This window comes from Streptomyces sp. NBC_00212, assembly GCF_045206365.1.
Taxonomy (GTDB): domain Bacteria; phylum Actinomycetota; class Actinomycetes; order Streptomycetales; family Streptomycetaceae; genus Streptomyces.
The window spans coordinates 7,845,782-7,958,800 of the sequence record NZ_CP108115.1; the positions used below are offsets into that span (position 1 = coordinate 7,845,782).

At 70.5% G+C, this 113,019-nt stretch carries 102 protein-coding genes and 4 pseudogenes (2 of these 106 only partly in view); 49 read left to right on the top strand and 57 right to left on the bottom strand.

Annotated features, from left to right (window positions below; all coding sequences use genetic code 11):
* Nucleotides 1-140, bottom strand: the 5' portion of a protein-coding gene (locus tag OHA17_RS35805) for an ABC transporter ATP-binding protein (RefSeq protein ID WP_406509949.1). 1,744 nt of this gene lie to the left of the window's left edge; the window shows 140 of its 1,884 coding nt (coding positions 1-140); it begins with the start codon at nt 138-140; its stop codon lies off the left edge, out of view.
* A gap of 241 nt (nt 141-381) precedes the next feature.
* Between OHA17_RS35805 and OHA17_RS35810 the strand changes: the two genes are divergently transcribed.
* Nucleotides 382-1,281 carry a JmjC domain-containing protein gene (locus OHA17_RS35810; RefSeq protein ID WP_406509950.1) on the top strand — a complete coding sequence of 300 codons (900 nt, stop codon included), beginning with the start codon at nt 382-384 and terminating at the stop codon, nt 1,279-1,281.
* A gap of 95 nt (nt 1,282-1,376) precedes the next feature.
* On the opposite strand, the gene OHA17_RS35815 is transcribed toward OHA17_RS35810, so the two are convergent.
* Entirely contained in the window at nt 1,377-1,508 is a 132-nt protein-coding gene (locus tag OHA17_RS35815; protein WP_264197750.1) for a hypothetical protein, read from the bottom strand.
* 204 nt (nt 1,509-1,712) lie between these two features.
* Between OHA17_RS35815 and OHA17_RS35820 the strand changes: the two genes are divergently transcribed.
* Nucleotides 1,713-4,832, top strand: coding sequence for a lantibiotic dehydratase (locus OHA17_RS35820; RefSeq protein WP_406509951.1), 3,120 nt, complete (start codon nt 1,713-1,715; stop codon nt 4,830-4,832).
* Nucleotides 4,829-6,079 carry a lanthionine synthetase C family protein gene (locus OHA17_RS35825; protein WP_406509952.1) on the top strand — a complete coding sequence of 417 codons (1,251 nt, stop codon included), beginning with the start codon at nt 4,829-4,831 and terminating at the stop codon, nt 6,077-6,079. The genes OHA17_RS35820 and OHA17_RS35825 overlap by 4 nt, the downstream gene beginning before the upstream one ends.
* 109 nt (nt 6,080-6,188) lie before the next feature.
* Here OHA17_RS35825 and OHA17_RS35830 read toward each other — a convergent pair whose 3' ends face one another.
* Nucleotides 6,189-6,488, bottom strand: a complete 300-nt coding sequence (locus OHA17_RS35830; protein ID WP_406509953.1) for a hypothetical protein — start codon at nt 6,486-6,488, stop codon at nt 6,189-6,191.
* 162 nt (nt 6,489-6,650) lie between these two features.
* Nucleotides 6,651-6,893 (bottom strand): chaplin, encoded by a 243-nt coding sequence (locus tag OHA17_RS35835; protein WP_053726899.1) that lies wholly within the window; start codon nt 6,891-6,893, stop codon nt 6,651-6,653.
* A gap of 276 nt (nt 6,894-7,169) precedes the next feature.
* Between OHA17_RS35835 and OHA17_RS35840 the strand changes: the two genes are divergently transcribed.
* The 3 genes from OHA17_RS35840 (at nt 7,170) to OHA17_RS35850 (ending at nt 8,578) form a co-directional block, all read left to right on the top strand.
* Complete coding sequence (locus tag OHA17_RS35840; RefSeq protein WP_406509954.1) at nt 7,170-7,805, top strand: hypothetical protein; 636 nt, start codon at nt 7,170-7,172, stop codon at nt 7,803-7,805.
* Nucleotides 7,802-8,191, top strand: coding sequence for a hypothetical protein (locus tag OHA17_RS35845; RefSeq protein WP_406509955.1), 390 nt, complete (start codon nt 7,802-7,804; stop codon nt 8,189-8,191). Before OHA17_RS35840 ends, OHA17_RS35845 begins: the two co-directional genes overlap by 4 nt.
* A 99-nt stretch (nt 8,192-8,290) precedes the next feature.
* Nucleotides 8,291-8,578: a hypothetical protein gene (locus OHA17_RS35850; protein ID WP_189960195.1), complete on the top strand. Its 288-nt coding sequence runs from the start codon at nt 8,291-8,293 to the stop codon at nt 8,576-8,578.
* Here OHA17_RS35850 and OHA17_RS35855 read toward each other — a convergent pair.
* Nucleotides 8,530-9,120 carry an NUDIX hydrolase gene (locus tag OHA17_RS35855; RefSeq protein WP_406509956.1) on the bottom strand — a complete coding sequence of 197 codons (591 nt, stop codon included), beginning with the start codon at nt 9,118-9,120 and terminating at the stop codon, nt 8,530-8,532. The two genes, OHA17_RS35850 and OHA17_RS35855, sit on opposite strands and share 49 nt — an antisense overlap.
* 467 nt (nt 9,121-9,587) lie before the next feature.
* On the opposite strand from OHA17_RS35855, the gene OHA17_RS35860 reads away from it, so the two are divergent.
* Nucleotides 9,588-11,063, top strand: coding sequence for a condensation domain-containing protein (locus tag OHA17_RS35860; protein ID WP_406509957.1), 1,476 nt, complete (start codon nt 9,588-9,590; stop codon nt 11,061-11,063).
* Nucleotides 11,064-11,265: 202 nt separating this feature from the next.
* The gene (locus OHA17_RS35865; RefSeq protein ID WP_406509958.1) at nt 11,266-12,255 is read left to right on the top strand and encodes an alpha/beta hydrolase; all 990 of its coding nucleotides are present in this window, start codon (nt 11,266-11,268) and stop codon (nt 12,253-12,255) included.
* A 48-nt stretch (nt 12,256-12,303) separates the two neighbouring features.
* On the opposite strand, the gene OHA17_RS35870 is transcribed toward OHA17_RS35865, so the two are convergent.
* From OHA17_RS35870 to OHA17_RS35880, 3 genes are all read right to left on the bottom strand, one after another.
* On the bottom strand, nt 12,304-12,735 hold the full coding sequence (locus OHA17_RS35870; RefSeq protein ID WP_406509959.1) for a hypothetical protein: 432 nt from the start codon (nt 12,733-12,735) through the stop codon (nt 12,304-12,306).
* A gap of 44 nt (nt 12,736-12,779) precedes the next feature.
* Nucleotides 12,780-13,169, bottom strand: coding sequence for a nuclear transport factor 2 family protein (locus OHA17_RS35875; RefSeq protein WP_406509960.1), 390 nt, complete (start codon nt 13,167-13,169; stop codon nt 12,780-12,782).
* Between the two features lie 139 nt (nt 13,170-13,308).
* Nucleotides 13,309-13,431 carry a hypothetical protein gene (locus OHA17_RS35880; RefSeq protein ID WP_406509961.1) on the bottom strand — a complete coding sequence of 41 codons (123 nt, stop codon included), beginning with the start codon at nt 13,429-13,431 and terminating at the stop codon, nt 13,309-13,311.
* A gap of 700 nt (nt 13,432-14,131) precedes the next feature.
* Between OHA17_RS35880 and OHA17_RS35885 the strand changes: the two genes are divergently transcribed.
* Both OHA17_RS35885 and OHA17_RS35890 read left to right on the top strand, forming a co-directional pair.
* Nucleotides 14,132-15,190 carry a cytochrome P450 gene (locus tag OHA17_RS35885; RefSeq protein WP_406509962.1) on the top strand — a complete coding sequence of 353 codons (1,059 nt, stop codon included), beginning with the start codon at nt 14,132-14,134 and terminating at the stop codon, nt 15,188-15,190.
* Nucleotides 15,183-16,382, top strand: a complete 1,200-nt coding sequence (locus tag OHA17_RS35890; protein ID WP_406509963.1) for a cytochrome P450 — start codon at nt 15,183-15,185, stop codon at nt 16,380-16,382. Before OHA17_RS35885 ends, OHA17_RS35890 begins: the two co-directional genes overlap by 8 nt.
* 32 nt (nt 16,383-16,414) lie before the next feature.
* Here OHA17_RS35890 and OHA17_RS35895 read toward each other — a convergent pair whose 3' ends face one another.
* From OHA17_RS35895 to OHA17_RS35910, 4 genes are all read right to left on the bottom strand, one after another.
* A complete protein-coding gene (locus tag OHA17_RS35895; RefSeq protein WP_406509964.1) occupies nt 16,415-17,065 on the bottom strand; it encodes a hypothetical protein in 651 nt (216 codons plus the stop codon).
* Between the two features lie 91 nt (nt 17,066-17,156).
* Nucleotides 17,157-18,566 carry an FtsW/RodA/SpoVE family cell cycle protein gene (locus OHA17_RS35900; RefSeq protein ID WP_406510902.1) on the bottom strand — a complete coding sequence of 470 codons (1,410 nt, stop codon included), beginning with the start codon at nt 18,564-18,566 and terminating at the stop codon, nt 17,157-17,159.
* A 259-nt stretch (nt 18,567-18,825) separates the two neighbouring features.
* Nucleotides 18,826-20,184 (bottom strand): cytochrome P450, encoded by a 1,359-nt coding sequence (locus tag OHA17_RS35905; RefSeq protein ID WP_406509965.1) that lies wholly within the window; start codon nt 20,182-20,184, stop codon nt 18,826-18,828.
* Between the two features lie 257 nt (nt 20,185-20,441).
* On the bottom strand, nt 20,442-21,989 hold the full coding sequence (locus OHA17_RS35910) for an MFS transporter (protein ID WP_406509966.1): 1,548 nt from the start codon (nt 21,987-21,989) through the stop codon (nt 20,442-20,444).
* 333 nt (nt 21,990-22,322) lie between these two features.
* On the opposite strand from OHA17_RS35910, the gene OHA17_RS35915 reads away from it, so the two are divergent.
* The 3 genes from OHA17_RS35915 to OHA17_RS35925 all read left to right on the top strand — a co-directional run bounded on the left by OHA17_RS35915 (nt 22,323) and on the right by OHA17_RS35925 (nt 26,542).
* Nucleotides 22,323-23,786: a hypothetical protein gene (locus OHA17_RS35915; RefSeq protein WP_406509967.1), complete on the top strand. Its 1,464-nt coding sequence runs from the start codon at nt 22,323-22,325 to the stop codon at nt 23,784-23,786.
* A gap of 192 nt (nt 23,787-23,978) precedes the next feature.
* Nucleotides 23,979-25,256, top strand: coding sequence for an AAA family ATPase (locus OHA17_RS35920; RefSeq protein WP_406509968.1), 1,278 nt, complete (start codon nt 23,979-23,981; stop codon nt 25,254-25,256).
* Nucleotides 25,253-26,542, top strand: coding sequence for a DUF2201 family putative metallopeptidase (locus OHA17_RS35925; protein ID WP_406509969.1), 1,290 nt, complete (start codon nt 25,253-25,255; stop codon nt 26,540-26,542). The genes OHA17_RS35920 and OHA17_RS35925 overlap by 4 nt, the downstream gene beginning before the upstream one ends.
* A 23-nt stretch (nt 26,543-26,565) precedes the next feature.
* Here OHA17_RS35925 and OHA17_RS35930 read toward each other — a convergent pair whose 3' ends face one another.
* On the bottom strand, nt 26,566-27,378 hold the full coding sequence (locus tag OHA17_RS35930; RefSeq protein ID WP_406509970.1) for a class I SAM-dependent methyltransferase: 813 nt from the start codon (nt 27,376-27,378) through the stop codon (nt 26,566-26,568).
* Between the two features lie 416 nt (nt 27,379-27,794).
* Between OHA17_RS35930 and OHA17_RS35935 the strand changes: the two genes are divergently transcribed.
* Entirely contained in the window at nt 27,795-28,010 is a 216-nt protein-coding gene (locus OHA17_RS35935; protein ID WP_398875369.1) for a hypothetical protein, read from the top strand.
* Nucleotides 28,011-28,099: 89 nt separating this feature from the next.
* Here the strand turns inward: OHA17_RS35935 and OHA17_RS35940 are convergent, their stop codons facing one another.
* The 3 genes from OHA17_RS35940 to OHA17_RS35950 all read right to left on the bottom strand — a co-directional run bounded on the left by OHA17_RS35940 (nt 28,100) and on the right by OHA17_RS35950 (nt 30,495).
* On the bottom strand, nt 28,100-29,095 hold the full coding sequence (locus tag OHA17_RS35940) for an FAD binding domain-containing protein (protein WP_406509971.1): 996 nt from the start codon (nt 29,093-29,095) through the stop codon (nt 28,100-28,102).
* Complete coding sequence (locus tag OHA17_RS35945) at nt 29,092-29,685, bottom strand: (2Fe-2S)-binding protein (protein WP_406509972.1); 594 nt, start codon at nt 29,683-29,685, stop codon at nt 29,092-29,094. The genes OHA17_RS35940 and OHA17_RS35945 overlap by 4 nt, the downstream gene beginning before the upstream one ends.
* 102 nt (nt 29,686-29,787) lie before the next feature.
* On the bottom strand, nt 29,788-30,495 hold the full coding sequence (locus OHA17_RS35950) for an SDR family NAD(P)-dependent oxidoreductase (protein ID WP_406509973.1): 708 nt from the start codon (nt 30,493-30,495) through the stop codon (nt 29,788-29,790).
* A gap of 102 nt (nt 30,496-30,597) precedes the next feature.
* Between OHA17_RS35950 and OHA17_RS35955 the strand changes: the two genes are divergently transcribed.
* Nucleotides 30,598-31,428 carry a helix-turn-helix transcriptional regulator gene (locus OHA17_RS35955; RefSeq protein ID WP_406509974.1) on the top strand — a complete coding sequence of 277 codons (831 nt, stop codon included), beginning with the start codon at nt 30,598-30,600 and terminating at the stop codon, nt 31,426-31,428.
* A 33-nt stretch (nt 31,429-31,461) separates the two neighbouring features.
* Here OHA17_RS35955 and OHA17_RS35960 read toward each other — a convergent pair whose 3' ends face one another.
* On the bottom strand, nt 31,462-31,893 hold the full coding sequence (locus tag OHA17_RS35960; protein WP_406510903.1) for a nuclear transport factor 2 family protein: 432 nt from the start codon (nt 31,891-31,893) through the stop codon (nt 31,462-31,464).
* Nucleotides 31,894-31,999: 106 nt separating this feature from the next.
* On the opposite strand from OHA17_RS35960, the gene OHA17_RS35965 reads away from it, so the two are divergent.
* Nucleotides 32,000-32,569, top strand: coding sequence for a PadR family transcriptional regulator (locus OHA17_RS35965; RefSeq protein WP_406509975.1), 570 nt, complete (start codon nt 32,000-32,002; stop codon nt 32,567-32,569).
* A gap of 121 nt (nt 32,570-32,690) precedes the next feature.
* Nucleotides 32,691-33,521, top strand: a complete 831-nt coding sequence (gene nadE, locus OHA17_RS35970; protein ID WP_406509976.1) for an ammonia-dependent NAD(+) synthetase — start codon at nt 32,691-32,693, stop codon at nt 33,519-33,521.
* 109 nt (nt 33,522-33,630) lie between these two features.
* On the opposite strand, the gene OHA17_RS35975 is transcribed toward nadE, so the two are convergent.
* The 3 genes from OHA17_RS35975 to OHA17_RS35985 form a co-directional block, all read right to left on the bottom strand.
* Nucleotides 33,631-33,936 (bottom strand): hypothetical protein, encoded by a 306-nt coding sequence (locus tag OHA17_RS35975; protein ID WP_406509977.1) that lies wholly within the window; start codon nt 33,934-33,936, stop codon nt 33,631-33,633.
* Between the two features lie 93 nt (nt 33,937-34,029).
* Entirely contained in the window at nt 34,030-35,367 is a 1,338-nt protein-coding gene (locus tag OHA17_RS35980) for an efflux RND transporter periplasmic adaptor subunit (protein ID WP_406509978.1), read from the bottom strand.
* A 297-nt stretch (nt 35,368-35,664) separates the two neighbouring features.
* Entirely contained in the window at nt 35,665-36,321 is a 657-nt protein-coding gene (locus OHA17_RS35985; protein ID WP_406509979.1) for a hypothetical protein, read from the bottom strand.
* Nucleotides 36,322-36,505: 184 nt separating this feature from the next.
* On the opposite strand from OHA17_RS35985, the gene OHA17_RS35990 reads away from it, so the two are divergent.
* Nucleotides 36,506-37,384 (top strand): arylamine N-acetyltransferase, encoded by an 879-nt coding sequence (locus tag OHA17_RS35990; protein WP_406509980.1) that lies wholly within the window; start codon nt 36,506-36,508, stop codon nt 37,382-37,384.
* Between the two features lie 108 nt (nt 37,385-37,492).
* Here the strand turns inward: OHA17_RS35990 and OHA17_RS35995 are convergent, their stop codons facing one another.
* The 8 genes from OHA17_RS35995 to OHA17_RS36030 all read right to left on the bottom strand — a co-directional run bounded on the left by OHA17_RS35995 (nt 37,493) and on the right by OHA17_RS36030 (nt 44,783).
* On the bottom strand, nt 37,493-38,122 hold the full coding sequence (locus OHA17_RS35995) for a DUF1707 domain-containing protein (RefSeq protein ID WP_406509981.1): 630 nt from the start codon (nt 38,120-38,122) through the stop codon (nt 37,493-37,495).
* A 135-nt stretch (nt 38,123-38,257) separates the two neighbouring features.
* Nucleotides 38,258-39,040, bottom strand: coding sequence for an SDR family NAD(P)-dependent oxidoreductase (locus OHA17_RS36000; protein ID WP_406509982.1), 783 nt, complete (start codon nt 39,038-39,040; stop codon nt 38,258-38,260).
* On the bottom strand, nt 39,037-40,038 hold the full coding sequence (locus tag OHA17_RS36005) for an ornithine carbamoyltransferase (protein ID WP_406509983.1): 1,002 nt from the start codon (nt 40,036-40,038) through the stop codon (nt 39,037-39,039). The genes OHA17_RS36000 and OHA17_RS36005 overlap by 4 nt, the downstream gene beginning before the upstream one ends.
* A gap of 4 nt (nt 40,039-40,042) precedes the next feature.
* Entirely contained in the window at nt 40,043-41,407 is a 1,365-nt protein-coding gene (locus OHA17_RS36010) for an APC family permease (RefSeq protein ID WP_406509984.1), read from the bottom strand.
* The gene (locus tag OHA17_RS36015) at nt 41,347-42,240 is read right to left on the bottom strand and encodes an ArpA protein (protein WP_406509985.1); all 894 of its coding nucleotides are present in this window, start codon (nt 42,238-42,240) and stop codon (nt 41,347-41,349) included. The genes OHA17_RS36010 and OHA17_RS36015 overlap by 61 nt, the downstream gene beginning before the upstream one ends.
* A gap of 440 nt (nt 42,241-42,680) precedes the next feature.
* Nucleotides 42,681-43,337, bottom strand: coding sequence for a maleylpyruvate isomerase N-terminal domain-containing protein (locus OHA17_RS36020; RefSeq protein ID WP_406509986.1), 657 nt, complete (start codon nt 43,335-43,337; stop codon nt 42,681-42,683).
* An 82-nt stretch (nt 43,338-43,419) separates the two neighbouring features.
* Nucleotides 43,420-43,899: a diadenosine tetraphosphate hydrolase gene (locus OHA17_RS36025; protein WP_406509987.1), complete on the bottom strand. Its 480-nt coding sequence runs from the start codon at nt 43,897-43,899 to the stop codon at nt 43,420-43,422.
* Nucleotides 43,900-44,075: 176 nt separating this feature from the next.
* Nucleotides 44,076-44,783, bottom strand: a complete 708-nt coding sequence (locus tag OHA17_RS36030) for an SDR family NAD(P)-dependent oxidoreductase (RefSeq protein ID WP_406509988.1) — start codon at nt 44,781-44,783, stop codon at nt 44,076-44,078.
* 101 nt (nt 44,784-44,884) lie between these two features.
* On the opposite strand from OHA17_RS36030, the gene OHA17_RS36035 reads away from it, so the two are divergent.
* Nucleotides 44,885-45,484, top strand: a complete 600-nt coding sequence (locus tag OHA17_RS36035) for a TetR/AcrR family transcriptional regulator (protein ID WP_406509989.1) — start codon at nt 44,885-44,887, stop codon at nt 45,482-45,484.
* A 10-nt stretch (nt 45,485-45,494) separates the two neighbouring features.
* Here the strand turns inward: OHA17_RS36035 and OHA17_RS36040 are convergent, their stop codons facing one another.
* Nucleotides 45,495-46,037 carry a GNAT family N-acetyltransferase gene (locus OHA17_RS36040; RefSeq protein ID WP_406509990.1) on the bottom strand — a complete coding sequence of 181 codons (543 nt, stop codon included), beginning with the start codon at nt 46,035-46,037 and terminating at the stop codon, nt 45,495-45,497.
* Nucleotides 46,038-46,157: 120 nt separating this feature from the next.
* On the opposite strand from OHA17_RS36040, the gene OHA17_RS36045 reads away from it, so the two are divergent.
* Nucleotides 46,158-46,646 carry a MarR family winged helix-turn-helix transcriptional regulator gene (locus OHA17_RS36045; RefSeq protein WP_398875407.1) on the top strand — a complete coding sequence of 163 codons (489 nt, stop codon included), beginning with the start codon at nt 46,158-46,160 and terminating at the stop codon, nt 46,644-46,646.
* A 122-nt stretch (nt 46,647-46,768) separates the two neighbouring features.
* Here OHA17_RS36045 and OHA17_RS36050 read toward each other — a convergent pair whose 3' ends face one another.
* Complete coding sequence (locus tag OHA17_RS36050) at nt 46,769-47,623, bottom strand: oxidoreductase (protein ID WP_406509991.1); 855 nt, start codon at nt 47,621-47,623, stop codon at nt 46,769-46,771.
* A gap of 123 nt (nt 47,624-47,746) precedes the next feature.
* Between OHA17_RS36050 and OHA17_RS36055 the strand changes: the two genes are divergently transcribed.
* The 3 genes from OHA17_RS36055 (at nt 47,747) to OHA17_RS36065 (ending at nt 50,733) form a co-directional block, all read left to right on the top strand.
* A complete protein-coding gene (locus OHA17_RS36055; protein ID WP_406509992.1) occupies nt 47,747-48,553 on the top strand; it encodes a helix-turn-helix domain-containing protein in 807 nt (268 codons plus the stop codon).
* Between the two features lie 134 nt (nt 48,554-48,687).
* On the top strand, nt 48,688-50,163 hold the full coding sequence (locus tag OHA17_RS36060; protein ID WP_406509993.1) for an MFS transporter: 1,476 nt from the start codon (nt 48,688-48,690) through the stop codon (nt 50,161-50,163).
* A 147-nt stretch (nt 50,164-50,310) separates the two neighbouring features.
* Complete coding sequence (locus OHA17_RS36065) at nt 50,311-50,733, top strand: PPOX class F420-dependent oxidoreductase (protein WP_406510904.1); 423 nt, start codon at nt 50,311-50,313, stop codon at nt 50,731-50,733.
* An 87-nt stretch (nt 50,734-50,820) separates the two neighbouring features.
* Here the strand turns inward: OHA17_RS36065 and OHA17_RS36070 are convergent, their stop codons facing one another.
* The 5 genes from OHA17_RS36070 to OHA17_RS36090 form a co-directional block, all read right to left on the bottom strand.
* Nucleotides 50,821-52,494: an ABC transporter family substrate-binding protein gene (locus tag OHA17_RS36070; RefSeq protein ID WP_406509994.1), complete on the bottom strand. Its 1,674-nt coding sequence runs from the start codon at nt 52,492-52,494 to the stop codon at nt 50,821-50,823.
* Nucleotides 52,495-52,551: 57 nt separating this feature from the next.
* The gene (locus tag OHA17_RS36075) at nt 52,552-54,636 is read right to left on the bottom strand and encodes a dipeptide ABC transporter ATP-binding protein (protein WP_406509995.1); all 2,085 of its coding nucleotides are present in this window, start codon (nt 54,634-54,636) and stop codon (nt 52,552-52,554) included.
* Entirely contained in the window at nt 54,633-55,583 is a 951-nt protein-coding gene (locus OHA17_RS36080; RefSeq protein ID WP_406509996.1) for an ABC transporter permease, read from the bottom strand. Before OHA17_RS36080 ends, OHA17_RS36075 begins: the two co-directional genes overlap by 4 nt.
* Before the next feature lies 1 nt (nt 55,584).
* A complete protein-coding gene (locus tag OHA17_RS36085) occupies nt 55,585-56,568 on the bottom strand; it encodes an ABC transporter permease (protein WP_406509997.1) in 984 nt (327 codons plus the stop codon).
* Between the two features lie 336 nt (nt 56,569-56,904).
* Nucleotides 56,905-57,417, bottom strand: coding sequence for a carboxymuconolactone decarboxylase family protein (locus tag OHA17_RS36090; protein WP_406509998.1), 513 nt, complete (start codon nt 57,415-57,417; stop codon nt 56,905-56,907).
* Between the two features lie 207 nt (nt 57,418-57,624).
* On the opposite strand from OHA17_RS36090, the gene OHA17_RS36095 reads away from it, so the two are divergent.
* From OHA17_RS36095 to OHA17_RS36115, 5 genes and pseudogenes are all read left to right on the top strand, one after another.
* Nucleotides 57,625-57,864 carry a hypothetical protein gene (locus tag OHA17_RS36095; RefSeq protein ID WP_053730629.1) on the top strand — a complete coding sequence of 80 codons (240 nt, stop codon included), beginning with the start codon at nt 57,625-57,627 and terminating at the stop codon, nt 57,862-57,864.
* Nucleotides 57,864-58,238 carry a hypothetical protein gene (locus tag OHA17_RS36100; RefSeq protein ID WP_053730628.1) on the top strand — a complete coding sequence of 125 codons (375 nt, stop codon included), beginning with the start codon at nt 57,864-57,866 and terminating at the stop codon, nt 58,236-58,238. Before OHA17_RS36095 ends, OHA17_RS36100 begins: the two co-directional genes overlap by 1 nt.
* 155 nt (nt 58,239-58,393) lie before the next feature.
* A complete protein-coding gene (locus OHA17_RS36105; RefSeq protein ID WP_406509999.1) occupies nt 58,394-59,962 on the top strand; it encodes an oleate hydratase in 1,569 nt (522 codons plus the stop codon).
* Between the two features lie 102 nt (nt 59,963-60,064).
* Nucleotides 60,065-60,694: a TetR/AcrR family transcriptional regulator gene (locus OHA17_RS36110; RefSeq protein ID WP_406510000.1), complete on the top strand. Its 630-nt coding sequence runs from the start codon at nt 60,065-60,067 to the stop codon at nt 60,692-60,694.
* 115 nt (nt 60,695-60,809) lie between these two features.
* A pseudogene (locus OHA17_RS36115) lies at nt 60,810-62,859 on the top strand (HelD family protein).
* A gap of 32 nt (nt 62,860-62,891) precedes the next feature.
* On the opposite strand, the gene OHA17_RS36120 reads toward OHA17_RS36115, so the two are convergent.
* Both OHA17_RS36120 and OHA17_RS36125 read right to left on the bottom strand, forming a co-directional pair.
* Entirely contained in the window at nt 62,892-63,602 is a 711-nt protein-coding gene (locus OHA17_RS36120) for a response regulator (RefSeq protein WP_406510001.1), read from the bottom strand.
* Nucleotides 63,599-64,810: a sensor histidine kinase gene (locus OHA17_RS36125; protein WP_406510002.1), complete on the bottom strand. Its 1,212-nt coding sequence runs from the start codon at nt 64,808-64,810 to the stop codon at nt 63,599-63,601. The genes OHA17_RS36120 and OHA17_RS36125 overlap by 4 nt, the downstream gene beginning before the upstream one ends.
* Nucleotides 64,811-64,959: 149 nt before the next feature.
* Between OHA17_RS36125 and OHA17_RS36130 the strand changes: the two genes are divergently transcribed.
* A complete protein-coding gene (locus tag OHA17_RS36130) occupies nt 64,960-66,534 on the top strand; it encodes a nitrilase-related carbon-nitrogen hydrolase (protein ID WP_406510003.1) in 1,575 nt (524 codons plus the stop codon).
* A gap of 63 nt (nt 66,535-66,597) precedes the next feature.
* On the opposite strand, the gene OHA17_RS36135 is transcribed toward OHA17_RS36130, so the two are convergent.
* Nucleotides 66,598-67,815: a nitrate/nitrite transporter gene (locus OHA17_RS36135; RefSeq protein ID WP_406510004.1), complete on the bottom strand. Its 1,218-nt coding sequence runs from the start codon at nt 67,813-67,815 to the stop codon at nt 66,598-66,600.
* 175 nt (nt 67,816-67,990) lie between these two features.
* On the opposite strand from OHA17_RS36135, the gene OHA17_RS36140 reads away from it, so the two are divergent.
* Both OHA17_RS36140 and OHA17_RS36145 read left to right on the top strand, forming a co-directional pair.
* Complete coding sequence (locus OHA17_RS36140) at nt 67,991-68,671, top strand: hypothetical protein (protein WP_406510005.1); 681 nt, start codon at nt 67,991-67,993, stop codon at nt 68,669-68,671.
* Nucleotides 68,672-68,776: 105 nt separating this feature from the next.
* Nucleotides 68,777-69,130 (top strand): VOC family protein, encoded by a 354-nt coding sequence (locus tag OHA17_RS36145; protein ID WP_406510006.1) that lies wholly within the window; start codon nt 68,777-68,779, stop codon nt 69,128-69,130.
* A gap of 36 nt (nt 69,131-69,166) precedes the next feature.
* Here OHA17_RS36145 and OHA17_RS36150 read toward each other — a convergent pair.
* The 8 genes and pseudogenes from OHA17_RS36150 to OHA17_RS36185 form a co-directional block, all read right to left on the bottom strand.
* Nucleotides 69,167-69,328, bottom strand: a pseudogene (locus OHA17_RS36150) (DUF899 family protein); the annotation flags it as partial.
* Nucleotides 69,329-69,481: 153 nt separating this feature from the next.
* Nucleotides 69,482-70,648: a glycerophosphodiester phosphodiesterase gene (locus OHA17_RS36155; protein WP_406510007.1), complete on the bottom strand. Its 1,167-nt coding sequence runs from the start codon at nt 70,646-70,648 to the stop codon at nt 69,482-69,484.
* A 249-nt stretch (nt 70,649-70,897) separates the two neighbouring features.
* Complete coding sequence (locus OHA17_RS36160) at nt 70,898-71,107, bottom strand: hypothetical protein (RefSeq protein WP_406510008.1); 210 nt, start codon at nt 71,105-71,107, stop codon at nt 70,898-70,900.
* A gap of 130 nt (nt 71,108-71,237) precedes the next feature.
* On the bottom strand, nt 71,238-73,250 hold the full coding sequence (locus OHA17_RS36165; protein WP_406510009.1) for an ATP-binding cassette domain-containing protein: 2,013 nt from the start codon (nt 73,248-73,250) through the stop codon (nt 71,238-71,240).
* 58 nt (nt 73,251-73,308) lie between these two features.
* Nucleotides 73,309-73,755: an NUDIX domain-containing protein gene (locus tag OHA17_RS36170; protein WP_406510010.1), complete on the bottom strand. Its 447-nt coding sequence runs from the start codon at nt 73,753-73,755 to the stop codon at nt 73,309-73,311.
* Between the two features lie 525 nt (nt 73,756-74,280).
* On the bottom strand, nt 74,281-75,120 hold the full coding sequence (locus tag OHA17_RS36175; RefSeq protein WP_406510905.1) for a helix-turn-helix domain-containing protein: 840 nt from the start codon (nt 75,118-75,120) through the stop codon (nt 74,281-74,283).
* 859 nt (nt 75,121-75,979) lie between these two features.
* Nucleotides 75,980-76,705 (bottom strand): SDR family NAD(P)-dependent oxidoreductase, encoded by a 726-nt coding sequence (locus OHA17_RS36180; protein WP_406510906.1) that lies wholly within the window; start codon nt 76,703-76,705, stop codon nt 75,980-75,982.
* Complete coding sequence (locus tag OHA17_RS36185; RefSeq protein WP_406510011.1) at nt 76,705-78,303, bottom strand: FAD-dependent oxidoreductase; 1,599 nt, start codon at nt 78,301-78,303, stop codon at nt 76,705-76,707. Before OHA17_RS36185 ends, OHA17_RS36180 begins: the two co-directional genes overlap by 1 nt.
* A 1,254-nt stretch (nt 78,304-79,557) precedes the next feature.
* Here OHA17_RS36185 and OHA17_RS36190 point away from each other — a divergent pair.
* From OHA17_RS36190 to OHA17_RS36255, 14 genes and pseudogenes are all read left to right on the top strand, one after another.
* Nucleotides 79,558-79,989, top strand: a complete 432-nt coding sequence (locus OHA17_RS36190) for a VOC family protein (protein ID WP_406510012.1) — start codon at nt 79,558-79,560, stop codon at nt 79,987-79,989.
* Entirely contained in the window at nt 79,986-82,085 is a 2,100-nt protein-coding gene (rfaE2, locus tag OHA17_RS36195) for a D-glycero-beta-D-manno-heptose 1-phosphate adenylyltransferase (protein ID WP_406510013.1), read from the top strand. The genes OHA17_RS36190 and rfaE2 overlap by 4 nt, the downstream gene beginning before the upstream one ends.
* 79 nt (nt 82,086-82,164) lie before the next feature.
* Entirely contained in the window at nt 82,165-83,130 is a 966-nt protein-coding gene (locus OHA17_RS36200) for an NAD-dependent epimerase/dehydratase family protein (protein WP_406510014.1), read from the top strand.
* Between the two features lie 63 nt (nt 83,131-83,193).
* Nucleotides 83,194-83,796 (top strand): GNAT family N-acetyltransferase, encoded by a 603-nt coding sequence (locus tag OHA17_RS36205; protein WP_406510015.1) that lies wholly within the window; start codon nt 83,194-83,196, stop codon nt 83,794-83,796.
* Nucleotides 83,797-83,975: 179 nt separating this feature from the next.
* Nucleotides 83,976-84,896 carry a glycosyltransferase family 9 protein gene (locus OHA17_RS36210; RefSeq protein ID WP_406510016.1) on the top strand — a complete coding sequence of 307 codons (921 nt, stop codon included), beginning with the start codon at nt 83,976-83,978 and terminating at the stop codon, nt 84,894-84,896.
* Complete coding sequence (locus OHA17_RS36215) at nt 84,893-85,975, top strand: GNAT family N-acetyltransferase (RefSeq protein ID WP_406510017.1); 1,083 nt, start codon at nt 84,893-84,895, stop codon at nt 85,973-85,975. The genes OHA17_RS36210 and OHA17_RS36215 overlap by 4 nt, the downstream gene beginning before the upstream one ends.
* A 32-nt stretch (nt 85,976-86,007) precedes the next feature.
* A complete protein-coding gene (locus tag OHA17_RS36220; RefSeq protein WP_406510018.1) occupies nt 86,008-87,255 on the top strand; it encodes a DegT/DnrJ/EryC1/StrS family aminotransferase in 1,248 nt (415 codons plus the stop codon).
* An 85-nt stretch (nt 87,256-87,340) separates the two neighbouring features.
* Entirely contained in the window at nt 87,341-88,330 is a 990-nt protein-coding gene (locus tag OHA17_RS36225; protein ID WP_406510019.1) for a GNAT family N-acetyltransferase, read from the top strand.
* A 102-nt stretch (nt 88,331-88,432) separates the two neighbouring features.
* Entirely contained in the window at nt 88,433-89,854 is a 1,422-nt protein-coding gene (locus OHA17_RS36230) for an FAD-dependent oxidoreductase (RefSeq protein ID WP_406510020.1), read from the top strand.
* A 44-nt stretch (nt 89,855-89,898) separates the two neighbouring features.
* On the top strand, nt 89,899-90,765 hold the full coding sequence (locus OHA17_RS36235; protein WP_406510021.1) for a sugar phosphate isomerase/epimerase family protein: 867 nt from the start codon (nt 89,899-89,901) through the stop codon (nt 90,763-90,765).
* A gap of 106 nt (nt 90,766-90,871) precedes the next feature.
* Entirely contained in the window at nt 90,872-92,110 is a 1,239-nt protein-coding gene (locus OHA17_RS36240) for an MFS transporter (RefSeq protein WP_406510022.1), read from the top strand.
* 196 nt (nt 92,111-92,306) lie between these two features.
* A complete protein-coding gene (locus OHA17_RS36245) occupies nt 92,307-92,933 on the top strand; it encodes a D-glycero-alpha-D-manno-heptose-1,7-bisphosphate 7-phosphatase (RefSeq protein WP_406510023.1) in 627 nt (208 codons plus the stop codon).
* Nucleotides 92,934-92,961: 28 nt separating this feature from the next.
* On the top strand, nt 92,962-93,846 hold the full coding sequence (locus OHA17_RS36250; protein ID WP_406510024.1) for a sterol desaturase family protein: 885 nt from the start codon (nt 92,962-92,964) through the stop codon (nt 93,844-93,846).
* A gap of 96 nt (nt 93,847-93,942) precedes the next feature.
* Nucleotides 93,943-94,065 (top strand): annotated as a pseudogene (locus tag OHA17_RS36255) (hypothetical protein); the annotation flags it as partial.
* Here the strand turns inward: OHA17_RS36255 and OHA17_RS36260 are convergent.
* Both OHA17_RS36260 and OHA17_RS36265 read right to left on the bottom strand, forming a co-directional pair.
* Nucleotides 94,055-94,861, bottom strand: coding sequence for a helix-turn-helix domain-containing protein (locus OHA17_RS36260; protein ID WP_406510025.1), 807 nt, complete (start codon nt 94,859-94,861; stop codon nt 94,055-94,057). The pseudogene OHA17_RS36255 and the gene OHA17_RS36260 overlap by 11 nt on opposite strands.
* Before the next feature lie 186 nt (nt 94,862-95,047).
* Nucleotides 95,048-95,878: a helix-turn-helix transcriptional regulator gene (locus tag OHA17_RS36265; protein ID WP_406510026.1), complete on the bottom strand. Its 831-nt coding sequence runs from the start codon at nt 95,876-95,878 to the stop codon at nt 95,048-95,050.
* 239 nt (nt 95,879-96,117) lie between these two features.
* Between OHA17_RS36265 and OHA17_RS36270 the strand changes: the two genes are divergently transcribed.
* Nucleotides 96,118-96,531: a hypothetical protein gene (locus tag OHA17_RS36270; RefSeq protein ID WP_406510027.1), complete on the top strand. Its 414-nt coding sequence runs from the start codon at nt 96,118-96,120 to the stop codon at nt 96,529-96,531.
* Nucleotides 96,532-96,603: 72 nt separating this feature from the next.
* Here OHA17_RS36270 and OHA17_RS36275 read toward each other — a convergent pair whose 3' ends face one another.
* From OHA17_RS36275 to OHA17_RS36290, 4 genes and pseudogenes are all read right to left on the bottom strand, one after another.
* Nucleotides 96,604-97,869 (bottom strand): serine hydrolase domain-containing protein, encoded by a 1,266-nt coding sequence (locus tag OHA17_RS36275; RefSeq protein WP_406510028.1) that lies wholly within the window; start codon nt 97,867-97,869, stop codon nt 96,604-96,606.
* Between the two features lie 571 nt (nt 97,870-98,440).
* Nucleotides 98,441-99,184, bottom strand: a pseudogene (locus tag OHA17_RS36280) (sigma-70 family RNA polymerase sigma factor); the annotation flags it as partial.
* 128 nt (nt 99,185-99,312) lie between these two features.
* Complete coding sequence (locus OHA17_RS36285; RefSeq protein ID WP_406510029.1) at nt 99,313-100,617, bottom strand: lanthionine synthetase C family protein; 1,305 nt, start codon at nt 100,615-100,617, stop codon at nt 99,313-99,315.
* Nucleotides 100,614-103,754: a lantibiotic dehydratase gene (locus tag OHA17_RS36290; protein ID WP_406510030.1), complete on the bottom strand. Its 3,141-nt coding sequence runs from the start codon at nt 103,752-103,754 to the stop codon at nt 100,614-100,616. Before OHA17_RS36290 ends, OHA17_RS36285 begins: the two co-directional genes overlap by 4 nt.
* 248 nt (nt 103,755-104,002) lie before the next feature.
* On the opposite strand from OHA17_RS36290, the gene OHA17_RS36295 reads away from it, so the two are divergent.
* A complete protein-coding gene (locus OHA17_RS36295) occupies nt 104,003-104,143 on the top strand; it encodes a hypothetical protein (RefSeq protein ID WP_385016060.1) in 141 nt (46 codons plus the stop codon).
* 631 nt (nt 104,144-104,774) lie between these two features.
* Here OHA17_RS36295 and OHA17_RS36300 read toward each other — a convergent pair.
* Nucleotides 104,775-105,419: a dihydrofolate reductase family protein gene (locus OHA17_RS36300; protein ID WP_406510031.1), complete on the bottom strand. Its 645-nt coding sequence runs from the start codon at nt 105,417-105,419 to the stop codon at nt 104,775-104,777.
* A gap of 303 nt (nt 105,420-105,722) precedes the next feature.
* Here OHA17_RS36300 and OHA17_RS36305 point away from each other — a divergent pair, with 303 nt between their 5' ends.
* The gene (locus OHA17_RS36305) at nt 105,723-106,091 is read left to right on the top strand and encodes a DUF4190 domain-containing protein (protein ID WP_406510032.1); all 369 of its coding nucleotides are present in this window, start codon (nt 105,723-105,725) and stop codon (nt 106,089-106,091) included.
* 134 nt (nt 106,092-106,225) lie between these two features.
* On the opposite strand, the gene OHA17_RS36310 is transcribed toward OHA17_RS36305, so the two are convergent.
* Both OHA17_RS36310 and OHA17_RS36315 read right to left on the bottom strand, forming a co-directional pair.
* On the bottom strand, nt 106,226-107,338 hold the full coding sequence (locus tag OHA17_RS36310) for a SagB/ThcOx family dehydrogenase (protein WP_406510033.1): 1,113 nt from the start codon (nt 107,336-107,338) through the stop codon (nt 106,226-106,228).
* A gap of 286 nt (nt 107,339-107,624) precedes the next feature.
* Nucleotides 107,625-108,845: a metallophosphoesterase gene (locus tag OHA17_RS36315; RefSeq protein ID WP_406510034.1), complete on the bottom strand. Its 1,221-nt coding sequence runs from the start codon at nt 108,843-108,845 to the stop codon at nt 107,625-107,627.
* A 574-nt stretch (nt 108,846-109,419) separates the two neighbouring features.
* Between OHA17_RS36315 and OHA17_RS36320 the strand changes: the two genes are divergently transcribed.
* The gene (locus OHA17_RS36320) at nt 109,420-110,526 is read left to right on the top strand and encodes a serine hydrolase domain-containing protein (protein WP_406510035.1); all 1,107 of its coding nucleotides are present in this window, start codon (nt 109,420-109,422) and stop codon (nt 110,524-110,526) included.
* Between the two features lie 207 nt (nt 110,527-110,733).
* Here the strand turns inward: OHA17_RS36320 and OHA17_RS36325 are convergent, their stop codons facing one another.
* Nucleotides 110,734-110,973 (bottom strand): hypothetical protein, encoded by a 240-nt coding sequence (locus tag OHA17_RS36325; protein ID WP_406510036.1) that lies wholly within the window; start codon nt 110,971-110,973, stop codon nt 110,734-110,736.
* Between the two features lie 273 nt (nt 110,974-111,246).
* Nucleotides 111,247-113,019, bottom strand: the 3' portion of a protein-coding gene (locus OHA17_RS36330) for an ATP-binding protein (RefSeq protein ID WP_406510037.1). The gene runs 213 nt beyond the window's last position; 1,773 of the gene's 1,986 nt are visible here — the last part of the coding sequence; its start codon lies beyond the right edge, outside the window; the stop codon is at nt 111,247-111,249.

Consider the following 113,019-nt stretch of genomic DNA (forward strand, 5'->3'; position numbering starts at 1 on the left):
AGAAAGAGGGCGATGCGGCGCCGGTGCGGGCGGGCGAAGGCGGCGACGCGGCGCAGTGTCGCCCGGTTGAGGGGCCGCTTGTCCTGCTGGGCGTTCATGACGTTGTGGAGCTGCGTCCACGCCGTGGCTTCCATACTCATGCGAGGAACGTACGACCTCGACCGAACTTGAGGTCAACGAATCCCGAGACTGTGATCGGCGATCTGGCGATCTGACAATTCGACGGACCGCGGCCGCCGGGGGCCGTCGACGGGTCAATGATCTCCCGGGCAGCTTCGTCGGCCCCCACGGTGCCCGGCCGTCCAGGGGCGCACCCCCGGGGACGTCCCGTAGGTTCGGCTTCGGGCGGCGCCGGACCGCCCCCGTACCTGGGGAGAGACGATGAGCTGGGGAGTGCTTGACCGGCTGGTGGGGGAGCCCGAGCTGTTCTTCGACCGGTGCCGAGACGGCCGGCCGCACGTGTTCACGCCGCCGAGCCTGCCCCAAGAGGCGCCCAGGACAAGGGAGTTGGCCGAGGCGCTGACTGGCGGCCTGATGCGCGCGCCGTACGTCGAGATGGTGCGGGAGGGGGAGGTCGTGCCGGCCGCGGAGTTCAGCACGGCCAGAGTCGTCGCCGGGCGGCCGGAGGAGGGCTTCGCCGACCCGGAGCGGATCATGCGCCTGCTCGCCGAGGGCGCGACGCTGCTGCTGCCCCAACTCGACCAGTGGAACGCCTCGGTGGGCGCCCTGACCGCCCTGCTCTCGCAGGACCTGGGCCGCACGACGGAGGCGTTCTGCTTCGCCACCCTGGCGGGCCGGCGGGGCCTCGACGTGCACCGGGACGACGCCGACGTGCTCGTCGTGCAGCTCGCCGGCCGCAAGGAGTGGACGGTGTACGACGCCCCGGCCGACGGCCACTGGCACCCGGGCCCCGTGCCGCACCCGGGCGAACCCGCCCTGCGCACGGTCATCGGCGCGGGCGACGTCCTGTACGTGCCGCGCGGCGCCCCGCACACCGCGACCGGCAACGAAGGCCTCTCCGTCCACCTCGCCCTCACCATCCGCGAAGCCACCACGAACCGCCTGCGCCAGACGCTCGCCGAGCTCCTGACCGAGACGGGCGAGGGCCTCGCGCCCCGGCCTCTGACGCACCTTCAACTCATGGAGTCGGTAAGAGAGTTGATCGAGGTGGCGCGAAAGAGGCTGGACGCGGTCACCCCCGAGGAGCTGCTCGCGCGGGGCCGTGGACCGCTGCCCTCGCTGCCGCGCGCCACACCGGTGGACTGGCCGACGGTCAATTGACCGGAGTCCCAAGAACGCACCGCGGCTGCGGAGAACCCTGTAGTTCTCCGCAGCCGCCACTGACACAGGGGCAGAAATAAATGCAGTGTCAGAAATCAGATGCAGTAAGGACGGTGGCAGGACCCCTCGCAGGAGATGCTGATGCCGGCGCTGTTCTGGGCCTCACCCTCGGCCAGCACCTCGCGCACGTCGAGGTCGAACAGGTCCTGAGTCGTCTCGTTGGTCATGAGGAACTCCTCTCGTTTCGGCTGCGGATCTCGCAGCGAACGAATGGACGGTAGGCCGCGGGCGACCGGCCTCGTCAATGACTGTGAACAAAAGGGAAAGGGGTTCTGCATCATCGGGCACATTGCCTGCTCGACCTGGTCACAATTCCCCGAACCTCCGCTAGACAGGGGCGGATTACGGCATTCGTACGGCGAAGGGGAACTGTGGGCGGACAGCGCGCGGCACGACAGGAAAGGCTGTTCACGGCCGCTGAACCGGTACTTCTGCGGGCCCCCGCCCGGCCCGTACCCGAGCACCCCGACACCCCGGCGGGCCCGGCGGACGCCGACCTCGCCGCCTATGTCGCCGAGGCCGCGGCCGACCCGCTGTTCCGGGAGGCGATCGAGGTGTCCAGCCCCTCGCTGGCCCAGGTGCTCGCCCGGGACGCGCCGCCGACGGGAGACGCGCTGCGCCGCGCCGCGACCGCGGTCGGCCGCTACCGGCTGCGGATGACGACCCGGCCGACCCCCTTCGGACTGCTTGCCGGCGTGGCGCTCGCCCGGTTCGGCGACAGCGTCTCGGCCCGCTGGGGCGAGCGGCACCGGGCCGCCGTACGCCCCGATCTCGGCTGGCTCGCCTCGGTCGTGGGCCGGCTGCACCAGGACCCCGCGGTCCTGCCCGGCCTGCTCCTCGTCGCCGACCAGCAGCACGTCGTCCGGGGCTCGCGCGTGACACTGCCGTACGTTCCCACCGGCTCGGGCGATGCCAGGCGGGAGGTGAGCCTGCGTCATACGGCGGTGGTCGCCGAGGTGTTGAAGCAGGCCGCAGAGCCCGTCTCCTTCTCCGAGCTGATCCGGGGCGTGGGTGTCGCCTTCCCGGCCGCACCCGTCGCGGCCGTGACCCACCTCGTGCACACCCTGGTGCTGCGGGGCTTCCTGCACACGGACCTGATGCCGCCCCCGGACGCCGGTGATCCACTCGGCCATGTCGTCGCGCGGCTTCCTGACGCATTGCCCCTGCGGTCCGAACTCGACGGAGTACGGGGCGAGTTGGGGCGGTGCGAGGAACTGGCTGCCGGTGTCGAGAGGCTGAAGGCCCTGCGCTCGGTGCGGGAGCGCATGACCGGCGTGTGCCCCGCCGGCCACGTCCTCCAGGTGGATCTCGCGCTGGACGCGGACGTGGTGCTGCCGCCGGACGTGCGCGAGGAGTTCGAGCGGGCGGCCACCGTGCTGTGGCGCCTCTCGCCGCCGCGCACCGCGCCCGCGCATCTGCGCGCCTACCACCAGGCGTTCGTGGAGCGCTACGGGACCGAGCGAGCGGTGTCGGTCGCCGAACTCCTCGACGTGGAAACGGGGTTGGGGCCGCCGCAGGGCTATGAGTATCCGAGGGGCGGCGCGGTCCCGTCCTCCCCGGCCGGGTCCGAGGAGGACGACGCGGGGCGCGGCAGGCTGCTCGCGGAACTGGCGGCCGGAGCCCTCGCCGACCGTGAGCCCGGCCGACCACTGCCCGAAGTGGTGCTCGACGAGGTGCTGCTCGACCGGCTGACCGGACCGGATCCGTCCTCGGATGCGGACGGCGAGCGCGCCGCCCACCGCGTTCCCGACTCGTTCGAGCTCTACGGCGAACTCGTCGTCCAGGGCGACGAGTTGAGGGTGGTGCTCTCGCCGGTCGTGGGCAGCGATGTGGCCGGGGCGACGTTCGGCCGGTTCGCCGGGCTCCTCGGCGGAGCCGGGCTCATGTCGCAGGTGGCTGGGACCGGGGAAGGTGACTCGGTGCCGGTCCATCTGGAGTTCAGCCCGGCGCGGCCCCGGTACGCCAACATCACCCGCACTCCGCGCTGGCTCGGCCACCGGGTCGTCGTCAGCGCGTTTCCCGACGCCGAGGGTCCGCAAGTCCTGCCGCTTGACGACCTGTTGGTCACCGCAGACCTGGAGCGGCTCACCGTGCACTCCCGCAGTCTCGGCCGGCCGGTCGAGGTCAGGGCCCATCACGTACTCAACCAGCGCACCGGCGCCCCGAACGCCGCCCGCTTCCTCCACGAGGTGTCCCTGACCGGGCACCGGCCCTGGCAGCCCTGGGACTGGGGCGCGGCCAACGCGCTGCCCGCGCTGCCCCGGGTGCGGTGCGGGCGCACGGTCCTGGCCCCCGCGACGTGGCGGCTGACCGTCCCGACGGGCGACTTCGAGCGGTGGCGCGCCGGGCTTGCGAGCTGGCGGCGGCGCTGGAGCGTGCCGAGCGACGTCCGACTCGTCACCGGGGACCAGCGCATCAGCCTCGACCTCGAACTCCCTTGGCACCAAAGGCTGTTGTACGCGCACGCGCGCGGCGCCGAGCACGCGATCCTCCAGGAGGAGCCGGGCGCCGCGGGGGACGGCCGGCCGCGCGGGCCCGGCGGGTCCCGCACCGTCGAACTCGTCGTCGCCCTGCACGCCGTCCGACAGCCGGCCGGCCGACGCCGCACGGCGCCGACGAGATCGGTCCACCGATCGGCGGGGAGGGCCGTCCTGCCTGGCGGCAACTGGCTCTACGCCCGCCTGGACGCGGCCGAGATCCGGCACGACACCCTCCTCGAAGAGCATCTGCCCCAGCTGCTCGCGGCACTCCCCGGCTATGTGGACCGCTGGTTCTTCATCCGCTACCGCGACCCCGCGCCCCACCTCAGGATCCGCTTCCACGGCGACGAGCCGGGGCCGGTCGCGGCGCTGCTGCCGCTCGTCCGCGACTGGGCCGCCGACCTGCGCCGGGCGAACCTCGCGGCCGGGCTGCGCCTGGAAGCGTACGACCCGGAACTGGAACGCTACGGCGGCCCCGAGGCGATGGCCGCCGCCGAGCGGGTCTTCCAGGCGGACAGCCTCGCGGCGCTCGCCGGCATCGGGGCACTGCACGGGCGCACCGGCCCCGAACGCGACCTGCTCGCGGCCGTCAACTCGGCTGACCTGGCGCGGCACTTCCTCGACGGCGCGGGCGGGCCCGCGCCCGGCGTCTGGTTCCCGGCCGCCTTCGCCAAGTCCGAGCGCGACCACCGCGCCTTCCGCGACCACCGCGCCGCAGCCCTCGGCGCGATCGGCCCGGTCGGCCCCGCACCGGACGCGGCCGACCCCGCCCTGCGGCACGTGTGGGAGGAGCGTGCCGCCCGCCTCGCCGAGTACGGACAGCTCCTCGCCGACCTGTACGCGAGCGACCCCGACCGGCGCCCGCCCGCCTCCGTCGCCGCCAGCCTGATCCACATGAGCCACAACCGGCTCATCGGCATCGACCCAGAAGCGGAACGCCGCGCGCACGCCCTGGCCAGGGGCGCCTTCGAAGCGCACGGTGCCCGCGCCCGAGCCCAGGAGTCCAGGTGACGGAAGACCTCTCCAAGGAGCGCGCCCGCGACGCGCTCGACTCGGTCGCCGCCCGGCTCCGTACGCCGCAGGCACTCCAGCCGGCCCGGGTCGACTCGCTGGCCGTCGGGCACCCGGGCATCGCCCTGCTCTTCACGACGCTGGCGGCGGGCGGGGACACAGAGGCCCGCTCGGTCGCCCACGCCCACCTCGCCGCCGCGATCCGGCCGGCGGGCGGACTGCGGGCCGCTGGGCTGTACGGCGGGACGGCGGCCGTCGCGTTCGCCGCGCGCGTCGCCGCGACCGGCCCCGACACCTATCGCTCGCTCCTCGACTCCGTCACGCCGCGCGTGGCCGAAGCCGCCGTGGAGCGGGCGCGCGCCCTGCGTGCCGGACGGTCCCAGGGCACGGGCGCGCCGTCGCACCTGTACGACGCGGTGTCCGGCGCGTCGGGCCTGGCCCGGCTGCTCCTCGCCCTCGACCCGCACGGCCCCGCTCTGCGCGCATGTCTGGAAGCCCTGGTCGACCTCGCCGAACCGGCCGTGACCGCGCACGGAACCCTGCCCGGCTGGTGGACGGAGGGCGGCCCCGGAGCCCAGGGGCCGAACCCGGACTTCCCGCGCGGTCACCTCAACCTGGGCCTGGCGCACGGGATTCCGGGCCCGCTCGCGCTCCTGTCACTCGCACATGAGCAGGGAGTGCGCGTGCGGGGCCACGAGGAGGCGATCGGCCGGTTCGCCGGGTGGCTGGCCGGGCGGGCGCACGGGGACGGGTACGGACCGTACTGGCCGCTGACCGTACGCGCCGAGGACGAGCTCAGCGGCGAGCGACCCCCGAACCCGCCGACGCGGGCCGCCTGGTGCTACGGCACCCCGGGCGCCGCCCGAGCCCTGTTCCTGGCCGGACGGGCGCTGGAGGAGAAGGAGTGGCGGGAGCTGGCCGGCCGCGCGATGCGCGCGGCGCTGGCGCGGCCCGCCGCCACGCGGGCGCTGGAGGGACCGGGCCTGTGCCATGGCACGGGCGGGCTGCTGCAGATCGCCGCGCGGATGGCGTACGACCTGGATGACGCCGAGCTCGGCGCTCAACTGCCGTGCCTGGCAGGGCAGTTGGTGGAGGAAATGGCGGAGGCCGACGGGGTCGGCTTCCTGGAAGGGGCGGCCGGGGCGGCCTTGGCCCTCCACACGTACGTGGAGGGCGTCCCGTCCGCGGAGGGCGGCTCGCCCAGTCCCGGACTGCTCGACTGGGATGCGGCGTTGCTCCTCGCGTAGCGGGCGTGGGATCCGGCGGAGGGGCGCCCGACCGTCCGAGGAAGGCCGTGGTGGTGGCCATGGACCTGCGGTCCGGTCAGGGCGCCCGCCCCGCGACCTTCGATCACACTCAGTGGTCGTCCCAGTGGCCGTCGTGGTCCGCATGACGGTGGCCGTCGTGGATGTAGTCGACATGGTCGCCGTGCGGTACGGCTACGTGTCCGCACCCCACATCGTGGCGGTGACCGTGGTTCTCGTGCACGGTGTGCGCGGGCGGCTCGCACTCGTCGGTGTGGCCGTCGTGGTCGCGATGGAGGTGGCCGTCGTGCACGTAGTCGACATGGTCGGCATGGGGCACGGCCACATGGCCGCAGCCGGTGCCGTGCTCATGGGTGTGCTCGGTGTGCTCGGTGTGGGTGGCAGTCGACATGACGTGGCAATCCTTTTCGCTCTGATCCTCGCTGTCCCCCCTCGCGAGGGCGAGTCTGCTCCCGGCGGGGCGCGGATGCACGTCTGACGCGGGTCGGGCGTAGGAATCGCCCCGGAACCGGAGTGCGGTTTCGGGGCGAAGCCGTTTGGCGGGCCCGGCGGATCAGTGGTTCGTGCAGGTGTTGCCGGAGGCCGGGTTGAGCAGCCCGATGACGTCGATGCTGTTGCCACACACGTTGATCGGGATGTGGATGGGAACCTGGATCACGTCGCCGGACAGGACACCGGGGGAGTGGTCGGCCTGACCGGTCGGCGGCTGGTCGTCGGCGGCTGCGGCACCGGCCATGCCTATCACTGCGGTGACGGCCAGGGCGGATGCTGCGAGTGCGGTACGGATACGCACGATTTTCCTCCTACGGGTGAGGGGCGTTCTCCCTCGAAGCCTCTCCGCGCTCGGGCTCCTGGGAAAGCTGCGTGGTCCGATCGAGTGAACGCAGCGATCCGGAGGGTGGGTCTGTGGGTGCCCCGGGACCGCGGGACCCGTGGTGGCGGCCCGGGCCCCTGTGTCACGGCCTCCCCCCTGGGACGCTCACTCAATGGCCGCGTTTATCCGGCCGCCTCGCGCCTACTCGTACGGGAGCAGCCCGGAGTGCGGGGCCGTACACCGACGGGAAGGCAGCCCATGTCCAGTGGTGTCGTCATCATCCTGACAGCGGTCGCGGTGATCGTTGTCGTGGCGGTGGTTCTCGGCATGTTCGTCGCGCGCCGCGGCGGCCATGGCCTGCGCCGCCGGTTCGGGCCCGAGTACGAGCGGACCGTGGCCCAGCACAACGGCGATGTGAAGGCCGCCGAGAAGGACCTGGACGAGCGGGTCCGCCGGTACGGCGACCTGAAGCTCCAGCCTCCGACGGCCGAGGCGCGGGGCCGGTACTCCGCAGAATGGGCCCGAGTCCAGGAGGAGTTCGTGGACTCGCCCACGCGCGCGGTCGCCGACGCCGAGGCGCTGCTCGGCCGCCTCGCGCAGGAACGCGGCTTCCCGGACGGCTCGTCCGAGGAGCAACTGGCCGCCCTCTCCGTGCACCACCCCCAGCACGTCGACGGCTACCGCCGGATCCGGGGCGCGGCCCAGGGCGCCGACGGGCGTCGCGTCAGTACGGAAGAGCTGCGCGAGATCCTCGTACAGGCCCATGAGTTCTTCGTGGTTCTGGCCGGCGAACGCCGCGGGAACAAGGCCGGGCGCCCGGCGGCCCGCGGTGGCCGGCACGCGTCCAGGGGCGGCCTGCGACACCACGACATCGCCCGAGGGAGCCAGTCATGAACGAGGCCGAGGCCCCGGGCCCTGAGCAGTCCGCACCCGATCAGTCCGTGCCCCAGCAGCACGGCCCTGAGGACCCTGACCAGCCCCTGCGCGAGCCCAGTGCTGCTGCGGAAGCAGACACCTTGCTGCCGTCGGACGAGCGGGACAAGGCGCAGCTCAGGATCCAGCACGCGGTCGCCGGCTTCGTCGACGATCCCCGTTCGGCGGTCGAGGAGGCCGCCTCGGCGGTCGACGCCCTGGCCGAGCGGGTCATGGAGACCCTCGGGCAGCGTCGCGGCACGCTGCGGGCGTCCTGGCAGGACGCGTCCGGCGGCGCGGCCACGGAGGACCAGCGCATGGCCCTGCGTGCGTACCGCCGCCTCGCGGAGAGCCTGCTCAGCCTATGAATCCCGACGCACTCCCGGCCCCCGGCGGCGCTCCGAAACGGCCGTACGCGACCAGACCGGCCGCCCCGTCAACCCACCTGTAGAAACAAGGAGTTGAACATGTCCAGGCGCTATGGCGGCAATCCCGCGGCGACCGGCATCCTCATCATCGCGGACATCACGGCACTGATCCTGATCCTCTGGATCGCCTTCTTCCTGGTCAACGCCAACACGGCCAACGACGTCGTCTCGTGGGTCCGGAACGCCGCGGACTGGCTCTCCGGCTGGTCGCGCGACATGTTCAACATCAAGTCCGACACCTGGCGCACGGTGGTCAACTACGGTCTGCCCGCAGCGGTCTACCTGTTGATCGGCCACGCGGTGGCAGGCCGGGTCAACCGCTCCTGACTCGACGGGCCGACGCAACCACGCGAACAGGGCGGCCCCGACTCCTGGCCCATGCCCATGGCGAGATAGCGGTCGTAGGCGTCCCGGCTGTCCGAGACGAACGTCCAGCTCGCCATGGCCGTCCTCAATTCGTCTCCGGTCAGCCAGCCGTGCCAGGCGACTTCGGACGCGTCCGGTGCGACGTCCCCATCTTCCACGACGGTCTCGTACACCGAGAACCAGTAGGGGCTGAGCTCGCCGTCGCACAGGAACTTGAACAGCGGGCGCACCTCGGCGTCCACGCCCAGCTCTTCACGCAGCTCGCGGCGCGCCGCGTCCTCGTAGGGCTCGCCCACACCCACGGCTCCGGCCACCAGCCAGCTGTACTCGCCCGGGAACCGCGAACTGTTCTCGGGGCGCCGGTGCACCAGATAGCGGCCGCTCGCATCGCGGCACAGCACCATGGCCATCCGGTACAGCCATCCCTGCCGTACGGCCTCGCCCCGCTCGGCCACGCCGACGACGTGGTCCTGCTCGTCCACACGCTCCACCAGTTCACCCATGGGTAGATCCTCCATGACCGGCTCCCACCGGCATGGGGTGCCCCCACACGTGTGGGGGCTGGCGACGCTCACTCCTTCGGCCAGGCCCCTGAAGGGCATCGCCTCCACGGTCAAGGGCGCGATGCCGCAGGCCAGGCCGCCGTCCGGGGCGTGATGGCGCGCGGGTCGGCGCATGCGACTCGATGGGGTGGTTCTGCGTGCCCGGGGGCGCTCGTCCCGCGTTGGTCACCGCATGACCGTATTTCCTGAGCTGCGGTGTGCGGCCCCCGCTCCCCGCCCGAGAGCGCCGCGAACGGGCGTCCTGGCACGGGGCGTCGGGGTAGACGTACACAAGGGTCGGCCACTCAACCTCCTCGATCCGCCTTGTCCCATAAGGGAGTTGGCCAAGTGGGCGCGGGAGGGGCCTCCAGCTCCTTCGGCCTGCTGCCCGACCGTGTTCCCCGACAGCGTGTGAATGGAAGACTCCCGTGCGAATTACCGACATTCACGGCTGCGAGGTCCGTCCCGGACGGCTGGTCGAGTGGAGTCTGGACCCCGTCATGGTCGAGGCCGCGACCAGTCAGCCCGATGACGCCAGGCCTCCCGCCTATGTGCAGGAATCACATATCCGGACGGCCCGGTCGGTGCGCCGGGACGGCCTGTTCGTGCCGACCTGGCTGGGCGCCGCGTTCGACATCCCGGGCCCCGTCGACCTCGACGTCCTGGAGGAGGCGCTGCGGACCTGGACGCTCCGGCACGAAACGCTGCGCAGCGGCTTCCGCTGGGTCGGCGACGAGATGCGCCGGTTCACCGCGGCGCCCGACGTCGTCGCACTGCGGCGGGAAGTCGTGGGCGACTTCACCGACGGGGAGGGGCTGAGCCACCACCTCCAGGACCGCTTCGATGTGGCGGCGGACGCGCTGGGCTGGCCGAACTTCCTGTACACGGCGGTGGTCAGGGACGAGTCGACCAGCGTTTACATGGCTTTCGACCACAGCAACGTCGACGCGTACTCGATCCAGCGCATCCCTTCCGAGGTCCACGAGCTCTACGCGGCGCGGGCCGAAGGGCGCGGCCGGGAAGCGGCCCCGGCCGGCAGCTATGTCGACTTCTGCGAGATCGAGCGGGCCAGCGCGGACCAGGTCGACGACACCCACGCGATCATCGCGCGCTGGCGGGAGTTCATCACCCGCTGCGACGGCAGGCTGCCCGCCTTCCCGGTGGACCTCGGCCTCGAACCCGGCGGCGGGCTGCCCGAGCAGAAGCTCCTGTACGAGATGCTCGTGGACGACGCGGACGCCGCCGCCTTCTCGACGTACTGCCGGCCGTTCGGCGGCGGGCAGGTGGGCATCCTGGCGGCCACCGGCCTCATCGTCCACGACATCGGCGGTGAACCCGTCTACCGCACGGTGGTGCCGCTGCACACCCGGGCGAAGTCCCGGTGGGCGGACTCCGTGGGGTGGTACGTCGGCGGTGCGCCGATCGAGATTCCGGTGGCGCGGGCGCTGGGCTTCGACGACGCGCTGACGATGGTCCACGCCGCGCTGCGGGCCAACAAGTCCCTCGCCCACCTGCCGATCGCCCGCGTGCTGCGCCTGCTCGGCTCGGACTTCCGCCCCACGTCTCCCGACCTCTACTCGATCGTGTCGTTCGTCGACGCGCGGGACATCCCGGGGGCCCGCCAGTGGGACGAGCAGAAGGCGTACGCCATGCTCCGGGTGTCCTACGGCGACCAGGTGTGCGCGTGGTTCACCCGGCTGCACGGCGGCCTGCAACTGGCCATCCGCTACCCGGACACGGCGATCGCCCACAAGAACATCCATCGCTATGTGGAACAACTCCGGGAGCTCATCACCTCGGTCGCCCGCAGCGCTTCGGAGCGGCCCGCGCCCCCGAGGCCGCGAGGCGAGCACGCGTTTCCGGCACCGAGGCCGAGTAGCGACGCAACCCGCCTGTCGTTCTGATCCGATCCTCGGGAGAGCTCCGGAGGCGCACCTACCTGCGGTGCGGCGCTCTATGGGGGCGGCCCACACGTGGTGAACCCACATGTGGGCCGGGAGCGCCTCTCGCGCAGGATGGGGTGCGGCTGGTAAACCGTTGGAGCCGACGTTCGCCGGACGGTTCGGTGTTTCCAGGAGAGCCCGGGGCTCACACAAAGGGGTCGGGATGCGTCGCGTACCGGTCGTCACCGTCGTTGGCACGGTCCTGCTCGCCCTGCTGGCCAGCGCCTTCACCGTGGGCACGGGCAACGCGCAGGAACGGCCCGTACGCGCCGACGACGGAGCGCGGGTCATCGCCGAGCGGCACGTCGGGCCCCGCCAGCTGGACCTCACCATCGACTCCCCGGCCCTGGGCACGACCGCCCACGTACGCCTGCTCACCCCGGACGGCTGGTCGCCGGGGAGGCACGACTGGCCGGCGCTGTGGCTGCTGCACGGCTGCTGCGGGGGCTACGCCGACTGGACGAAGTACACCGACGTGGCTCAACTCCCCCAACTTCGACGGACGTTGGTCGTGATGCCGGAGGCCGGAGCGGCGGGCTGGTACAGCAACTGGTGGAACTACGGCAAGGGCGGCGCGCCCCGCTGGGAGACGTTCCACCTCGCCGAGGTCAAGCAGATCATCGAACGCGGCTACGGCGCGGGCGGCCGGCGCGTCGCCGCGGGCCTGTCGATGGGGGGCTTCGGCGCGCTGTCGTACGCGGCGCACCATCCGGGGTTCTTCCGGGCCGTCGCGTCGTACAGCGGCACCGTGCACCCACTGCTCCAGGTGCCCGGCGGATTCGGCCCCGACTGGTTCCTGAACCTCGACCGGCAGGTGGGCGCCGACCCGTACGCGATCTGGGGTGATCCGGTGCGCCAGCGCACGGTGTGGGCCGCGCACGACCCCACCGTCCAGGCGAGCTCACTGCGCGGGCTGCCCGTCTTCCTGTCCTGCGGGAACGGCAAGCCGGGCGGCCCGTACGATCCGCCCGGCACGAAGGACCCGAACGAGGCCTACTTCGAGCAGCAGAACCGGGCCCTCGCCGCCCGGCTGCGCGCGCTGGGCAGCCCGGCCGTCACCGACTTCTACGGACCCGGCATCCATGAATGGCCGTACTGGCAGCGGGAGTTGCACCGCTCCCTGCCGCTGCTGCTGACCGCGCTGAGCGCGTGACACGCGGCCGGACGCCTTTGGTGTGGCCCAGGACCATGTGGTCGCGGCCTACCAGAAGAACCAGCCCGGTGTGGCGATGTAGTCCTGCGGGGTGTAGTCACACGCGCCTTCCGTGAACGGTGTGGCTGACAGCTTTGCGGCCAGCGCCTCGCCATGGGCGTCGACCCCGTCCGCCGCGACGAGGAGGGCGACCACGACGACGAGCCACACGACGGGAAGCGCGGACCGATAGGAGTCCTTCGCCTGGATCATGATCGCGCCGGCCAGCGCCGCCATCCCCGCGGCCATCACCAGCGCGAGGGCCGTGAGCGTCAGATGGTCGAGCGCCGACGAGGCGTGGCACAGGAGGTACCGGCGCCCGGACACGAATCTCGGAACACGTTCGGCGAGGGCGGCGGCACACAGCACCCACCCGATCGCGACCACGTGCCCGGCGTTCAGCTTCCGTCCGAGAAGCGGCTGTTCAGTGCTGACGTTCACGATTCCCCCCGAAGACGTCGGCCGAGTTGAGGTGTGCGCACGGTCTAGTGGAAGAAGGCGCTCATGCCGTCCACGTCGGACAGGTAGCTGTCGATCGCGGCGACCTTGCCGTCGCGGATGGTGAGCACGGTCGCCAGGTACTCGTCGAGCTTGCGGCCGTCGGGAGCCTCCGCCGTGTTGTGCAGGGACAGGGTGACGCCGTTCTCGCCGGTCAGGACGTGGAGCAGCTCGGTGTTGAGGCCGCGGCCGACGATTTCCCGGAGCCGGCTGATGGCCGCGTCGACGCCGTGGATCGTGCCGGAGATGCTTCCCGTGCCGGGCATGCTCCAGGCCAGGTCCGGTGCCAGGACCGTACGCATGGCGTCCCAGTCGTGTGCGCCGAACGCGCCGAGGAATCGTTCGGCCACCGTCACATCGGCTCTGTTGCTCGGCATGTCGTCGCACACTCCTGAGTCTGGGTCCGCCGGGCTCCGTTGATCGTCCGGCAGCCGCGGGCATGGGTTCGCCCCGACGATAGAGGGTCCGGCCGGCGCCCGTGCGCCCGGAGCCCGGTGGAGCCGCTACCGGGATGCCTCACAGCAGGAACAGGACGAGGACGACCAGTGCGATCACCGCCCAGGCGAGCAGGCTGAGACGGCTGCCCCGTCCGCGCGGCCGGCCCTGGTTCCACTCCGGCCGCGACTTGAGCTCGCGCAACCGTTCGCGTCGCTCGATGCGCCTCGCTCGTTCCTCGCGGCTCAGCGGACAACCGGGCGAAGGCGCGCTGTCGGCGGCGGCCAGACCTCCCCGACAGGGGAAGGTCCGGGACGAGCAGACCGGGCAGCTCACTGGGTGACCTCACTCGTGCGTCAGGGCCTCGCGGGAACGGAACTTCAGCGTACCCATTTCCTTCCTAGCAGCCGATCACAGGCATCGAAAGGTATTCACGGGCAATCGCCCATGACCGTTCGGGCACTGTTCTCCGCGTCGTCACAATGAATGTTTGAAGAGGTCGCGCATGAACTCAAGGACTCACAGGAACGAAGAAATGCGGAAGCATTGACAACGCTTGTCGCGGCCCGCTTCACTTCCCCTCAACGGTCGGTGGCGGCAATTCAACTTCCCCCCAGGTGAGTGAATTGGCGTGCCCGGTCCTGCAGTTCACATCCGGTAAATGCGTGAGAGGAAGGGATTAACAATGGCGAAGATTATTGCTGCCCTGCGTGCCCGCGGTCCGATCTGCCTGCCCCAGGTCAAGAAGAGCGAGCCGAGCCTGAAGCAGGCCGCCTGGTACTTCTGGTACTAAGCCGAAGGCCAATCCCGGGCCCGCACACAACGCAGGCCGACTGAATTTCGGTCAGCAGCGTGTGCGGGCCCTCCGCATTTCATTTCCGGAGCTCTTCGTATGCCACCCGTCATGACCCGCCCCAGTCCGCGCACCACGGTTTTCGCGCCACGCCTGCAGGCTTTGCTGGACGAACACCTCGGCAAGGACCTCGTACGCCTCGAACCCGACACCATCGGCATCGCCGGGGCGGAACTCTCCGACCGCATCCTGGCCGCGCGGCGGGCGACGGAGACCGAACGCCCCACCTTCAAGCCGCTGCACGGCCGGTCGATCTCCAAGGCGGAGGCCTCGTCGGTGATGCGTACGGTCGGCAAGGACGTACGCGCCGCGCTGGAGCAGCCGAATCCGCTGCCCGAGTGGACGGACCTGTCGGGCCCCTGGCCGATCACCGGGCACCGCTTCCTGAGCGGCCTCGTCCTGCGCGACGACCCGTACCGGCTGCGCATCCTCATGTCCCGCACGCTGGAGATCGACCCGAAACTCACCTGGACCACCATCGTCGCGGGCGCCGCCCTGCCCCGGCGGCCGGCGCCGGGACCCCAACTGACCCAGCTGGCCAACCTGTTCGCCGAGGCGCGCGGCTACCACGACCGGCGCTACGCGATGGGCATCTACCGCCGCGCGGCCGCCCCGGTCTGCTTCACCGTCTCCACCCTCGTCGCGAACGCCCTGTGGCTCGGCTCGCCCTTCGGCGACGACGTCTCCAACCGCAACATCCTGTACGAGGCGATGCGCCTGCTCCCTCCGTCCTGGAACCTCCTGCGCAACCGGTCGCCCGAATACCCGGCCGTCGACGAGCGCATCGGGCCCGGCGACGACCTCCTGATGCTGCCGCTCCTCACCCACCGCGACCCCGCCCTGTGGGAAGCGCCGAACGAGTTCCGGCCGGAGCGATGGGACGGCCTCGACCCGGACGACACGCCCGGATACATGCCGTTCGGGCACGTCTCGGAACGGTGCTGGGGGCGCCACATGGTCATGCCGCTCGCCGAACTCCTCCTCGACCACATCCGCCGCACCGGCCTCGTCGTCGCCCCGGGCCAGCGGTCCGCCGACGTACCGCTGGTGGGACTCCTGGGTGTGAAGACCGTCCACGTCGGTCACCGGAACAAGGTGCGCCATGTCTGACATCGAGATGCTCGGTCCGTCGTTCTTCGAGCACGCCCACGCCACCTACCGGCGATGGCGCGAGGAAGGCGGGGTCCGCCACGCCCGGTATCCGGGGCCGACCCCGGTCGAGGGGTGGGTCGTCACCTCCTATGGCGAGGCGAAGGAACTGCTCGCCGACCCGAGGCTCTCCAAGAACGGGGCGGTGGAGAGGTTCGGCCGCCACGTCGGACTCACCCAGGGCCCGGGCAGCGCCTTGTTCGCCCACATGCTCAACTCGGACCCGCCGGACCACACCCGGCTGCGCAAGCTCGTCCAGCAGGCGTTCACCGCCCGGCGCACCGCGGCGCTGCGGCCGATGATCGAAGCCCATGTGACCGGACTGATCGACGCGTGGGAAGGGCGCGACGAGGTCGAGCTGATCAGCGAGTTCGCGCTGCCGCTGCCGGTGGCTGTCGTGTTCGATCTCTTCGGCGCGTCCGACGCCGACCACGAGACGCTCCAGGTGCGCGGCAACACCCTCGACGGGGGCCAGGGCGACGGCGAGGTGTCGGTGTTCACCGCCGAATCGATGCTCGCCTACCTGCGCGCGCTCATCGCCCTCAAACGCGAACACCCCGACGACGGGCTGCTGTCCGCGCTGCTCCAGGCCCGCGAGGAGGGCGAGGAAGCGCTCACCGAGGACGAGATCACCGCGATGGCCTTCCTCCTGTTCGTCGCCGGCCACCAGACCACGGTCAACCTGATCGCCAACGGCATCTACACGCTGCTCACCCACCCCGATCAACTCGCCGCGCTCCAGGCCGACTTGACGCTCATGCCGGGCGCCGTCGAGGAGATCCTGCGCTACGAATCCCCCTCGGGCCTCGCCTCGTTCCGCTACACCACCGAACCGGTCACGGCCGGGGGAGTGACCGTGGACGAAGGCGAGTTCGTGCAGATCTCGCTGCTCGGCGCCAACCGCGATCCGAGGGTGTTCGCCGACCCCGACCGGTTCGACATCAGCAGGGCGGACGCCGCCAGGCATATCGCGTTCGGCCACGGCATCCACCACTGCCTGGGCGCCCCGCTCGCCCGCCTCCAGGCCGAGATCGCCTTCACCCACCTGCTCACCCGCCACCCCGACCTGCGCCTGAGCGAGGACCACGAGGCGCGGTGGCAGGCCAACCCCCGCCACCGCGGCCTTCTCTCCGTGCCTCTGCGGCTGAAGTAGGCACGGGCGCGCGGCCGGTTACCGCTTCGCGGCTACTGCTTGGCGGCGCAGATCACGTCGTAGGGCCGGCCGATCGCCATGGTCAGCCGCATCGGTTCGGTGGTGCCCGTCGGGCACTGCGACGTCTCCTTCGTGAGGCCGAGCACCTTGTACGTGTCCGAACCTCCGGAGGCGCAGGGGACTTCCTTCGCCGTGGACGTGACGCAGTCGCCCTTGACCAACTGGCCGCCACCGGCGCCGGCGTCCCCGGGGTGGTCGCCGGACAGGTTGCGCCCGCACACCGTCTTGGTGGGGATGCCGCCGCCCTTGCTCTTCGAGGAGCCGTAGCTGACGCTCACCTGGATGATGAGATCCGTGCCCGCGGGGCACTGGATGGAGTCGGGCATGAAACTGGCGGCCTGGATGTCGAGGGCCTTGAAGGTCGCGCCCGAATCGCCGCAGCCGAACGCCTTGTAGCCGTTCGGCTTGTCATCGGGGTCGGGGCCTCCGCAGTCACCCACCTTCCACTCCCCGCTGTCGTGGGAGCCGGACGAGGACGACGAGGACTTTCCGCTGTCGTGCCCGAAGAGCTTGGACTCGCCGAACCCGAGACCCAGGAGCACCACGAGAACCACCAGTGAGGGGAGGCATCCCCCTTTTCTGCGGCGCTGGTTGGGCGGGAGCGTGCTGCCCGGGTCGACCATGGTGTTTCCCCTCCTGGGAACGGCGGATGACGTGACCACAGGTGTGGACGCGGCATGAACACCTCATGGTTCCGACCCGGCGCGGGGCAGCTCACCCCGCCCTCGAAACCCCTCTGCGCTCAGGGGAGTTCGAGAGGGAGCCGTGACCGGAAGCCGGCTCGTGACGGCGCTGCGCGCTGTCGCTGATCCGGATCAACAGAGCCACCATCAGCCAGTTGGCCACCATCGACGAGCCGCCCTTCGCGAGGAAGGGCAGCGCCTTTCCGGTGAGCGGGATCAGCCCCATGACACCACCCGTCACCACGAACACTTGGAGCACCAGGGCGCCTGCCATGCCCGTGGCGAGCAGCTTGCCGAAGGGGTCGCGGGCCAGCATCCCGACGTGGAGGCCGCGCTGGGCGAGCAGCCCGTACAGGAGCAGGACGGCCATCACCCCGGCCAGGCCGAGCTCTTCGCCGACGGTGGTGAGGATGAAGTCGCTGTTCCCGGCGAAACGGATGAGTTCCGGGTGGCCCTGGCCGAGGCCGGTCCCGGTGATGCCGCCGCTGCCGAAGCTGAAGAGGGCCTGGCCCAACTGCTCGGAGATGCCCGCCTTCTTGCCCTCCGGAGTGAAGGCGGCCATCGGGTTCAGCCATGCCTCGACCCGGCCGTGGACGTGCGGCTCCAGCGAACCGACCACCCCGGCGCCGACCACGGCCATCAGCAGACCGCACACCACCCAGCTGGTCCGCTCCGTGGCCATGTACAGCATGATCACGAACAGGCCGAAGAAGATCAGGGACGTACCGAGGTCGCGCTCGAAGATGAGCACCAGGAGGCTGAGCGCCCAGATCGTCGCGATCGGGCCGAGCTGGCGGCCGGGCGGCAGCCGCATGCCGAGCAGGCGGCGGCCGGACAGGGCCAGCGCATCGCGGTTCACGGTGAGATAGCCCGCGAAGAACACCGCGATCATGATCTTCACGAATTCGCCGGGCTGTACGGACAGCGACCCCATCATGATCCAGCGCTTGGCGCCGAACTGGTCCGCGCTGGAGAACGCGGGGGCCATCAGGAGCACCAGGGCGACGGCCATCATCAGGTAGAGGTAGCGCTGGAGCCGGCGGTGGTCGCGCAGGACGATCAGCAGGCCGACGCAGACCGCCACACCGATGACCGTCCACACCAGCTGCCCGTTGCCCGCAGGGGCGATCTTCAGGCGGGGTTCGGCCACGTACGTGATGTCCAGGCGGTGCAGGAGGACCAGGCCGAGGCCCGTGAGCAGCAGGGCGAGCGGCAGCAGCAGAGGATCGGCCCGCGCGGCCCAGCGCCGTACGGCCAGGTGCGGGACCAGCGCGAGCAGGGAGACGGCGACGGCGAACCCGGTGAACCCCGCGGGCAGCCGGCCCTGCATCGACAGGCCGGTGCAGGCGTAGCCGCCGAGCGTGATCACGACGACGAAACCCAGCAGCCAGGCTTCGGTCCGGCGCCTGTTCGGCGCCTGAGCCAGGGCCGCGAACGACATCGTGTGTCCGAACGCGTCCTCCTCCGACGCGCCCGACCGTGACCGGGCCGCGTTGATCAGTCCCCGCACGCGCAACACCTCCAACCCGGAAAACCGCAGGTCCGGGAATCCTCGCGCCGCCGCTGTTCGCGACGATCACGCGCTGGAGGACGGCGAGGTCCCGGCGGTGGTTCCGATTCCGGTTCGCGGCGCCGACCGGTTGGTGGGGGCGGGATCCCTCGTCGGCTCAGCCGTCCACGCGGATGGCCGGCGGGCGGGGTCAGTCTTCCTCGGGCTTGCTCCGGGGTTGGCAGGTCATGTGCAACCGGCCCGGGCCGAGGGTGCCGCGGACCTGGATGGTCATGGTGGCGCCGGGGTCGGGGTGCAGGCTCCAGCGGGTGCAGACGGTGGCCAGGGCCAGCGTCATCTCGATGAGGGCGAACTGGTCGCCGATGCATTTGCGGTTGCCGCCGCCGAACGAGACGAAGGTGCCCCGGGGCAGGCTGTCGGTGTTCTGGCCGATCCAGCGGTCGGGGTCGAAGCGGTCGGGGTCGGGGAACAGCTCGGGGCGGTGCTGGAGGAGGTAGGCGCTGTACAGGAGGGCCGTGCCCTTGGGCAGGTGGCGCCCGGCGAGCGTGGTGTCGGTGGTGGTGACGCGGGTGAAGAACCAGCCCGCCGGGTACATGCGCAGGACCTCGTTGATGACGCGCCGGGTGTAGGTGAGGCCGTCGAGGTCCTTCGTGGTGGCCGTACGGCCGGCCAGCGTCCGGTCGACCTCCGCGTGCACCTGCGCCTCGGCCTCGGGGTGCTGGCTGAGCAGCCACAGGGCGAACGCCAGGCTGTTGGCGGTGGTTTCGAACCCGGCGCCGATCATGACCATGAGCTGGTCACGGATGTCCACGTCGGTCATCGGCTCGCCGGTGTCGTCGTTGCGCGCGGCCAGCAGCATGGAGACCAGGTCGTCGCCGCCCGGAGACGCCCGACGCTCGGCGATGATGCCGTCGATGGCGCGGTGCAGCCGGTCGCAGGCACGGCGGTAGCGGCGGTTGGCGGGGGTGGGCAGCCGGTAGAGCGGGCCCAGCGGCAGCATGACGCGCTGGTAGATGCCGTCGATCACCGTGTGCAGACTCTGCTGGACCTCGGCGACGGCCTCGTCCTGCGCTTCGGCGCCGAGCACGCTGCGGGTCACGATGCGCAGGGTCAGGGTGGTCAGCGCGTCCGTGACGTCCAGGCGTTGGCCCGGCCGCCAGCGGGAGGTCATGCGGTCGACCTCCTCGCCCATCACCACGGCGTACTTCTCGATCCGGTCGCTCTGGAAGGCGGGCTGCATCTGGCGGCGCTGCCATCGGTGCTCCTGCCAGCCCGCCATGGGCAGACTGCTGCCGAAGAGCACACGCGCCTTGTCGAAGAACGGGCCGCCCTTGTCGAAGGTGCGGGAGTCCGTGAGCATGCGGTGGGCCGCGTCCGGTTCGCAGACGACGTACGCCGGCCAGGGGCCCATCCCGATGCGTACGAGGTCCCCGTGCGCGGGGAGCGAGGACAGGAACTCCAGGGGGCGTGAGTGGAGTTGCCATGCGTGGCCGAGCAACGGCCAGGCCCCGGGGGCCTTTCCCGTAGGCGAGGGGATCGTCGTGCTCACGGTGGGGCACCTCCGGAAGGAATCCGCCGACGCGGGGCTCGGATCGTCCCCGGATCCCGAATATCCTCCCCACCCGGATGGCGCGGAACCCGGCGCGAAGCAGCACGGACGGCGCGCGCACGCGCGCCCCGGCGCCGTGTTGTGCCACCGTGCCGTGCGTGAGGCTCGTGCTTGTCTGGTGCCCCGCTGCCGCGCCTTTGCTATGCACGGAAGTCCCGTACTGCGCAGGAGAGTTGATGGTGTAGGTAGGCGGCTCCTCAGGCGCCGGTGGGCCTTGCGCCCTGGAGGCGTTCGAGGTCCGAGGGGCGTACCTGAATGGCGAGGAGGGCGATCAGCGCGGCCACCACCGCGAAGATCGCGGCCACGATGAAGGCCGTGGACACCCCGGACGTGAGCACCTGGTCGCTCCATGGGTGCGGCAGCTGTCCGGTGCGCCGGAACATCAGGCGCTGCGCCGGATCGGCCTGGGCCAGGAATTTCGGAACCTGGTCGGTCGCCTCGTTCCGGCTGGCCGTGCCGAACACCGTGACCAGGATGGACAGGCCCAGTGAGCCGCCCACCTGCTGCGTGGCGTTGAGCATGCCGGAGGCCGCGCCCGCCTCGTGCGGAGGGACACCGGAGACGGCCATGAGCGTCAGCGAGACGAAGTTCAGCCCCATGCCCAGGCCGAAGACGAGGATCGGGCCGAGGATGCTCCCCAGATAGGTGGAGTGGATGTCCGTCTGCGTGAGCCAGGACAACCCCGCCGCGGCCAGGATCGCGCCCGTCACCATGAAGGGCTTGGGCCCGTATTTCGGCAGCAGTTGGGACGCCAGACCCGCACCCACCGCGATGATCGCGCTGACCGGCAGGAAGGCGAGACCGGCCCGGAGCGGGGTGAAGCCGAGCACGTCCTGCACGAACAGCGTGAGGAAGAAGAACATGCCGAAGATCGAGGCGGCCAGGCTCAGCATGATGCCGTACGTGCCCGCACGGTTGCGGTCGGCGAACATGTGCAGCGGAGTGATCGGCTGCTGCGAGCGCCGCTCCACCATGACGAAGGTGAAGAGGAGCACCACCGCGGCGCCGAACGACCCCAGCGTGAACGGGTCGCGCCAGCCCTCCTGGGCAGCCCGGATGAAGCCGTAGACCAGCGCGACCATGCCGAGCGTGGAGGTCAGTGCTCCGGCCAGGTCGAAGTGGCCGGAATGGCGTTCGGACTCCTTGATGTGCCGCGGGGTGGCCAGCAGGATCAGCGCGGCGATCGGTACGTTGACGAACAGGACCCAGCGCCAGTCGAGCCATTCGACGAGGATGCCGCCGGCGAGCAGACCGATCGCGCCGCCGCCCGCGGAGACCGCCGCGAAGACTCCGAATGCCCTGTTGCGTTCGAGGCCTTCGGTGAACGTGGTGGTGATCAGCGCGAGCGCGGTCGGCGAGGCGATGGCGCCGCCTACCCCCTGGATCGCGCGCGCCGCGAGCAACTGGCCGGAGTTCTGCGACAGTCCGCCGAGCAGGGAGGCGATCGCGAAGAGCAGCACGCCGCACATGAAGACCCTGCGCCTGCCGACGATGTCGCCGGTGCGCCCGCCGAGCAGGAGCAGCCCGCCGAAGGTGAGGGTGTAGGCGCTGACCACCCAGGCCAGGCCCGTGGTCGAGAAGTGCAACGCGCTCTGAATGTGCGGAAGGGCGATGTTCACGATGGTGACGTCGAGCACCACCATCAACTGGCACGAGGCGATGACCAGGAGCGCGATCCCCTTGCCGCCGCCCTTCCTGCCGGGGGCGGCGGTCTCGATCGTGGGTCTCGGCTGCGAACTCGTCATGGCGGACCTTGCCCTCGTGCGAGGGGCCGTGGACGCTGACGTCCACTAATCGACCTTATGCCCCGGTCTGATACATGACCAGTCGATCAAGGCCTCCGTGCTGCCGACCGCGCGGCCGGGCCGCGGGCCAGGCGTTGCCCTGTCGAGGCCGGCGTACGAGCGAGCCTAACGCAGGAAGTCTTGCGATAGGGGATGGTGGGTGCTGGGCGCTCCCTTGCCGATTGCGAGCCGGAAACACACCTGACAGATCACAGCCATGGGGTTTACGCTCCCGGCGATGACAACTTCCTCCGTGAACAGATTGGGGGACCCGTCCGCGCAAGGTGAGTGCTGATGCTCACTCGGATCGCGAATGGGGATTCCCGCCCTTCCTTCTGGCTGCGCGTGCGCGAGTTCGCCGTGCCGCCCTCAATGATCGAGACCGCGACCGCCCGCCGTTCCGTAGGGGACTGGGCAGGCGCGTGCGCCGCCGCAGGTGTCGATGTCGATCTCGATGTACGTTCTTTGGCGCGCACCCATGGCCAGGAACTCGCTGCCCAACTCCGGGCGGATCTACGCCAGTTGGCGCCCGACCTGTTGCGCTGGCACATGCCGAGGGTCGCTCCTGACGGGCTGCTGCGCCCAGGTCTGACCATCGCGCTGGCCAAGTACGGCGCCACGGGTCCTGACGGCGCGAGCCCGGTCCACCTCGTGGCCCGGACCGCACCGGCCTGGGCGGACGCGGGCCAGCGGATCAGCCTCGCGCTGTGGGGCGGATCCCGCCACGGATCCCGCTTCGCGGCGGCCGGTGCTTCGCGTCATCCGCACCCCCACCCCCACCCACGCTTCCGCCTCGACCTGCACCGACATCTGTGGGACGCGCGCAGGACCGACGAACTGCGGATGCGCTCCGGAGCCGATGGGCACGACGGCCCAGGAGGCCGCGACGCCTCCGATGGGCCCGATGGGCCACCGGCCGGCGGCGGTCCCGTGCTGGACCCGGCGGTGCGGGGCGCCGTGCCGCCGGGCCACCGGTGTGCCCTCTCCCGTTGGGCGCCCGAGGCCGCGATTGTGCTGCGCGCCGAGGGGCGTTCCACGGGCGCCGTCACCGTACGGCTGGGATCCCGGGGCCGGCTGGCTCTGGAGTTGGTCACGGACCCGGACGGTCTCGGCCCGCCCGGCCTGCGGCTCGCGGCAGGGCCGCCGGGCGCCAACATTGTGGCCCCGCCGGTTCTTCCCGACGCGGCGACCTGGGAACTGCCCGACCTGGACCTGCTCCGCACCGGTTCCATCGAGGCCGACCGGCTGCATCCGCTGGTCGCGTCGGCACTCGTACCCGATCACGCGCCGCCCGCCTTCTCTCGGGCTCCCGATCGACCGGACCGACCGCGCCTCGTGGAGTGCCGGGGAGAACAGCACCGGATCGGCCTGGTGGACGGGGTGTTGGCGCCGCTCGACCATGACCCGGCCGAGATACGGCGGGAGGAGCTCCTTGTCGCCCTGACCGGTACGCCACTGCCCTGCCTGCGGGTCATCGACGAGGCGCACCGGCGTCCGGAGTGCCTCGTCGGGGTGCGCGAGCGGCTGGATCACGGTGACATCGCCGGAGCGCTGGCCGTCGTCGAGCAACTGCTCGGCCCCGAAGCGGTGTTGCGCGGCGGCGCGCTGCGGGACGAACTGGAGGCGGCCGCCCAGCGACGGATCACGTACGGGCTGTACCGGTCGGAACTGATCGGCCCCGGACCCGGCCGCCTCTACCCGGGCCCTTCCCGCCCAAGCGACCGACGCTCACACCCCCGCCATACCCAGGCCCGCTGACAGACCTCGCCGGAAGGGCCGCTCCCACAACCCGCCACACCTACTCCCACTGATGGCCCCTGCGACCGTCCGCGAGGCCGACGCTCACACCCCCGCCGCACACAACTTCCGCTGACCGCCCTGGGTCCCATGTCCCCGCAAGCGCCCTCAGCTCACCATGCACACCCACGAACTCATAGGTGATGACCACATATGCCCACACGCACCCAGTTCACCGCCATCGACACGCACCACTCCATGCCTGCCCCCCACGCGCACTCACACCACCAACTCGACGTAGCTGGCGAGCTGTTGAGCCTGCTGCGCGACACCACGACCGAACCGCGTCCCGACACACAGCTTGAGGCGCTGACCCTGGCGGTCGCCGCCGACCTGCCCGTACTCCTGTGGGGTGAGCCCGGCATCGGCAAGACCGCGGCTCTGACCCAGCTGGCGGCTGCCCTGGACCTTCCGCTGACCACAGTGATCGCCAGTGTGCACGAGCCGTCGGACTTCTCCGGCCTGCCCATCGTCGGCGACGACCCCGCTGAACAGGGCGTTCCGATGGCGCCACCGGACTGGGCCGTGCGCCTGGTCCGGGCCGGCCGGGGGCTCCTCTTCCTCGACGAGCTGTCCACCGCGCCGCCCGCCGTCCAGGCCGCGTTGCTCCGGCTCGTACTGGAACGGCGCATCGGCGCCCTTCAACTGCCGCCCGGCGTACGCATCGTGGCGGCCGCCAACCCCCGGTCCTCGGCGGCCGACGGGTGGGAGCTCAGCCCGCCGCTCGCCAACCGGTTCGTCCACCTCCAGTGGACCCACGACCACGAGGTCGTCGTGCGCGGCCTGGGCGGCACATGGCCCCGGGCCACACTGCCCCGGCTCGCCCCGCACCAGCTGCCCCAGGCCGTGGACTTCGCCCGCCGTGCGGTGTGCGGGCTCCTCGCCGCCCGCCCCAAACTCGTCCACCAACTGCCCAGCAATGAAACCCGCCGGGGCGGCCCCTGGCCCTCGCCCCGCAGCTGGGAGATGACCCTGTGCCTGATCGCCTTCGCGACCGCGGCCGGCGCCTCCCGTGACGTACTCGCCCTGCTGGTCAGAGGAACGGTGGGGGACGGCCCGGGCCTTGAGCTCCTCGCGAGCCTGGACCGGATGGACCTCCCGGACCCCGAGACGCTGCTCTCCGACCCGGCCGGCGCCGAGCTGCCCGAGCGAGGAGACCTGCGGCAGGCCGTGCTCGACGGTGTGGTGGCCGCCGTACGCCAACGCCCCGACAAGGCCCGCTGGGACGCGGCCTGGGCGCTCATGGTCCGGGCGGTGGAGAGCGGAGCCCCGGACCTGGTCGTCGTCCCGGCCACCACGCTCGCGGCACTGCGCCGGGAGGACTGGGACGTGCCCGAGGCGATCGAGCGGCTGGCCGGAGCGGTGTCCCTGTCCCGGCGGGCCGATCACGCGGCGGCCCGGGCGCGGGCCACGACGACGGCGGGCCGATGACCAGCCGGGCCGCACCCGGAACCCTGAACCACGACAAGGTTCCCGGCAGTCTCGACCTCGGCAAGCTCTTCGCCGCCCGGCTGCACGCCGCCCGCGTCCGGCCCTACCTGGCCACGGCCCTGTTCGCCCTGCACCCCGTGGAGTCGCGGCGCGTACCGACCATGGCCGTCGACCGGCACTGGCGGTGCTACGTCTCGCCGACGTTCGTGGCTCGCACGCCGGTGGAGGAGCTGGCCGGCGTATGGGTGCACGAGGTGTCCCACCTGCTGCGCGACCACCACGGGCGCAGTGACCGGCTCGCGCGCGAACGCGGACTCACCGGCCGGGGCGAACGCCTGCGGATGAACATCGCCGCGGACTGCGAGATCAACGACGATGTGTACGGCGACGGCCTCGTCCGGCCCGAAGGGGCGGTCGAACCCGGGGTGTTGGGGCTCGGTACGGGCGAGCTCATGGAGGACTACCTGCTCAAGTTCGGGCTCGGGCCGACCACGCAGCTGATGGCGTGGCTCGACTGCGGCAGCGGTGCCGACGGGCTTGAGCGGGACTGGGAGCTCGGGCCGGACGGCGCGCACGGCCTCAGCGAGCAGGAACGCGACGCGGTCCGCTTCCGCGTGGCGCAGGGCATCCGGTGCCGTCCCGGTACGGCACCGGACGGATGGCGGCGCTGGGCCGAAGAGGCCTTCCATCCACCGCAGCCGTGGCGGGAGTTGCTGGGCGCGGCGGTCCGCTCGGCGGTCTCCGGGGCAGGCGCGGGCGAGGACTACACGTACGGCCGGCCGTCGCGGCGCTCGGCCGGAACGCCCGGCGTGGTGCTGCCGAGCCTTCGGCGCAAGCCGCCCCGCGTGTCCGTGGTCATCGACACCTCCGGCTCGGTCAGCGACGCCGAACTGGGCAGCGCGCTCCTGGAAGTTGCCGCGATCTCCCGTGCGGTGGGCGGCCGCCGCGACCTGGTCTCGGTGCTGCCGTGCGACGCCGCGGCCCACATCGTGCACCCGCTGTGCCGGGGCGAAGGAATCCCGCTGATCGGTGGTGGCGGTACGGATCTGCGTGAGGGCTTCGCGCGGGCGCTGCGGGCGCAGCCCCGCCCCGACGCCATCGTGATCCTGACCGACGGCCAGACTCCTTGGCCGGCCACTCGCCCACCGTGCCGGACGGTGGTGGGTCTGTTTCCACACCACCGGGCCGCCCACGCGGGGAACGAGCACGACCCCGACTACGAACCGGACACGCCGCCCGCGTGGGCACGAGTGGTTGAGATCGGGTCGGCTCCTTCCGGCAGGTGAGCCGGAGGCCCGCTCGGCTTTCGTCAGCGGCGGGCGCGGGCGAGGAGGGCGGCGTGCGGGAGGACCAGGCGGCCCGCGGGCCCGGCGAATTCGGCACTGAGGAGACCGAAATGGCGCTTGATCTCCGCGAGGGTGTGGTCCGGCTGACTCACCACGGTCTGTCCGATGGCGCCCACCCCACCGACCGCCCCACCCCACCACTCCTCGACTTCTGTGTGGTGGTCCCACTGGAGCGACTCACACACCACATCCTTCAGGCCTGCCGATGTGAGGAGTGCGGCCAGTCCGGTCTCGGTGCGGGCGAAATCGTCCTCGGCGGCCAGCGCCGGGATGTGGGGCGGCCGGGCCGCGCCCGCGGCCTGGACGGCCCGGCCGAGCAAGGCCTGTCCGGGCGCGGTGGGTACGGACCAGATGGTCACCGCGATCCATCCGCCCGGGCGCACCACACGACGGAGTTCGGCCAGCGCGGCCCTCGGCCGGCCCACGTGGTTGAGGACGAAGTTGCCCGTCACTGCGTCGAACAGGCCGTCCGAGAAAGGGAGTTGAGAAAGCGAGGCCAGGTGCATCTCGGCCGCGGGCACGGCCTGCGCCGCCAGCTCCACCATGCTGATCTCGGCGTCGACCCCCGTCACGCGCGCGCCTCGCGCACAGGCGGCCGCCGCGACCGTGCCCGTTCCCGTCCCCACATCGAGCACCCGCACCCCGGCCCGCACCCGAGCCGCGTCGAGCAGCCGGGGGACCGGATGGGCACACAACTTGCCGAAGCTGCCCGCGTACGCCTCGGCCCGCCCCGCCCAGATCCGCCGCTCGCTCGCGTCGAAAGCCGTCGACTCCACCGGTTCCGCCTCTCTCTGTCACCCCGCGCCCCCACCAGGCGCATCCGGGCACCCTACGCACGGGGATGCTCCGTACGTCGGACGCGAGCCACTTATGGGTACGTCTTGGGGGATTCCCCGGCGGGGAACACGGGCAGGTGTACCGAGGTGACTGCCATGGCGTTGCCGGCGCGGGCACACTGTCGCGATGTGGTGGGTGCGACCGGCGGTTGACCTGGCCGAGCGGAACAAGGACCCCGCTGTTCCGTTGGCCGGTTGCCGTCACGGCGTGGTGCTGATCGATGGTGGACGGCCAGGTCGCTCACATAGGATCCGGCCCAGGCGGCACGACACACCGTCATGCAGCTCTCACGCACCATGCGACGGTGACGGGCACCAGCACTTTGCTGCCCTGGCCGGCGAAGGAACGGACACCTGTGGTCACAGTCTTGATATTCCTCGGCCTGCTCGCCGGAGCGGCGGTACTCCTCGTCGTGACGTTGCTGCGGCGCGGGAACTCCCGTACCGAGAACGCGGAGGGACTGCTCATCGAGCAGCAGAGCCGGATCCAGGCACACAGCGACCGGGTCTCCTTCGGCACGTTCTCCGCGCACAACGCGCCGCCGACGATGACGGATCAGCACCGCCGCTGACCAGCGGGCCCCCGCGCCCGCCGATATCGCCACCAGCGCAGTGGTCCTCCACACGCCGAGAGGGGCGCGGGGAACGGGACGCGTACGGCTCAGGGCCTGCGGCGCCCGACGGCCATCGAACCCAGGACCTCCCGGGCCAGGCCCCGGGCGAGCTCCACCTTGTACGCGTTGTGCCGCAGCGGCACCGCCGTGGCCATCTCCGCCTCCACCGCCTGCTCGACGATCTCCGGGGTGGGCTTGGCGCCAAGCAGCGCCGCCTCCGTCTGGCGGGCGCGCCACGGGCGGTGAGCCAGGCCGCCGAAGGCGACGGCGACGTGCTGCACCACCCCGCGCTCCACCTGCACCACGGCCGCGACCGAGGCCAGCATGTACGTGTCCGACGCCCGGTCCCGCGCCTTGCGGTAGCGGGAGACGGCCTCCTTGGGAACGGGCGGCAGCAGCACGCCTGTGATGAGTTCGCCGGGCCGGAGCACGGTGTCCTGCTCGGGTCTTTCCCGCGGCAGCCGGTGGAACTCGGTCACGGGCACGGTCCTCACCCCTGCGGGACCGGCCAGCTCGACCAGCGCGTCGAGCGCCGCGAGCGCCACGGCGAGGTCGGACGGGTGGGTCGCCACGCAGTGCGGCGAGTGGCCGAAGACGGCGTGATCGCGGTTGACGCCGTCCAGCGCACCGCACCCGCTCCCCGGCACCCTCTTGTTGCAGGGCCTCGACAGGTCCTGGAAATAGCCGCACCGCGTGCGCTGAAGGAGATTTCCGGCCGTGGTCGCCATGTTGCGCAGCGGACCCGAAGCCCCGCTGAGCACCGCCTGCGCCAGCACGGGATACCGCTCCAGGACGACCGGGTGCGTGGCGAGGTCGCTGTTGCGTGCCGTGGCTCCGACCCGTACCGAACCGTCCGGCTGCTCCTCGATCCGGTCGAAGGGCAGCCGGGTGATGTCGACCAGGATGTCGGGCCGCTCGACCCCGAGTTTCATCAGGTCGATGAGGTTGGTGCCACCGCCCAGATAGCGGGCCTCGGGACGCCCGCCGTGGGCGGCGGCCGCCTCCGCCACGCTCCGGGCACAGACATAGGAGATCGGCTTCACGCGGTCACATCCTGTCCGGCTCGGGCCGCGCTCGGGTAGGCACCGCAGCGGCACAGATTGCCGCTCAGCTGCTCCCGGACCTCGGCGGCGCTCAGCCGCACCGGGGGGTCCGCCGGCAGCTCCATGTCGGTGACGACGGGGGGTTGCTGCCCCGGGTCGCCGGAGTGCGTCCCTTCGGGCGAACCCTGCTGGTCGGGTGCGCAGTAGCCGCACTGGAAGGCATCCCGGTCGACGGCGGGCCGCCGCAGCGGGTGGAGGCTTTCGTGCGGGCCCGATGTGCCCGCGAGCCCCTCCACTGTGACGACCTCGTGCCCCTCCTGCGCGACGGCGAGGAGCAGACAGCTGATGACCCGACGCCCGTCGAGCAGCACCGTGCACTCCCCGCACCGGCCGTCGTCACACCTCTTCTTCGAGCCGGTCAGGCCCAAGTTGTCGCGGAGTACCTCCAGGAGGGTGGCGCAGTGCTCCAACTCGACCTTGTGCGTGGCGTCGTTGACCCGCAGGGTCACACGTGAGTCGGTCGCGCCCGGGCGGGCGGCCTGGGCGCGGGGCCCCGGGCCGCCATCACTTCTGCCGTGCAGTGCTTCCATCGTTCACGCGCTCCTCGGTACGGACGGCCAGCAGCCTGACCGCGTACCCACCCTCGTACAGCTCACCCCCTACGGCATCTCGACGACCGGCGCACGGGTGGTCTACCAGGGGAGCGGGCCCTCGGCGTCGAAGTAACCGCCGGTCGGGCCGTCGGGGCCCGTCAGGGCCATGCGGACGATGATGTCGGCTCCCTGCTCGACGGTCTGGACGCCCGTGTTGCCGTTCAGGTCCGTCTTGGTGAAGCCGGGCTCCACCGCGTTGATCCGCATGGCCGGGAACGCCTTCGCGTACTGCACGGTGATCGTGTTGACCGCGGTCTTGGACGCCGGGTAGGCGACGCCCGGATAGCCGTACGCCGGCGAGGACGCGTCGGAGAGACGGGTCAGCGAGGCCAGGCCGCTGCTGACGTTGACGACGACCGGGGCGGCGGAGCGCCGCAGCAGCGGCAGGAACGCGTGGGTGACGCGGACCATGCCGAAGACGTTCGTCTCGAAGACCTGGCGCATGTGGTCGGCGGTCACGTCCGCCGCACCCAGCACAGTGTTGTCGGCGCCCCGGACCTCGATGCCCGCGTTGTTGACCAGCACGTCGAGGCCGCCGTCGGCCTCGATGACCTTGGCGGCTGCCCGCACGGACGCGTCGTCGGTGACGTCGAGCGGGACGGTCCGCGCGCCAAGGCGTTCGGCGGCGAGCCGGCCGCGCTCCTCGTCCCGGCTGCCGATGTAGACGGTGTGGCCCGCGGCGACGAGTCGGCGGGCGGTCTCGAAGCCGAGACCCTTGTTCGCTCCGGTGATCAGTGTGGTGGTCATGGCTCCATGCTGCGGCGAAAGCCCGCCGCCGGACAGGAGTCCCCTCTTCCTGGGACCGTCAGTACCAGGACGATCCGTGGCCCGGCGGGGCACAGTGGGGGCATGGCGAGCACGGAGTTCGGACGGATGGTGCGGCACTTTCGCGACCGGGTCTCCCCGCAGGCGGCGGGGCTGCCCTCGGGTGGTCACCGGCGCGCGGCCGGGCTGCGCCGCGAGGAGCTGGCGATGCTCGCCGGGATCTCGGTCGACTACGTGACCCGGCTCGAACAGGGCCGCGCGGCCAACCCGTCGGAGCAGGTCGTCGAGGCACTCGGGCGCGCACTGCGGCTGTCCGCCGCCGAACGCGAGCACCTCTTCCACGCCGCCGGACTCCTGCCGCCGGGGCAGGGCACCGTGCCCGCCTACATCACGCCGAGCGTGCACCGCATGCTGGACCGGCTGAGCGGGACGCCCGTCGCGGTCTCCGACGCGTCATGGACGCTGCTGCTCGCCAATCCGCTGTACACGGCGCTGATGGGGGAGCGGCACGGCCGTGACCGCAACGGCGCGTGGCGCGCCTTCGCCGGCTCGGACGGCCGTGTCCGCCACACCACTCAGTCCCGGCTCGCGCTGGAGAGCGCGGTCGTCGCCGACCTGCGTGCGGCGGCGCGGCGCTATCCCGCCGACCAGCGGCTGCGGCAGCTGGTCGCCGACCTCCGGGCGAACAGCGCCCGGTTCGCCGAGCTGTGGGACGCCGGGACCGTGGGCCACCACGAGGCGTCCCGCAAGACCATCGACCACCCGCAGGTGGGCCCCGTGACCCTGGACTGCGACGTGCTCCTCGTAGCGGGAAGCGACCTGCGCATCATGATCTACACGGCTGAACCCGGCAGCCAGGACGCCGAACGCCTCGAACTCCTCGCGGTCGTGGGCACCCAGACCCTGGTCGGATAGCGGCAGCCCCGGCCATGACCCATCGGACACCCCCTAGCGCTCGGCCGGCGCAGGCGCCAGGCCGTCGGCGACCAGGCCGGCCAGTACCGCCCGGCCCAGGGTGTGCACGGCGGACTGGGGACGGACCATCACGGTGAACTCCTTGATCCGGCCCTCCTCGTCGAACTGGAGCAGGTCGATGCCGTGGATCTGCTTGCCGTCCACCGTGGCCCGGAACGGCAGGACCACCGACGGGGCCTCCTGGCCGTCGGCACTGGTCTCGGCCGTTCCCTCGAAGCGCCCGATGTAGCGCAGGTCCTCGAAGGTGCGCACCAGGACGCCGAACAGCCCGAGCACCATCGCCTTGCCCTCGAAGGGAACGAACTTCACCGGGCTGTAGAGCCGCACGTCCTCGGTGAACAGGTCGTCAAGGGCCGTGAGGTCGCGCTTCTCCACAGCGGCGCGGAAGCGTTCGGCGGTCTCCATGTCCATGGCTGGAATCTCCATGCCCTCTCCCGATACTCAACAATGTGACTAGTCAGTTTCTTGAGTATGATGCAGCGGTCGACGAGGAAAGGGAAGGGGTGCTCCGATGGCCTTGCGACATGCCGTCCTCGCTGCGCTGCTGGACGGCGAGTACAGCGGCTACCAGCTGGCCAAGGCGTTCGACATCGGCGTCGCGAACTTCTGGCACGCCCTGCCCCAGCAGCTGTACGCCGAGCTCGCCAAGCTGGAGCGGGACGGGATGGTCGAAGGGCGTCAGGTGGTCCAGGAGACCCGGCCCAACAAGCGGCTCTTCCGGGTCACCGACGCCGGCCGCGCCGAGCTGGAGGACTTCGCCGCGGCCACCTCGAAGCCCTCGTTCATCCGCGACGACCTGCTCGTCAAGGTCCAGAGCGCCGACCGCATCGGCACCGCATCGGTGATCGAACAGCTCGAAGAGCGGGCCTGTGCCGCCGACGCCAAGATCGAGCTGCTCGGCGCGCTGCTGCGGCAGTTGAGGGGTGACGCGGACGAGGGGGAGTTCCTGCTCCACGGCGAGCGCATCGGCCCGTACCTGACGTGCCTGCGCGGTCTGGCCTTCGAGGAGGAGCACCGCGACTGGTGCCGACGGATCCGGGCCGTCCTGAAGAAACGCCTGGCGGTCAGGGCCGAGCGGTGAGTACGTACGCCTTCGGGGGCCGGTGCCGAGGGGGTCCCCGCGCCTGACCTGCCGGAGGCCGGCTTGGTTAGGGTGGGTGCGACAAACCGATGACCAGCATGAACCGGAACAAGGAGCAGACGTGAGCGAGCCGGCGTCCATCGCCCTGCAGCAGGAGATCGCCCGGGAGCTGGAGGTCGCCGAGACCTTCGAGGCCGAGCGGGAGATCGAGCGCCGGGTGGCCTTCCTCGCCGAGCGGCTGACCTCCACCGGTCTGCGCTCCCTCGTCCTCGGCATCAGTGGCGGCGTCGACTCCACCACGGCGGGCCGGCTGTGCCAGCTCGCCGTCGAGCGGGCCCGGGCCGCCGGCCACGAGGCCCGCTTCTACGCGATGCGGCTGCCCTACGGCGTCCAGGCCGACGAGCACGACGCCCAGGTCGCGCTCTCCTTCATCCAGGCCGACCACGTCCTGACCGTGGACATCAAGCCCGCCAGCGACGCCGCGCTCCAGGCCGCGCTCGCCGCCGGTGTCGGCTTCCGCGACGAGGCCCACCAGGACTTCGTGCACGGCAACATCAAGGCCCGCCAGCGCATGATCGCCCAGTACGCGGCGGCCGGCGCGCAGGGCGGCCTGGTCGTCGGCACCGACCACGCCGCCGAGGCGGTCTCCGGCTTCTTCACCAAGTTCGGCGACGGCGCCGCCGACCTGGTCCCGCTGACCGGCCTGACCAAGCGCCGGGTGCGCGCCGTCGCGGACACCCTGGGCGCGCCGGCCGAACTGGTGTGGAAGACCCCGACGGCCGACCTGGAGACCCTCGACCCGGGCAAGGCCGACGAGGACGCGCTCGGTGTCACGTACGACGACATCGACGACTTCCTGGAGGGCAAGCCGGTGGACGAGCGGGCCTTCGAGACGATCGTGAACCGCTACCGCCTCACCGACCACAAGCGCCGGCTGCCGATCGCCCCCTGACCGAAGCGACGCCCCCCCCGGCTCACATCAGGCGGGGGGGCGTCGCTTCGATGGGCACCGGGCCCATCGCGTTGGTGGCCGTCAGGAGAGTGGCCCAACCGGCCGCCTCCTACTGAAGGTGGTGGTTCTCCACCAGTACGCCGGCGATGAACGCCAGTGCCGCCACGATGCCGACGGCCAGGAGCAGGGTCAGCCACGGCAGTTCGCGCCACGGCGCGGTGCGGCGCTCCTTCACCTCGCCCGACGCCTGCGCGGGTTGCCCGGTGCCGGCCGCCACGGGGGACGCCGCCGCTGCCGCGGCGATGTCTCCTTCCCCGGTCACGGGCTGGACCGCGCTGAGGGCGGGCGCGGCGACGGTGGCCGGCTCGGGGTCCTGGCCGCCGGTCTTGGTGAACGCGTCACGGTCTCGGACCATGTCGTGGGTACTCCCTTGTCCTGATGTGGGTGCGATCGTGAGGGGAACGCCGCGAGCGGGCCGGTGCGGCCCGCTCGTCAAGTCGCCCCGGCCCTACGGTGCGACGGTGGTGATCCGCACCTTCTGACCCTGCGTCAGACCGCTGGTGATCTGGGTGTTGGTGTCGCTCTCGACGCCCACCGTCACCTGAGCGGGGTGTGCGGTCCCGTCCGCTGCGACCACCGTGACCGTGCGCCGGGTGCCGGTGCCGCTCAACGCCGCCGTCGGCACGAACAGGGCGTCGGACGCCTCGCCCGCGACGATCTGGACGCTGACACCCTGCCCCGTGTGGAGGTCCTTCGTCGGGCCCAGGATGTCGAGCGTCACGGGGTACTGGGCGGAGGTCCCCACACCGTTCACGGCGAGCGTGCTGACCGACAGGACCCTCGCGTTCAGAACGCTGCTGGACTGGGCGGTCAGGGTGACCGTGGCCGCCTGACCCGGCTTGAGCCGGAGCGCGTCGGCCTCCGAGACGTTGGCCTTCACCTGCATCCCGGTCGGGTTGGTGAGGACGATGAAACCGCTCGGCGCGGCCGGGGCGCCACCCGTCCCGGCGCCTCCCGTGGTACCGGGGGCGGGGGCCGGCGCCGTGCCCGGAGCCGCGCCCGCCCCCGAGGTGTACGTCGTGCCGATCACCGTCTGCCCGACCGTGGCGCCCACCGAGGCGACGGTTCCGTCGACCGGCGAGGTCAGCACGGTCCCGTCGAGCGTGCGCTGCGCGGTGTCCACCGCCGTCTGCGCCTGGGACACCTGCGCCTGGGCCTGGATGAGCAGGTTGGGATCGATGGACGGATCGGCGACGGGGACCACGTTCACGAACGCGGCGTTGCGCACGGACAGTTCGGCGGCGGCCCCGGTCACCGGCGGCGTCGAGGAAGTGGGGGAGGGGGTCGCGCTGGGTGTGGCGGACGGAGTGGGGCTGGGTGAGGGGGGCGGCGACGCGGGGTGGCTGGCTCCCCCCGACGGGTTGGGGCCGGCACTGGCCGGCGGGCTCGCCGGCTGACCCTCCTGCACCTTGGCGAGGTTCGCCTTGGCGGCCACCAGCGACGTCTTCGCCTGCGCGAGCGCCTGGCGCGCCGCGGTGTCGTCGACCTTCGCGAGCTCCTGGCCCTTGGTGACCTTGTCACCCGGCTTGACCTCGACCTTGGTCAGCTGCCCACCAGTGGTGAAGTTGATCCCGGCATCGCTCGGCGAGGTCAGCAACCCGGCCCCGGAGACGGTCGACTGCACCTTCCCCGTGGAGACGGCGGCTGTTCGGGTGTCCGTGCGCTTGGTCGAGGAACTGTCGGAGTTCACCACCACCGCGTAAGCACCGCCCACGGCCGCGACGAGCACTACACCGAGCGCCGAATTCAACAGGACGGCTTTATGCAGCCGCGGAAGGACCTTCATACCCGGGAGCCTGTCAGCCGCCCCGCTCGTCCACCATGACCCTCCGGCCAAGCTTCCGTACCAGGCGCTTTGATAAATGATCATGGGTGGTGGGTCGCTCGGGCACCTGGGGCCGGTCACTGCCCGTGGTCACACGCGCCTCATCCTTCAGAGTGCCTCACCAGGATCCCGAATTGAAGGAATTCCACTACGTATTGTCGTCAACACCCCTTGGCGACAGGGGAATTGAGGTGCACGCTGAACGTGCGGGTCTGGCCGCGCCGGGCTTCCCCTCCCTGGTGTGGCCGGCTCGCTTCGTCAACGACGCCACAACCGCCGTTCCAGGACGGGATCGCGGACGGTCAGCACCGCGGTGGTGGCCAGCAGCCCGACGCCCGCGAGCTGGAACCCGGCCGCCCACCACCACATCAGGTCCCCTCTGGACCGAAGGATCGGGCCGACCACGCCACCCGGCGAGTAGACGACCGGCCGGTGCGCGCCGTCGGGCGCCGGGCAGGGCCCGGTCCTGGGAAGCTGCTCGGTGTTGCCGTCCGGCAGGTCGACCCAGCACTGGATGTACTTCGTGCCGTGCGACCCGGTCTCTACGTCGGCGTACGCGATGGTGGCCGTGCCCTGCTCACCGGCCAGGGCCAGGAAAGCGTCCGGCGCGTGCACCCCGCCGACCACCAGCAGGGCGCCGCCGACCCAGTAGGTCAGCTTGGCCCAGCGCGGTATGGCCCGGCTGCCGAAGACGATCCGGCGCAGCACCCATGCGTAGAGCGTGATCAGAACGATGAGGCCGAAGACGACCCCCACGCCGAAGTCGAGCAGCGCCGGGCCGAGCGTGCTCACCACGGCCACGGTGATGATCACGATCCATGCCACACCCATGGCGCGCGGACCGAGCCCGCGTATCGCCGCGGCCGACTGCTTGCGGCCGCCCTTCTTCCCGCCACTCGTCTTTCCGCCGCTCATCGCCCCGCCCTTCACGAAGTGGCCGGAAGTCTCGCATACGCTGCTGTGGCCGCATCAGGCCTGGCCCATGTGATGAACCCTGCGATGCCTAGGACCCCAGGCTCAGGACCAAGGACCGAGGCCGGGACGGAATAGCTCCGCGAGGAAGATCGCTGGAAATGGCATACGTGACCAGCCGATTGACGTGACGACACACAAGGAGACGCTCCGTATGTGGAACGGCGACGCCCTCGATCTCGATGCCTATCTGGCACACCTCGGCCACGACGGGGACCGCACCCCTTCCCTGGCGACGCTGCGCGCGCTGCACCGGGCACATGTGCTCTCCGTACGCTGGGAGAACCTGGAGGCGGTGCTCCGCAAGAGCCGCCCGCTCGACGTCCCCTCCGTACAGGCCAGGATGATCGGCAACCCGCGCGGCGGCACCTGCTTCGAGCACGTCACCCTGTACGCGGCGGCCCTGGAGCGCCTCGGCTTCGAGTTCTTCGTGGTCCAGGGCCGGGTGGAGCTGGGTTCGGGCAAGATCAGGCCCGAGACGCACGCGATGGCGATCGTCGAGCTGGAGGGCAAGCGCTGGCTGAGCGACGTCGGCTTCGGCACGAGCCCGCTCGAACTCATCGAGCTGACCGACGCTACGGACGTGTCGGACGGGGTGTGGGAGTACCGGCTGCGGCGCCAGGAGGTCTCACCGGGCGAACAGGGGTGGGCGCTCTACCAGCCCGCCGGCGAGCGCGAGGGGGTCGAGAAGGCCAGCGACGGATGGATGGTCCGGCACACCTTCACACTCCACCGGCAGTACCCCGTCGACCTCCAGGTCGCGAACCACTTCGGCGCCTCCAGCCCGCACTCGGCCTTCAGCGACCGCGTCTTTCTGCAGCGCCTGTTCCCCGACCGGGTGCACACCCTGGACAACCGTCGGCTGACCACGGTGCGGCCGGGGGTGCCCGGCCCGGCGGAATCCCGGGAGCTGGAGCCGAACGAAGTGCCTAAGGTCCTCACCGACGTCTTCGGCATCGAGCTGTCCGCCCAGGACATCGAGCTGCTGCTCCCCAAGCTGACCTGAACTCGCCGGAAACGGGGCCGAGTTCGATGGTGGCGACCGCGCCCCATGTGCGACCGCGCCACATGCGGCCGGCTTATGTGCGGCCGCCCCATGTGCGGCCCCTCCACGCTAGGCCGGTTTGCGGAGCAGCCACTGTCCGAAGGTCCGCCGTGGTGTGCGGACCTTGATCCGGCCGTAGGCGAAGCTGCCGGTCAGCTCCACCTGAAGGGTGTGCTCTGCCCCGGGGGCCGCAGCCCTGGGGGTGTTGCCCTTGCAGAAGCTCATCGACAGGGACTCGGTGTTCACCACGATCCCCGGCCCGGTCACCAGAAGCAGCGTGCCGCCGCGCATGTTCATGTCGATGCGCAGGGTGTCCTGTGTGATGACGGCGTCGGAGAAGTCGAGCATCACATCGCACCAGGACGGCCTCAGGTCGATCCGTCGCGGCACCACCCAACGGCCCTCGCGGCGGACCGAACCGGCCCGCTGGTCGATCCGGACGACGTCCTTCACCTCCGCGGCGCCGCCGGAAGCCGCGATGGACGGCAGGTCGGCCGTGAGAACGGCCAGCTCGTCCAGAGTGCGGGCGGTCAGGGCGACTTCCAGGCGCTGGTCCAGTTCGGTCGCGTCGAGCAGACCGTCCCCGGCGGCGATGCGCAGCAGGTCGACGGTCCGGTCCCGGTCGGCGTGCGAAGCCCTGGTGGGCGGTGACATGCCGGGGTCGTGCGGCTGACCAGTGGGCGACGTCTTTCCCGACATGTTCCCATCCCGATCTCGTGGGCGGCGCCTCGACGCCTGCGAATGAACTTACGTTATATCGCGTTAGGGCGGCGGCCAAGCCCGGGGACAGGTACAGGCCGCGGCCGCCGCCCGCTCGTGCGCGGACGCCGACGGCTACAGCGTGCCTCCGCCGTCCACCGTCAACACCGCGCCGGTCACGAAGGACGACTCCTCGCCGAGCAGGAAGCTCACGGCATCGGCGATCTCCCGCGGCTCACCGACCCGCCCCAGCGGACGGTCGGCCGCCTCCTCGTAGAACTCGGCCACGGGGCGGCCGAGTTGACGTGCCTCGTGTTCGAGCATGGAGGTCCGTACGTCTCCGGGTGCCACGCAGTTGGCGCGGATGCCCGCCGGCGCGTGGTCCAGAGCCATGGCCTGCGTCAGCATCACCACGCCCGCCTTGGCCGCACAGTAGGCGGCGGCCCGCCGCCCCGCCCGCAGGCCCCAGCCCGAGGCGATGGTGACGATCGAGCCCCCGCCCGCCTTGGCCAGCTGGGGAATCGCGGTCCGGCAGGTCAGGAAGACCGAGTCCAGGTTGTTCTCGAAGGTGGCCCGCCAGTCGGCCGGCGTCAGCTCCGTGACGTCGCCCCGCCGGATGCTGCCCGCGACCGTACACAGTCCGTGCAGCGCGCCGAAGCGCCCCACGACGGATGCGACCAGGGCCTCGACCTCATCGGGCCGGGACAGGTCGCAGCCGAACGGCTCGGCCCGGCCGCCCGCCGACCGCACCTCCAGGGCGACCTCCCGGGCGGACTCGACGTCCCGGTCCGCCACGGCGAGCGTGGTGCGATGGTCGGCGAGGCGTCTGCACACGGCGGAGCCGATCCCGCCGGCGCCCCCGGTGACGAGCACGACGCGGTCCGCCTCCGGGCCGCGTACACCGTCCGGCCCGTTCATCGCGGGCTCCCGTCGCCGGTGTCCGTACGGGTGGAGGAGCCGAGCACCATGGCGAGCAGCGCCTTCTGGGCGTGCAGCCGGTTCTCGGCCTGGTCGAAGATCAGCGAGCGGGGCCCGTCCTTGACCGCGGCGTCCATCTCCTCGCCGCGGTTGCTCGGCATGCAGTCGAGGAACGGCGCTCCCGGCGCGGCGAGCGCCATGAGCGGCTCGGTCACCCGCCACCGGTCGGCGAGCCGGGTCCGGGCCTGCCACTCGTGCTGCCCGGTCAACTGGAGGGACTTCCAGCTCTGTACGTACACCGCGTCGGCGCCCCGCACCGCCTCCGCCATGTCGTCGCAGAAGTCGAGCCGCGCCCCGGACGAGGCCGCCAGCGCGTGCGCCTCCTTGACGTACCGTTCGTCGAGGTCGAAGCCGGGCGGGTGCGCGAACGTGACGTGATGGCCGAGCAGGGCCGCGGCGAGCAGCGAGGAGTGCAGAACGCCCGGCGTCTTCTGCCGCGAGGAGTACGCCCAGGTGTAGACGACCCGCCGCTGCGGCAGCCCGTCGCCGAACCGCTCGCGCAGGGTCAGCAGATCGGCGAGGACCTGGCACGGGTGCTCCTCGTCGTCCAGGGCGTTGATGACCGGGATGGCGGAGTGCTCGGCCATGGTGTGCAGCCGCCGGTGTCCGGCGCCGTAGTCGGCCATGTCGTACCAGCGGACCACGAGGGCGCTGAGATAGCGGCTCAGGACACCGGCCGTGTCCTCGATCGTCTCATTGTTGGCGAGGCGCAGCTCCTCCGCTCCGTAGGTGTAACTGCGCCCGCCGAGTTGAGCGGTGGCCACCTGGAAGGAGACCCGGGTCCTGGTGGACGGTACGTGGAAGAGGAGCCCCAGGTCCGTGCCGGTGAGGTAGGGGTGGGTGTCCTCGCCGCGCTTCATGCGTTCGGCGAGGGCGAGCAGCGTGCGTAACTCGTCGGCGGAGAAGTCGGTCATTCCGAGTATGTGGCGGCCGAGCAAGGCGTCACCTCTCTCGTCGGTCGTGCTCCGGATGGTGGTGGTGCGGTGTGGTGGTGGGGAGTTCGTGGGACGGCGGGCGTGCGGTCGCCACGCGCGGCCCGGTCCGCTCGCGCCTGGCCGGCCACCTTTCGACGAGCACCGCGGCGGTCAGCATCGCGGCCGCGTAGCCGATGCTGACGCCCATGAACGGAAGCATCAGCAGGGTCACGGCGGTGACCAGGTAGTTCGTCCAGCGCATCGGCCCGGTCCTTACGAGACGGACGGCGGACAGGAAGGCGAGGAGGAAGACCAGGAGGTATGCGGCCGAGGACGCCTTGATGAGGACGGACTCGTTGGAGTCGGTCGACGCAAGGAGGCCGAGGGTGAGGCTGTAGCCCGGGACCAGGGCGAGCACGGCCCGCGACGGTGTGCCGGTGCGGGGCGAGATCCGGCTCAGGCCACGGGGGACGATCCCTTCGCGGGCCAGTGCGAAGACGACCCGGGACGTTCCCAGGCACCAGGCGTTGGTGGTGAGCACGAGCAGGACGGCCGCCACCAGGTAGCCGAGGGTGGTGTGGTCGGCGCCCGTGGCCGTCCTCAACAGCCGGGTGAATCCGGTGAGTCCCTGCTCGGTGTTCTGGTCCGAGGGCAGGGTGAGGGCGACCGTCAGCGCCATGGCGAAGTAGAGGACCCCCACGACGCAGACGGCGCACAGGATGCCGCGCGGGAAGGTGCGCCCGGGATCGCGTACCTCTTCCGCGATGGGCGCGGCGTTCTCCCACCCGATGAAGCCGAAGAAGCAGATCAGCAGGCAGTCGCCGAGCACGCCCCAGCCGTGCGGGGCGAACGGGTGGAGCTGGGCCGAACTGCCTTGGGGGAGCGCCAGGACGATGACGGCGCACAGCACCCCGGTGACGACCACCAGCACGGCGAGCTGCACGCGCCCGCTGACCTTGACGCCGAGCAGGTTCAGCGCGATGCAGCCGAGGATGACCACGGCCCCCGCCGCGAGCGAGGCCCGGTTGGAGGCGCCCGGGGCGAGCGCGGCCAGGAGGTAGCGGCCGGCGATCAGGCCCAGTACGGGGTTGGCCAGGAGCAGCGTCATCAGGAGGTAGAGCGCGGCGACCCGGCCCGCCCTTCTGCCGAAGGCCACCTCGACGAACTGCGCGACGCCCTTGCTCGTCGGGTGCAGTGTCGACAGCTTGGCGAAGACGAGCGCGAACGGGTAGCTGTACAGGATCAGGATGCCCCAGGCAAGGAGCGACAGCGGCCCCGCCGTGGTCCAGGCGAGCACCGGGATGACCAGCAGGCCGACGCCGAGAACGGAGGTCAGGTAGTGGACGACGAGCCCGGGGACTGTGATGTGCCGCCGCAGGACGTTGGCCGCCACTGGGAACTCTCCTGTTCCGTTCCGCGGGAGGCTGTGTCCCGAACTGCGGGGGCGTAAGCCGTGGGGCGGCCATCCGCCGGATCCGCCCACAAGGCGTCCATGGTCTCGTGGGACATGGACTTGGCCAGGTCACGGCGCGCGGCATAGCCCATGTTCACGATGAGGCGCCTGCCGCCGGTCACCGGATACACCCGGTGCAACGTGGTGTCGGACCGCAGGAAATAGAGGTCGCCTGGCCGGAGTTCGACGGATTGAATGGGCTGCGATACGAAGTGCCGGTTCAGCTGCGGGTTTTCCTTGTCCCACTCCGTACGCGGTACGCACTGCACGAATCCGCCCTGTTCCACCGGCGGGCAGTCGACCACCCACACGAGGGCGAAACTGTAGTCGTCCCAATGCCAGCCATGTGTGTCGCCGCTCTGCGTGAGCTCGGTAATGACGAATTGCTCAGGAGCATAGGGGCATTCAAGAACATCTTCTCCCGCCACGACGCCCAGGGCCTCCCTGAGCCCGGGGGAGGAATACAGTCGCGGAAGGATCCGGCCGTACTCGGCGATCTCGGCGCGGCGTACGTTGTGCATCCGCCGCGGCGTGCCGCCGGTCGCCTCGAACGTGCTGTCCCGCCGCACGGCATGGCGACTGATCAGGGATTCCGATTCCTCCGCGACGAGCTTCTTGACGTCGTACGGTGCGAGGAATCCGGTCTTCACGAAACCCTGGGTGAGGAATTCGCGCCGGGCCCGTTGCAGACGGAGCGGGGGCACCTCGTGGACAAGGTGTTGTTCCAGTGCGTCGACGACGTTGTCGGCGCGTGCTGCACTTGCTTCGATCATGGCAAGATCCGTTCCCCGATCTTCCCGGCGCTGCCGCCGTCGGTTTCCGGCCCGAAGGCTCGCATGCTTCCGGGGCCTTTGGTCATTTACCAGTGAACAGTGCCGTACAGGGGGCATGCGGGTGGCAGGGGGTATTCACGCCAGGCGAGGGTGGCTCAGATCCAAGGGGAGGCCGGCCGGGGTGAAAAGGGGAGTCACCCTCTCCCGTTGACATTGACCTCACATCTGTCGCGAAATTCTGGCCGGGGAAAGGGAATCGGCCCACGTTGTGCCCAGTGGGCACCTATCATGCGCAATTCGCGGTGCGCGGCGGCGAGACCGGTCATTCGTCGCATCCGCGGGAGCAGATCCTGGCCGCGACCGCTGCCGGGTACTTGGCGCATCGTGAGCACGTCGCGCCAAGGGCGGGGCTGCGCGCGCCGACTCACTGCGTGGACGTATCAGCCGAGGACGAGCGGCAACTTCGCACCCAGGAGGCCGAGTTCGGCCCTCTCCGTGCCGCTGGGCGCTCGGCGGCCGGTGCCGATCAGCAGCGCCTCGGCGTCGCTGAACGACGCGGGGAACGGGGCGCCGGCGATCGCTTCCAGCATCGCGCGGGACCGGGCCAGGCCTTCGGCGGGCGGCCCCGCGACGTCCGGGAGGTGGGCGATCAGGTCGAGGTGGTGCAGCGTCCATTCCAGGACGTACGCGGTGAGGTAGTCGCCCACGGTGAGAACCTGGTCCTGGGTGCCGACCCGGGTGCCGGGGTCGGCGAGTTCGGCAGCCCGTCCGGCGGCGGAGCCGACGTCGTCCAGGTGGAACTTGAGCAGCCCCGGCTCCCCGTAGGCGGCGGCCAGCCGGACGATCAGCGTGTCGAGCGGGTCGTCGCCGGTGGGCGGTTGGTCCCCGACGCTCCAGTAGGTCACCGCATCGACGGTCGGTTCGCCTTCGGCGGGCGTCACGAGAGTGATCAGGACGTCCTGGGCGTCGATGACGAGGTGGCACACGAGGTCCCGCACGAGCCAGCCACTGCAGCCGGACGGCCGGCCGAAGTCCGGGTCGCGGAGCCCGGCGACCGCGGTGCGCAATGCCGCCCAGGAGTGTGAGAAGAGATCCACCTCGGCAAGGTAGCGGGGTGCGGCGAGGCCGGACAAGCGGATTCGGGCGGCGCCGCCCGCGCGCATGCCGCAGCGGCCTGCGTCAGTCCTGTGCGGTCAGCCGGTCCAGTTCCTTGGCGATCTCCTCCCGCAGCGGGTCGTGCCGGGGGGCCAGGGCATGTTGCTCATCACGCCAGTTCTCGTGGGGATACAGCCAGACCGGGACGCGGACGAGATCGGCCGGTTCCCAGTCGAAGCGAGGCCACACATGCGCGTGGAGGAAACCGTCGGTGTTGCCGAGGATCTCCAGGTTCACCCGGCGAAACGCCGGGTCGAGCCGACGGCAGGCGTGCTCGACGGCTTCGCCGAGCACGTCCAGGTCGGACAGGAAAGCCAACCGCCGCGCCCGCGGAAGCTCGGACAGCCGCTCCACCCGGGGATCATCCACCAGGAGAACCGAGTAGCCCGGCAGGAACTGCACATCCCCGATCGCCGCGAATCCTGCCGTCAACCGCCGCAGCACGGTGGGGTTTTCGCCACGCAGGGCACTTCCGATCCGGTCCTCGCGCCATTCGCCAGTCATGACGGAAACCTATGTGACGGCGATCGGGGGGCGCCGGCCGACCTCAGGGGATTCGAGGGTCCGGCCATGGCGGCCCGGTCGGCGCAGCGATGAGTTTCCGTTCCCGGCGGAGTCGGAATGGCAGTACGGACGGAATGCCCCCAGAGGCGCGCCCCGGGTGCGCTCGGTCTGGGGTCCTACCACGGGACCGTCTCGCCGTGCAGGTCCAGGAATTGCAGGCCGGGAGCGCCGGCCTGCGCTTCGAGGACGTCGACGACGGCCGGGATGCTCTCCTTGGGGCTCAACGGGGCGTCGGGGCCCCCGAGTTGAGTTCTGTTGTGGCCGGGGTCGATGAGCAGTTTGGTGTGGCCGTCGTCGGCATGACGGGTGGTGTAACTGCGCATCAGCTGGTTGAGCGCGGCCTTGCTGGCCTTGTAGAGCTCGTAGCCGTCCTCGGTGTTGCGCGAGATGCTGCCCTGCTCGGAGGACATGACCGCGACGGTTCCGCCGGGTGCCACGAGTCCGCGCAGCGCCTCCAGTACGCGCAGCGGGCTCAGCGCGTTGGTGACCATCACCTCGGTGAACATCTCGGTCGGGACCTCGCCGATGGGCAGATCCCCCCGGTCGATCGCGGCGTTGACGAAGAGCAGATCGAGTCGGCTGCCCTCCAAGCGGAGTTCCAGGCGCTCGCGCAGAGCGGCCAGTTGCCCGGAACTGGTCATCTCCAACGACTCGACCTCCAGCAGTCCCTTCCGGGCCTCGGCATGCGCCTGCAGCTCGCCGCTGTTCCGGCGGGTGGTGGCGATGACGTGCCAGCCGCGCCGGGAGAGCTCGTCGGCGAGGACGAGCCCTAAGCCTCGCGAGGCTCCGACGACCAGGGCTTGGCGGTTGGGCGTGGTGGACACACGTACTCCTTCGCGGTGGTTCGCAGTGGATGAACTCAACCTAGACGAGACGGTGCGTCTAGACAATGGAGCCGGGACCCCTGCCGGGTACTGTGTTCCGCATGCCCGCCACGAGCTCTCAGCCCCGCAGGCCCCGCTCCGGCCCCCGGCGCGACGAGGCCGCACGTCTGGCGGTGCTTCATGCCGCGGACGACCTGCTCGCCGAGCACGGCTTCGGCGCTCTGACCGTCGAGGCCATCGCGAGGCGTGCCGGGGTCGCCAAGCAGACGATCTACCGCTGGTGGCCCTCGAAGGTCGAGATCCTCCTCGACACCCTCATCGAGGACAGCGAGAAAAGCCTTCCCGTCCCGACGGAGCAGGTCACGGCGGACAGCATCCGCGGCTACCTGCGGGGCTTCGCGCGGTTCCTCACGCGCGACCCCGCCGGCAAGGTCCTGCTCGCGCTGATCGCGCAGGCGCAGCACGATCCCGACACGGCCAAGAGCTTCCACAAGCGCTATCTCGCGCCACGCCGCACCCAAGAACGCGACATGCTCGCGCGCGCGATCGACGCGGGTGAGATCTCGCCGGAGCTTGGTCCCGACGCCACGATGGACGCCCTGGTCGGCCCGATGGTCTACCGCGCCCTGACCGGTGCGAGCATGCCCCGCGGTCTGGTGGACACCCTGGTCGAGGACCTGCTCAGGCCCCGCCGGAACTGAGGATCCGGTCTCAGCCGGACGTCCTGTCCGAGGCGCCGGGTCCCGCCCCCGGCCGTCGCACCATGAACACGTCGACGGGATCCTCGGTCTCCACCGTGAACCCGTGCCGCTCGTAGAGGCGCCGCGCGGCGCTGCCCTGCAATACGTTCAGGCGGACGACCAGGCCATCGGCATCGGCCCGGTTCAGCATGGTGCGCAGGACGGCCGATCCGAGCCCCCGGCCCTGAAGGCGGGGTGCGAGAAAGAAGTGCTCCAGCCACTGGCCGTCCTCGGCCGGGCGCAGGGCGACGCACCCCGCGAAGGCGCCGCCGGCCAGGACGACCGACATGTGCTCCGGCACGAACGCGTCCCGGAACCTCTGCCGGACCCGATGCTCGTCGAACCGTCCGAGCCGCTCCAGATCCGGCCGCATCACCACGGCCCGCAGCTCCACGATCGGCTCGACATCCGCCGGCACCGCGCCCCGCAGCGCCCATCCCACCGGTCGCCCCGCCCCGCCCCCAGACAGCGCCTGGGTTAGTGCTGTGCCGCCCGCCCCCGTACTCGTATCCATGGCCGGAGTATCCCAATGGCCCTCTGAGACCTCGCATGCGGGATGGTCCGCTTGTTGTCCGCCTCAATTCGATCCCTTCCGGATGATCTGTCACGGATTGAAATTGCTACCCTGATGGACATGACTGCCATGGCGCCCGCTCGCACCGCCCCCGACCTGTCCTTCCTTCTGGACCACACCAGCCACGTCCTGCGCACCCGCATGGCGGCTGCGCTGGGCGGGATCGGGCTGACCGCGCGCATGCACTGCGTGCTGGTCCACGCGCTGGGGGAGGAGCGGACGCAGGCTCAGCTCGCCGAGCTCGGGGACATGGACAAGACCACCATGGTGGTGACGGTCGACGCCCTGGAGGCGGCGGGCCTCGCCGAGCGGCGGCCGTCCAGCAAGGACCGCCGGGCGCGCATCATCGCGGTGACCGAGGAGGGGGCCCGGGTCGCGCGCCGGAGCCAGAAGATCGTCGACGGCGTCCACGCGGAAGCCCTCGCCAGTCTCTCCGAAGGGGACCGGAAGGTGCTTCTGCGCGCCCTGAACGGCCTGGTCGAGGGGCACTTGGCCGTTCCCGCGGAGTCTCCCCGTCCGGCTCGCCGGGCCCGCCAGGGCGGGAAGTAGAAGGGGTGGCGCCGAGGTGAGCCCGATGGCCGCCAATACTTGATCTTGGCGGTTGCGGCGGCGGGCCGCCGCGGCACCGGACCGGGTCCGGGTGCCGACCACCACGAACGCACCCATGCCGCTCACCTTTCCGCCAGGTCCACGCTCACGGTCAGTGCCTCGTTGGCATCGGTCTCGGCAGCCGTGCGTGCCAGGCGGGCGCGGATTCCGGCGAGTGCATCGGAGCCCAGCAGCAGCCGCAGCGGAGGCACCTCTGCGTTCACGGTCGCGGCGATGGCCGCCGCAGCCCGGACCGGGTCGCCGGGCTGGCGGCCGGACACGGCCAGGGTGGCCTCACGGCGCTTGCCTGCGGTCCCCTCGTAGTCGTCCAGGCGGATCGGAGACTGCCGCATCGAGGCCCCGGCCCACTCGGTGCGCAGACCGCCGGGTTCCACGATCGTCACCGTGATGCCGAGCGGAGCGAGTTCCGCGGCCAGAGACTCCGACAGCCCCTCCAAGGCGAACTTCGTGGCGTGGTAGTAGCCGGTCGCGGCAAAGGCGGCCAGGCCACCGAAGGAGGAGACGTTGACGATGCGCCCCGTGCGGCGGGCCCGCATGCCGGGCAGCACGGCCTTGAGGACCGTCACCACACCGTGCACATTGGTGTCGTACAAGGCGCGAACAGCGGCCTCTTCGCCCTCTTCGATCGCCGCCAGGTAGCCGTATCCGGCGTTGTTGACGAGAACGTCGATCCGCCCGAACTTCCGCTCGCACTCCTGGACGGCCGCGGTCACCGACGCGGGGTCGGTCACATCCAGTTCCAGAGCCAGGGCTCGGTCGCCGTACTCGGCGGCGAGGCCGGTCACGGCGGCGAGTCCGCGGGCGGTGACGGCGACTCGGTCGCCTCGCTCCAAGGCGTGCTCGGCCAAGGCCCGGCCCAGGCCGCTGGAGCATCCGGTGATCAGCCAGACCGGCGATGCATTCGTTTCGTTCGACATGCCTCCATGGCAACAGCAGGCCGACGGACGTGCCACACCCCCTTGAGGCAGGCCCTGAAAGGGTCAGCTTCGCGTGCGGGACGGAAGCCGTCGCGCACGTGGGCGGCGGTAGAGTCGATGTGCATGACACGCGACGACGAACGGCTCGGTTCCTTTCTGCGCAGTCGCCGGGAGAAGATCGACGCCGCCTCCGCCGGTGTCGTCGGCAACGCGAGACGGCGGGTCAAAGGGCTGCGCCGTGAGGAACTGGCCCTGCTCGCCGGGCTCAGCCCGTCCTACTACGCCCGGATCGAGCAGGGCCGCGACCGGCATCCCTCCCGCGAGATCCTTGAAGCTCTCGCCCGTGTGCTGCGTCTGGACGACACCGAGCGGGCCTACTTGTGGTCCCTGGCGATGCCGCCGCTGGCACCGGTGGACAACGACACCGCACCGGCCCCTTTGGTGCGGGCCGGGGTACTGCACCTGCTGGAGCGATGGGCCGACCTGCCCGCGTTCGTCGTCGGCCCCAGGCGCGACGTACTGGCCGGGACCACGCTCGCCGCCCGGGTGAACCCCGCCTGGAGCACGGGGCACAACCTGATCGAGTTCACGTTTCTCGATCCGCGTGCGCGGACGGTCTATCCCGACTGGGAAGCGATCAGCCTGCAGACCGTCGCAGGTCTGCGCGCCACCGCCGCCACGCGCCGCGCGGAACTCGACGGCTTCGTGGCGCACATGCGCGAGCGCAGCGAGACGTTCCGTGCTCTGTGGGACTCGCACGACGTCCACGAGCGCGTGACGGGCGAGAAACGCCTGCAGGTCGACGGCGTCGGCATCCTCCGTCTGAGCTTCGAGACCTTCGGGCTCGCCGGACCCGAGGGCCACGTCCTGTACGTGTACTTCCCCCGGCCTGGCGGCACAGCGGACGAAGTGCTGCGCGGCCTCGCCTGACAGACCGGCCGAACGGCCGAGTGCGGCCACGTTCCAACGGGGGGAGGGGGAAGCGAGTCCGACCGAAACAAATAGTCTGCAACAAAACTATCTGTTAGTGTCCCTCCTGTCGCTCAACGGACAGGAGAGTTCGCATGTCTGCCCCTTCCGCTCCCACTTCCATAACCCCCCGCTCGCAGTGGCTGGCGCTCGCCGTCGTCGCCACGAGTCTGCTGATGGTCGTCCTCGACGGCAGCATCGTGACCGTGGCCATGCCGGCCATCCAGAACGACCTCCGCTTCACTCCCACCGGACTTGGCTGGGTCGTCAACTCCTACCTGATCGCGTTCGGCAGTCTGCTGCTGCTCTCCGGCCGGCTCGGCGACCTCGTGGGCCGCAAGCGGATGTTCCTGTCCGGCACGGCGGTGTTCACCGCGGCCTCGCTCCTCGCGGGCGTGGCCACCTCCCCGGCGGCGCTGATCACTGCCCGATTCCTCCAGGGCATAGGCAGCGCGATGGCCTCCGCCGTCGGCCTGGGCATCCTCGTGACGCTGTTCACCGAACCGGGGCAACGTGCCAGGGCGATCGCCGTGTTCAGCTTCACCGGCGCGGCCGGCGCCTCGATCGGGCAGGTGCTCGGCGGCGTACTCACCGACGCCCTGAACTGGCACTGGATCTTCTTCATCAACCTGCCGTTCGGGCTCGCGGTCCTGGGGCTCGCGCTGCCCGTGCTGCCCTCCGACCGGGGCCTCGGTCTGAAGGCCGGTGCCGACGCCCTCGGCGCGCTGCTCGTCACGGCGGGACTGATGCTCGGGATCTCCACCATCGTCAAGGCCGAGGAGTACGGCTGGACTTCGGCACGTACGCTCGGCCTGGGCGCGCTCGCCGCCGTTCTGCTCGCCGCGTTCCTCGCTCGGCAGGCCACCGCCAGGACCCCGCTCATGCCGTTGCGGATCTTCCGCTCACGGAGCGTCTCGGGGGCCAACCTGGTCCAAATGCTCATGGTGGCCGCGCTGTTCTCCTTCCAGATCCTCGTCGCGTTCTACCTGCAGAGGGTCCTCGGATACGACGCCACCCGGACCGGCCTGGCCATGCTCCCCGCCGCGGGCATCATCGGTGCGGTGTCCCTCGGTGTGTCCGCCCGCCTCAACGCCCGCTTCGGCGAACGCCGCGTCCTGCTCACCGGAATCGCGCTCCTGATCGGCGTTCTCGGACTGCTCGCCCGCGTCCCCGTGCACGCCGACTACGTCAGCGACCTCCTGCCCGTGATGCTGCTCGCGGCCGGCTTCGGGCTGGCTCTGCCCGCGCTGACCACCCTCGGCATGTCCGGCGCGGGCGAGGCGGACTCGGGCCTCGCCTCCGGCCTCTTCAACACGACCCAGCAGATCGGCATGGCCCTCGGCGTCGCAGTGCTCTCCACGCTGGCCGCGTCCCGTACCGACAACCTGCTCACCCATGGCAGCAGCCGGGCCGAGGCGCTGACCGGCGGCTACCACCTCGCCTTCGCCGTCGGCGCGGGGCTCCTCGTGGCAGCCTTCGTCGTCGCGGCCGTCGTGCTGCGCGGACCCCGGCAGCAGACCCGCACGACCACGACGCGGACACCCGACGTCACCGGCCTCACGGCCGTCTGAACTTCCCCCCAACCCTCACCGCGCACGCCACCGAAAGGCAGCACCGTGAACACGTACGAGAACGCGGCCGCGACTCCCGTCCAGGCAGCGACCGAGACCGATCGGCCCGGCAGCGGGCCCGCGCCCCGGGTCCTTTCCGACGAGGCACTGTCGCGGCTGCTCCAGGCGCAGCAGTTCGGAGTGCTGGCCACCGTCGGGCGCAGCGGTCACCCGCACCTGTCGACCGTGCTCCACCACTGGAACCCCGAAGAGCGCGTCGTGCGGATCTCCACCACGGCCGACCGTCTCAAGGTCCGGCATCTGCGCCGCGATCCGCACGTGGCCCTGCACGTCGCGGGCCCGGACGTCTGGTCGTTCGCCGTCGCCGAGGGCGAGGCCGAAGTGTCGCCGGAGACGACCGTCCCCGGCGACGCGACCGGCCGCGAACTCCTCGCGCTCACCCCCGGGTTCGAGGACCCGGCCGAGGAGCGGGCCTTCTTCGAGCAACTGGTCGCCGACCGGCGCGTGGTGATCCGGATCCCGGTCTCGCGTCTGTACGGAACGGCCCTGGACATCCCGGGCGCCGAATGACCCGGGCACACGGGCCCGGCCCCGGCACGGCAGAGCGCCATGCCGGGGCCGGGGGTCCGTTCGGCCGTGGACCGACGCCGGAGCGGGCTACTTCTGCCAGCCGACCGTCTCCGGCAGCGGGCTGTAGAAGATGGTCGCGCCCACGTTGGCCAGGCCCTTCTTCACGCCGTACGTCGAGGGGCCGCTGTACAGCGGCAGGAACGCGTACTCCTGGAGCGCCTTTTGCTCGACCTTGTTGACCGCCGCGTTCTGCTCGGCGAGGTCGGCGATCTCGGTGGTGGCGAGGATCTCCTTGTTCAGGGCGGGCGTACCGGAACCGGTGATGTTGGCGTCCCGGTCCGAGCAGTAGAAGTCGCACAGGTAGCGGGCGGCGAACGGGTCCATGGAGCGGTTGCCCGACAGGAAGAGGTCGAACCTGCGCTCGCTGAGGACCTTCGAGAAGTCCGCGTCGTCGGCCTTCGTGATGACGAGGTGGACGCCGATCTGCTTCAGCATCGCGGCGAGCGCGCCCGCCGTGGCCTTGCCGAGCGCGTCGTCGCCGAGGAGCGTGTAGCCGACGTCGAGCTTCTTGCCGTCCTTGACGCGGATGCCGTCCTGCCCGGGCTTCCAGCCCGCCGCGTCGAGCGTGTTCTTGGCGTCGTCCGGCGCGTACTTCAGCACCGCCGAGACGTTGTCCTCGTACCCCTTCTGGAAGCTGTGCAGGACGGCCGAACCGGGCAGCGGTTCCTGGTAGTCGAGCCCCTGGAACTGGATCTTCGCTATCTGTGCGCGGTCGACGCTCTCCTGGATGGCCTTGCGGACGGCCTTGTCCGAGAGGACCGGGGACTTGGTGTTGAAGTTGAGCGAGTACTCGAAGGGGCTGCCGCCGCTGCGGATCTCCGTGCCCTTGAGCCCCTTGATCTGCTTGAGGCTCTCCGCGTCGACGGCGGAGGTGTAGTCGAGCTGGCCGTTCTTGAAGGCGTTGACCGCCGCGGCCGACTCCAGGTTCACATAGACGCGTTGGTCCAACTTGCCCTTTCGTCCCCACCACTTGGGGTTGCGGACGAAGGTGATGTTGCCCGAGTGCGTGTCCCAGGTGCCGACCGTGTACGGGCCCGCGCCCCACTCCGGGTGGGCCTTCTTGACGTACGCCTGGTTGAAGTTGTCGACCGTGGCGGCCTTGGGGTGCAGGAACGTGGTGAACAGGCTGGACCAGGAGGCGTCGACGCCCTTGAAGGTGATGACGGCCTGTTTGGCGTCCGCGCCCCGCTCGACCGAGGTGATCTGGTCGTAGCCGACCGTCGTCGCGGCGGCGAAGGCCTTGTCCGAGCCGTTGTTGGCCTTCCAGGTGGCCTCGATCGCGGTCCAGTCGATGGGGGTGCCGTCGTTGAAGACGGCCTTCGGGTTGATCGTCAGGACGACCTTCTGGTGGCCGCCCTCGACGGTCGCCTTCACATCGCTGTAGTAGTCCGGGTTGTACTGCACTTCGCCCGTCGGCGAGTAAGTGATCGCGTCGGCGTTGTACCAGGCCCACACCCGGGACGCGGTGAGCGTGGCGTTGACGTTGAACGGGTTGCCCTGGTCGTCGAAGGTCCCGGCGGTGGTGTAGGTGCCGCCGTCCTTGATGTTGTCGTACGGCTGGGGGTTGTAGTCGGCGGCGGCCGACGCCGCCTTGGGAGCCGCCTTCGAGCCCGTGCTCTTCCCGGAGGAGGACTGGCACGCGGTGGCGGCGACGGAGACGGCGGCGATGAGGGCGACGGGCAGGGCCAGTCTTGAGCGCATGGCGGAGTGGTTCCTCTGGTCAGGCGTAAGGGACGGGGTCCGGGGAAGGGCAGGTGTTCAGCCGGCGTGGCAGGCGTACTCGTGCCCGGGCTGCCCGGGGACCTGGGCCGGTACGGGGCGTTGTGTGCGACAGAGCCGACGCACACCCTCGTCGGCGAGGCGGTACAACGGGCAGCGGTCGACGAACACGCAGCCCGCGGGAGGCCGGGCGGCGCTCGGCAACTCGCCCTCCAGGACGATGCGTTCACGGGTGCGTTCCCGCTGCGGGTCGGGCACCGGGATCGCCGAAAGGAGGGCCCGGGTGTACGGGTGCCTGGGGTCGGAGAAGATCGTCTCGGTGTTCCCGGTCTCGACGATGTGACCCAGATACATCACCGCGATGCGGTCGGAGATGTACCGGACGACGGCCAGGTCATGGGCCACCACCAGGTAGGCGAGACCGAGTTCGCGCTTCAGGCGGGCGAGGAGGTTGATCACCCCGGCCTGCACCGACACGTCCAGGGCCGAGAGCGGCTCGTCGAGGGCCAGCAGCTTCGGCTCGGCCGCCAACGCCCGTGCGATGCCCACGCGTTGGCGCTGTCCGCCCGACAGTGCGGCCGGGAAACGGTCGCTGACCGAGGCGTCCAGACCGACCAGGGCAAGCAGCTCGTGGATGCGGGAACGGATCGACTCGCGGTCCCGCCCGACGGCCCGCAAGGGCTCGGCGAGCAGCTGGAACACGGGCAGCCGCGGGTCCAGGGCGCCGAGCGGGTCCTGCATGACGATCTGTACGTTCTGCCTCAACTCCCGTATTCGAGCGGGGGATTGGGCCGCGCCCACCTCGGTTCCGGCGATCTCGATCCGGCCGCTTTCGGGGCGCCTGAGCCGGAGGATCTCAAGCAGCGTCGTGGTCTTGCCGCTGCCCGACTCGCCCACCAGACCCAGGGTCTCCCCGGCCCGCAGCTCGAAGCTCACCCGGTTCACGGCGTGCAGGGTGGCGACCCGGCGCTTGAGGACGGCGCCCTTGGTGACCGGGAACGTCTTGACGAGGTCCTCGACCCGGAGCACCACGTCACCGACCCGCGTACGCGCGGATTCGGCGGGCTCGTCGAGGGGCGTCCCGGATCCGGCGGGATCCAACGTTCCGGCGGCGATCTCGTCGGCGCGCAGGCAGGCCACGTGACCGTGCCCGGTGATCTCGCGCAGCCCGGGTTCGTCGGTGCGGCAGGCATCCAGAGCGACGGCGCAGCGGCTCGCGAAAGGGCAGCCGGGCGGGAGGCCTGCGAGGGTGGGCGGTTCGCCGCCGATGGGGACCAGGGGGCGGTGGACCCCGCTGTCCACGGTCGGGACGGCGGCGAGCAGCCTCGCGGTGTACGGCATTGTCGGGCGCCGGAACAGTTCCTCGACGCCGGCCCGCTCCACCAGCCGGCCCGCGTACATGACGGCGATGTCGTCGGCGTGGCCCGCGACGACCCCGAGGTCGTGGGTGATGAGCACGAGCCCGGCGCCGGTCTCGGCCTGCGCCAGGCGCAGCACGTCGAGGATCTGGGCCTGCACCGTGACGTCGAGGGCGGTGGTGGGCTCGTCGGCGACGAGTACGGACGGCTTGTTGGCGATCGCCATGGCGATGACGACCCGCTGGCGCATTCCGCCGGAGAACTCGTGCGGGAACGACTTGGCCCGCTCGCGCGGATCGGGGATGCCGACGAGATCGAGCAGCTCGACGGCCTGCTCCCAGGCCGCGCGTTTCGTGAGGTCCTGGTGGACCCGCAGGGTGTCGCAGAGCAGTCGGCCGACCGAGTAGATCGGGGTGAGCGCGGACAGCGGGTCCTGGAAGACCATGCCGATGGAATTGCCCCGTACCCCGGAAAGCTCCTTGTCGCCGAGCCCGATCAGGTTGCGCCCGCCGAGCAGGACCTCTCCGCTCAGGGTGGCGGAGGGCGGCAGCAGGCCCATGATGCCCATCGCGGTGGCCGACTTGCCCGAGCCGGACTCGCCGACGATGCCGAGCGTGCGGCCGGGCAGCAGGTCGAAGCTGACACCGCGCACCGCCTCGACGGGCCCGGCCTCGGACGGGAAGGAGATCCGCAGATCCCGCACCGAGAGCACGGGGGTGGCGTCGGTGGGCGGTGCGGCCTCGGTCAGAGGTGTCGCGAGGGTCATCGTCGGCCTCCAGCCGCGCCGGTCACGGACGTGGGGTCGAGGGCGTCGCGCAGCCCGTCGCCGACGAAGGTCATCGACACGGTGAGCAGCACGACCAGACCCGCGGGGAAGGCGAACAGCCAAGGCGCGCTGGTGATCGTGCTCGCGCCGTCCGCGAGCATCGTGCCCAGCGAGACGTCCGGCGTCTGCACGCCGAACCCCAGGAAGGACAGGGCGGTTTCGCTGAGTACGGTCGAGACGACACCCAGCGTCAGATTGACGATCAGGAGCGAGCCGAGGTTGGGAATGATGTGCCGCAGGATGATGCGCAGCGGGCGCACCCCCATGAACTCGGCGGCCGTCACGTAGTCGCGTTCGCGCAGCGAGGTCGACACGGACCAGATCACCCGCGCCGTGGACATCCAGCCGAACACCGTCAGGACGACGATGAGCACCCGCCAGTCCCCGGCGAGGCGGTGCGAGACCAGCGCGAGGATGAGGAACGAGGGGACGATCAGCAGGAAGTGGATGACGGCGAGCGTCGCCTTCTCGACCCGGCCCCCGAAATACGCGGCGCTGGACCCGATGACCGCGGCGACGACCACGGTCAGGACGGACACGCTCACGGCGATCGCCAGCGAGCGCTGGAGCCCGTGCACGGCCGAGGCGTAGATGTCGTTGCCGCCCTGGTTGGTGCCGAACCAGTGGGCGGCGCTGGGCGGTTGGGTGAGCGCGGCGAAGTCGGTGTCGGAGTACGTGTAGGAGGTGAACAGGCCGCCGAAGGCACTGAACAGCACCAGGAGCAGGAAGATCACCACGCCTGTGACGGCGAGGCGGTTGCGCAGGAAGCGCCGCAGATAGAGCCGGCCGAGACCGATGTGCCGCTCGCTGTTCGGGAGGGGCCTCGGCACGGGCTTCCCCGCGGGCTTCTCCGCGGGCTTTTGCGCGATGGTCGCATCTGACGTCATGTCAACTCACCCTCACCCGGGGGTCGAGGAGGACGGTGGCGATGTCCGCGAGGATCGCGCCGATCGCGGTGAGCGCCGCGGCGAAGGCGGCCGTGGCGACCGCGCCGTGCACGTCGTTCTTGCTGATGGTCTGCACGAAGTACCGGCCCATGCCGTTCCAGCCGAAGATGGTCTCCGTGATGACGGCCCCGGTGAACATGGCCGGGACGCTGAACGCCACGGATGTCGCCGTCGGAATGAGCGCGGTGCGCAGGGCGTGCCGGCGGATCGCCCGGGCCCGGGTGAGACCGGTGGCCCGGGCGGTGCGGACGAAGTCGGCGTTGATGGTGTCGAGCAGCAGCGAACGCTGCGTCAGGTGGTAGCCGACATAGCCCATCAGGGTCAGCGTCAGGGTCGGCAGGATCAGGTGCAGGAAGCGGTCGCCGATCGTCGGCAACAGCCCTTGCACGCCCGGGGAGTTCTCCCCGGCGACGTACAGGAAGTGCAGTCCGGCGTGCTGGTTCAGCCAGATGGCGACGAAGACCACGGCGAGGGCGGCGACGGACGCCGGAACGTTGAACACCACGATGGACACGGCCTGTGTGAGGCGATCGGCCCAGCCGTACTGGCGCGACGCGGTGTACACACCCAGCGCGACACCGATCACGACGGACAGGACCGTCGCCAGGAGTACCAACTCCGCGCTGACGAGCGACCGGTAGCCGATCTCCGAGTTGACGGAGACGCCGGTCGGCGACTTCCCCCAGTCGAAGCGGAGCACCACGGAGGTGAACCAGTCCCACCACCGGTGCGCGATCGGCACCTGCGGGTCCAGGTTGTACGGCGCGAGTGCGCGGTCGATCTGCGCCTCGGTGCGGGCGGGCCGCAGCTCCTTGAAGTTCGACCGCGGGTCGAGGAACCAACTGGCAAGGAAATAGGTCGCGTTGGTGGCCACCACGATCATCAGGAGCCAGCCCGTCGCCTTGCGCGTCACGTAGCGCAGCACGCGAGCCACCTCCTCACCGCACGGGGGAGGTGCGCCTCGGGGGCGCCGGGTCTGAGCGAGGTATGCATGTGCGGTGGAGCCTTCTGGAGGTACGGAACGTGGGCACCGGGGTGCGAGCGCGAGTCTGGTCCGTACCTGGGAGCCGACACCAGGGTTCGGCCGCTGCTGCCACGAGGCCGACATGTGACCGCAGCAAACGGTCCGTTATCGGGGGAATTGCGCGAGCCCGGCACACCTCGCCGTTACGTTCCGAGTGGTGAAGGGGCCGGCTCCGCCGACCCGTTCGGGCCCCGCTGGAAGATCGGGGCCCGAACGGCGATGTCCAAGGCCGGGTTGTCAGTTCCAGGGATCGGTGAAGGACCGTCCGGGCACCGGCTTGGCGATGAGGGCCACGGCGATGAAGAAGTTGACCTGCCCGATGGCGAACATCAAGGTGGCCAGCGCCTTGGGCTCATAGTGCTCGGCCGCCCGGGCGTAGAGCTCGTCCGAGACGCGTTCGCCGTGCGCGGCCGGCTGGAGCACGGCCTCGACGAGCGCGAGTGCGGCACGCTCGGCACTCGTGAAATAGGGCGAGTCCTGCCAGGACGCCACCGACGCGATCCGCTCCTCCGGCTCCCCGGCCTTGCGCAGGAATCCGGTGTGCAGAACGGTCAGGTAGGTGCTGCCGACGATCTGCCCCGCACGGAGCTGGACCAGGCTGATGGTGGCACGCGGCACCGAACCGTTGCCGGTGACCTTGAACAGTGCCGCCGACACCTGGGCCAGCTCGGGCGCGAGCTGCGCGGGGTCCTCGGACATCCGGGGGACCATCGGTACTTCCTCGGTGATCGAGCGAGTTTCCACAACCATCTCCTCAAGGCATGCGCGTTGCTGTCGCTGCTTTGTCGCTGCTTGCTGTCACCGCTCTGACGCATCGCGACGGAGAAATGTGACAGGGCGGCGGGAACGCAGGCGAAATTCCTTCCGCGCCCAGCCCGCCCGCGCCTTTGACCTGCGAAGACTGGCAACTGGCGCCATCCCGTAGCCGAGCAGGTACCAACTAGGTACCATCGAGGTATGCCGTCCTTGAACATCACCTTCACCGACGAGGAACTCGAAGCGGTCCGGGCCGCCGCGGCCGCCGACGGGAAATCGCTCAAGCAGTACGTCCACGACCTGCCCCTGCGCGAGCAGCAGCGCCTGCAGTTCGTCCGGTACGCGCTCTCCTGGGGAGAACAGCAGCGCGCCGAGTTCGACGACGCCTTTCCCGACGAGGCGCCGCCAAGCTCGCGCAGCGAGGGGGTGGACGCCGCCTGATGGTCCTCTACATCGACGTCCCGTGGCTCCTGGACGTCCAGGAGCAGGCTGTCCCGGAAGACGTGAGCGTCGCCGACTACTCGGCCCTGGTCGCCGCGGTCGCCCGCCACAAGACCCGCATCCCCCGCCCGGCCACCGCCGACCCCGAACCCTCCTGGCGGGCGGCGGCCCTGCTGCACACGCTGGTACGTCTGCAACCGCTGCCACACCGCAACAGCCTCTACGCGTGCCAGGTGACGGCCGCCTACATGTACGCATCCGGCGAGGGCATCGACCCGCCGTACGGTGCGATGGTGGATCTCGTACGGGACATCCAGGCGGGGAAGGTGAACGTGTACCAGGCCGCGGACCGCATCCGAGCCTGGCGCATCTGACGGGATGCCAGGCGGTGGGAGCCGTGCCCGATCGCAGCACACCCACAAGTCGGGCAGATCGGATAGAAGGGCGCAATCGCCTCATGTGGCCTATCGTCGGGAACCCGGCGCAGCCCGGGTCCGGGGTTCACAGGCCTGACGAGGGAGAGCGGATCGTGGCGAAGGCGTACCTGGTGGGAAGCGGAGTCGCGGCGCTGTCCGCGGCGGCGTTCTTGATTCGTGACGGCGGGTTCGCCGGACCGGACATCCTTCTGCTGGAGGAGCAGGACCGGGAGGGCGGGAGCCTGGACGCGGCCGGTTCGCCCGAGACCGGCTACACCATGCGCGGCGGCCGCATGTTCGAGATCCACTTCGACTGCACCTACGACCTGCTCGGCTCGATCCCCTCCCTGGACGACCCGTCGAAGTCGGTCACACAGGACACCTTCGCCTTCCACGACGACTTCGCGTGGGACGACCACGCCCGGCTGGTCGACGCGGCGGGCAACGTGGTGGCCTCGCACACCATGGGCTTCTCCGAGCGTGACCGCCTTGAGCTGGTCAAGTGCGTGGCCACCCCCGAGAGCCACCTGGACGGCAAGCGCATCACCGACTGCTTCAGCCCTGAGTTCTTCACCACCAACTTCTGGTGGATGTGGTGCACCACCTTCGCCTTCGAACCGTGGCACAGCGCCATCGAGTTCCGCCGCTACCTGAACCGCTTCGTGCACCTCTTCAAGACGTTCGACAGCATGTCGGGCATCTACCGGACCCGGTTCAACCAGTTCGACTCGATCGTCCGGCCCCTGCTGAAGTGGCTGACCGACCAGGGGGTGACCCTCCAACTCGGCACCCGGGTCACCGATGTGGGACTGGCCGACGGCGACGCGCTCACCGCGACCGGCCTCACCTGGACCAGGGGCGGGAAGAGCGAGGACATCGCACTGGGCCCGGACGACCTGGTCCTGGTCACCAACGGCTCGATGACGGCGAACTCCACGCTGGGCTCCACCGAAACCGTCCCCGCCCTGGACACCTCCGGCTCCAGCGGATCCTGGAAGCTGTGGGAAACCCTCGCGGCCAAACGGCCCGGCCGGCTGGGCAACCCGTCGGCGTTCAACACCTCCGTCGCGAAGTCGACTTGGGAGTCCTTCACCGTCACCACCAAGGACCCCACCTTCTTCAAGCTGATGGAGGAGTTCAGCGGCAGCGAGGCGGGCAAGGGCGGTCTGATCACGTTCAAGGACTCCAGCTGGCTGCTGACCGTCGTCCTCAACCACCAGCCGCACTTCCGCGAGCAGCCCGACGACACCTTCGTCTGGTGGGGCTACGCCCTGTTCCCCGACAGGGAGGGCGACTTCGTCAAGAAGAGCATGGCGCAGTGCACCGGCGCCGAGATCCTGGACGAGGTGCTCCAGCACCTGCGCTTCGAGCAGGGCCCGCAGATCCTGCGGAACTCGATCGTCATCCCGGCCCTGATGCCGTACATCACCAGCCAGTTCCTTGTACGCAGCCGGGGCGACCGCCCCGAGGTCGTACCCGAGAAGTCCACCAACCTGGCGTTCATCGGCCAGTACGCCGAGGTCCCCGACGACGTGGTGTTCACGGTCGAGTACTCGGTACGCACGGCATGGACCGCCGTCGCCGGACTCCTGAACCTGGACAGGCAGCCACCGCCCGTCTACAAGGGCCAGCACAACCCCAGGGTCCTCGTCGAAGCGCTCGAAACCCTGCATCGCCACTGACCGGGCCGGCCGGGGACGCCGGGGGACGTCGGGCCCCCGGGGTGTGTCCGGACCTCCGACGCCCCGGCGGGTCCTCGGGGTCGGGCCACGTACGCTCGTCCCATGGGTAGCGAGATGGGTTTGCGGGAGCGCAAGAGGCGGCAGACGTACGAGGCGGTGTCGGAGACGGCCATCGCGTTGTTCCTGGAGCGCGGCTTCGACAAGGTCTCCGTCGCGGAGGTCGCCGCGGCCGCCGGGATCTCCAAGCCGACCCTGTTCCGGTACTTCCCCGCCAAGGAGGACCTCGTACTGCACCGGTTCGCCGACCACGAGGACGAGGCGGCCCGCGTCGTCGCGGCCGGCCGGGCCGAGGGGGCCGCGCCGTTGCCCGCCCTGCGCGCCCACTTCCGCGAGGGGCTGGAGCGCCGTGACCCGGTGACGGGGCTGTGCGACAACCCCCACGTCCGCGCCTACTACGGGCTGCTGTACGGAACCCCCAGCCTGGTGGCCCGGCTGTACGGGTACCAGGAGCGGTCGGAGCAGGCGCTGGCCGCCGAGCTCGGGGAAGGGCTCGGCGCGCGCATCGCGGCCGGCCAGATCATCGCCGTACGGCGGATCCTCGCGGAGGAGAACTGGCGCCGGATCGAGGCGGGGGAGAGCGAGCGGGCGCTGTACCCGGAGGCGGTGCGGGCGGCGGACCGGGCGTTCGCGCAGTTGGTGGAGGGGCTGGGGGCCGAGTACGGGGAGGGGTGAACCGTCCCGCGGCCCTCCCCGTACCTCTCCCGCTGCCCATTGCGTGCCGGTCAGGCCCGCCCCTTTATTCGTTACTGAGTAAAAAATGTAACCGGGTTGCGTTATTCTGGTTGCCATGAAGCCACTCGACCCGGAACTCGACCACGAGCGGACCTACCACGACACCTGCCGAGCGGCCCTGACCGCCATGACCGAGAGTGCCGGGCATCGCGTCGTCATCGGCGAGAGCGCATTCGCCTCCGGTGCCGACGCCGAGGTGCTCGGCTATCAACTCCGCAGCTGGGCCAAGGAGTTGAGGGAGATGCCGGAAGGTCCGCTGTTCTTCGGGCGGCTCGACTTCGACGCGGCGGCCGACGGTGACCACGCCGGCCAGAGCTACCACATCGGCCGCCGCCGCATCAGCGAACAACCCTCCGCCCCGCCCCTGGTCGTCGACTGGCGGGCACCCGTCTCGCGCCGCTTCTACCAGGCGAGTGCCCGTGCCCCCCCAGGGCGTCGCGGTCCGCCGGCGGTTCGGCTGGGCGCGGGGGAGCTCCGGCGCCGCGGAGGACCTGACCGGGCTTGAGGACGAGCGCCTGGTGGCGGGGGAGGTGCGGGGCGCGAGCGCGATCCTCACCGGGGAGATCGAGCGCCCCCGCGTCGGCCCCATGCGGGACATCGCGGCGACCATCCAGCCCGAGCAGGACGACCTCGTACGCTCCGAACTGGCCGAGTCCGTGTGCGTACATGGTGCCCCGGGCACCGGCAAGACCGCCGTCGGCCTGCACCGCGCGGCGTACCTCCTCTACACCCATCCGCAGCGCGTCCAGCGTCGCGGCCTCCTGGTGCTCGGCCCCAACCGCACCTTCCTCTCCTACGTTCGCGAGGTCCTCCCCGCGCTCGGCGAGTACGACATCCGCCAGTCGACCGTCGACGAGGAGATCGTGCGCGGCACCCGCGGCCGCGAGGTGCGCGCCGTCGACGAACCGGAGGCGGCGGTCGTCAAGCACGACGTGCGGATGGCCGAGGTGCTCCGTCGTGCCCTGTACGGCCGCGTCGCGCGACCCGTCAACTCCCTTGCGCTGCAAGAGGGTTCGTACACCTGGCGGGTCTCCAAGGGGGAGCTCGCGTCGATCGTCGCCGCAGTACGGGCCGAAGCGCCGCCGTACGCCATCGGGCGGGAGCGGGTGCGCAGCCGGGCGGTCCGGGCCATCCAGCTCCAGGCGGAACGGCGGGCCGGGCCCATGAACAACACCTGGCTCCAGAAGATCACCAGGGCGCGTCCGGTGACCGGGTTCGTCGACACGGTGTGGCCGAAGGTGAAGCCGGAAGAGGTCCTGTCCGAGCTGTTCACGGACCCCGACGCGCTGGCCGGGGCGGCCGGCGGCAGCCTCGATCCGCAGGAACAGAAGGCGCTCCTGTGGGCGAGGCCGCCGCGCTCGTGGAAGTCCGCGAAGTGGTCGGCGGCCGATCTGGTGCTGCTCGACGAGGTGGCGGGCCTGATCGAGCACCCCGAGGGGTACGGGCACATCGTCGTCGACGAGGCGCAGGACCTGTCCCCGATGCAGTGCCGGACGATCGCTCGGCGCGCGGTGTTCGGTTCGCTGACGGTGCTCGGTGACCTGGCCCAGGGCACGACCCCGTGGGCGGCCCGCGGCTGGTCCGGGCAGCTCGCCCACCTGGGCAAGCCCGACGCCGAGGTGGTGCCGCTGACGACGGGGTTCCGGGTGCCGGCCGCGATCGTGGAACTGGCCAACCGGCTGCTCCCCGCGCTCGACGTGGACGTGCCGTCCGGTCAATCCCTGCGCAGGGACGGCGAGTTGAGCCGTCGGAATGCCGCGTCGCCGCAGGAGCTTGCCGAAGCGGTGATCGATGCGGTGCGGGCGGCCCTGTGCCGGGAGGGCTCGGTCGGCGTGATCGCGGCCGACCGCGACGTGCCCGCCCTGAGCGCGGCCCTGGAGTCGGCCGGCCTCGACGCGGCGGCTGCGGCACGGGTCGCGCTGCTGCCCGCGACGCTCGTCAAAGGCCTCGAATACGACCACGTGGTGGCTGTCGAACCGGCCGAGATCGCGGCGGCCGAGGAGCGCGGCCTGCACCGGTTGTACGTGGTCCTGACGCGGGCGGTGTCCGGCCTGGAGATCGTCCACAGCAGGCCGCTGCCCAGGGAGTTGGAGCCGGTGGGGTGAGTTCGGTGATGCCGGGGACCGGGCGGCGTAGGTCAGGTCCCCGGCGGCATGCGGACGACCGCGGCAAGGCCTTCCTGGTGGGCGAGCAGGGCGGCCTGGACCCGGTTCTCCAGGCCGAGCCGGGTCAGGATGCGATTGACGCGGCTCTTCACGTTCCCCTCGCTGAGGCCGAGGGCCGAGGCGATCCGGGCGTTGGACAGCCCCCGGGCCACCAGCACCAGGACCTGGAGTTCGCGCTCGGTCAACAGGGCCGCGAGCTCGCCCTCGCGCGGAGCGGGAGCCGGGGCATGCGGCAGGAGGGCGGCCGGCAGGGCGGTGACGGTGTCGATGAGGCGGCGCGTGACACTCGGAGCAAGCACGGCCTCTCCGTGGGCTGTTGAGCGAATGGCCTGGGCGAGCTGGTCGGGAGGGCTGTTCTTCAGCAGGAAGCCGACGGCCCCGGCGCGCAGCGCGGCATGCACGTACTCGTCGAGGTCGAACGTGGTGAGCACGAGGACCCGCGGAGCCGGACCCGGCCCGGGCCAGCACGTGGTGATGCGCCGCGTGGCCTCGACGCCCGTCGTGCCGGGCATGCGGACGTCCATCAGCACGACGTCGGGCCGGACCTCGACGGCGCGCGCGACGGCCTGCTCCCCGTCGGCCGCCTCGCCGACGATCGACAGGTCTTCACGGCGGTCGATGACCAGGCGGAGACCGGTCCGGACCATCTCCTGGTCGTCGACGAGCAGTACTCGGATGGTCATGCGTCCGCCTCCGCCGGTCGGGGCGGCTTCGCGAGGAGAACCGCGTGCAGTCGCCAGCCGCCGTCCTCGCGCGGCCCGGCCTCCAGTACGCCGTCGAACGCCGCCACGCGCTCCCGTATGCCGATGAGCCCGCGTCCGGTCCCGGGGACGGGCTCGTGCCCCGGTGGCGCCGGGTCGTTCGCGACCTCGATCGTGACGCGGGAGTCGTCGCCGCCCACGGTGACCTGCACGCCGACGGGACCGGCGTGCTTGATGACATTCGTCAGTGCCTCCTGGACGATCCGGTGGGCCGAGACCCGCAGCCCCGCGGAGAGCGCGGTCCCTGCCCGGACCCGCGACACATACGTCACTCGGCAACCCGTCGCCGTCGCCGCGTCGATGAGCGGTTCGAGGTGGTCGAGGGAGGGTTCGGGCGCGAGCTCCCGTTCGCGGAACGACAGCAACCCGAGGACGCGCCGCATCTCGACGAGCGCGGTGTCGGCGGTCCGCGCGATGAGACCGACGCACTGCACGGCCTCGGCGGGGCCGGATCCGGGCGCCATGACGTCCTCGGCGGCTCGCGCCTGAACGGCGATGGCACTGACGTGGTGGGCCACCACGTCGTGCAGGTCCCGGGCGATGCGGGCGCGCTCGGTGACCACCGCCTGCCGGGCGTTGAGTTCCTGCTCGGTCCACAGGCGTCGATTGAGCTCTCGCAGGCGTTCCGCGTCGGCGCCGATCCTGCGTCTGCCGCACCCCAGCAGCCAGGCGAGGGCGAAGAAGAAGACGAAGGTCGTGGTGCTGATCGGCTCCAGTGATCCCAGGCGCGGTACTTCCCAGTGCCCGGTGAGCGCATCGGCGGCGGTGGTGGACGCGAGGCACAGCAACGTCCCGAGGAGGCTCGCCGGGACCGGCGCGTAGCGGGCCGCCGCATACACGCCGATCATGAGCAGGAACGGGCCGGGTACGCGGCCCTGGATGGGACCGAGTACCTGGAAGGCCACGTAGAGGCAGGTCATCGCCGCCAGCACGGCCGGCGGACGCGTCCGCCGCCACAGCAGCGGAACGGTCTGCGCTCCCCACAGAGCCACTCCCCAGCCGGCCGGCTCCGGAGTGCGGTCCAGCACGGTGGCCACGTCGAACAACGTCAGGCCGCCGCCCAGCGCGACGTCCAGGAGTCGCGGCCGGTCGGCTATCCATCGCCGCGCGGCTCGTGGCGCGGCTTTCATGTTGATGACCATCTCGGTCCGTCAGGCTAGACGAACGGGGGCGCCGAGCGGATCGTCCCTCGGTCGTGCATCGATAGTTGCGTGGGTGCGCGGGAGATCGCCGTGGAGACGGAGGTGCCACGGGCAGACGCCCGCCTAGCGTTCTCGCCATGACGAACCTACCGCCGGCGAATCCCCTCGCCGCCTCGACGGCACAGCCTCCCCAGGATGCAAAGCCCACGATCAACTCCCGCAAGAATCAAGGGAGTTCGTCGCTTTCCCGATACGGTCTGCTGGCGCTCGGCACGGGCACGATGCTGTTCGCCGTGGGCGGCCGGTGGGACATCGCTGCCGCGGCCTGGATCTTCCCCGTGCTCCTGCTGCGCTTCGCCCGCCAGAGCCGAGTGTGGTCCGCGATGTCAGGGATCTGGCTGGCACACATCGCTGCCGCCGTCTTCTGGATCCAGGAGTCGAAGCTGGGCTTCAACCCGGTCGCCATCGTCGGCGCGATCGCGCTCGCCGCCCTGCAGACGCTGCCGTTCCTGGCCGACAGGCTGCTCGTCGGCCGGTTGCGTCCGGCGGTGGCGGCCCTCGCCTTCCCCGCGGCTTTCGCCGCCACCGAGTTCCTGATCACCCTGGTGACTCCGCTCGGCACGGCGTACGGCTGCCTGGCCGTCACGCAGTACGGCGACCTCCCGCTTCTGCAGGTCGTCTCGGTCACCGGGCCGTGGGGGATCGGCTTTCTGATCGGCTACTTCGCGAGCACCGCCAACCGGATCTGGGAGCGGCCCGCGTGGCGCAGCGGCCTGGTCTACGGGACGGTGCTGCTGACCGTCGTGCTCGCCGGCGGGGCCCGGCTCGCCTTCGGCCCGTCGGCGGGAACCACCGTGCGGATCGCCGGGGTGAGCCCCGGCCGGACCGTGACCGACGCCCTTCAGAGCACGCTCGGGCGGATCGACGGCGGGCCGGCCGACATCGCCGCCGCGCCCGCCTCGCAGGTGGAGCCCGCGATGACCGCCGTCGAGAACGACCTGCTGGCATCCACCCGGCGCGAAGCCGCAGCCGGAGCGAAGATCGTGATCTGGCCCGAGGAGGCCGTCAGGACCCAGGAGTCCCACGCCCCCGCCGCCATCGCGGCCGCACAGGAGCAGGCCCGCCGGTCCGGGATCTACCTGGAGATCGGCGTCCGCGTCTACAGCACGACCGCCCCCGCCTTCGGCCGCGACGAGGCACTGCTCATCGCCCCCCAAGGGAAGGTGCTGTGGACCTACCAGAAGGCGCACCCCATTCCCGGCTCGGAGAGGTACACGCCGGGCGACGGCCGAGTGCCCGTCGCGGACACCCCGTACGGCCGCATCGCCAATGTCATCTGCTACGACGCCGACTTCCCGGCGATGATGCGTACGCGGGCCGACATCATGCTCGTCCCCTCCGCCGACTGGAAGGAGTACGGCGCCGCGCACACCGCGAAGGCGAGTCTGCGGGCCATCGAGGGCGGCTACTCACTGGTGCGGCAGGACGCGCAGGGGGTTTCGACCGCCTACGACAACATGGGCCATGTCCTGGCCACCACCGACTACTTCACGACGGGGCAGCAGACGACGGTGGCCCATGTGCCCACGCACGGCACCACCACGATCTACGACCGGATCGGAGACACCTTCGCCTGGCTCTGCCTGACCGCAGTGGCCGCGCTGACGGCCCTGGCGGTGGCCCGATCCCGTCGCCGTACGACCGGCGGCTGAGGTATGAGTCCCAACTGAGGTCAGGGCCCGGGGGGATTAATCCCCCCGCCAAGGAGGGCGCTCTCAGTCGACGGGGCGGCTGGTCCTCATCCGCGCGTATGCGTACACGCACCCCGCCAGCGCCAGGTCGGACAGGAGCATGAAGCCGATCGAGTACGAGCCCTTCGCGCTGTAGATCGCGCCCATGACCAGCGGCGGCACGAAGCCGCCGAGGCCGCCCATCGCTCCGACGATGCCGGTCACGCTGCCCACTTGGGGCTGCGGTGTCACCTGGGAGACCAGGGCGAAGACGCTGCCGCTGGCGGTTCCGAGTCCGGCGCCCATGCACAGCAGGGCGATGGTGCCGCCGGGGTACAGCGTGGGGTCGAAGGCCTGCACGATCGCGAGCAGGGCGACCACGCCGAGTGCGGCGGCCGTGACCAGTGCCGGGTGGACGCGGTCCGAGAGCCAGCCGCCGATCGGCCGGAAGACGACCGTGGCCAGGGCGAACCCCGCCGCCTTGGAGCCCGCGTCCGTCGGCGACAGCTCGTACCAGGTCTTGAGATACGTGGGCAGGTACACGCCGAACGCGACGATTCCGCCGAACCCGATCGCGTACAGCGCGGACAGTTCCCACGTCACGCGCAGCCGCCCCGCCTGCCCGAGCCGCGATGCGAGCGAGGCCGTCGGCACGGGCCGGTCCGGCCGATCGCTGATCAGCAGCGCCGCCAGCACGGCGTACGCGGCGAGGGCCACGGCCACGACGACGAACGGCAGGTGATAGCCGTGCTTGGCGATCCGGGGCGTGAGGTATCCGGAGAGGGCCACGCCGCCCATGCCCATGCCGAACACGCCGAGCGCGAAGCCCCGTTTGCTGGGCGGGAACCACGAGTTGACCAGGGGAATGCCGATCGCGAACGTCGTGCCGCCCAGGCCGAGGAGGAAGCCGACCACGAGCATCAGGCCGTAGCTGTCCCGTGCCGGAATCAGGAGGAGGACCGGCACGATGGTCAGCGCGGCCATCAGAGGGAACATCAGCTTCGCGCCGTAGCGGTCGGTCAGCGCTCCCACCGGAATGCGCCCGAGCGAGCCGACGAGCACGGGGACGGCCACGAGCAGCGACTGCTGCAACGAGCTGAGGTGCAGCCGGTCCTTGTAGTCACCGGCCAACGGCGCGATCAGGTCCCACGCCCAGAACGTCAGAGTGAACCCGACCGTCGCCGTCACCAGATTGCGGTACGCGGCGGCAGAGGGTTTCAGATCGCTGTGCGCGGCGGCGGAGGGCTTCGCAACAGTGTCCACGTCCCCAGTCAAGGCGCCCGCCGGATTCCGGGCTCGCCGGACTGCGCCGTACGAGGTACCTCCGTGCGCGGGCCGATTCACCCCGTTCAGGCCGGCCGACGCCCTGCCTGACCTGGTCCGCGCGCCCGCTAGGCTCGATCGCGCACTTGGCGACACCGTCCCACGGGGGTACGAGATGACGATTCGGCGTCCGGGCCTGCCCGGCGACCTGCCGCGGCCCGAGACCCTCTGGGCGCGCTGGGGCCTGCTCGCGGTACTGGAGGCGACGGCCGAGGGCGAGGAGACGCCGTCGGTGCACCGCACGGGCTGCTGGATCGACGCCGGCGGCCTCCACCTCGACGACTGCGGCTGTACGTGGTGGACGCTGGCCCGGACGGGCGAGGGCCGCTTCGTGCTCTATGGGGAGGACGAGTCGAGCGACGTCAAGTGGCACGAGCCCGCCATCGACATGCTGGCCGGCGCCCCCGACTGGCTCCCGCACGACAAGCTCCGCGACCTGCTCGAAGGGTATGAACTCGGCTGCGTCTACTGGTACGAGGACGGCACCTGGTCGCGCGCCCCGTACCCGCAGGACCTCGACGACGACGGTCTGGACTGCGGGATGAGCCGATTCGTCGACCGGGACGACGTCGTACGGGCCATGGACCTCGGCGACAACGGCGGTGTCGCTCCGACGACCGTCCTGGACCGAGCCGAACGGTATGAGCTGACCCCTCAGGCGCTGGAGTCCTTGGTCGCCGCCTCCGCGTACGACCACTGGGATCTCCCGGCCATGCTGCGAGCCCTTCACCTGACGGGCCTGTCGGGTGAAGGGATTGATTCTGACGTAGCGTCAAGTAGCTTGCGAGCGACCTGAGTTGGTGGCTGTCGCGCCGTGCCGACGACGTGCTCCGCCCGAGGGGCCACTTCGCATTGGGTAGCGTGAGGGTTCCGCACGTTCCTGCGTCCCACGGAGTGGCTCATGCACGTTCGCCGGATCGTCCCCAACTTTCAGTCCGAGGGGCAGGCCCTCGCCGAGAGTTCCGACTTCTACGGTGTGCTCGGCTTCGAGGAAGTGATGAACCACGGCTGGATCGTCACCCTCGCCTCCAGGGACAACCCCGCCGTGCAGTTGAGCCTGATGACCAAGGACCGGACGGCCCCGGTCATGCCGGACGTGAGTGTCGAGGTCGAGGACGTCGACGCGGTGCACCGGGCGATGGTGGACCGCGGCGCCGAGATCGTCCACCCCCTGACGGACGAGGAGTGGGGCGTCCGCCGCTTCTTCGTCCGCGACCCGAACGGCCGGGTGATCAATGTGCTGAGCCACTCCTGAGCCGTCCGTCGTGGGCGGCGCGACCGAACCACATGCGTTGTAGACGATCAGCTGAGCCTTGCTGTCGAAGATGTCCGCCAGCCGGACCGGCCCCTCCTCGCCTTCGAGGGTGTAGTCGGGCATCTCGACCATCGGCAGCCTGCGGCGCTGGGCGGCAATCGTGTCGAGTTGCCGAGTGGCGGCCTTCTCCTGCACGCGCGCAGCTCATCGTGCGGGGAGCGGCCACACCCATGGTGAGGCGCCCCGGACGACGTGCACCCGAGGACACGCCTCGGGCGCGTCGATCGTTCCCCGCCCGCATGAGTACGAGGGTGGGTGGGAGCCGGGCAGTGGTCCGGGGCGCGGGGCGGGTCAGCGGCGGCGGAACTCCTCGGCGGCCAGCAGCGCGGTGTCCGGGTCGTCGGAGAACAGACCGTCGATGCCGGTCGCGAAGAGCGCCTTGAAGTACGCGAGCGCGTTGCCGTAATCGCCGGGGTTCTTGCCGACCCGGAAGTCCAGCGGCAGGAAGCTGTTCTCGTTCCGCACGGTGTACGGGGTGAGGAAAAGGCCCGCGGCGTGCGCGTCGCGGACGAGGGTGGTGGGCTTGCCGAGTTTGCCCTGGTCGTCCTGCGCGATGATCTGCGGCAGCCAGGGGCCGATGCCCTGGGCGAAGCCGGCGATCCACTTGAGCCCCTCGGGCTTGAGGAGGTCGGCGGTGGTGCGCGGGTCGCCGGACTCGACGAAGTCAGCGGGCCTGACGGACGGTTCGTCGAGCAGGACGGTCTTGGGGCACTTCACGCCCAGTGCGCTGAGCCGCTTGAGGCTGCTGGGCTCGAAGGACTGCAGGATGTTCGGAGCGTGCGCGGTGTGCCGGCCGTAGCGGCGCAGCAGCTTGGCGAGCGGCTCCTCGATGCCGAGGCCCAGCTTGCGGAAGTAGGTGGGGTGCTTGGTCTCGGGATAGATCCATATGGGGCGGCCGCGGCGGCGGCCCTCGCGCTCGGCCCACTGGAGGACCTCTTCGAAGGTGGGCACCTCCCAGCGGCCGTTGTACATGGTGTTGTGTTGGCGGACGTCGGGGATGCGCTCCTTGGCGCGCAGGGTCTTCAGCTCGGCGAGCGTGAAGTCCTCGGTGAACCAGCCGGTGATCTTCGTGCCGTCCACGGTCTTGGTGGTCCTGCGGCCGGCGAACTCGTGGTGGTCCGCGACGTCGGTGGTGGCGGAGATGTCGGGCTCGTGCCGGCAGACCAGGTGCCCGTCCTTCGTGGGCACGAGGTCACCGGCCTCGATGACGTCCGCGCCCATGTCGAGGGCGAGTTGGTAGGAGCCGAAGGTGTGCTCCGGACGGTAGCCGCTGGCGCCGCGGTGACCGATGACGAACGGTACGGGCAGCTTCGCGGGCGCCCCGGCGGGCGTCGACCGGTCCGCCGTCCCCGTGCCGGCCGCGTTCGCCTGTCCCGCTCCGGCCAGTACCGCCGCTCCGGTGCCCAGGGCGGCGGCTCCCAGTACCGCCCGCCGCCCCGGCTCGTGCCGCTTGTCCATGCCCGCGCTCCTTGCTCTGTGTTGGGCCCTGAACTGCCCGATGGAGATCCGGGCATTTCAGGGTTTTCCGGTGCATCAACCTGCTCCGGGAGACCACTTCACACGCCTCCCGGAAGCACCTTGATCGTAAGCGCGGGCGGCTGAGGCCGAGGAGGCGCAGGGGGTTACCGCGAGGAATGGACGGTGGGAATGGCCGGGTCGGGAAGGCGGCTCGGACAGGGACTACGACGGTGACCAGGACAGCCGGGCTCATCTTCCGCAGATCGACACGAGCGTCGCGACCACGACCGTCCCCGTGGCGAACCCGGCCATGACAGAGCGCAGTATCTCCAGCCGGAGGTCCGTCAGCCGCTCGGGCTCACTGAGGCAGTGGTTCGCCCGCTCGCCCCGCGAACTCCCCAGCCAGTACACGTCCGGCAGCTCAGCATGGACGGGCTTCGACTCAGACAGTTGGTCCACGATGCGTTAACGCCCGCTGCCCGATCCGGGCAACGACGTGCAGGCGGACCGCAACCCAACCGCAATCGTGCGCCCGGGCCCGGGCCCCGGCTCGGGCAGTCGCCGAGCGGGCGGGCCGGATTCGGCGTGGTCACGTCGGCTCCGTCTCCGGGGCGCTCGCGGACAGGTAGCCGGCGGCCTGCAGGGCGAACATCTCCGCGTATTCGCCGCCGAGGCTCATCAGGTCCCGGTGCGAGCCGGATTCGATGATCCGGCCGCGCTCGAATACGTAGATCGTGTCGCACTCGACGACGGAGGCGAGCCGGTGCGAGATGAGGACGGTGATCTGGTCGCTGCGGCGGTCGCCCCTCAACACGGCCTGGTACACGGCATGTTCGGCCCGGGGATCCATGCTGGCCGTGGGCTCGTCGAGGAGCAGGACGGGGGCGTCCTTGTACAGGCCGCGCGCCACCGCGACCTTCGCCCACTGGCCCTCCGACAGCTCCTCGCCGTTCTTGAACCGCTTGGACAGGACCGCACTCCAGCGGTCCCGCAGCGCCGCGATCACCGTCTCGGCGCCGCTGGCCCGCACCGCCGCGAGGGCCCGGGGCGGGTCGGCCGCGGTCAGGGTGCCGCGGGAGACGGTGATGTTGGCGAGGGCGCTGAACGGGAAGTGGACCGGATCCTGGAGGACCATCGCGACGCGGGACTGCAGCGACTCGCTGTCCATGGTGGTCACGTCCACGCCGTCCCAGCGGATCGCTCCGTCGCCCACGTCGTACAGGCCCGCGAGCACCCGGGACGCCGTCGACTTGCCGCTGCCGTTGACGCCCACGAAGGCGACGGTCTGGCCTGCGCGGAGCGTCATCGAGACCTGGTCGAGCGCGGGGCTCTCCTTGCCGGGGTAGGTGTAGGTGACGTTGTCCAGGCGGACCTCCTTGACGGTGGTTGGCGCCTGAACTCCGGTACGTCGGGGCAGCATCGTGCGACACCGCGCCTGGAAGGCGAGCAGGTCGTCGACCCACATGGCGTGCTCATACACCAGGTGGGCCACGTCGACCACCCTGACCAGGGCGGACCTGCTGTTCTGGATGGCCAGGACCGCGCCCGCTCCGACGCCCAGCGGCAGCCATCCGTGGATGAGCATGGCGCCCAGGACGATGTAGGTGACCGTGGTGCCGAGACCACCCGTGGTCCGGCCGAGCAGTGAGAGACGGGCGGAGTGCAGGTCGAGGCGGGTGTCCTCGGCGGCGACGTGCCGGGTGAGGCGGAGGTGCTCGTCCAGCAGGGCCCGCTGGGCGGTGTTGGAGCGCAGCTCGGCGGCGGAGTCCCGGTCGAAGAGCAGCCAGGAGAACACCTGGATGCGCCGCTGGAGGGCGTTCCACCGGCGGAAACTGTGGAAGCGCGCCCGTGCCGCGCGGACCGCGGCGACGCCCACCGGCACGACGGACAACGGCAACAGCAGGATCAGCAGGGGGTGGAGCACGGTGATGACGCCGGCGGTGCCCACCAGGCCGAGCAGCGCGGCGGCGAGACTGACGGCCTGTCCGACGATCTGCCGCGAGTAGAACAAGCCCCGGTCCCTGGCCCGGTACGCCTCGTCGTGCCAGTCGGCGTCGTCGACGACCTCAAGGCGGACGTGCGCGGTCAGCTCCAGAAGCTCGGTCTCCAGGGCGGTACGGATCTTCGGCGTGAGCCGGGCCTGGGCGACCGAGACGCCGTACTCCAGCAGGGCGCGCAGCGACAACAGGCCCACCACGAGGGCGAGTTGGGGGACCGCTGCCCGAACCCGTCCGGGGGTCGGACCGGCCGCGAACAGATGCTGGGCCACCCCCACGGTGGCCACCAGGCCGAACGCCGTCATCGCCGCCGCGGCCATCTGCAGCACGGCCAGCCGTACCGTCGCCCCGCGGTCGGCCTGCCAGGCGAGCCTCCCGACCTGCTTCAGGATGGCGGGGAGGCGCCTGAGGATCTGCCCGACCGACGCCTTGGCGGCGGCGCCGTCGTAGACCGCCCAGTACGCCTCCTTCATGCCGTCCACGATGTCGTCGCCATCGGCGGCCGGGGCCAGGGCAGCGGGAGGCAGATCAAGGAGCTCTTCCCGAGGGCGCGGGATGGTGGCCGCGTCGCCGCTGGTGCTGTCACATCCGTCCGCGTCGGTCATGCTCGCCCCCTCGTCGTCGTAGCCCTGCCCGCCGCCTGCGCAAGCGGCTGTGTGCGGCTCATGCGCCCCACCCCATGGAGGAGTAGAGGCGGTTGGCGGCAATGGAGGTGAGTGCCACGGCGGTGTAGTCGACGAGCGGGCTGGGCAGCGACGAGGTCGGATACCACCCCAGTGCGACGCAGCGGTCGGGCTCGCAGATCTTCGGCGTGCCCCGGTAGTCGAGGACGCGGAAGAACAATTGCATGCGCGGGGTGCTGCCGGCGGCGTTGCCGCGGTAGTGGAGCACGTGGACCAGGCGGAGGTCCTGGCGGTCGATGAGCACGCCGAGCTCCTCGCCCGCTTCCCGGACGGCGCACTCCGCGGCCGACTCCGCTTCGAGATGCCCGGCCGGCACGTGCCACTCCCGAGCCGCGAACCGGGCGTTGGGGGAGCGCTGTTGGAGGAGTACCTGTCCAGCCTGCTCGAACACGAGATGAACGCCGACGATGTTGGGCTGGGTTCGCATGGAGCTCCTCCGAAAGGCATCAGTGCGGACAGGTGCTCGGAAAACTTGCCTGTCGGGTCATGCGTAACGGTGAAGGCCGGGCGAACTATCGCCCGGATGTTCCATCCCGCCCCGGAGGTCCGTACTGCCGGGCCGGAACCTCGTGATCTTGAGTTCGAACCACCCCTGGGGGTGTGGTCACCTGATTCAGTGATTGCGTTTCTTGAGTGGAGCGGCTTGGCGGCGGGCGCTGAAGGCGTCGCCGAACCGGATGCCGACGGAGAAGTTGAACTCGGCGGGGCGGAGCCGCTCTTCCGCTTCTGCGCGAGGGCCCTGGACGGCGTTCGGGAGCAGGCCGACCGCCTCATTGAGTCCTCGCGCAGGCAGCCCGAGCTCCGAAAAGGGGAGCCGGTTTGTTCCGGCGGGGTGGTGCGTGTGGTGGGTGGTTTGGGGGCCGTTGTACTCCGGCTCACCGGGGTCCAGTACGCGGAGGAGGGGCGTGGTGACTGCCACCGCCGTGATCGGAGAGGCAGCGGCTTGGGAGTGTCATGTCGGCTGGGATCGCTGGCGGTACTGGAGGGGTGAGCAGCCCAGGTGTTTTTTGAAGACGCGGGCGAAGTTTCCCGGGTTGGGGAAGCCGCAGCGGCTGCCGACCTGGGATATGAGTTCGTTGCTCGTGGTGAGGAGGCGGCACGCGGTGTCGACACGTAATTCGGTCAGGTACTGTACGGGCGTTTTTCCCGTGGCGGCGGCGAATTGGCGTACGAAGTGGTAGCGGCTGAGTAAGGCTTCCTTGGCCATGTCTTCGAGGGTGATGTGCGATGCCAGGTGCTCGTGCATGTAGTCGGTCACCGCGAGCAGTCGCTCCGGGTTGAGGCCCGGAGTGTCCGACCGTAGGTCGTGGTGCGGGTGGAGCAGATGGGCGGTCAGGTAGTGGGCCGCTCTGAACGCGTAGTGCTCGCCCACCCCGGCGTCGTGGGCACGCAGTAGACCGGGGGCCATGGCCGCGGCCACGGGGTCGAAAACCCGCGGAGTCTCCAGGGCCGACAGGTCACGAACGGCGACCTCCGGATGTTCGTCCGCGTAGTACCGAAAGTGCTGTGTAGGCAGTGCGATAAAGGCAACCTCTGCGCGCTGCTTCACTGCCGGTGGCCGCATAAGCCGTACCGCGCTCTTGCCGACGAGGCGAGAGGTGTCTCCGGAGACGAGTGTGGTCTGATGCCAGCCCGAACCGTCCAGGTATTCCACCTGGCATAAGCCATGCAGAAGCGCCACGATAGTGAACCAGTCCTGGGGTGGCTGGTATGTCATACGCCCCTGATCGGGAATGAATCGCCTCTCGATGGTCAGCGAATTCCACAGCGGAGCACTACGAGGGTCGGCCATTGTCACGTAGCCTTTCTGGCAGGTACTGCTCGGGTGCCCACCGCCTCAGAGCCTCTTCGCCCTTTCAAAGTCCGGTTGAGTGGGTGAAGTCGCTGGTCACAGGGTGGTGGCGATGTTCGGTGGGCACGGTACGAACAGATGGAGGCTCCCGTCGCAGACGGATGACCTTGCCAGTCGCCGTCTTGAACCGGAGCCTCAATGTGCCGTCAGTCTGCCACTGGCTGTCTCGTCAAGTCGCCTTCGCCGGGGGAGAGTTCAGGGTTGTCGCCGACCGATCGGCTGGTTCAGGCCGCCAAGCCCACGCCGTCGTCGCGGCGTGCGTTTCCCGTACGTGGCGGTGCTGCTGATCGCCGCGCCCGCGGCGCTGGCGGGCGCGCGTTCGTATGTGGCGATCGGGCAGTGGCGCGGAATACTCCTGGCGTGACGGCTCCATGACAAATCCGTCGCGGTCCTTGTCGAAGGGCCAGGATGCCCGCTCGGGCGCTTCGCTGTGGGTGGACAGTGCTCGTCGGGGACCCGCCGACGCCCATACCCACCACCACGCCCAACCGGACCAGATCCACATCGGGAGAGCCCGCGTCCGCCCATGCCTCACGGGCGGCGATGAGTGCGGCTCCCTGGCTGTGATCGAGCCGCGGTCGCTGGACGCGGTCCCGACATCGGCCGGATCCATCCCCCCCCGGACGTCCGCGATACGGACGGGTAGCCGGTCGGTCCAGAAGGTCTCCCGTGTGGGGATACCGGACCCACTACCAGGAGAGCGGATCAGGTGGACGGCAGATCGGCACCGAGTGGCGTCGTGGTGCCCATGCCGGCGACCACGACGTCCGTACTTTTCGGGGTATCGGCAGTGGATCGGTCAGTGCGCCTCATACGCACGTTTCGCGAGGGCGTCCGCAGCCATGTAGCCACCATCCACAGTGATTTCCGTGCCGGTGACAAAGCGGGCGCCGTCGGTGAGGAGGAAGGCCACTACCGAGGCGATGTCGCTGGGGAACCCGTTGCGCCCCAGGGGAGTCAATCCGGCTGATTCCGCAGGTGCGTCGACGTCGATGTAGCAGGGCGAGACGCCGTTGACGCGGATTCCGGATGGCCCGAGCACATTGGCGAGGCTCTTGGTCAGGTTCGTGAGCGCCGCCTTGCTCGCCGAGTAGGCGAGTGAATCGAATGAGCCCAGCGTCCCCGCCGTGCTGGAGATATTGACGACTGAACTGTCGCGTGGCATGGCGGGGGCGAGCGCGATCGTGGTGGCCAGTGGGCCCCGGAGGTTGACGTCAAATACCTTGTCCCAGGAGTCCAGACTGGACTCCCAGGAAGCGAATTCGATCACTGCGGCGTTGTTCACGATCCCGTGGAACGGGCCGCTGGCGGCCAATTGCCTGAGCGTGGCCGCTGATTCCTCCCGGTCCAGGTGATTGAGGTGGACCATCTCCTTGATGCCGAGGGCAAGGAGTTCCTCCGCGTCGGACGCGCCGGTGTTGTACGTGCCGACGACGGTTGCTCCGTGCCTGGCCAGGTCGAGCGCGATGCCCCGGCCGATGTCCTTCGAGGCTCCGGTGACCAGGACACGCTTGTCCGTCAGCATCACGCGTCCACCTCCGATGTCACGGGGTGTGCCTGTCGGCCATGAGCGGCGGCCAGGACGTGGGCCAGTCGCCGCGCGAGAGCCAGGGTGGTGAGGGAGGGGTTGGCGGCACCCATGCGGGGAAAGGTCGCCGGCCCGCAGGCGTAGAGGCCCGGGACGGCGGTGAACGCGTGGCGATCGTCGAGTACGTCCCCCAGCGGCAGCGTGCAACCCTCGTGGTCCTCAGTACCCAGCAGGCTTGACCAAGTGAAGGGCCCTTCGGACGTCTCCGCGCCGATCGACTCCGGCAGTACGAACGCGTTGGTGCGAACCGGGTGGTCGAAGTCGTCGAAAGCCAGGGGCGTGGCGGTGAGACCGAACTCGGCGGCCAACTGGCTCCAGACCTCGTCCAGTACTTGGCGCTGGCGTCCGATGACGTCCCGGTCTGCCGGGGCCAGAGCCGCCGTTACGGTGGTGCGCCACGGGTACTCGCCAGCCGGCTCGCATGTGACGTGGCTACCGGTCCCGGGCACCTGCTCCCCTGTGAGCCGCACGTCGAACAGCAGGACGTCGGGTTCGGGCCGTTCGACCGTGACGAACAGGTTCGACCGGGCTCCGTCCTCGCACGCAGTCACGTACGAGCCGGGTGTGATATCCGACAAGCCGCGAGGTGCCCTGGCGTCGCCGGAGTCGCCGGAGTCGCCGGAGGCGCGCACGCGCAGGAAGAAGCCCTGGACGATGTGGTCGGTGAGCCCGTTCAGCCGGGGCGGGCGGCTGGGGTCGGTCGCACGAAGCACCTGGATGGCCAGTCTGCTGCTCTCGATGGTCCCGGCGGCCAGGACCACCGAGTCCGCAGCGATCCGGCGGCCCTTGGCGTTCGGGCCGGTTTCCCGGACGTGGACGCCGCGGGCCCGCCCGTCCTTGACGTCGACCGAGAGGACTTCGGTGCCGCACAGGAACCGGATACCGCGCGGGCCGTCCAGCGCGGCGCCCGTCACCGGGTGCCGCCAATGGTCCAGCGGGGAGTAGGCGTACCAGCGGCCGTCGTCACCGAACCGGGTTTCGGCCTGCGGGGTGCGGACAAGACGGAATCCCCCGACCTTCAGCACCGGTTGCTGCGAGTCGAGTCGGGTCGGATCTATGCCGAGGTCTGCCGCGACCTGCTCGTAGAGCGGGCGGCCGCCCTGCCAGGAGCCGCGCAGGTCGGTCACGATGGACTCCGGCCAGTCGGCCAGCGCCCAGTCCTCAACCGGCAGGGACGCGCCGTACCAGTACAGCGAGCGTCCACCGAGGCGCCTGCGCAGACCGGCATTGGCGGCGTAGTGCGGAGCGGAGTCCGATGCCCAGCAACGCTGGAAGTGCGGGTCGCCGACAGGATCGAGGAAGGTGCGCAGCGCCTCATCGGGGTTGTGCGCGGAGTTGATGTGCAGCAGATCCCGCGCGGGTCCGGCTTCGATGACCAGGACGTCGTCGACACCGAGAGCGGCCAGCTGCCGGGCCACTTCGAGCCCGGCGAGCCCACCACCGACGATCACGACCCGACAGCGCGGGTCATCGGTGTTCGGAGCCGCGGGCCACTGCCATTCGGCGAGATCTGAGGGGAGATCAGCTGTCGACACGGTGGGTTCTCCGTATTGAGTCCGTCGGGTCAGTGCACGCGGCCTACGGATCAGGGTCGTGGTGTGCGGCGCGAAAGGCCTGGCCGGTCGCCGCCTCGTGTGTCCTGGGGCTCGACGCGCTCTGTCCCTGAGAAGAAGAAATGTCGAGCGAGCAGTGGACACCTGCTCTGGTTTCTGCGGACGGTTGAGAAGGGCTGGAGATCGGCCCTGGCGCAGGGTGAGTATCTTTATCTGCGCCGGTACGCTGGATAGCGGCATTTGCGTAAAGCCCTTGGACCCGCGTTGCGTTGTTGGGATCCTGCGGTGTGGTGCCGCGCTTGTCAACCCCTGGCCTGTGGCGGTTCCGATTGCCGCTCACTGTTTCTGCAAGTCGACGCTGCCATGCACGGATTGGCCGGTGGAGCACTCGCCTTGAATTTTTGATGAATTCCGTAGGCCGCGACAGCCTCATAGGCGCCCCCCAACTCTAGGGACTCAAGTGGACAGAGGTTGACCGGAATTGCGCAGTCCATGGCCGATGTTGCGAGTGATCGTGTGGATCGTCCGACGGGCAGGTGATTGACTCGCGCACGAGTACGGCAACGCGACTGACCGGTCCGAGCGGGACGCGAGGGCGGGACGGCCGACCGGAGGGGTACCGCCACCGGCGGAGCCCACCCGCCCCGACAAGGGCCGACGGGTTCGGAGTGTCCTCACCGCACATGGCCGTTGCAACCCGGGCGGTCCGCGGGGTGATCTCCCATGGTCATCGCGTCAGCGAGTCCGCCTCGCGGAAAGCCGGCACACCTTGACCTGGATCACCGACCCGGCATGCCGCCTCAACTGCGCGCACAGCAGCCCGCCTCGTCGGACGGTCCATATGGTCACTCGCAACATTGGCCATGGACTGCGCAACTCCGGGCAACTGTTCTCCACTTGAGTCCATAGAGTTGTCCCTCGGCAACGATCAATGGGCTTGCCCGTCATGGCCGGCGACTTGATCTTGCGTAACGAGGGGGGATGCGGCGCCGGTCGTGACCGACGGGTTTCATCAGGAATTCCGGCTCGTGCACCAACCGTATCAGGGCGGCATGTCCCGAATGACCCGTCGGCCAATTCAGTCAACGGCGGCATCGATTCACAAACTGCCGCCCGTCCGCTCCTGCCAGCCTGTAACCGGAGAGTGCCTTGGACTCTGAGAAACCGGACTCCGCCAAATCGGATGTGGCCGTATCAGGTGGAGAAACTCCGTCACCCCTGAAGGAGGGTCGCGACTTGGGCAGCGAGTCGCTGGACTGTGCGCACCCGGTCACCTCGGTCGCGGCCTTCGACCACATCAGGCTGGACGTGGCGGACATCGACATCGCCGAACGGTTCTATGCCGACGCACTCGGGCTGTCCAGCGTCGTGCGCTACGAGTTGGCCGATCGCGTCATCCTGCAGATGGCGCCGGATGGCAGACCGGCGGGTGTAGAGCTGTGGCAGGAGCGCGACCTCGTGCCGGCCCCGCACCCCACGCACCATGTCGCGTTTCGCGTCGCCGACGTCCCGGCATTGGTGGAACACATTCGCGCGCTGGGCTACCGAGTGGTCACCGAGCCGCACCGGATCGAGCAGGAGACGGTGGCGTTCGTGGCCGACCCCGATCGCCACACCATCGAACTCAACGACTTTCTGGGGCGTCCAACAGTAGGAGCACCAGCATGACGGCCGACACCTCAACTGCCACGGACTACCTGAAACAGCTCACCGCGGCCCTGCCCGAGCTCGACCTGTCCCGGGTCGCCGACTGGGGTGCACGGCTGGCCCAGTTGGGCAGCGGCGGCCGGCGTCTGCTGGTGGCCGGCAACGGCGGGTCCGCGGCGCAGGCCCAACACCTGACGGCTGAGCTGGTGGGCCGATTCCAGACCGAACGCCGGCCGATGTCCGCGTTGTCGCTGCACGCCGAGACGTCTTCGGTCACCGCGATCAGCAACGACTACGGCTACGAGCAGGTCTTCGCCCGGCAGGTGCGGGCACACGCGCGTCCGGGCGACGTGGTGCTGCTCATGTCCGGCTCCGGCCGCAGCGCGAACCTGTTGCGCGCCGCGGAGGCCGCGCGGGAGGTCGGCGCGGTGACCTGGGCGCTGACAGGACCGGCACCCAACCCGCTGGCAACGCTGGTGGACGAAGCGGTGACCGTGACGGCGCAGGCGTTGTCCACGGTGCAGGAATGCCACCTCGTGGTGATCCACCTGATGTGTGCCGCCATGGACGCCGCCGTCGCCGCCAGGCACGACACTGCCACGGACGCCGTCGGTTCCGCCCCGTCCGCGCCGCCGCCCTCGTCCGCGTCGTCACCGGAGCCGGTGGGGGAACGGCGGACGGCTGCGGCACGCGGAGACCGCCCGCACCTGGTGGTGGTCGGCGACGCCTTCCTCGACCGCGACCACCTTGGCCGCGTGGAGCGGGTCGCGTCCGACGAGCCGGCCCTGGTCGTGACCGGCGGCACCACACACGTACGCCCCGGTGGTGCCGCGCTGGCCGCTGTGCTGAGCGCGCGACAGGGCTACCCGGTCACCCTCGTCACCGCGCTCGGCCAGGACACGGTCGGCGACCAGCTGCGCACCCTGCTCGGCGAGGCGCGAGTCGAGGTGGTCGACCTCGGCCTTGACGGCTCGACCGCGGTCAAGACGCGGATCCGCGCGGCCGGGCGCACCGTGATGATGCTGGACGAGCACGACGTCTGCCCGCCCGTCGGGCGCGAGGGCGAAACGGCACTCGCCGCGGCACGGCGCGTGCTGATGGCCGCCGGCGGCGTCCTGGTGTCCGACTACGGTCGGGGCATCACCGCGCACCCCGGCCTGCGTGCCGTACTGACTGAGGCGGCCCGGCGATCCTCACTGGTCTGGGACCCGCATCCGCGCGGTGCCGTGCCGGTCCCGCACACCGCGGTCGTGACGCCGAACAGCCGGGAAGCCCGGCTGATCGCCTCCCTCACGGGCGGCGACACGTTGTCCGACGACGTCGAAGCGGCCCGTGCGGTGTGGCGCGAGTGGGGGCCGGTCCAGGTGGCGCTCACCCGGCACGAGCATGGCGCTGTCCTGCTCGCCGACGTGGATCTGCCGCCGCTGGTCGTGCCCACGACAGTTGCCGCGGGAGGAAAGGCCGACCCCTGCGGTGCGGGCGACTTCTTCGCCGGTCACCTCGCCACCATGCTGGCCTGCGGCCAGTTGCCCAGCGAAGCGGTGGCATCGGCGGTGGAGGCAGCCTCGGCGTACGTCGCGGCAGGTGGTCCCAGGTCCCTGGACCATCCGCCCGACGACGGCTCACCCATGACGGGGCTCTCGAATGCCGGGCCCGCGGCGAGCGGGCAAGGGGCGATCGAGCTCGCCGGTGCGGTCCGTGCCAGGGGCGGCACCGTGGTCGCCGCCGGGGGATGCTTCGACCTGCTGCACGCAGGGCACGTCCGGCTCCTCGAACAGGCGCGCCAACTGGGTGACTGCCTGATCGTCTGCCTGAACAGCGACGACTCGCTGTCCCGCCTGAAAGGCCCGTCGCGCCCGATCGTTCCGGCGGCGCAACGCGCTCTCGTACTCGAAGCACTCGCTTCCGTCGACGCCGTTGTGGTGTTTGACGAGGACACCCCCGAAGCGGCCATACGCGCGCTGCGTCCCGCGATCTGGGTCAAGGGCGGCGACTACTCGGGGATGGAGATTCCGGAGGACAAGCTGGTCAGCTCCCTGGGCGGACGAACCGTGGTCGTACCCTTCGTCGCCGGCTGGTCGACGTCGTCGCTGATCGAGTCGGCACGGACACGGTGATGACGAGACTCCGTCCCCTTCACTTCCGCACGGTTTCCCCACGTCCGGTCACGCGGCCCGGACCACAAGGGCGGCAGGCATGAGCCGACGGAGCGTGCTCGTCACCGGAGCGGCCGGTTTCATCGGCAGGCACGTGGCACGGGCCTGTCTGAACGCCGGGTACCGGGTGACCACGGTGGACCTCACCACGCCGCCACCCGACCTGTGCCGGGACACCACCGTCCACACCGGTTCCTTCGACGACCCGGCGATCCTCCACGCGGTGGAGGCCGGCCAGTTCGCAGCGGTGCTTCACCTCGGCGCGATCAGCAGCACGGTCGAGGAGAACCGGCAGGCCCTTGAGCAGACGAACGTCACCGGGCCGGCGGCGCTGGCGGAGTGCTGTGAGCGCAGCGGCACACGGTTCGTCTACGCGTCCTCGTCCAGCGTCTACGGAGAGATCGCCGCGCGGCGGCCGCTGCCGGAAACCGCACTGGGATCCACCGCGTGCTCCGGCCCGCTGAACGCGTACGCCCGTTCAAAGGCCTCGTTCGACACGCACATGACCACCCGGTTCGGCGTCGACGGCGGACCGGGATGGGCGGGACTGCGGTTCACCAACGTCTTCGGCGCGGGGGAGCGGCACAAGAAGTCGATGGCCTCCATCATCGGCCAACTGCTCCTCGCGACCGCGCGGCAGGAACCGCTCACGGTCTTCGCCGACACCTTGGAGGCGTGCCGGGACTACGTTCCCGTCGCCACGGTCGCGCAGACCTGTGTCCTCATGGCTGATCCCGCGGCGCCCTCCGGGATCTTCAACCTCGGATCGGGCCACGCGACGAGCTTCGCCGAACTGCTCCGCTGGTGTTCGGAGTTCGCGCAGGCACCGCTGAACGTGCGACTGGTCCCGAACCCTCACATCGGCCGGTACCAGTACTGGACCTGCGCTGACATGTCAGCTCTGGACGCATCGCTCCCGACGCGGCCCCGGCCGGGCCCGGTCGAGCTGCGGAGCGCTGCCCATGAGCTGTATCTGCATTTCAAAAACACGAACGACCGTAGCTGAAGGCACGTCAGCCGGAGCACGGATCCAGCCGATCGATGGAATGACCGCAGGGATGGAGAACACGTGAGTATTGAGACGGTCGTGGTGAGCAAGGACCAACTGGACATGCTCATGCCTCTCATTGTCGAGCAGCAGCACGACTGCGGAAAGAAGGTCGACCTGCCCAGTACCCGCACCTTCTTCGAGGGAATTGTCGGCCTTGAGGCGACCTTCCAGATCATGGCCGTCGAAGACGGGGTCGCCGTGGGCCTGGCGATGGTCGATCCCATTCCGAACCTTCAGTTCGCCGACAAAGTGGCGTATGTGCACGACGTCTACGTGACCGAATCCCTTCGTGGCAGCCTGGGCATCGGAGCACTCCTGGTGGCCGCGGCATTCGTCGAGTCGATGCGGCGCGGTTATGAGTTCGCCGAAGGCGAGACCGAGCCGGACAACAATGCCGCGCGGAGGCTCTATGTCCGGCTGGCGGAAAAGCTGGGAGTCGGCTGCAAGGAAGTCGACTCGGTGCGTTACCTCCTGGACCTGCGTCCCGGCATCGAGCGGGCGCACACCGAGCCGGGCTATCTGGACCGCCTCGGTAACCCTCGGCTCCTCAGCCGTCTGGGTGCTCGACCGGGAGCCGGTAGCCGGCGCGTCATCCATGCCGCGCCGGCGGAACTCGACTGACGACGGCCGCGCCCGCACGAGCCAGGTGGGCCGGCCATCGACCAGTCCGTGGACGCTGACTTGGAAGGGCAAGAATGCGTACGGCAATGGCCGTCATAAACGAAGGCGTGGGCAACGGAATCATCGCGGCACCACTCCTGGCGGCGTTCGAGCGGTGTCATCCGGGATGGCGCTACTTCATGGCACCGAACATCGCACTCGACACCGAATGGGTGCGTACGGCGGTCGGCATGCGCGGTGCTTCCGGGACTTTCCCGGCGCTGTGGCGACGTTTCCTGCCGATTCACCGGGAGGAACTGTGGAACTTCATCGATCGCAACGGTGTGGAACTGGTCGTCAACCTCAGAATGGAGTCCGCCGAAGAGGACGGAAACTACTTCGAGTTCCGGGCGGAGGCGACGAAAAGGGGAGTCGAGTGCTGGGATCTGCACGAACTGGGAGACCGGCCGCAGCGGCTGCCCTTCGGTGAGCAGGCCGCCAGTCTCCTGCGCGCGCACGACGTCCCTGTCGACCTGAACCGCCCGGCCTGGCTCATCGACCGGCGACAACCACGTCCCGGCGTGGTCGGCTGCTACGTCGGTGCCAGCGCCGCCGTCAAACGCTGGCCTGCGCACGACTGGTCGACCCTGATCACGCGGCTGGACGACCGGGGACTGAACGTCGAAGTCGCGGTCGGCCTCGGAGCGGACGAGCAGGCACTGGCACGACGGCTGTCCTCGGTGCCCGGCGTCACCGACACGGTGTTCCTGCACTCGCTGGAGGCCCTGCGTGACTGGATCGCCGGGCTGGACGTGCTGGTCAGCAACGACACGCTGGCCGTACACCTGGCGGCCGCCCTGGGCTGCCCGGTGGTCACCCTGTACCTGGCGACCGACGGTGACATCTGGTCACCGACGGCGGCCCCGGAGGTCTCGCGGGTCGTGCAGAGCGCCTTCGCGCTGTCTTGTTCCTACATGAAGCCGAACGGCACCTGCCGCCGCTACTACACCGGCTGTCCCGCCCCGTGCGCGGCCGATGTGCGCCCGGCCGACGTGCTGATCGAGCTGGACCAACTGGAGTGGAGTATGCGGCAATTGAGCAACCAGAAGGTGGTCAAATGACCCGTCGGCGCGCGATCGCGGTTCTCGGTGGCCGGCCCGGCAATGCGGGAGCCGACGTCCTGCGCCTGGCGGAGAAGATCGGCGAAGAGCTCGCCCGGCGTGGCTACGGTCTGGTCAGCGGCGGCGAGGGTGGCGTGGCGGCCGCGGCCAACAAGGGCTGCCAGGCGGTCGGCGGCGACACACTCGCGCTGCTGAAGTGGAACCGGCTGTCCGACGCCGAGGACGGAACCACCTGGGCCCTGCCCACGTCGATGGACCTGGCCCGGAGCAACATCCTCAACTGGTGCGGCGACGGCATGATCGCGTTCGAGGGCCGGTACGGCACGCTCACCGAGATCGGTCTCGCCCTGGACACGGGACGCCCGCTGCTGGTCCTGGGCAACCACCCGTTCCTGACCGCCGAGGCGTTCGCGGCGCCCACGTGCCGCGTCGTGCCGGACCCGCGGCCGGAGCACGCCGCCGAGCTGGTCGACCTCCTGGAGAAGTTGATCGAGGCCGGTGAGCAGGCATCGGCACGACCCGGTGCCGCCGTCGTCGAGGACGACCAGGTCGACGAGAGCGGTATCGGGTTGCGGCGTGCGATACCGGAGGACATCGAGCTGTTCCGCCGAACGTTCGGCGACAGAGACGTGCTGGCGTGGCGGGCGCTGGAACCCACCGACGGGGTGCTCAGCAGATTCCAGCACGAACGCTGCCTGGTGATGCTCGAACACCACCGTCCTGTCGGCTTCCTTGAGTACCGCACGGAGGCTGACGCGGAGTTCGAACACATCCGGGTCGAGGCGCTGGCGGTGTCCGATGCGGCCGACCGGGGCCGGGAGATCGGGACACGGGCGTTGAGACTGTTCGCCGGGTCGGTGTTCGCCGCCGACGGACACCGCATCACCGCTGCGCCCAATGCCGACAACGGGGCCGCTGTGCGATGCCTGGCGAAGGTGGGATTCCGGCACGTCGGCCGGATGAGGGCGTACGAACGCCACCACGGCGCCTGGCGGGACGCGCTCCTGATGGACCTGGTCCCGAGCGACCTGGCCGACAAGCCGCCCCAGCCACCGCAGACCGCGGTCGGCCACAGGTAACAGGACAGACTCGGACGAAAGGAGGGATCGCCATGGCAGGACCAGGAGTTTCCCGAATAGGCCCGGAAGAAGAGGCCGAGCTGCTGAGCGTCGTACGTGAGCGAGAGCTGAGCCGGTACCGCTTCGACGACCACGACGCGTCCGCACCGCCGTCGAAGGTTTCACGGTTCGAGCAGGAATTCCGCGCCCTGACCGGTGCACGCCACTGCCTGGGCATGAACAGCTGCACCAGTGCTCTGTACGCCGGGCTGCTCGCCGCGGGCATCGGTCCCGGCGACGAGGTGATCGTGCCGGGCTACACCTTCATCGCCTCGATGGCCGGGGTCGCCCACACCGGGGCCGAGCCGGTGCTCGCCGAGATCGACGAGAGCCTGCTGCTCGATCCGGCTGACGTGGCTTCGAAGATCACCTCGCGTACGAAGGCGGTGATCGCCGTCCACATGCTCGGAGCGCCGTGTGACCTCGATGCCCTGGACGCCGTCACCCGTGAGCACGGGCTGCTGCTCGTGGAGGACTGCGCGCAGGCCGGTGGCGGCACGTATCGCGGTCGGCACCTGGGCACGGTCGGTGGATTCGGCGCGTTCAGTCTCAACGTCTTCAAGACCTTCACGGCGGGCGACGGCGGCGTGCTGCTCACCGACGACGACGAGCTGTACGAGACGGCTTTCGCCCTGCACGACCACGGCGCCGCGCCGTTGCGGCAGGGCGTCACCGACGGGCCGCCGCTGTTCGGCCTGAATCTGCGGATGCACGAGCTGACCGGCGCGTTCGCGCTCGCCCAAGTGCGCAAACTGCCGGACATCCTGCGGACGTTGCGGGCCAACCGGGACACGTTCGCGGACGCGATCGGCGACCTGCCCGGAGCGACACGGCGCCGACTGCACGACCCGGACGGCGACTGCGCCACGGTGCTCGCGTACACCTTCGCGTCCGCGGCCATCGCCGGCGAGGTGGCGGCCCGACTGGGCACGATCACCCTGAGCCAGTCGGGCAAACACAACTACGCCAACATGTCGCAGCTGCGGCCGGATCTCCTTGTCGCGACGGACTCCAGGAGGCGCAGGCCGGATCGCGCCGTCTCGCGTCGGTCGTATCCACCGGGCAGCCTCCCGCGCACGGACGACCTGCTCAGCCGCAGCATCGCGTTGAGCGTCGGGGTGGTCGACTCCTACCTCGGCAGCGGAGTGGGCATCGACGTGACCGCCGACGACGACACGATCGAGGCCGCGGCGCGGCTGTTCAGGACCACGGTGGAGGACGTGGCCAAGGCGGCGTCATGAGGGTGGCACGGGACCCCGGCTCCGCATCCGAAACGGCTCTGCCGACCTGTGGCGAGCAGGCGTCGCGGTGGAAGGGACGCACCGGATGAATGCCGTCGCCTTCGAGTACGGTGCGCGGGCCGCGACGGATTTCCTGGACGCGCACCGGCTCTCGGCGCGGACGCCTTTCCAGACGTGCGGCTGGTGGCGGGCGTGGATTCGTGAGGCGGCGGAAGCGGAGGGCACGACCCCGGTGCTGGTCCACATGGCGCGCGGCGATCGGCCCACCCTGGTGGTCGGCCTGCAGTTGCACCAGGACGGTGGCACGGCACTCCTGCGCCCGTTGTCCTGGCCGTGGGCCGACTACAACGAGGTCGCGGAGGTGGGCGACCCGCCACCCACCGGACCCGACATCGAGGGTCTGGCCGTGGCCATTGACCGCTGTCAGCGGGAGTTCGGCGCCCGGCTGGAGCTGAGCAACCTCATCGCCGACGGACCGCTGCTGCGCGCCGTGTCCGAGTTGGGAGCCACGTCCCGGCCATCGGACACGGTGTTCCGCCTCGACCTCACCGACCCCGACATCGTCCGACGCGTCAGCGAGCGGCGGGACATGCGGCGAAAGCGCCGCCGCATCGAGCGCCTCGGCAAGCTCCGGCTCACCTGCGCGGACACCGCGGAGCGGGTCGTCGCCCGGCTGCCGGCCTTCATCGAGCTGCATACGCAGCAGTGGAGTCAACGGCCCGACGCGGTGGCGCCGTTCGACGGCGGCGTGGTCGACCGGACGTACGCCGCCGTCGCGGCCGAGCCGTCCAGCGCCGCGCGCATACACGAGTTGTGGCTGGACGAAACCCTGCTCGCCGGATGGTTCGGCTTCTGGCACGAGCGTACGTACTACGCCTATCGTTCGGCCTACCACCTGGGCCACGGCCGCGACTCGCCGGGGCATCTGCTGACAGCCGCGATGGTGACCGAACTCGCCGCCCAGGGCACGGACACCTTCGATCTGACCCGCGGCGCCTACGGCTACAAGCTCGAACTGCCCAGCAGCCGCGCGCCCACCATGACGGCGAGCCGGGAGCAACCGTGCCGGGCGTGACAACGCCCCCGATTCGCGCCGCCCGGGCGGTCGTCTCACTGCCGGATGACAACACATCGGACTACGAACAACCGTGGGGTGTCAGTGGAACCGTTGGCCGAGGTGGAGACACTCGTGGTCGGCGCCGGAATGGCCGGCCTCGCAACGGCGGCGGAACTCGGCCGACGGGGCCGGGGTTCGGTGGCCGTACTGGAGGCCGGGCCCGACCGGGGCCGCACCCATATTCAGAACGAACGCTCCCCGGCCGAGGCGCTCCGGCTCTGGCTGCATCCGGAGACCGACCCCGACTTCCGCCGTCCGTACCGGACAGCCAACGGGGCCTACCGCGACCTGGCCGGCCTGCGCCGACGGGTCGGCGGCCGCTCGCTCTACTGGGGTGGCGTGCTGCTGCCCGTCGAGCGCTGGGCCCTCACCGAGCAGTGGCCGGAAGCGGTCGTCACCGAACTGACCGAGACGTGGGACGGCGGACCGTCTCTGTACCAGCGGGTCGTCGACGACGTGGTCGGGTGGGGCGCCGAGCCTCCTGGAGCACCCGGGCTGACCCTTGGCGCGATGGAGTTCGACCGCACGCCGCACGCCACCCGCACGGAACCCGCCGGAGGGTGGAGCGCGTTCAGCCCGCTGGCGTGGTGGGACGACGACGGCGATCCGAGGGTGCGCCGTGTGCCGATCCTCGCCGGCCACGACGTCGCGGGAGTCCGCGTCGAACACGGCAGGGCGACTGGCGTGCGGGTCCGCACCGAGGACGGTGAGCTGCGTGACCTGCGGGCGAACCGGGTGGTGCTGGCAGCCGGTACGGTCGTGAACAGCCGCCTCGCGATCCAGGCCCTGGCCGCTTCGGACGCCGCCACACCGCGGGAACTGCCCGGACTCGTCGACAAGATCTCACAAGGGTTCACGGTCGCCTTCACCGATCCCGGACGGCTGCCCGATGCCGTCCGGGCGGCTGCTCACGAGGGCCACGTCTACCACCGGAGCGGTACAGCCAGTACCCGGTCCAACCAGTTCGTGCGCTTCACCGAAGGGGCCAACGGCACGGTCAACCTGGACAGTTGGGCCATGGGCGAGCAGCGCCGGGGCCCGCACAGCCAGGTGCGGTGCGACGGTCACGGCGAATGGCCCTGGCCGACGACCGTGCACGCCCCGCTCGAAGCGGGCGATGAGCCGGTGCTCGCCGCCCAGCGACACCTGCTCGGAGAACTGTGGGCCGAAATGGCGCAGTTGACCGGAGTGCCGGCCGACAAGCTCCACTTCTCGGCGCGGCACGGCTCGCCCGACCTGGCCGACCGGCTGACAGCGGTCCGCACACCGACGCCGCTCACCTACAGCTTCCCGCTCGGCTCCGAGCAACACGAGGCGGGCACCCTGGCCTTCGGTGAAGTCCTCGACGAGGAGCACCAGTTCACCGCCGTACCGGGTCTGTACGCGTGTGGTCCGTCGGTCATGCCACGCACCGGGGCGGCGAATCCGTCGATGACAACGCTCGCGCTCAGCAAGCGACTTGGAGCGATCCTCGCCGGGTGACACGTACCCGAAGCGGCCAGATGAGAGGAAGTCCCATGCGAGGAATGTCGATCGCGGTGTCCGGCACCGAATTCACGGACACCGACGGCGTGGACGGCCTGATCGAAATGGCCAGGTCCGCTCAGTGCGACGCGGTGGAATTCTGGTATCCGAAGAACGCCGTGCGGGACGGTGTCGACGCCGCGCTCCGCAAACTCGACCGTGCCGGGCTGCGGATAGCGTGCGTGTCGACCCCCAGCCAGCTGTACGGCGCCGGCGAAGCGGACGGCGTCCCGCTTCTCCACGAGGCGATCACGCTGGCGGCGCGGACCGGCAGCGACCGGGTGAACACCTACTTCGGTCACGCGCCGCTGGTCGACGACCAGCGTGCGATCGCGGCATACGCCGGCGCGCTGGCACCGGTCCTCGACCATGCCGGGTCGGAGAACGTGGTGGTCGTGCTGGAGAACGAGTTCGACGCGTTCGGATGGGACCCGGTCGGGTCCGACATCAGTAGACGGCCGACAGCGTTGGCGGAGCTGTTCGCCCGGGTCGACTCGCCCTGGTTCGGATTGAACTTCGATGCCGCGAACTTCCTCTGCGCGGGAGTCTCCCCGGCCCGCGACGCATTGCCCCCGCTCCTGCCGTGGGTGCGCTATGCCCACGTGAAGGACGTGTGCCGAGCGTCGGAGGAGACCCCGCACGACGGCTGGATCCGCTTCACCGATCACGGCATGGCCTACGACACGGCGTCTCTCGGCACCGGGGAACTGGACTGGCCGGCGATGATCACAAGCCTGGCGACCGCGGGCTACGACGGGTACCTCACGCTCGAACCACACTGCGTGCCGTCGATTCTCCCGGCCGAGACGGCCGGGGCAGCCGCGTACCTGCGCGACGTGATCAAAGTTCACGCGCCGTCCCACCCATGACCGGGAGGGACCCTCGCGCCGCGGCTGAGCGGCAACCACGGGCGCCGAGCTACGAGGAGTACCCGCTGTGCTCAACCGCCAGCACCCCCGACCCGACGGAGGCGTCGTGACCACCACGGCCGACGAGCCGTCACTGTGGCGCAACCGCGACTTCGTCACGCTCTGGAGCGGTCAGGTCGTCTCCACCCTCGGCGCCCGGATCAGCGCGACAGCGATGCCGCTGCTCGTCCTGGCCACGACCGGCTCGCCCGCCGACGCGGGCCTCGTCGGAGCCGCCGGCACCCTGCCCTTTCTCGTCGCCTACTTACCGGCCGGCCCGCTCGTGGACCGGTACAACCGTCACCGGATCCTGCTGACCAGCGAGATCCTGGCCGGTCTCGCTCTGTCCACCGTGCCGATCGCCCTGTGGCTGGGGCTGCTGACGGTCGCTCAGCTCATCGTGGTCGCGTTCGTCCAAGGGCTGTGCTTCGTGTTCTTCAGCCTGGCGGAGACGGCCGCCCTTCCCAGGATCGTGCCGGCCGTCCTGCTGCCCGCGGCCGTGGCCCAGAACGAAGCCCGCAGCCGGGGCGCCGCCCTGGCCGGTGGACCGCTCGGCGGCCTGCTCTTCGGAATCGACCGGGCCCTGCCCTTCCTGGCCGACGCGATCTCCTACGCCGCCGCCTCCGCCGCGCTGCTGTTCCTCCGCAAGGACCTGCAGAGCAAGACGACCGCGCCGGCCGAGCCGCTGTGGCAGGCGACCCTGACAGGACTGCGCTGGATCTGGCGCCACCCGCTCATCCGCACGGCGGTCCTGCTGATCACCGCCACCAACCTGGTCTTCCAGGCGCTCGTGCTGACCGTCGTCGTCCTCGCCCAACGCCACGGTGCGACCCCCGGCGCCATCGGAACCATGCTCGGCATCTACTCCGGCGGCGGACTCGTCGGCGCTCTGGTGGCCACCAGAGCCCACCGTCACTTCACCCCCAAAATGGTCATCATCGGGGTCAACTGGATCTGGGCCGCACTCCTGCCGCTCTTCCTGTTCACCACCGACCCCCTGCAGATCGGGGTGATCGGCGCGGCCACCTCGTTCATCGGACCCATGTGGAACGTAGTGATCTTCAGCTACACCGCGCTCCTGGTCCCCAACGAGATCCTGGGCCGGGTCACCAGTGCGGCGATGACCCTCGCCTGGGGCGTCATGCCCGTCGGTTCGCTCGGCGCCGGACTGTTGCTGACCACCGTGGGCCCCAACGGTGCCGTCCTCGCCCTCACCACCATCATGGTCGTCACAGCGGTCTGCGCGACCATCAGCCCGGCCGTTCGCCATGCCCCGCCGCTGAGCGCACCCGAGGGAACGGTCTGAGGGCGCGCTCTGTCCCCACCCGGCCAGTTGCTCGTCCCGTACCCGTGTTCGTCCGTCCGGCCAAGGAATGACCCGTGATGACGTCAAGCCGCGAGCTCGTTCACACATCAGCAACCGCCCAACCCGCAGACTCCTTCCAGGGGACGGAAACCCAAGAGCCCGAACCGTTCCACGCCTTCGGCACCCGTACAGCGGCATGACCACCCCGGCGCGCACCGGAGCGCTTCGGCGGCCTGCGGTGTTCCTCGACCGCGACGGCACCCTCACCGAACCCCGGCACTACCCGTCCCGCCCCGAGGACCTGGTACTCCAAGCGGACATCGGGCCACCGCTGCGCGCGCTCCAGCGCTACGGTTTCGCCCTGATCGTGGTCACCAACCAGAGCGGACTGGCCCGCGGCCTGATCGACGAGGCCGCCATCGCACCGATGCACCGGCGGCTGCGGGAACTCCTGGCCCGCCACCGGGTCCAGCTGGACGCGATCTACCTGTGCCCGCACCATCCGGGCGGTACCGTGCCGCGGTTCTCCATCGCCTGTTCCTGTCGCAAGCCCGCCCCCGGAATGCTCCACCAGGCCGTCGGCGACCTCGGCTGTGACCTGTCCTCCTCGTGGATGGTCGGCGACTCCGTCTGCGACATCGAGGCCGGCCACGGCGCCGGAACCCGCACCGCCCTCGTCGGCCCACAGCCTCTCGCCGGTGTCGTACCGACCCTGTACCGGACCTCGACAGCCCAAGCACTCACCGCCATCGCGGGCTCAGAGATCCCCGGGCCTGCGGCAGCAATACCGGGCGCCCACCAGGCAACAGGCGTCAACTTCTGAATTGGGGGGCCGCCTATCATTCCTGTCCATGTCGAACCTCCCCGACGTCGTCATCTGGTCCATACCTGCCTTCGCGTTGCTCACCGTCGTCGAAATCATCCTCGTCCGGCTGCATCCCGACGACGAGGACGCCGGATACGAAGCCAAGGACGCGGCGACCAGTGTCAGCATGGGGATCGGCAGTCTCTTCTTCGGTTTCCTGTGGAAGTTCCAGGATGTCGCGGTCTACGGCGTCGTCTACGAACTGACGCCGCTGCGCGTGCCGTTACTGTGGTGGACCCTTCCGCTTTTGCTGCTCGCGCAGGACTTCCTCTCCTACTGGTCCCACCGGAGCCACCACGTCATCCGGATCCTGTGGGCCTGCCATGTCGTCCACCACTCCAGCCGGAAGTTCAATCTGACCACCGCGCTGCGCCAACCCTGGATGACGTTCACCGTAGGGTTCTACTTCCTGCCGATGGTCGCCGTCGGTGTGCATCCGGCGGTGCTGGCATTCTGCAACTCCCTGAACCTCGCCTATCAGTTCTGGGTGCACACCGAGCGCATCGACAAAATGCCCCGATGGTTTGAGTTCGTCTTCAACACGCCGTCGCACCACCGTGTGCACCACGCGTCCCAGGGCAACTATCTGGACCGCAATTACGGCGGGGTCCTCATCATCTGGGACCGGCTTTTCGGATCGTTCGTCGCGGAGACCGAGCGGCCCGTTTACGGGCTGACCAAGAACATCCGGACGTACAACCCGCTGAAGGTCGCCGCGCACGAGTACATGGCCATCGCCAAGGACATCAAGATGGCCCACAGCTGGAGCGAGCGGGTCGGCCGCGTGTTCCGCGACCCCGGCTGGCAGCCGCAGAACGGGACGCCCGTCGCGGTCTCGGCGGCGCCCGTGGCCAAGGAACCCGCCAAGTGAGACCGTTGCGCGCCGAGCGCGGGACCGTGCGCGCCGGCATCGCGGTGATGCGGGACCGCCTGGCCGATCCGCCGACGCTCACCGAACTCGCTGCGGGTGTGCACCACTTCATCCGGGTGCTCCGGGTACGCCACCGGACAGACGCCGCACCGGTTTCTCACCCGGCTGAGCATCGAGCGCGCGCAACGGCTGCTCACCGAGACCGACCTCACCATCGGGCAGATCGTCCAGCGGTGCGGCTTCGCCAACCCGGGCAGCCTCTCGACGACGTTCCTGGCGCTCGGTGGTGGAACGAGCCTGCGGCCGTGCTCGCGAACTGGCCCACCACCGCGGGAAACCAGGTCAGCCCGTCCGACAACGCGGTCCGCATCCAGAGCATGGCCAACAGCGGCTGGTGTATGGGCAGTTGGGGCGAACGCGGCCCCGTGGCAAGGTCACCCTCGACGGGTGCAATGACGTCCCGCTGCAGCCAGTGGCTGGCCTCTCCGACGAACAGGACCTCCACGCGCATGTTGAGGTGCCCGGCCTCGGGGTGCCGGACGCGATTGCTGATGGTCCGTCGGGCAGCGACGGTGTGGGCCGCCCAACGGGCCGCGAACTCGGGAACGGCACGCACATCGTCGACCAGGTCCTGGAACGCGCGGTCGGAGCCCCAGTCCGGCTCGGCGGCCCGCAGCCAGCCGACTGTCTCGTCCGCCCTCTCCGCCCAAGACGCCTCGTCGAGGATCTGGTGCGCTACGGGGTGCAGGAAGTGGTAGCGGATGAGCTTCTCCTCAACGGACAGGCGCAACGCGTCAGCCAGCGCCGCCAGCACCGCACCGGACGGGTTGGTGTCCCGGCCCTGCTCCAAGCGTTCCAGATACTCGACGCTCAGTCCGGCGAGCGTGGCCAGCTCCCCGCGGCGCAGCCCCGGAGTGCGCCGCCGGCCATGAGAGGCCAGGCCCACCTGCTCCGGCTTGAGCCGCTCCCGGCGTGAACGCAGAAACGCGGCCAAACTGCTTTCGTCGGTCGTCATGCGAGCCAAATCCCCTGAATCGGGCCCGCCGAAAGCTGGGGAGCCCCACAGCGCGGCGGACTGCCTTCAGGGCAACGGAGCGCTTCGGCATCAGCCAGGGCTTCATCGAGCGACTGCGGGCCGCTGGAAACAGCCGTGCTCACGTGATGGCACCACCAGGTGCGGCTGATGCGGTACATGTCTCTGCTACGGGCTGGGGGTCAGGTCCTGGAGGCCAATGACTCGGAGCAGTTCGAGCCGTTCGTAGGTCTGGGTGCCCGGGCGTGCCGAGTGCACTACGAGGCGCTGGCCGTGGTCGTCGGAGAGGAGTCCTTCGCAGTCGAGGTCGAGGGCTCCGACCACGGGATGCAGGATGCGCTTGGGCGAGGGGCGGTGTGCCACGACGTTGTGTGACTGCCAGAGTTTCTCGAACTCCCGTGATGCAGCGCGGAGTTGGACCACCAGGGTGGCTGGGCCGGGGTCGTCGGGGCGGGCGGCGGTGACCGCGCGCAGGTTCGCGACGAAGGCGCTGCCGTGCGCCTCGTGGTCCTCGGGCGGGGTCAGGGACCGGGTGTCGGGGGCCGTGAACCAGCGGTGGATCACGTTCGCTCCTGTGTAGTCGCCGCTCAGGGCCACCGACATGGTGTTCTGTGCGAGGACCTCGCCCCAGTCGCTCAGCACCGCAGCCGGGAGGTCGTGCAGCCGGTCCAGGATAAGCAGCAGTCCCGGGCGGATGTGGTCCAAGGAGCCGCCGGGCCGGGGCGGTTCCTGGCCCGCGAGGTGGAACAGGTGGTCGCGTTCGACGTCGGTGAGGCGCAGGGCTCGGGCGAGGGCGGTGAGCATCTGCCGCGAGGGGTGGGAGCCGCGGCGCTGTTCCAGGCGTGTGTAGTAGTCGGTGGACATTCCGGTGAGCTGGGCGACTTCCTCGCGGCGCAGGCCCGGGGTGCGGCGCCGCGGTCCCGCGCGCAGGCCCACGTCGCAGGGGGCCAGGCGGGTGCGGGCGCGGCGCAGGAAGTCGGCGAGTTCGGCTCGGTCCATGCCTCCAGGGTCCTCCGCACCCGCACGCGTATCCAGTCCGTATCCAGGGAGCGCCGGTCCCTGGATAACCGCGTTCCTTTTCCGGCTCCCGCCGATCCCGCAGGCTTAGGTCATGTCCAGGACGCCGAGGAGACGGCCGTGCTGACAGGCGACTCCGTCGACATCCTGGCTGCCCAAACCGGCGATCCGCCTTCGTGAACTCGTATCGCCGTCATCCACGAATGTGAGGACTCGCCATCATGAAGCATGCTCTGCGTACCACGCTGGCCGGCGCCGTGGCAGCCGTGGCCCTCGCCGTGGCCGTCCCTCCGGCCGTCGCCTCCAGCTCCCAGGTCGACCAGCCGACGAAGGTGCCTTGCTTTGACACGCTCGCCCCCAGGGGGCCGGCCGACCCGGCCCGGATCGGCGCCGGCGCGTACAACCAGGCCCGGAGCATCCTGGCCGTGGCCGGCAGCCAGACCGCGGCCAAGTCCCATCCCGCCCACGGCGTCACCTCCGTACCGGTCCGGTACGGCACCAGCCTCCTGGCCTGCGCACGCGACGAATTCCGGCACAACGACCGCAACGCCCCCAGGAAGCAGTCGGGCATGACGCCCTACCACTACATCGCCATCCACGACGCAGCGCGAACGATGGGCATCACCCGCTGGTGACTTCCCGGCCGCGCACCGGCCACCAGCACCGCAGCGTTCCGGCCCGCCCGGCTCCGAGGGCGTATCGCTGGGTCAGCCGGCCGGTGAAGTCGTCGGCGGGGTGGGCTTGTTGAGCATCGCGCATACCGCGGTGTTCACCAGTGCCCGGTGCGCGGCGGCGGCCTTCGGCGGGGCGATGCCGAAGATGGTGGAGGTGAGCACGGAGACGCTGCGTCGGCCGGTGGTGTCGGTGTAGGTCTCGCTGGAGTACCCGGCGGCCTGCCCGTCGTGGCCCCACACGGTGCCGCACGGGAAGACGACTCTGCGCAGGCCGAGTCCATAACCGTTGCCCTCCGGCGCCTCGGGGTCCTCCGGCACGGTGGTGCGCATCTGGTCCAACTGGGCCTGGGGCAGCAGCTTCCCGGACATGAGGGCAGCGTCGAAGCGGGCCCAGTCGGCGGCGGTGGACACCACTGCGCCCGCTGCCCACAGTGTGCTGGTGTTGTTCCACGTGGTGTCGACGTGCTCACCGCGAGGGGTGCCCGCGAACGCGGTGCCGGGCGGGGTGCCCGGAGGCAGGTACGGGGCGAGGTGAGCGGCGTCGGGTTCGTAACCGCGGGTGAGCCGAGTGTCCCGGTGCTCCCCGACGGCCAGGTAGGTGTGCGCGAGGCCCAGGGGCCGGGCGATCCGCTGCTCGATCTGTGCGGCCAGGCTCTGCCCGGTGACCTTTTCGAGGACGAGGCCGAGAGCGATGTAGTTGGTGTTGCTGTACGAGAACCGCGCGCCCGGCGCGAACAGCGGAGCGTGTGCGATTCCTGCGGCGAGGAGTTCGCGCGGGGTCCACTGGCGGGTGTCCTGGCCGACGAATGCCGCCAGGACAGCCGGGTCGTCGAGGTAGTTGAACAATCCGCTGGTGTGGTTGAGGAGCATCTTCAGCGTGATCGCCGACCCGTCGGGGACCAGGCCGGGCAGCCATGTGTCCAACGGGTCGCTCAGCGCGAGGCGGTGTTCGGCGACCAGTTGCAGGACCAGCGTGGCGACCATCGTCTTGGAGTTGGACCCCATGCGGAACGCGCTCGTCGCCGCGATCTTGTCGTTGGTCCTGGTCCAAGGCGCCTGCCGGGCGAGCGCGACCGGGTGCCCGCGTCCGTCGTCGACCCGCGTGATCACGCCTGGCGCGCCGGCGTCCACGGCCCGCTGGACCGCCTCGGCCAGGCGAGTTCTGGCGGTCGTCTCCGCGTGGCTGCGGGCCGCGGCGGCCGTCGCGCCGGCTGCCGTCGACGCGACGAGGACGGTGGCCAGTGCCAAGGCCAACGCCGCCGGACGGCGGCGACGCAACTGCGGTACGTACTCGGTCATTGCGGTTGACCTCTCCCTGTGGTGCTCAGCTGGACAAGTGCCAGTGTTCTCGCGCCCGCAGGAAAGGCCACGGGTGCTGGGCACCCTCTCAAGGAGAGGTAACCCCCCTGTTTGTACGGGGGTTGGCTGCGGCGCGGCGAAGCGGCGTCAGGCGGTCGGTGTCGGGGCCGCCGGGGTCGGCGGACCTCGGCGACGCGCGGGTCGTGCGGGAAGGGCGCGGAGGCGGCCCGGAGGTTGCTGACCACTCCTCGGGCGGCCGTTTCCCAGTCCGCGTAGACGTGCCCTGCAACAGGCCGCCGTGCACCAGCACCACCGGGTAGCGCCGTGTCACCTGTTCCGGCGCCTCCCAGGCCACGTACGTCGGTCCGCGCTGAACCGTTTTCCCGTCCATGGCCACGCGCACGCCGGGCACCCAGAAGTGCCCACGCCGCGACGTCCTGGCCGTGGTGCCCGCCCAGAACGGGCGCAACTCGCCGATCCGCTCCATGCGTTGGAACGCACGCGCCCGCCGCGCCGTTCGCCTGGGTGCGTCGCACCCCTCCGGCGGCGCCAAGGCCGGCCGGAGGGGGACCTCGACCACGAGGCTGACCGCAGCCTGCCCGCTGTCGGATTCGATCCGGATCGCCGGGGCGCCGTTGAGCCACACCGCCGTGGTCTCGAAAGCGGCCCGGTCGGTGCCGGCGAGCATCGTCGCCACGAGACCGGCCCCGTGGATGGGGACCAGTGCGGCGTCGGCACGCCCGCCGCCGTCAGTGATGAAGACCACGTCCGGCGCCATGATCTCCATCAGGTCCTGGATGCGCCCGGTGTGCAGCGCGGTGACGAACCGAGCCACCACGGCGTTGTGCTCCGACCGGCTCACGCTGACGCGTGACTGCCGAGCGGCGATGTGGCTGCGAGCCCGCCGGGCGATCTGCCGAACCGCGGCGGGGGTCTTGCCCATGGCCTCGGCGACCTCCTCGTACGGGACGTCGAAGACCTCGCGGAGCACGAACACGGCACGCTCGGTGGGGCCGAGCGTTTCCAGGACGGGCAGCATCGCGATGGAGACGCTTTCCGCGAGTTCGACATCGTCGGCGACGTCGGGGTGGGTCAGCAGGGGTTCCGGCAGCCACTCGCCCACATAGTCCTCGCGACGGCGGGAGAGTGTGTGTATGCGGTTGAGTGCCTGCCGGGTGACGGCCCGGACGAGGTACGCCCGTGGGTCGTCGACCTGTGACCGGTCGACGTCGGCCCACCTCAGCCAGGTCTCCTGCAGTACGTCCTCCGCGTCGGCCGCGGAGCCGGGCATCTCGTAGGCGACGGTGAACAGCAGGCTGCGGTGGGCGACTGCGCGCCACGCAGCGCGGCTGGTGCTGAGGGGCGTCCGAGCAGGCCGTCGCCGGGGACCGGGGTCGCCGCGCGGGGCGGCGGGCCCGCGGGGGCAGCCCGATGCGCCGCGCGTCAGCACAGCAACAGGGCTGCCTGCCAAGGGAGTTCACCGCTCGGCGCGTCCGGGGTCGTCGCGAAGCGCAGAGCCAGCGCCGCGCCCGCCGCCCCGTCGAGAAAGCCGGGCCGGTGCACGACGCCGGAGTCCCCGGGTTCGACCGCGGCCCACAGGAACGGATGGGCCGGATCGGCGACAGATACCAGACGATCCGTCAACTCCGCCACGTGCACGGTCAGTTCGGCGCCTCCGGGCTCGCGGGCCATCAGGGACACGATCGTGGCGAACCCCGCCAGGCCGTGACACAGCGTGGGGTCGCCGAAGGCGGGGACTCCGCCCGGCCTGCAGGCCGCGGCGACCGCGCCGATCGCCTCGCGGTTCCATTCGGGCTCCTTCAGCGCCAGTGCGGCCAGCTGGAGGGCGCGCGCCACCCCGGGCGTGCCGTAGCACCAGCCCGTGCGGGCCTCGGCCAGCTCGGGCCGGCCACCGGCGGCGGCAGTTGACTCGGCCTCCATCGGCACCACGTTGGGCCAGCCCGCCCCGTCCGGGCTGCGCCGGGCAAGCAGCCACTCGGCGATGGTGCGGATGGCCTGCTCCTGGCCCGGTACCCGCACGCCCGCGCGGTGGGCGAGGGACAGCAGCGCGAGCGGACCCGGGATGCCGTGGGCGAGCCCGACGTTGAAGTGCCCGCCGGGGATTCCGGCCGGCTCGCTGTACAGGATCGGATCAGCGGTCCACCAGCCCGGCACCCGCCGGCCGTCCGGGGTGGTCACGGGCCGGGTGAGTGCGACGAGGTGAGCCAGGACCAGTTCGGTGGTGCCCCGGTGTTCGGGCCCCGCCGCCAGCAGCAGGCGGCCGAGGCCGGAGAGGCCCGCCACCACGTCGTACCCGGCCATCGAGGCTCCCGCCGTCCCCGCCGCGACCCGGGGTGCGTCCTCCTCGACGAGCCTGCGCGCCAACAGGGCAGTCTGGGAGTCCAGTTGGGACAGCAGGCCGCCGTACTCGCCGGGGCGCGTGACGGCGGTCCGGGCCGCGAAGGCGACCGCGGGCAGCCCCGCGTACAGCCCCTCCCGCAGAGGCCTGCGTGCCCCGGTGACCGCCGCCGACAGATGGGCGTGCGCGACCTTGGCGTACCCGGGTTCGCCGTGGGCCAGCGTCGCGAAGAGCAGCCCCACTCCGGCATGGCCGTCCGCGAGGGACTGGGCGTGCCACAGGGAGCGGGTCCTGGCCAGCTCGGGGGTTTCGGCGGCGGCCACCCGTGCGGCCAGCGCCGCCGGATCGGCCAGGCGCTCGGCCAGCTCCACGACGAGGTTCTCGGTCATGCGCGGGCCCTTTCCCGGTCGAGGTGCGCCTGGACCGTGCCACGGGCCACGGCCAGCGTCTGCGCCTCGGCGGTACGGTCCGTGCCCAGGCGCCGGTTGCAGTGCATGTGGACGAGCGAGGCCAGCACGCCGTCGGGGGAGACGCTCAGCGCGCCCCGCTCCTGCTGCGCACGCACCAGCCGCCCGAAGCGCTCCGGCGCCGCGTGGTACGGCTGCGCCACCGGATCCGGCAGGCCGTCCGGGGTGATCCGGGCGAGCGCCGCCCGCCTGCGTGCGGCGAACGCCTTGTGGTGCTCCTCCCGCTTGGGGTACGTCCCGGTGAGCCAGCCCCGCCAGTCGCCGCCGTAACCGCGGTGGAACGCCCGCACCAGTTCGGTCACGTCGTAGGCGGTGGACAGGATCCGGTCGTTCGCGGGAGCCCTGAGCCGCTCCAGTACGAGCCGGCTGTCCGCGTGGAAGACCTCTTCGGCGGCTCCGAGCAGCGCCGGACCGCCGTAGCGTTCGGTCTCGGGCGCGTAGCTGTCCAGACGCAGCCCGCGGGCGAGCCCCTCTGCGGCCAACTGCCCGGCCAGATCGTGCAGTTGGGGCAGGACGACGCCGTTGAGCAGCGCCGGGTCGCCGTGCAGCCTCAGCCGCAGGTGCGGGTCGGGGTCCGCGTACCGCAGGAAGAACCAGCGATCGACGCCCCCCTGCCCGCCCGGCTCGGAACCCGGCCCGGTCAGGAAGCGGAGCAGCGGCCCGGTCAGGAGCTCGTCCTGGCGTTCCGCCGAGGTGTAGAGCGTCGCGTAGAGCCACGGGCCGCCGGGCGGGATCTCGCCGGTGCCGCGGCGCACGGTCGCGCGGGTGGTGCGCACGGGGGCCGCGGTCGGCTCAGGCCGCAGCGGCGTCAGCGTCACCACCGCCTCCACCTCGTGGGCGCCACCGGGCCCGTGCAGCCAGCCGCCGTCGGCGGGGTGGCCGAGGGGCAGCTCATGCACGAGCGCCGAACCCGTCCGCTCGCTCTGGCGGCGCAGGATCTCCCGATGCGCCGGAACGGCGAGGTTGATCGGGATGCGGTGGTCGCCGACGGAGAGCTGGACGTGGTCGGGCACCTGCCAGAGCGTGCGCCAGGCGTCGAGCGGCGGACCGTCCGCGTCGAGCCGCCAGCGGGCCGGGCTCAGGACGGTGCGACCGGTGCGCACGGCGGGCAGGAACGGCAGGTCCTCCGCGGCCCCCCACTCCCACAGCCGCCACTGCTTGCGGCCGAACGCGGCGGCTTCGATGAGGAAGCGCACCGCGTTGGGCGCGGTCAGTTCCCGGTTGAGCACGTGGAGCGCCGACGGAGTGAGCTCCTGCCCCAGCTCCGTGGACACGATCCGGAATCCCTCGGAGTCGGCGCTGACGGCGATGGAGTCGAGCGTGAGGTCGGTGACGCCGGGTGTGGCGGGGCCGGGGTGTGCTCCGACGACCAGACGTGTGTCCAGCCAGGTCGGTACCTGGGCGACGTTGGCGTGCCGGTGGTGCGACGCCTGGTGGTGGACCTGTACGGGCAACCGCCCGGTGGACTCGCGCGCGGTACGCACCGTCCGCCGGATCGCCTCGGCCTGCGCGGGCGGGAAGAGGTGGGCGAACCGTCCCATCAGGCCGGCCGACGCGGTGGCCGCACCGACGAGCACCAGGGTGAAGTCGCCCCGGTCCACCGCACCGGCCGATTCCGCGGCCACCGACACGACGAGTTCGAGGGCCGGAGGCCGCACGGCGCCGGCCGTCTCGTCCCGGTCGGCCGACTCGAACCGGAGCAGCCACTCCTCGTCCAGGACGACCTCGCGCGCCCCGCGCGCCTGCGCCTCGGCCGCGAGCCTCAGCAGCAACCGCTGCCGCTCGGGCCCCAGGGGCGCGGGGCCCGCGTCGGGGCGGTGACTCGGGGGCAGCCGGTAGCCGGCCGGGGCGCCGAGGCCGACGTCGGGGTCGAGGACCTCCTTGACGGGCACGAGGCGTCCGAGCCCGTACCGCTCCACGAAATCCTGGTGGTACGCCGTCAGCCGGCCCGGCCCCGGGGGCGAGAGGCGCCACAGGGCGGCGCCCGCACGCTCCAGTTCCTCGGCCACCGCGTGCGAGAGCACGGCGGTGCCCTCCAGGCGCAGGTCAACTTGAACGGCGTCCGCCGAGACGGCCGGGCGGCCCGCGGCCGGGCCGGGGCCCGAGGCCGCGTCCGTGCCCGGCACCGGCTCGGGGCCCGAGGCCGCGCACTCAAGTGCCGTGCGCCAGGCGGCACTTCCCTCGCCGAGTGGGGTGCGGCGGTAGTCGTCCAGGGATACGCGCAGTTCGGCGATCCACTCGGCGGCGCGAGTGCCGGGCGGGAGCAGCGCCTCGACGTGTGCCAGCGGATCGGGAGCGTCCAGCGGCGGACGCAGCTCCGTCAGCAGTACCTCCGCGCCGATCAGCTGGGCGACGAGGCCGGCCACGGCACCATCGGGTGCGCCGGGGAACCGGGCTTCGACCGCCCGGATCAGCTCGTCACAGCGGACGGGGCGAGCGGCGGCCTCGACCACGGCGCGCACGACCGGAGTGTGGCGGAGCGTCCGGGACGTGGGACGGTCTCCCGGCGCGCCGCCGGAACCCGAAGCTGCCGCGTCCGGACCCGGTGCGGCCGGGGCGAACGGCAGGACCAGACGCCCGCCGCGCACGAAGCACAATCCGTTCACCACCACACTCAGTCCCCGGTGCACCGCGGGATCGCGCTCCCACTGGGCGACCAGCCGGGCCAGCCGCCCGGCGTCGGGCCGCACCGCCCGGTGCGCCCCGCCGGTGAGCTCTCCCTTGGTGGCCGCGCCGAACGAGCCCCACAACACCCCCGCGAGCAGACCGAAGGGGGTGGGCCGTGACGCGGCCCGGAGCAGATACCGGGTCACGGCCCGATGGGCCTTGCGCAGATCGGAAGCGGCTACGGGTGAGCCCGAGAGGACGGCGTCCACCGTACGGGCGAGTGAGGGACTGGAGACGTCCAGCGCCTCGCGGAAACGCGCGTCGGCGAGCAACTCCACGAGGTGGGCCCGGAGTTCGCCGACCTCCCGGCCGGTCCCGTCAGGTTGCTCACGCGCCCCGTCCCACCAGGTGGCGCGCACGCTGGAGCGGGCCAGGAGAGGCGTCCTCAGCAACACTCCGTCCGCGCAGCGAAATACCGGTTCCACGCCATGGCCACGCCGCATCTCCGCCACGCCCCCCAACTTGATGCCCCATGAAACGGACTGGGTAATTCTCGGCTTCTTCCTCGGGAATGCCTCGCCACACTAACCCCGCCCGTCCCTTCCCGTAACCCCTTGACTGTGTCCACCGCTGCTGCCTAGATTCCGTTTCTGTCGCCGAAATGGCGGCGATTCGACAGGTTCCAGAGGAAGGAATTCCCATGTCCGAAAACATGACGGACCTCTTCGACATCGACCTCACCGAGACCGCCATCCAGGACGTCGAGTCGGAGGGTGCCGCAGGTGCCATTTCCGGCGAGGGCACCTGCTTCCGCACGTGCACGACCTGCGCCCTCTGCTGACGCAGGCCGCCTGAAGCCGGTTCCGGCTGGCGCGCTGCGCAGCCGGAACCGGCCTTGTCGGGCTGGCGAATTTTCGAGATACCGCCGCGCCTCCGCCCCGCCCCGACGTTCTGGCCGCCGAGCGGTGATGTCGTGGCCAGGGCAACAGAAATTGCCCTTTCGGGCACAGGGCGATGGCGCGGCCGGGCACAACCTCCCAGGCTTCTACCTCACCGTTGACGCGGAGGAATCCATCGGTGAGGCTCTTTGGTGCAGCAACCGCAAAAGGGTGTGCCGTTGCAGAGAAATTGAGAGCGCGGATTGCTCGGCCGAATGCGTACGAGCGCGTCGTGTATCGCGTACTGCGCTTGTGTAATTCTGCCTGCATTTCGGCAGCCCGGAGTTTTCGGTGTTCCCGGTCGCCCGTGTCCGCGTATCCGCGTATCCGCGTATCCGAGAGCTGACCGTCCGCGCTCGACACCGGAAGCCCGCTGTTCTTCGACCACCGCGACCCCGAGATCGTCGCCAGGCTGGGCGGGCACCGCCTCGACTCCTGACCCGTACTCGTACCCGCATCGCGGGGGCGAGCCAGCAGGGCCGGCAGCGGCCGGCAGCCCGAGCCGCCGGCCGCTGCCCGCCCTGAACCCCCGGGTCACCTTCTCCAGAACAAGTGGTGCCGCACGCCGCTGGGGCTCGGCACGACCTCCAGGTGGAACCGGTCGAGGAGGTCATCGGGTGAGTCCCAGAGCCGTAGTCCGGACCCGAGCTCGAACGGCGAGACGGCTACGTGCAGGGTGTCGACGAGCCCGGCGTCGAGGAACTGGCGGATCGTGGTGACCCCGCCGCCGAGTCGTACGTCCTTGCCCTGCGCCGCCTCCCGCGCCTCCTTCAGGACCGCGGCAGGCTCGGCATCGGTGAAGTGGAACGTGGTGTCGGAGAGCGTGAACGACGGACGCAGGTGGTGCGTCATCACGAACACGGGCGTGCGGAACGGCGGCTCCTGCCCCCACCAGCCCTGCCACTCGTGGTCCTGCCACGGGCCGCGCTGGGGCCCGAACTTGTTGCGCCCCATGATCTCGGCGCCGATGTTGTGGGCGAAGTCCCGCGTGAAGTAGTCGTCGAGGCCGCGGCTCCCGCCGGGATCCGTGCGCATGGGCCAGCTCGCGGTGGCTCCGGCCCAGGAGAACAGCCTCTCGGGGTGCTCAAGGCCGAACGGCAGCTCAAGACTCTGGTGCTCACCGGCACCGACGCCGTCGCTCGACACGTTGAAGTTCATGACTCTCAGCAGTTGAACCATGGGATCTCCTGTCAGGTCCTGTCGCGCCATTGTGCGGCGAGGCGCCGCTCACCATGACGTCGAACGGGGCGTGGCGAAATCGACAGCCGCCCGGAACTTTCTTGTGGCGGCGTCCATGGGCGCCGGTACGGGTGGCCGGGAGGGGGCCGGATAGTTATTGATCATGATGACGCGGTGGGCTGCTTGACCGGCATGGTCACCCGCGGTGACCTGCTGGCCCGGCTGCTGCACCCGCAGGCCGCCTGAGCGAGGGGGAGGGGGCGCAGGCCGGCCCTGTCCTCCGGCTCGATAGCGTTACTCCTCATGAGCACGACATCCCGGACGACGGATCCCTCCCAGGCGGCCTGGCTGCCCGGCAACAGACCGGCCCGGGTGAGCGTCTACGCCGCCGTCGGCAGCGTCATCTACGCCAGCGGCTCCGTCATGGGCGGGTGGCTGGCGGTGACCTACTCTGCCGCGATCCTCAGCCTCCTGGTCGTGTGCGCGCTCGTCACGATCGTCTCGGGCCACATGGGCCGGTGGCGCGCCAAGCGCCGGGGGCTGGACGGCCGTTGGATCTCCCTGCTGGCCATCCTGGTGGGCTGGCTGTGCATCCTGTACGCCGTGGTCGTCAATCTCATCGTGATGGGACTGATCGCGGGGCTGGCAGTCCTGGTCGGCCCCAGCAACTGATCATCGTTCAACTGCCCGTGCACTACGTGGTTGTACAGCCACACCGGAAAACGGCGGTCAGCGTGTGGTCGTGCCCGTCGAAGAGGAAGGCCGTGTCGTAGGGGGTGCCGCACTCCTAGGCCGTGTCCGATGGGTCAGTTGTCAGACCGTCCCGGTTGTCCGTGGCGCAGGGTCGTGTGGCGGAAGGCGTTCAGGTCGGCGGTGTCGGTTGAAGTGTCGGAGGTTGGGTGTCCGGCAGCGAGGGCGTAGAGGGTGCTGTGGGTGGCGGTGTCGAGCCCGAGGCGGTCTTCGACGGCGGTGTCGTCGAAGGCGGCGCTCTGGAAGGGGCCCAGGCCCAGGGCTGTGGCGGCCAGGGCGAAGGTCTGCCCGAGGTGTCCGGCGTTCAGGTGGCTGACCCGGTAGGCGCGGGGGTGTCGGTACTTGGCGCGCATACGTTCCCATGCGGCGACCACGAACACGATGAAGGCCGCCTGGTCGATGCCCTCCTGGTGCGCGCACAGGGCTCCGGCTTCGGTGTGGGTGAAGCCTTCGCGCAGCAGCTCCAGGCTGTGTTCGCGGGCGTTGTAGTGGTACAGACCGGCAGGGATGCCGGTGACGTTGGGGGCGGCGAGGTAGGCGTCGAGTTCCTGCCGGGCTCCGCCGGAGGGGCTGGTGCGCCGGATGAGGGCCCCGTACTCGAAGCCGTCGATGAACTCGGCAGGGCCGAAGACGGTACGGAGCAGGACCGCGAGATCGTGCAGGCTCACGGGCTGGGCGCTGAAGGAGCGGTGTGTGCGCCTGCGGTAGAGGGTCTGCTCCAGCGGTGCGGACAGGCGAGGGTCCGGTGTACGGGGCAGCAGGATGCAGTCGGCCTCGGGGTACTCGGTGAACAGCGCCGCACGCCCGTCGCGGGTGAGGTGCTGACGCAGCTCGGGGGTGGCTGTCTCGAAGGGGACGTCGCGCGTGGCGTAGTGGAAGAAGGATGCTTCCGGTGACCAAGGTGACCAAGGTGCCCAGGCGTCCGCCAGGCGCTCGTCCTCTTCGGCCTCGGGGCTGCCTTCTGCGGCCAGCAGACCGCATTCGAGCAGTGTTCCGGCCGCCTTCACCACCGTCTCGGGATGCAGGTGGTCCAGGGTTTCGGCCGCTTGGGCGGGGGTGGTCCAGGTGTCGAAGGCGCTGAGGATCTCAGCGGTCGAGGGGTGCAGAGCGACCGGCGCGTGCCCCCGGTAGGCATGGGCGACGAAGTCCCCCCCCGGTGCCAGTAGCACGTCATGCCTCTCAGCCGCCGCAGCCGCACATCCACTCCTCTACTCACGAGACCGATCCCTGATCTGCCCAAGGGCGCGGGCCGGCAGCGGCAGATACCGCGCCGGCTCGCCCCTCGGGTCACTTGTGAAGGAAAGCGCCGGTGCGGCGCTCTTCCCGCTGGACGGGCACAGGCTTGATCTCGATCTCACGCATGCTGGACACCTCCTTCGAAGACCCATCGGACGAGCCGTAGGTGCGGCGGACCCAGAGGAACCGGTCCATGCGGGATTTCCGGCCCGCTCTGTGTTACGGCGTGGGGGGCCGCTGTGGGGAGCGGAGTGTGAGCAGGGTGATCTCGCTGGGAGCGAAGATGCGGAACGGCGGGCCCCAGAAGCCGGTGCCGCGGCTGGTGTAGAGGAGGGTGCGGGCGCCGTGGCGGGTGAGGCCGGCGAGGGTGGGTTGGTCGATGCGGACGAGGTGGTGGAAGGGCCAGATCTGGCCGCCGTGGGTGTGGCCGGAGAGTTGGAGGTCGATGCCGCTTGCTGCGGCCCGGTCGACGAACTTGGGCTGGTGGGCCAGGAGCAGGACGGGCAGGTCGGGGTCGGCGCCGTGCAGGGCTCCGGCGAGGTGGGCGCGGTGGCCGGGTAGGCCGGAGGAGTCGGCGGTGACGTCGTCCACGCCGGCGACCACGAGGGTGTCGCCGCCGCGTTCGAGCAGCAGATGGCGATTGCGCAGCGGCTCCCAGCCCAGCTCGTCCATCAGGTCGACCCAGCCCTGGGCCTCGCCGTAGTACTCGTGGTTTCCGGTGACGTAGACCCGGGCCCGGGTCGCCTGAACGGTGGCGAGTGGGGCGGCCTGGGCGCGGCGGCGTTCGGCCGTGCCGTCCGCGATGTCGCCGGTGTGGCAGACCAGGTCGGCCTCCAGGGTGTTCACCGTCTCGCAGACCCGCGCCGACCAGTGGGCGCGGTCGAGGGGGCCGTAGTGGGTGTCGGTGATGAGGACGACGCGTGTCCCGTCCAACCCGGCCCCCAGGCGCGGCAGTTGTACGTCGAGCCGGCGTACCCGTGGTACCCGGCGGGCCTCGGCATATCCCCAGGCGAGCAGCACGGCGGCTGTGCCGAGGACGGCCCAGGTGACGATCCGGGCCCGGTTCTGGCCGTCGCCGACGCCGGTCACGGTCAGGGCGAGCCGCAGCAGGACGCCGAGCAGGACGGACCAGGTGAACAGCACCCAGCCGGTCCCAAGGAGGGTGTCCCCGACGATCGCCGCCCAGTCCTGCTGCCGCCGGCCGTGGCCGCGCATCATCGCGAGCGGCATGGCGATCAGACAGAGGAGGAACAGAGCGGTGCCGCCCAGCGCTACGGGGAGCGGCCAGTGCTGGCCGCCGTGCAGCAGCACCCAGCAGGGCACGGTCCACAGCAGGACGGGGGCGATGAACGGTATGTATCGCATCAGGCGGCGCAGCCGGCTCGGCTGAGTCGCGTGCGCTGCACTGTCGGCGGATCGGGTTTCGCTGGTATCGGTCACGCTTCCCCTCCTCAAATCGACCAGGCTGCCGTCGCGCGCACTGTATCCGGTCGTCCTGGGGGACATTTTGCCGGTCGTTGATGCCCATTTCATCGTCAACGTGGGCGACGGGGCGACCGGCCAGGACCCGATCGATCAGGGGTCATTTGGCCGTGCACCGTCAGTCGCGGAGTGTCATGTCAGAACCCCGCGCATAGGGGGCTGTGGGACAGAACAGGCGATGCAGAACCCCCACTGGCTCGCCTCCATCTGGCGGGGCTCCGTGATGTGAGGGGCCTGGTCCGTTGGCTGACCGGGAGGACGAGAAGGGGCGTGCGTGACTGTGGAGTTGGTGTGAGTGAGGCTCCCGCGCCGCTGCGAGCCCGGCTCGTCCTCGCGCGGGCGGAAGGCTCCCGGTGGTAAACGATCGCCGCGCCCCGGTCATGCACGTGACCGGCCAAATGCCTCAACAAGGCGTCATGGCATAGGGGTTGCCCGGCTTCCCGCGCGGAACGGCTCCATCGTCGGCTGTCCGAACGCGACGTAGCTTCTCGGTGGTCAAACCAGGATCCCAGCGTCCGATTGGAGGAGTCGTATGGGCACTTCACACTTCCCCACCGATGCCGACGAGCACATGGCTCCCGTCGCCCCGCAGGTCCGCGAGGTGATCGAGCACGCTGTCCGCGAGGGCGTGCCCGGCATGGTTGCTCGGACCCGTGACGGTGACCGGGTCTGCTGGTCGGCGGCGGGTGTCGCGGACATGCGTAGCGGCCGGACCCGTGTTCCGCGGGAGCGGTTCCGGGTCGGCAGCGTGACCAAGGCGTTCACCGCGGCGGTGGTGCTGGGGCTGGCCGCCGAGGGCAGGCTCGGCCTGGACGACACGGTGGACCACTGGCTGCCGGGCCTGCTGCACGGCAACGGGCACGACGGCAGCCGTGTCACCGTCCGGCACCTGATCCGCCAGACCAGCGGCGTCTTCCCCTTCGGCATGGACCCTGCCAGGATGGAACGCTTCTTCAACCCTGGTTTCCTCACAGGCCGCTTCGACCGGCTCACACCGCAGGCGCTGGTGCGGATCGCGGTGGGTCACCCCGCCCAGTTCCCGCCCGGCGAGGGCTGGGCCTACAGCAACACCAACTACATCCTCGCCGCGATGATCGCCGAGCAGGCGGGTGGGCTGCCGTTCGCCGAGCTGTTGACGGCGCAGGTGACCCGCCCGCTCCAGTTGGCCGGCACCTACATGCCCGGCGACGAGATGGAGATCCAGGGCACCCACCCCCGGCACTATTCCAAGAACGCTGCCGACAGCGACCTCGCCGCCCCCGTGCACGACTCCGTCGCCTGGGCCGCCGGCGGGATCGTCTCCACCTGCGGTGACCTCGACCGCTTCCTCACCACCCTCCTCCACGGCGAACTGATGCCGCCTCAGCAGCAGCACGAGATGTTCACCACCACCCCGGTGCCGCCCGGCGTCTGGATCGACGGAGCCCACTACGGTGTCGGCATCTGCTCCATGCCCCTGCCCAACGGCCGAACCGCCTGGGGCGTCGGCGGCATGATCCAGGGCTCCTTCACCTTCGCCATGGGCGACCGCGACGGCCACCGCACCATCGTCACCCAGATGAACTGCGACTGGGCCCCAGCCCACTGGCCCAGCTGGCTCCACCTGCTCGCCGACGTGATAGCAGCCCACCTCTCCTGACAGACCCCGCCGAACACACCAGTCGGACCCCACACACCCGAGCCCAGCTCTGCCAACTCGCGGTCGCTACAGGCGGACGGCGAACAGGCCCCGCAGGCCGTGGTGTAACCCGGGGGAGTCTCGTGCGACAGTCCTCTGCCTGGTGGGCCCCGCTCCGGTTACGGGCCTGGACCATACGGGGCTGGTGTGGAGCATGAGCGGGTCGGGTCAGCCCTGTGCCTTGGTGTGGTCGATGACGGTGGTGAGGGCTTCGGTGGGTGAGAAGTCCACGTATTCGCAGTCCTCAAGTGCCACGGGGGCGTGCCCGGGCGGCCAGTAGAAGGCCTGGCCCGCTTCGTAGATGTCCTCCCCGTCCTTCGTCACCATCTTCAGCCGCCCTTTGAGCATGTAGCCCCAGTGAGGGCAGGCGCAGAGGCCGTCGGGCAGGCCGGTCAGAGCCGGTCTCATATCAGCGCCTTGCGGAAACCGGACGAAGGCCACGGACAGGTCTTCTCCGATCGCTTGCGTACGGAACTCGACGCCTCCGCCTTCGGTCACGACCGGTGTGTCATCCCGAGTCGTCGCCGTCATGGCCGTCTCCATTCGCCGGGCAACGGGGAGTGTCCCTCCTCCAGGCTGGCTCCGGCGGCCGGATCGCGCCACGTCGGCTCGGTGGGTCGGTCCGGGCGGCGGTCGGCCCAGGGACGGGCTTGTTCGAGCTGGGCTGCGAGGCAGTGGTCCTCACTGACGGTTGTTGCTCCATGTGTTCAGGCGGGTGCGGACCGCTTCGGCGTCGCGGTGTTGGAGGTCGTCGAGAATGGCGAGGCTTGCCGTCCAGGAGCGGCGGGCCGCCTGGGTGTCGCCGAGCGCGAGTTGGGTGTCGCCGATGTGGGTGTGGATCTCGGCTTGGAGGAAGTAGTCGCCGATCGACTGACGCAGCCGCAGGGACTCTTGGTAGGCGGGGAGCGCATCCTGGTACTCGCCCAGTTCATGATGGATGAAGCCGATGCTGTCCAGGGTGGATGACTGGGCAGGCAGGTTTCCGCAGGTGCGGGACAGTTCCAGCGCCCGGAGGCAGTACGGGAGTGCTTCGCGGGGTTCGCCGCGCAGGGCCAGGTACCAGCCGATGCTGTTGAGCGCGGTGGCTTGTCCGGTGGGGTCGTCGACAGCCTCGAACAGCTCCAGTGCTGAGCGTGCCTCGGTGATGGCCTTGGCGTAGGCGCGTTCCTCACCGTAGGTGATGGCGATGTCTATCTGGGTCCTGCCCTGACGCGTACGGTCGCCGACCTGGGCGAAGAGGTCGAAGGCGCGACGCAGTCGGACATGGGCTTCGGGCTGGCGGCCCTGGGAGCGGTGTACCTGGCCGAGCCAGCGGTGGGCATGGGCCTGCCGACCGAGATCCCCGGTGCGCTCGGCAGCGGCCAGCGCGATCTCGCTGACCTGCTGCCACTGCTGCCACCGCCCCGACTTGAGCAAGTACGACACCTGCGTCCCGGCGAGCTGCCAGGCGTGATCGGCGAAACCGTCCTGCAGAGCCCGGGCGGCTGTCTGGGCGAGCACCGTCTGCTCGTCCCGATACCACACCAGGGACTGTTGACGGTCCGTCAGATCCTTGGACGTCACGCCGGGGGCCCGTTCCCCGAGGTCCAGCGGGGGCCACGAGGCTTCGTCCGCGTAGGCGAGGGAACCGGCTCGGTGCGAGGAGTGGAGATAGTGGTCGTACATCCGGCGCGCCGACTCCGTCCGCACTTCGGTGGAGTCGTACGCGTCGACCAGCTCGACCGCGTACGCGCGCAGCAGATCGTGGAAGCTGTACCGCTCACCTCCCTGCGTGATGACCAAGTGGGCGCGGTGGAGTTCGTCCAGCAGGCTCCGGGTCGGTGACAGTGGCAGACCGGCCAGGCTCGCCGCGGCGGCGGCGCTGAGGTCCGGGCCAGGGTGCAGGCCGAGCAGCCGGAACAGCCGGGCGCCTTCCGGAGTCAGGGCGCGGTAGGACCAGGAGAGTACGGCCCGGACATCGGCGTAGCCGTCGCCGACCGCGAGCAGGTCCAGCCGGGCGCGGGTGTCGCGCAGTTCGTCGGCCCAGATCCTCAGCGGGGTGTCGGGGTGGGCGGCAGCGCGTGCGGCCGCGATGTTCAAGGCGAGCGGCAGCCGGGCGCACAGTTCGATCAGTTCGTAGGCAGCGTCCGCAGAGCCAAGAACGGACTCGCGGCCAAGCCGACGGCAGAGCAGCTCGTACGCCTCCTCGCGGGAGAGCACGTCGAGTGGCAGCGGAACCGCGCCGTCCAGGGCGATCAGGCCGGAGAGCCGGTTCCTGCTGGTGACGAGTACCAGGCAGCCCTCCGAACCCGGCAGCAGCGGGCGGACCTGCTCCACCTCGCGGGCGTTGTCCAGAACGATCAGCGTGCGCGTGTCGGCCAGTCGGCTGCGGTAGACCGCGAGTTGTCCCTCCGGGTCGGCCGGGATGCGGTGAGCCGGCACGCCGAGTGCGTCCAGGAAGCCGCGCGCAACGCT

Excerpts from the sequence above, each read along its gene's own strand:
- OHA17_RS35925 (WP_406509969.1), top strand. The coding sequence starts at position 25,253 with ATGACCAGCCGGGCCGCACCCGGAACCCTGAACCACGACAAGGTTCCC.
- OHA17_RS36100 (WP_053730628.1), top strand. The coding sequence starts at position 57,864 with ATGGTCCTCTACATCGACGTCCCGTGGCTCCTGGACGTCCAGGAGCAG.
- OHA17_RS36175 (WP_406510905.1), bottom strand. The coding sequence starts at position 75,120 with ATGGCCGACCCTCGTAGTGCTCCGCTGTGGAATTCGCTGACCATCGAG.
- OHA17_RS35890 (WP_406509963.1), top strand. The coding sequence starts at position 15,183 with ATGTCTGACATCGAGATGCTCGGTCCGTCGTTCTTCGAGCACGCCCAC.
- OHA17_RS36050 (WP_406509991.1), bottom strand. The coding sequence starts at position 47,623 with ATGTCGAACGAAACGAATGCATCGCCGGTCTGGCTGATCACCGGATGC.
- OHA17_RS35920 (WP_406509968.1), top strand. The coding sequence starts at position 23,979 with ATGCCCACACGCACCCAGTTCACCGCCATCGACACGCACCACTCCATG.
- OHA17_RS36220 (WP_406510018.1), top strand. The coding sequence starts at position 86,008 with ATGGCAGGACCAGGAGTTTCCCGAATAGGCCCGGAAGAAGAGGCCGAG.
- OHA17_RS36285 (WP_406510029.1), bottom strand. The coding sequence starts at position 100,617 with ATGACCGAGAACCTCGTCGTGGAGCTGGCCGAGCGCCTGGCCGATCCG.
- OHA17_RS36095 (WP_053730629.1), top strand. The coding sequence starts at position 57,625 with ATGCCGTCCTTGAACATCACCTTCACCGACGAGGAACTCGAAGCGGTC.
- OHA17_RS36225 (WP_406510019.1), top strand. The coding sequence starts at position 87,341 with ATGAATGCCGTCGCCTTCGAGTACGGTGCGCGGGCCGCGACGGATTTC.
- OHA17_RS35900 (WP_406510902.1), bottom strand. The coding sequence starts at position 18,566 with ATGTCGTTCGCGGCCCTGGCTCAGGCGCCGAACAGGCGCCGGACCGAA.
- OHA17_RS35810 (WP_406509950.1), top strand. The coding sequence starts at position 382 with ATGAGCTGGGGAGTGCTTGACCGGCTGGTGGGGGAGCCCGAGCTGTTC.
- OHA17_RS35840 (WP_406509954.1), top strand. The coding sequence starts at position 7,170 with ATGTCCAGTGGTGTCGTCATCATCCTGACAGCGGTCGCGGTGATCGTT.
- OHA17_RS35975 (WP_406509977.1), bottom strand. The coding sequence starts at position 33,936 with ATGGTCCGAGACCGTGACGCGTTCACCAAGACCGGCGGCCAGGACCCC.
- OHA17_RS35875 (WP_406509960.1), bottom strand. The coding sequence starts at position 13,169 with ATGCCGAGCAACAGAGCCGATGTGACGGTGGCCGAACGATTCCTCGGC.
- OHA17_RS36325 (WP_406510036.1), bottom strand. The coding sequence starts at position 110,973 with ATGAGACCGGCTCTGACCGGCCTGCCCGACGGCCTCTGCGCCTGCCCT.
- OHA17_RS35815 (WP_264197750.1), bottom strand. The coding sequence starts at position 1,508 with ATGACCAACGAGACGACTCAGGACCTGTTCGACCTCGACGTGCGCGAG.
- OHA17_RS36130 (WP_406510003.1), top strand. The coding sequence starts at position 64,960 with ATGACGAACCTACCGCCGGCGAATCCCCTCGCCGCCTCGACGGCACAG.
- OHA17_RS36025 (WP_406509987.1), bottom strand. The coding sequence starts at position 43,899 with ATGACTGGCGAATGGCGCGAGGACCGGATCGGAAGTGCCCTGCGTGGC.
- OHA17_RS36120 (WP_406510001.1), bottom strand. The coding sequence starts at position 63,602 with ATGACCATCCGAGTACTGCTCGTCGACGACCAGGAGATGGTCCGGACC.
- OHA17_RS35845 (WP_406509955.1), top strand. The coding sequence starts at position 7,802 with ATGAACGAGGCCGAGGCCCCGGGCCCTGAGCAGTCCGCACCCGATCAG.
- OHA17_RS36040 (WP_406509990.1), bottom strand. The coding sequence starts at position 46,037 with ATGGATACGAGTACGGGGGCGGGCGGCACAGCACTAACCCAGGCGCTG.
- OHA17_RS36250 (WP_406510024.1), top strand. The coding sequence starts at position 92,962 with ATGTCGAACCTCCCCGACGTCGTCATCTGGTCCATACCTGCCTTCGCG.
- OHA17_RS36055 (WP_406509992.1), top strand. The coding sequence starts at position 47,747 with ATGACACGCGACGACGAACGGCTCGGTTCCTTTCTGCGCAGTCGCCGG.
- OHA17_RS35995 (WP_406509981.1), bottom strand. The coding sequence starts at position 38,122 with ATGTCGGGAAAGACGTCGCCCACTGGTCAGCCGCACGACCCCGGCATG.
- OHA17_RS35910 (WP_406509966.1), bottom strand. The coding sequence starts at position 21,989 with ATGACGAGTTCGCAGCCGAGACCCACGATCGAGACCGCCGCCCCCGGC.
- OHA17_RS36110 (WP_406510000.1), top strand. The coding sequence starts at position 60,065 with ATGGGTAGCGAGATGGGTTTGCGGGAGCGCAAGAGGCGGCAGACGTAC.
- OHA17_RS36140 (WP_406510005.1), top strand. The coding sequence starts at position 67,991 with ATGACGATTCGGCGTCCGGGCCTGCCCGGCGACCTGCCGCGGCCCGAG.
- OHA17_RS36165 (WP_406510009.1), bottom strand. The coding sequence starts at position 73,250 with ATGACCGACGCGGACGGATGTGACAGCACCAGCGGCGACGCGGCCACC.
- OHA17_RS35850 (WP_189960195.1), top strand. The coding sequence starts at position 8,291 with ATGTCCAGGCGCTATGGCGGCAATCCCGCGGCGACCGGCATCCTCATC.
- OHA17_RS36000 (WP_406509982.1), bottom strand. The coding sequence starts at position 39,040 with ATGAACGGGCCGGACGGTGTACGCGGCCCGGAGGCGGACCGCGTCGTG.
- OHA17_RS36015 (WP_406509985.1), bottom strand. The coding sequence starts at position 42,240 with ATGATCGAAGCAAGTGCAGCACGCGCCGACAACGTCGTCGACGCACTG.
- OHA17_RS35980 (WP_406509978.1), bottom strand. The coding sequence starts at position 35,367 with ATGAAGGTCCTTCCGCGGCTGCATAAAGCCGTCCTGTTGAATTCGGCG.
- OHA17_RS35965 (WP_406509975.1), top strand. The coding sequence starts at position 32,000 with ATGGCCTTGCGACATGCCGTCCTCGCTGCGCTGCTGGACGGCGAGTAC.
- OHA17_RS36035 (WP_406509989.1), top strand. The coding sequence starts at position 44,885 with ATGCCCGCCACGAGCTCTCAGCCCCGCAGGCCCCGCTCCGGCCCCCGG.
- OHA17_RS35945 (WP_406509972.1), bottom strand. The coding sequence starts at position 29,685 with ATGGAAGCACTGCACGGCAGAAGTGATGGCGGCCCGGGGCCCCGCGCC.
- OHA17_RS35855 (WP_406509956.1), bottom strand. The coding sequence starts at position 9,120 with ATGGGTGAACTGGTGGAGCGTGTGGACGAGCAGGACCACGTCGTCGGC.
- OHA17_RS36260 (WP_406510025.1), bottom strand. The coding sequence starts at position 94,861 with ATGACGACCGACGAAAGCAGTTTGGCCGCGTTTCTGCGTTCACGCCGG.
- OHA17_RS36155 (WP_406510007.1), bottom strand. The coding sequence starts at position 70,648 with ATGGACAAGCGGCACGAGCCGGGGCGGCGGGCGGTACTGGGAGCCGCC.
- OHA17_RS36295 (WP_385016060.1), top strand. The coding sequence starts at position 104,003 with ATGTCCGAAAACATGACGGACCTCTTCGACATCGACCTCACCGAGACC.
- OHA17_RS35915 (WP_406509967.1), top strand. The coding sequence starts at position 22,323 with ATGCTCACTCGGATCGCGAATGGGGATTCCCGCCCTTCCTTCTGGCTG.
- OHA17_RS36245 (WP_406510023.1), top strand. The coding sequence starts at position 92,307 with ATGACCACCCCGGCGCGCACCGGAGCGCTTCGGCGGCCTGCGGTGTTC.
- OHA17_RS36320 (WP_406510035.1), top strand. The coding sequence starts at position 109,420 with ATGGGCACTTCACACTTCCCCACCGATGCCGACGAGCACATGGCTCCC.
- OHA17_RS35830 (WP_406509953.1), bottom strand. The coding sequence starts at position 6,488 with ATGTCGACTGCCACCCACACCGAGCACACCGAGCACACCCATGAGCAC.
- OHA17_RS36210 (WP_406510016.1), top strand. The coding sequence starts at position 83,976 with ATGGCACCGAACATCGCACTCGACACCGAATGGGTGCGTACGGCGGTC.
- OHA17_RS35885 (WP_406509962.1), top strand. The coding sequence starts at position 14,132 with ATGACCCGCCCCAGTCCGCGCACCACGGTTTTCGCGCCACGCCTGCAG.
- OHA17_RS36180 (WP_406510906.1), bottom strand. The coding sequence starts at position 76,705 with ATGCTGACGGACAAGCGTGTCCTGGTCACCGGAGCCTCGAAGGACATC.
- OHA17_RS36270 (WP_406510027.1), top strand. The coding sequence starts at position 96,118 with ATGAAGCATGCTCTGCGTACCACGCTGGCCGGCGCCGTGGCAGCCGTG.
- OHA17_RS36070 (WP_406509994.1), bottom strand. The coding sequence starts at position 52,494 with ATGCGCTCAAGACTGGCCCTGCCCGTCGCCCTCATCGCCGCCGTCTCC.
- OHA17_RS36145 (WP_406510006.1), top strand. The coding sequence starts at position 68,777 with ATGCACGTTCGCCGGATCGTCCCCAACTTTCAGTCCGAGGGGCAGGCC.
- OHA17_RS35985 (WP_406509979.1), bottom strand. The coding sequence starts at position 36,321 with ATGAGCGGCGGAAAGACGAGTGGCGGGAAGAAGGGCGGCCGCAAGCAG.
- OHA17_RS36090 (WP_406509998.1), bottom strand. The coding sequence starts at position 57,417 with ATGGTTGTGGAAACTCGCTCGATCACCGAGGAAGTACCGATGGTCCCC.
- OHA17_RS36060 (WP_406509993.1), top strand. The coding sequence starts at position 48,688 with ATGTCTGCCCCTTCCGCTCCCACTTCCATAACCCCCCGCTCGCAGTGG.
- OHA17_RS36265 (WP_406510026.1), bottom strand. The coding sequence starts at position 95,878 with ATGGACCGAGCCGAACTCGCCGACTTCCTGCGCCGCGCCCGCACCCGC.
- OHA17_RS36275 (WP_406510028.1), bottom strand. The coding sequence starts at position 97,869 with ATGACCGAGTACGTACCGCAGTTGCGTCGCCGCCGTCCGGCGGCGTTG.
- OHA17_RS36200 (WP_406510014.1), top strand. The coding sequence starts at position 82,165 with ATGAGCCGACGGAGCGTGCTCGTCACCGGAGCGGCCGGTTTCATCGGC.
- OHA17_RS36045 (WP_398875407.1), top strand. The coding sequence starts at position 46,158 with ATGACTGCCATGGCGCCCGCTCGCACCGCCCCCGACCTGTCCTTCCTT.
- OHA17_RS36170 (WP_406510010.1), bottom strand. The coding sequence starts at position 73,755 with ATGCGAACCCAGCCCAACATCGTCGGCGTTCATCTCGTGTTCGAGCAG.
- OHA17_RS35950 (WP_406509973.1), bottom strand. The coding sequence starts at position 30,495 with ATGACCACCACACTGATCACCGGAGCGAACAAGGGTCTCGGCTTCGAG.
- OHA17_RS35960 (WP_406510903.1), bottom strand. The coding sequence starts at position 31,893 with ATGGAGACCGCCGAACGCTTCCGCGCCGCTGTGGAGAAGCGCGACCTC.
- OHA17_RS36305 (WP_406510032.1), top strand. The coding sequence starts at position 105,723 with ATGAGCACGACATCCCGGACGACGGATCCCTCCCAGGCGGCCTGGCTG.
- OHA17_RS36075 (WP_406509995.1), bottom strand. The coding sequence starts at position 54,636 with ATGACCCTCGCGACACCTCTGACCGAGGCCGCACCGCCCACCGACGCC.
- OHA17_RS35955 (WP_406509974.1), top strand. The coding sequence starts at position 30,598 with ATGGCGAGCACGGAGTTCGGACGGATGGTGCGGCACTTTCGCGACCGG.
- OHA17_RS36235 (WP_406510021.1), top strand. The coding sequence starts at position 89,899 with ATGTCGATCGCGGTGTCCGGCACCGAATTCACGGACACCGACGGCGTG.
- OHA17_RS35895 (WP_406509964.1), bottom strand. The coding sequence starts at position 17,065 with ATGGTCGACCCGGGCAGCACGCTCCCGCCCAACCAGCGCCGCAGAAAA.
- OHA17_RS36080 (WP_406509996.1), bottom strand. The coding sequence starts at position 55,583 with ATGACGTCAGATGCGACCATCGCGCAAAAGCCCGCGGAGAAGCCCGCG.
- rfaE2 (WP_406510013.1), top strand. The coding sequence starts at position 79,986 with ATGACGGCCGACACCTCAACTGCCACGGACTACCTGAAACAGCTCACC.
- OHA17_RS35865 (WP_406509958.1), top strand. The coding sequence starts at position 11,266 with ATGCGTCGCGTACCGGTCGTCACCGTCGTTGGCACGGTCCTGCTCGCC.
- OHA17_RS36300 (WP_406510031.1), bottom strand. The coding sequence starts at position 105,419 with ATGGTTCAACTGCTGAGAGTCATGAACTTCAACGTGTCGAGCGACGGC.
- OHA17_RS36125 (WP_406510002.1), bottom strand. The coding sequence starts at position 64,810 with ATGAAAGCCGCGCCACGAGCCGCGCGGCGATGGATAGCCGACCGGCCG.
- OHA17_RS36215 (WP_406510017.1), top strand. The coding sequence starts at position 84,893 with ATGACCCGTCGGCGCGCGATCGCGGTTCTCGGTGGCCGGCCCGGCAAT.